The sequence below is a fragment of the Chitinophaga fulva genome (assembly GCF_012927205.1).
In the GTDB taxonomy this organism is placed as follows: domain Bacteria; phylum Bacteroidota; class Bacteroidia; order Chitinophagales; family Chitinophagaceae; genus Chitinophaga; species Chitinophaga fulva.
In genome coordinates, this window is sequence record NZ_JABBGC010000004.1 from 576,714 (window position 1) to 660,385 (window position 83,672).

The 83,672-nt window shown below is 48.5% G+C and carries 64 protein-coding genes (1 of these 64 only partly in view); 46 read left to right on the forward strand and 18 right to left on the reverse strand.

What is annotated here, in order from left to right; translation table 11 throughout:
* Positions 1–363: the 5' end (the start) of an OmpP1/FadL family transporter gene (locus tag HHL17_RS30765; protein ID WP_169228645.1), read on the reverse strand. Its footprint begins 867 nt before the window's first position; the window shows 363 of its 1,230 coding nt (coding positions 1–363); the start codon lies at positions 361–363; its stop codon lies off the left edge, out of view.
* An 11-nt stretch (positions 364–374) separates the two neighbouring features.
* A complete protein-coding gene (locus tag HHL17_RS30770; RefSeq protein WP_169228646.1) occupies positions 375–1,754 on the reverse strand; it encodes a DUF4270 family protein in 1,380 nt (459 codons plus the stop codon).
* A gap of 247 nt (positions 1,755–2,001) precedes the next feature.
* Here HHL17_RS30770 and HHL17_RS30775 point away from each other — a divergent pair, with 247 nt between their 5' ends.
* The 5 genes from HHL17_RS30775 (at position 2,002) to HHL17_RS30795 (ending at position 6,895) form a co-directional block, all read left to right on the forward strand.
* Positions 2,002–2,997 (forward strand): Kelch repeat-containing protein, encoded by a 996-nt coding sequence (locus HHL17_RS30775; RefSeq protein WP_206156229.1) that lies wholly within the window; start codon positions 2,002–2,004, stop codon positions 2,995–2,997.
* Positions 2,990–3,331 (forward strand): DUF4907 domain-containing protein, encoded by a 342-nt coding sequence (locus tag HHL17_RS30780; RefSeq protein WP_169228648.1) that lies wholly within the window; start codon positions 2,990–2,992, stop codon positions 3,329–3,331. The genes HHL17_RS30775 and HHL17_RS30780 overlap by 8 nt, the downstream gene beginning before the upstream one ends.
* Before the next feature lie 169 nt (positions 3,332–3,500).
* A complete protein-coding gene (locus HHL17_RS30785) occupies positions 3,501–4,811 on the forward strand; it encodes a sensor histidine kinase (RefSeq protein WP_169228649.1) in 1,311 nt (436 codons plus the stop codon).
* Complete coding sequence (locus HHL17_RS30790; RefSeq protein WP_169228650.1) at positions 4,808–5,521, forward strand: LytR/AlgR family response regulator transcription factor; 714 nt, start codon at positions 4,808–4,810, stop codon at positions 5,519–5,521. Before HHL17_RS30785 ends, HHL17_RS30790 begins: the two co-directional genes overlap by 4 nt.
* A 246-nt stretch (positions 5,522–5,767) precedes the next feature.
* On the forward strand, positions 5,768–6,895 hold the full coding sequence (locus HHL17_RS30795; protein ID WP_169228651.1) for a cysteine desulfurase family protein: 1,128 nt from the start codon (positions 5,768–5,770) through the stop codon (positions 6,893–6,895).
* Positions 6,896–7,035: 140 nt separating this feature from the next.
* Here the strand turns inward: HHL17_RS30795 and glmM are convergent, their stop codons facing one another.
* The gene (glmM, locus tag HHL17_RS30800) at positions 7,036–8,415 is read right to left on the reverse strand and encodes a phosphoglucosamine mutase (protein ID WP_169228652.1); all 1,380 of its coding nucleotides are present in this window, start codon (positions 8,413–8,415) and stop codon (positions 7,036–7,038) included.
* Between the two features lie 157 nt (positions 8,416–8,572).
* On the opposite strand from glmM, the gene HHL17_RS30805 reads away from it, so the two are divergent.
* The 30 genes from HHL17_RS30805 (at position 8,573) to HHL17_RS30950 (ending at position 39,947) form a co-directional block, all read left to right on the forward strand.
* Positions 8,573–10,591 (forward strand): LTA synthase family protein, encoded by a 2,019-nt coding sequence (locus HHL17_RS30805; protein ID WP_169228653.1) that lies wholly within the window; start codon positions 8,573–8,575, stop codon positions 10,589–10,591.
* A gap of 29 nt (positions 10,592–10,620) precedes the next feature.
* Positions 10,621–11,370, forward strand: a complete 750-nt coding sequence (locus HHL17_RS30810; RefSeq protein WP_169228654.1) for a class I SAM-dependent methyltransferase — start codon at positions 10,621–10,623, stop codon at positions 11,368–11,370.
* Positions 11,371–11,372: 2 nt separating this feature from the next.
* Positions 11,373–11,951 (forward strand): phosphatase PAP2 family protein, encoded by a 579-nt coding sequence (locus HHL17_RS30815; protein ID WP_169228655.1) that lies wholly within the window; start codon positions 11,373–11,375, stop codon positions 11,949–11,951.
* A complete protein-coding gene (locus HHL17_RS30820) occupies positions 11,948–12,679 on the forward strand; it encodes a ZIP family metal transporter (RefSeq protein WP_169228656.1) in 732 nt (243 codons plus the stop codon). The genes HHL17_RS30815 and HHL17_RS30820 overlap by 4 nt, the downstream gene beginning before the upstream one ends.
* Before the next feature lie 24 nt (positions 12,680–12,703).
* The gene (locus tag HHL17_RS30825) at positions 12,704–13,996 is read left to right on the forward strand and encodes a hemolysin family protein (RefSeq protein WP_169228657.1); all 1,293 of its coding nucleotides are present in this window, start codon (positions 12,704–12,706) and stop codon (positions 13,994–13,996) included.
* 146 nt (positions 13,997–14,142) lie between these two features.
* Positions 14,143–15,681, forward strand: coding sequence for an HAL/PAL/TAL family ammonia-lyase (locus HHL17_RS30830; protein WP_169228658.1), 1,539 nt, complete (start codon positions 14,143–14,145; stop codon positions 15,679–15,681).
* Between the two features lie 66 nt (positions 15,682–15,747).
* Positions 15,748–16,479, forward strand: a complete 732-nt coding sequence (gene fabG, locus HHL17_RS30835) for a 3-oxoacyl-ACP reductase FabG (protein ID WP_169228659.1) — start codon at positions 15,748–15,750, stop codon at positions 16,477–16,479.
* A 13-nt stretch (positions 16,480–16,492) separates the two neighbouring features.
* On the forward strand, positions 16,493–17,719 hold the full coding sequence (locus tag HHL17_RS30840) for a beta-ketoacyl-[acyl-carrier-protein] synthase family protein (RefSeq protein WP_169228660.1): 1,227 nt from the start codon (positions 16,493–16,495) through the stop codon (positions 17,717–17,719).
* A 93-nt stretch (positions 17,720–17,812) separates the two neighbouring features.
* Complete coding sequence (locus HHL17_RS30845) at positions 17,813–18,070, forward strand: acyl carrier protein (protein WP_078667209.1); 258 nt, start codon at positions 17,813–17,815, stop codon at positions 18,068–18,070.
* The gene (locus tag HHL17_RS30850) at positions 18,070–18,945 is read left to right on the forward strand and encodes an LpxL/LpxP family acyltransferase (protein WP_169228661.1); all 876 of its coding nucleotides are present in this window, start codon (positions 18,070–18,072) and stop codon (positions 18,943–18,945) included. The genes HHL17_RS30845 and HHL17_RS30850 overlap by 1 nt, the downstream gene beginning before the upstream one ends.
* Before the next feature lie 76 nt (positions 18,946–19,021).
* A complete protein-coding gene (locus tag HHL17_RS30855; RefSeq protein ID WP_169228662.1) occupies positions 19,022–19,450 on the forward strand; it encodes a 3-hydroxyacyl-ACP dehydratase in 429 nt (142 codons plus the stop codon).
* Between the two features lie 3 nt (positions 19,451–19,453).
* Positions 19,454–20,182 (forward strand): hypothetical protein, encoded by a 729-nt coding sequence (locus HHL17_RS30860; RefSeq protein WP_169228663.1) that lies wholly within the window; start codon positions 19,454–19,456, stop codon positions 20,180–20,182.
* Positions 20,183–20,273: 91 nt separating this feature from the next.
* A complete protein-coding gene (locus tag HHL17_RS30865; protein WP_169228664.1) occupies positions 20,274–20,702 on the forward strand; it encodes an acyl-CoA thioesterase in 429 nt (142 codons plus the stop codon).
* Between the two features lie 7 nt (positions 20,703–20,709).
* Positions 20,710–21,849, forward strand: coding sequence for a beta-ketoacyl-[acyl-carrier-protein] synthase family protein (locus HHL17_RS30870; protein ID WP_169228665.1), 1,140 nt, complete (start codon positions 20,710–20,712; stop codon positions 21,847–21,849).
* Between the two features lie 49 nt (positions 21,850–21,898).
* On the forward strand, positions 21,899–22,960 hold the full coding sequence (locus HHL17_RS30875) for a class I SAM-dependent methyltransferase (RefSeq protein ID WP_169228666.1): 1,062 nt from the start codon (positions 21,899–21,901) through the stop codon (positions 22,958–22,960).
* A 126-nt stretch (positions 22,961–23,086) separates the two neighbouring features.
* A complete protein-coding gene (locus tag HHL17_RS30880) occupies positions 23,087–24,343 on the forward strand; it encodes an NAD(P)/FAD-dependent oxidoreductase (RefSeq protein WP_169228667.1) in 1,257 nt (418 codons plus the stop codon).
* A complete protein-coding gene (locus HHL17_RS30885; protein WP_169228668.1) occupies positions 24,336–24,971 on the forward strand; it encodes a hypothetical protein in 636 nt (211 codons plus the stop codon). The genes HHL17_RS30880 and HHL17_RS30885 overlap by 8 nt, the downstream gene beginning before the upstream one ends.
* Positions 24,972–24,989: 18 nt before the next feature.
* Positions 24,990–25,253 (forward strand): phosphopantetheine-binding protein, encoded by a 264-nt coding sequence (locus HHL17_RS30890; protein ID WP_169228669.1) that lies wholly within the window; start codon positions 24,990–24,992, stop codon positions 25,251–25,253.
* On the forward strand, positions 25,250–26,443 hold the full coding sequence (locus HHL17_RS30895; protein ID WP_169228670.1) for a beta-ketoacyl-[acyl-carrier-protein] synthase family protein: 1,194 nt from the start codon (positions 25,250–25,252) through the stop codon (positions 26,441–26,443). The genes HHL17_RS30890 and HHL17_RS30895 overlap by 4 nt, the downstream gene beginning before the upstream one ends.
* A 15-nt stretch (positions 26,444–26,458) precedes the next feature.
* Positions 26,459–27,529, forward strand: coding sequence for a beta-ketoacyl synthase chain length factor (locus tag HHL17_RS30900; RefSeq protein WP_169228671.1), 1,071 nt, complete (start codon positions 26,459–26,461; stop codon positions 27,527–27,529).
* Complete coding sequence (locus tag HHL17_RS30905; RefSeq protein WP_169228672.1) at positions 27,519–28,298, forward strand: polysaccharide deacetylase family protein; 780 nt, start codon at positions 27,519–27,521, stop codon at positions 28,296–28,298. The genes HHL17_RS30900 and HHL17_RS30905 overlap by 11 nt, the downstream gene beginning before the upstream one ends.
* The gene (locus tag HHL17_RS30910; protein WP_169228673.1) at positions 28,291–28,923 is read left to right on the forward strand and encodes an outer membrane lipoprotein carrier protein LolA; all 633 of its coding nucleotides are present in this window, start codon (positions 28,291–28,293) and stop codon (positions 28,921–28,923) included. Before HHL17_RS30905 ends, HHL17_RS30910 begins: the two co-directional genes overlap by 8 nt.
* Positions 28,886–29,521, forward strand: a complete 636-nt coding sequence (locus tag HHL17_RS30915; protein WP_169228674.1) for a hypothetical protein — start codon at positions 28,886–28,888, stop codon at positions 29,519–29,521. Before HHL17_RS30910 ends, HHL17_RS30915 begins: the two co-directional genes overlap by 38 nt.
* A gap of 56 nt (positions 29,522–29,577) precedes the next feature.
* The gene (locus HHL17_RS30920) at positions 29,578–29,940 is read left to right on the forward strand and encodes a hotdog family protein (protein WP_169228675.1); all 363 of its coding nucleotides are present in this window, start codon (positions 29,578–29,580) and stop codon (positions 29,938–29,940) included.
* Positions 29,941–31,125, forward strand: a complete 1,185-nt coding sequence (locus tag HHL17_RS33870; RefSeq protein ID WP_169228676.1) for a DUF2062 domain-containing protein — start codon at positions 29,941–29,943, stop codon at positions 31,123–31,125.
* 75 nt (positions 31,126–31,200) lie between these two features.
* A complete protein-coding gene (locus tag HHL17_RS30930; protein WP_169228677.1) occupies positions 31,201–35,076 on the forward strand; it encodes a trifunctional MMPL family transporter/lysophospholipid acyltransferase/class I SAM-dependent methyltransferase in 3,876 nt (1,291 codons plus the stop codon).
* A complete protein-coding gene (locus tag HHL17_RS30935) occupies positions 35,063–36,580 on the forward strand; it encodes a phytoene desaturase family protein (protein ID WP_169228678.1) in 1,518 nt (505 codons plus the stop codon). Before HHL17_RS30930 ends, HHL17_RS30935 begins: the two co-directional genes overlap by 14 nt.
* Positions 36,581–36,582: 2 nt before the next feature.
* Positions 36,583–38,271: a C45 family peptidase gene (locus tag HHL17_RS30940; RefSeq protein ID WP_317166652.1), complete on the forward strand. Its 1,689-nt coding sequence runs from the start codon at positions 36,583–36,585 to the stop codon at positions 38,269–38,271.
* Entirely contained in the window at positions 38,268–38,642 is a 375-nt protein-coding gene (gene acpS / locus HHL17_RS30945) for a holo-ACP synthase (RefSeq protein WP_169228679.1), read from the forward strand. The genes HHL17_RS30940 and acpS overlap by 4 nt, the downstream gene beginning before the upstream one ends.
* Positions 38,643–38,654: 12 nt before the next feature.
* Entirely contained in the window at positions 38,655–39,947 is a 1,293-nt protein-coding gene (locus HHL17_RS30950; protein ID WP_169228680.1) for a phenylacetate--CoA ligase family protein, read from the forward strand.
* On the opposite strand, the gene HHL17_RS30955 is transcribed toward HHL17_RS30950, so the two are convergent.
* The 7 genes from HHL17_RS30955 to HHL17_RS30985 form a co-directional block, all read right to left on the reverse strand.
* On the reverse strand, positions 39,944–40,150 hold the full coding sequence (locus HHL17_RS30955; protein ID WP_169228681.1) for a hypothetical protein: 207 nt from the start codon (positions 40,148–40,150) through the stop codon (positions 39,944–39,946). The genes HHL17_RS30950 and HHL17_RS30955 overlap by 4 nt on opposite strands.
* Positions 40,151–40,160: 10 nt before the next feature.
* Entirely contained in the window at positions 40,161–40,922 is a 762-nt protein-coding gene (locus HHL17_RS30960; RefSeq protein WP_169228682.1) for an alpha/beta fold hydrolase, read from the reverse strand.
* 254 nt (positions 40,923–41,176) lie between these two features.
* Positions 41,177–41,434 carry a hypothetical protein gene (locus HHL17_RS30965; protein ID WP_169228683.1) on the reverse strand — a complete coding sequence of 86 codons (258 nt, stop codon included), beginning with the start codon at positions 41,432–41,434 and terminating at the stop codon, positions 41,177–41,179.
* 24 nt (positions 41,435–41,458) lie between these two features.
* Entirely contained in the window at positions 41,459–41,944 is a 486-nt protein-coding gene (locus HHL17_RS30970) for a hypothetical protein (protein ID WP_169228684.1), read from the reverse strand.
* A 162-nt stretch (positions 41,945–42,106) separates the two neighbouring features.
* Positions 42,107–42,283: a hypothetical protein gene (locus HHL17_RS30975; protein WP_169228685.1), complete on the reverse strand. Its 177-nt coding sequence runs from the start codon at positions 42,281–42,283 to the stop codon at positions 42,107–42,109.
* A complete protein-coding gene (locus HHL17_RS30980; protein WP_169228686.1) occupies positions 42,276–42,857 on the reverse strand; it encodes a zeta toxin family protein in 582 nt (193 codons plus the stop codon). Before HHL17_RS30980 ends, HHL17_RS30975 begins: the two co-directional genes overlap by 8 nt.
* Before the next feature lie 10 nt (positions 42,858–42,867).
* Entirely contained in the window at positions 42,868–43,356 is a 489-nt protein-coding gene (locus tag HHL17_RS30985) for a DUF6702 family protein (RefSeq protein WP_169228687.1), read from the reverse strand.
* A 69-nt stretch (positions 43,357–43,425) separates the two neighbouring features.
* Between HHL17_RS30985 and HHL17_RS30990 the strand changes: the two genes are divergently transcribed.
* From HHL17_RS30990 to HHL17_RS31000, 3 genes are read left to right on the forward strand one after another with little or no spacing between them, the layout of a single operon-like run.
* Positions 43,426–44,007, forward strand: coding sequence for a HupE/UreJ family protein (locus HHL17_RS30990; protein WP_169228688.1), 582 nt, complete (start codon positions 43,426–43,428; stop codon positions 44,005–44,007).
* 33 nt (positions 44,008–44,040) lie between these two features.
* The gene (locus HHL17_RS30995; protein ID WP_169228689.1) at positions 44,041–46,362 is read left to right on the forward strand and encodes a M1 family metallopeptidase; all 2,322 of its coding nucleotides are present in this window, start codon (positions 44,041–44,043) and stop codon (positions 46,360–46,362) included.
* Between the two features lie 5 nt (positions 46,363–46,367).
* On the forward strand, positions 46,368–47,177 hold the full coding sequence (locus HHL17_RS31000) for an alpha/beta hydrolase (RefSeq protein WP_169228690.1): 810 nt from the start codon (positions 46,368–46,370) through the stop codon (positions 47,175–47,177).
* A 594-nt stretch (positions 47,178–47,771) separates the two neighbouring features.
* Here the strand turns inward: HHL17_RS31000 and HHL17_RS31005 are convergent.
* From HHL17_RS31005 to HHL17_RS31035, 7 genes are all read right to left on the reverse strand, one after another.
* Positions 47,772–49,403 (reverse strand): RagB/SusD family nutrient uptake outer membrane protein, encoded by a 1,632-nt coding sequence (locus tag HHL17_RS31005; protein WP_169228691.1) that lies wholly within the window; start codon positions 49,401–49,403, stop codon positions 47,772–47,774.
* Between the two features lie 26 nt (positions 49,404–49,429).
* Positions 49,430–52,546: a SusC/RagA family TonB-linked outer membrane protein gene (locus tag HHL17_RS31010; RefSeq protein ID WP_169228692.1), complete on the reverse strand. Its 3,117-nt coding sequence runs from the start codon at positions 52,544–52,546 to the stop codon at positions 49,430–49,432.
* A gap of 441 nt (positions 52,547–52,987) precedes the next feature.
* A complete protein-coding gene (locus HHL17_RS31015; protein WP_169228693.1) occupies positions 52,988–54,565 on the reverse strand; it encodes a SusD/RagB family nutrient-binding outer membrane lipoprotein in 1,578 nt (525 codons plus the stop codon).
* Between the two features lie 11 nt (positions 54,566–54,576).
* A complete protein-coding gene (locus tag HHL17_RS31020) occupies positions 54,577–58,038 on the reverse strand; it encodes a SusC/RagA family TonB-linked outer membrane protein (RefSeq protein WP_169228694.1) in 3,462 nt (1,153 codons plus the stop codon).
* Between the two features lie 27 nt (positions 58,039–58,065).
* A complete protein-coding gene (locus tag HHL17_RS31025) occupies positions 58,066–59,085 on the reverse strand; it encodes a FecR family protein (RefSeq protein ID WP_169228695.1) in 1,020 nt (339 codons plus the stop codon).
* Between the two features lie 80 nt (positions 59,086–59,165).
* Positions 59,166–59,756 carry an RNA polymerase sigma factor gene (locus HHL17_RS31030; RefSeq protein WP_169228696.1) on the reverse strand — a complete coding sequence of 197 codons (591 nt, stop codon included), beginning with the start codon at positions 59,754–59,756 and terminating at the stop codon, positions 59,166–59,168.
* Between the two features lie 172 nt (positions 59,757–59,928).
* The gene (locus tag HHL17_RS31035) at positions 59,929–60,804 is read right to left on the reverse strand and encodes an AraC family transcriptional regulator (RefSeq protein ID WP_168872001.1); all 876 of its coding nucleotides are present in this window, start codon (positions 60,802–60,804) and stop codon (positions 59,929–59,931) included.
* 260 nt (positions 60,805–61,064) lie between these two features.
* Between HHL17_RS31035 and HHL17_RS31040 the strand changes: the two genes are divergently transcribed.
* The 7 genes from HHL17_RS31040 to HHL17_RS31070 all read left to right on the forward strand — a co-directional run bounded on the left by HHL17_RS31040 (position 61,065) and on the right by HHL17_RS31070 (position 76,493).
* Positions 61,065–62,090, forward strand: coding sequence for a LacI family DNA-binding transcriptional regulator (locus tag HHL17_RS31040; RefSeq protein WP_169228697.1), 1,026 nt, complete (start codon positions 61,065–61,067; stop codon positions 62,088–62,090).
* Positions 62,091–62,266: 176 nt separating this feature from the next.
* The gene (locus tag HHL17_RS31045; protein WP_169228698.1) at positions 62,267–65,377 is read left to right on the forward strand and encodes a SusC/RagA family TonB-linked outer membrane protein; all 3,111 of its coding nucleotides are present in this window, start codon (positions 62,267–62,269) and stop codon (positions 65,375–65,377) included.
* Positions 65,378–65,389: 12 nt separating this feature from the next.
* On the forward strand, positions 65,390–66,961 hold the full coding sequence (locus HHL17_RS31050) for a SusD/RagB family nutrient-binding outer membrane lipoprotein (protein WP_169228699.1): 1,572 nt from the start codon (positions 65,390–65,392) through the stop codon (positions 66,959–66,961).
* A 33-nt stretch (positions 66,962–66,994) separates the two neighbouring features.
* Complete coding sequence (locus HHL17_RS31055) at positions 66,995–67,717, forward strand: hypothetical protein (RefSeq protein WP_169228700.1); 723 nt, start codon at positions 66,995–66,997, stop codon at positions 67,715–67,717.
* A 503-nt stretch (positions 67,718–68,220) separates the two neighbouring features.
* Positions 68,221–71,472 (forward strand): SusC/RagA family TonB-linked outer membrane protein, encoded by a 3,252-nt coding sequence (locus tag HHL17_RS31060; RefSeq protein WP_169228701.1) that lies wholly within the window; start codon positions 68,221–68,223, stop codon positions 71,470–71,472.
* 23 nt (positions 71,473–71,495) lie between these two features.
* Complete coding sequence (locus tag HHL17_RS31065) at positions 71,496–73,196, forward strand: SusD/RagB family nutrient-binding outer membrane lipoprotein (RefSeq protein ID WP_169228702.1); 1,701 nt, start codon at positions 71,496–71,498, stop codon at positions 73,194–73,196.
* 303 nt (positions 73,197–73,499) lie between these two features.
* Positions 73,500–76,493, forward strand: coding sequence for a sensor histidine kinase (locus HHL17_RS31070; RefSeq protein ID WP_169228703.1), 2,994 nt, complete (start codon positions 73,500–73,502; stop codon positions 76,491–76,493).
* On the opposite strand, the gene HHL17_RS31075 is transcribed toward HHL17_RS31070, so the two are convergent.
* On the reverse strand, positions 76,411–77,106 hold the full coding sequence (locus tag HHL17_RS31075; protein ID WP_169228704.1) for a response regulator transcription factor: 696 nt from the start codon (positions 77,104–77,106) through the stop codon (positions 76,411–76,413). The genes HHL17_RS31070 and HHL17_RS31075 overlap by 83 nt on opposite strands.
* A gap of 294 nt (positions 77,107–77,400) precedes the next feature.
* Between HHL17_RS31075 and HHL17_RS31080 the strand changes: the two genes are divergently transcribed.
* Positions 77,401–83,672 (forward strand): beta strand repeat-containing protein (locus HHL17_RS31080; protein ID WP_206156231.1); only part of this gene is annotated, 6,272 nt, incomplete at its 3' end.

Genomic DNA, 83,672 nt, shown 5'->3' on the forward strand with positions numbered 1-83,672 from the left:
GGCGCCGATGCCCCACCAGCGGGCAGCTTTGAAGCCGAGGGCCAGTCGTTTGAAATTGAGGTCGCTGGCCGTCTGTGATACCTTGTCACCGGAATAATTGAGATACTGTGCTTTCAGGGAGGCATCGAACATAAAGTTCTGTGTCGGCAGCGCGCTATAGGAGGCCGGATTCAGCTCGTTCAGGTAGCCGCCGTTGCGCCGGCCTATGCCGGTGCTGCCGAGGCCAAAATTGCGGCTGTAATCCCTTTCTTCGAGGTCGCCGATGCCATAGGCGGAATAAATGGAGTTGAGGCCGTGTTGTGCGGTGGCTGCGCCGGCGAGAAGCAGCAGCGCGGTCACACAGGTATATATTTTTTTGCGCATAGTCATGTCCGTTATTTATACAGCAGGTAATAGACCTGTACCTTGATTTTCTTTTTGGGTGCCTGCTGGTCGTTGATCACCAGTCTGTCGAAACTGTTTCTGCCGGCGCCTCCGGGCGTTGTAAGAAACAGGCCTCGTGCGCCGTTGTTATCGGCGGTGAGCTGTGTATTGCAGTAGTTGGTGATATCGTAGGAATAGTAGGTGTTTTCGTTATACAGGTTGTCTACCGTGAGATTGCCATAAGCGATGGTGTCGGTCACGGCATTGGTTTTGTCAACCTGGCACAGGGCCAGATGGGTCGGTATCTGGCTGCTGCCGTTGAAAGTGCCGGCGGCCGGATATACGGTGAGTATCACTTTCATGATTTTGAAAAACTGTCCCAGCTGTTGCATGTTTTTGAGATAGGGGAGATCGATGCGGGTCCCTACGCCGGTAAGTGATTGCGTGAAAGACATATTGCCGGTGGCGGACGAAGGGAGCTCTTTTACCGGCACCTGCAGTTTTTCCAGGGGGGTGCCGGAACGGTTGGCGGTGACCTGGTTGAATTGCAGCTCGCTGGCGTTCATCTTAAAATCGACATACTTCACAGTCGTTACGATCTCATTGACATGATAATACAGGCGCATGGTCAGCGAAGTGTCCTGGGCCAGGAAGGCCATCAGGGCGGTACTTCCGGGGCCGGGCACTATTTTCAGCCCGCGGAAGAAATCCAGGAAGTTAGGCCCCGCTGTGATATCGGGGCTTTTGTCGCGCAACATGGTAAACAACTGGTTGCCCAGCACATTCGACAAGGGGATGCTGACGCTCTTGTCTGTTTTGGGCCGGATAACGCCGGAGAATGTGCCCAGCGGCGTGTTTTCTGTGGCGAAGTTGCTGTTGTTGTATAGGCTGTAGAAGGTTTTGGCGAACTGGATGGTCTGTGTTACCCGGTATACCTGCAGGCTTTGCGGCTGCAGGGAATCGCCGGCGATATAACCGGAGGGGCGCAGGATGAGCCGCAGGGAATCGAAACCGGAACCGTTGACCGGTATATCTGTTCCGCCAGGTTGTATCACCTGGAAGTAAGAACCGGCGGTAACGGCCCCGAGGTAGGGGTCTGACTTGGTGCCTACCAGTAACAGGCCGGAACCGGAGGTGGGCACGGAATCATACAGGATGGTCTTCATGGCCACCGAAAGCGTATCGGTAAGAATATAATCGGTTTGTTGGTTGTCCACCACATTATCATACGAGAAACCTGTCTTCTGGCAGGCGGTTATCCCCGTCAGCAATAACAGTAACAGCGCATTTCTTATGCTGCTTTGCTGCTTTGCGCATTCGCGTGAAACAAAGTGTCTGATGTTTCTTTGCATTCTTTTTATTCCTCTGCGTGAAAAAAAATCGTTGTTCATGGTGCGCAATTTTAGACAGGATCGATACTTGCCGTTGCTGTAATATGCCAATGGGCATTATTCATCGATGAATCCATTATTCTGTTCTTTGTGCCGTCAAAAGCGCCTGTATCGCGGCTAAACGCAAAAGATTACTGCTGGCAGATGAAAAAGCGGTATCTGTCAGTTAAAAAGCGGAGAATGTCTATTTCCTGTTTGCCGGAATGCTCTCACGGATAATTTTGGCAACAGTAAAACGAACATGCGAATGCGTTATTTAAAAGGTTACAGTTTATTATTGGTCGCTTCCCTGGTGGCCTGTTCGAAGGACTCCTCCACGACTACTAAAGTCGGCAACTGGATCAAGCGTTCTGAGTTTGAAGGGGTGGCCAGAAGTGCTGCCGCTTCCTTTGTCATAGATAACAAGGCTTATGTGGGCACCGGTTACGATGGTACCAACAGGCTGCAGGATTTCTGGATGTTTGATGTAGACCTGAACCAATGGACACAGAAAGCACCCTTCCCGGGCGTAGGCCGCAGCGGCGCTGTAGGCATGGCCATGGCCGGCAAAGGATACGTCGGTACCGGATATGATGGCCTCAACAAGCTCAACGATTTTTATCAGTATGATCCTGCTGCCAATACCTGGAGCCGCAAGGCTGACTTCGGTGGTAGTGCACGGTATGGCGCAGTGGCATTTGCACTGAATGATAAAGGGTATATAGCTACCGGGTATGACGGCAACTGGCTGAAAGACAACTGGCGCTATGATCCCGGTGCCAATGCATGGACACAGGTACAGAGCCTCACCAGCGGCAAACGGCAGGATGGCAATGCCTTTGTGATCAACAACAAGGCTTATGTGTGCATGGGTACGGCCAATGGCAGCTACGTAAGTGATTTTTATGCATTCGACGGTGCTTCCGAAACATGGTCTACGTTACGCTCTATCGATAACGTGACAGACCAGAGCTTCGATGATAACTACAACTTCAAAGGCAGCGGCGCCGCGTCTTTCGCGATGCGCGGCCTTGGATATATCGTGTCCGGTACTAAAACAGGTCTCTCTTCTGCTGTGTGGGAGTACAATCCGGGTACGGACCTGTGGGTGCAGAAAACAGATTTTGAAGGCGCTGCCCGCAACGGGGCAACCGGCTTCACGGTGAAAGACAGAGGCTTTGTAGTGCTGGGCACAAGTTCCAGCCAACCGTTCGATAATATGTTTGAGTTTGATCCTACAGCCGCATATAACCAGTATGACTAAACGAAAATTATCCTGGCTCATTCCGGTGGTATTGTTACTGCTGTTGGCAGGGTACCGGTATTATCGGGATTCCTCACAGCAGGCTGCCGATATGGTGCAGCTGACGGTTGTGCCTTTTGAAACAGGCGGTGGCTGGGGATATAAGGTGATGGTGGATAACCGCTCCTATATCTACCAGGATGTAATTCCCGGGATTGCCGGCAACAGGCCCTTCCGGTCAAAGGATGATGCAGCAAGGGTAGGGCAGGCAGTAGTGGAGAAGTTGATGGCGCATCAGCGGCCAACGATGACGTTAACGGAATTATTAAAGATGCAAGTAGCTGGCGTGCAATAAGAATGTTGTCTGTTCAGGGTTGTAGTCCCGCCTGGTCTTAAACAATTAGGACCGGGTGGGATTCCCTATTGGTACACTTTTTAAGGCCATTTTAATACTGATTTAATTTTAACAATCCCTTATACCAGGATTAACAAACTTTAACACAAGCTATACCGGATACGGTTGTATGTTTATCGCATCAATTACAATGATGCTCCATTTCAAACGTATATTAAAGAATCGTCCGGTCGTCGTATCCCTGCACATCCTGGCATGGGTGTGTTTTTTATTCTTTCCTTTTTTTATTTACCGCATTCAGATTCTGCATAAGACCTTTTTCATCAAGGAGCTGATTGACAACCTTTTTCTGATCGCTATTTTTTATCTGAATATCTATGTGCTGATACCGCGTTATTTCAACCGGCAGAAGATTGTGAAGTATCTCTGTACGGTGATTGTATTGGTGGTGTTTATCACCATACAGCAGGCAGCGCTGGATTTTTATTTTTTCCGGAATTATTTGGGCAGTCCCCGTCCTGCAATGATGGCCATGCGCCTGGATAAAGCAAGATTGGCGAATGATGTAACAACAAGGGCCTTTCCTCCGTTTAACCATCGGTATGAGATGAGAGAAGAGGAAGGAGTGCAGGTAGCAGCCACCAGCATCGCTACACCACTGGGCAATAGAAGGCCGCACATCACCGTGATGGCCAAACCGGTGATGTCTACTATGCCGCTGCCGCCACCACGATGGTTCCGGATAGTGGAAGGCAAAGTTTCTTTTTGGGATTATCTGTTGTTCCCGGAAGTGCTCCGCCGCTCTGGCTTTTTTGCCCTGTTGATGTTGTTTATGAGCGGGTTCATTAAAATTGCTGTAGAGTGGTTTGAAAGTGAAAAACAACGGGAAGCGTTGAAAGTAGAAAAACTGAATGCAGAACTGAAATTTCTGAAGTCACAAATCAATCCGCATTTTCTTTTTAATTGTCTGAATACGATTTATTCACTGGCACACAAACAATCCGGTCAAACGGAACATGCGATCCTGAAGTTGTCGACCATCATGCGGTATATGATTTACGAATCCAATGAAAACAAAGTACAGCTGGAACACGAACTGAAGTACCTACAAGACTACATTGACATACAGCGGTTGCGGTTGCCGCAGGACATTGACATCCAATATGCGTTAAAAGGCAGTGCGTCAGGTTTCCTGATAGAACCCATGCTGCTGGTGCCCTTTGTGGAGAATGCCTTTAAGCACGGTATCAGCTATGCGGAAGAATCCTTTATCAACATCGATATCACTATTGCAGAAAATATGATCAGATTAATTGTCAGAAACAGCCTCTTTAAAGAGCGGGTATCCGAAAGAGGCGGTATCGGATTACAGAACGTACAGAAAAGACTGGACATGCTCTACCATGGAGACCATGACATCACTATCACGGAAACAGATAACCAGTTCATTGTTGATCTTAAAATAGTATTGAAAAAATGATAAAGTGTATCGCTGTGGATGACGAGCCGCTGGCCCTGGAAATCCTGGAAGACTACATCCGCAAAGTGCCCTTCCTTCAGCTGGCCGGCAAGTTTGAAAATGCTGCCAATGCCCTGCGCTTTATTCAGGAAGAACCGGTGGACCTGGTTTTTCTGGATATCAAGATGCCGGATATTACCGGCATACAGTTCCTGAAGTCCCTTAAATATCCGCCCATGGTAATTTTCACCACCGCTTATGGCGAGTATGCGCTGGATGGCTTTAACCTCGATGTGGTGGACTATCTCCTGAAACCCGTGCCATTTGAACGTTTTCTGAAAGCCGCCGCCAAAGCCAGCGAAGCGATTACCGCCACTCAGCAAAAGACCGCCCCGTTCGATACGGCCACTTTTGCCAATGACTACATCTTTATCAAAACGGAATACAAAATCATCAAGATCAATCTTGAAGACATTCTTTTCATTGAAGCACTCAAAGACTATACGAAAATCTATACTCCCAACCTGCCTGTGCTCACGCTGCGCAGCCTGAAATCATTCGAAACCCGCCTGCCGGCCGATAAATTTATCCGCGTGCACCGCTCTTACCTGGTGTCACTCAATAAAATCAATTCGGTGGAGAAAAATACCGTGATGATCGCTAACCAGTCCATTCCTATCAGTGATGGTTACCGCGACCGGTTTTATGATCTGATCAACAGGAACTCGTGACCATTTAGATATTTGGATATTTACTGGTGTTATTTGAACATTCGGGAGATGTTTTGATATTTAATATAATTTATATATTATTTATCCTTATTTAAATAAGGAAGATAACTATTTAATTATGTAATCTATATCCGAGTAATTCAATAGATAAATAGCTAAATATCAAAATATTCAAATGAATCTATTCAAATTTTTCGGAACTTTGATGGCACCATTACAAAAAGCCTTAATCAAAAACCACCAACATTGGAAAGAATTTATTTTGATAATGCAGCCACCACCTCGCTTGACCCGGTGGTATTAGATGCCATGCTGCCCTATATGACGGAAAAGTTCGGAAATCCTTCGTCTATCTATTCCTACGGAAGAGAAACCAGGCTGGGTATAGAAAATGCACGCAAATCAGTAGCTAAGATCCTGAACGCGCATCCGGGAGAAATATTTTTCACTTCCGGTGGAACTGAAAGCAGCAACACGGCCATCAATGCTGCGATAAACGATCTGGGATGTAAACACATCATCTCTTCCCCGATAGAGCACCATGCTACACTGCATACCGTGGAGTACCTGCATCACCATCGTGGTATCGGACTGTCTTTTGTCAACATATTGCCATCCGGCCATATCGACATGAACCATCTCCGGGAACTGCTGCAAAATGCTGGTGGTAAATGCCTGGTGACGCTGATGCACGCCAACAACGAAATCGGCAACCTGCTCGATATGCAGGCCGTAGGCACGCTCTGTAAGGAATTTGATGCCATCTTCCATTCCGATACGGTTCAAACCGTAGGGCACTATCCATTTGACCTGCGCAATACACCGGTCCATTTCATTACCGGTGCAGGACACAAATTCCATGGCCCTAAAGGCGTAGGTATCCTGTACATCAATGAGAACGTGAAAATCAGTCCGTTCATCCAGGGTGGCAGCCAGGAACGCAACATGCGCGCCGGTACCGAAAACCTCTACGGTATCATCGGATTTGCCAAAGCACTGGAACTGGCCACCGAACACTATGCTGAACACAGTGCGTATATCAACGACCTGCGTCAGTACATGGCGTCTGAACTGGAGAAAAACATTCCGGGCGTAACGTTCAACGGTGACCTGAAAGGCCGCAGCCTCTACACCGTGTTGAACGTGTCTTTCCCGAAATCCGAGAAGAGCGAAATGATCCTGTTCAACCTGGATATCAACGGTATCTGCGCCTCCGGCGGCAGTGCCTGTACATCCGGCGCCAACGCAGGTTCTCACGTGATCCGCGCTATCAACAGCAATCCTAACCAGATCGCAGTGCGTTTCTCCTTCTCCAAAAACAATACAAGAACAGAGATAGACAAAGTGATCGCTAAACTGAAGGAATTAATTTAGAGATTTTTTGATTTACGATTTTTTGATTTCGCGGATAAAAAAGCGAAAAAATGATAAAAAGAAGACCGAAGCAGGTAAAATCCGCTTCGGTCTTCTTTTTATTAGTCTACGAAATCAAAAAATCGTAAATCAAAAAATTTCTACATAAATTCCTTGATGTCCTGCATGATCCTTTTGGCGATGTTATCAGCCGTGGTCTCATTCTGGCTCTCCGCATAAATACGGATAATCGGTTCTGTATTGGAGGTGCGCAGGTGTACCCAGTCCTTATCGAATTCGATCTTCAGGCCATCTTCCGTGTTTAACGGTTGATTTTTGTATTTACCTTTGATTTTTTCGAAGATGGTTTTTACATCTACTCCTTTGTCCAGCTCGATTTTATTTTTGGAGATGAAATAATCAGGGTAGCTGTTACGCAGCGCTTTGATGCTTTTTTTGCTGTTGGCAAGATGGGTTAGGAAAAGACCGATACCGATGAGCGCATCGCGGCCGTAGTGCAGGTCCGGTACAATGATGCCGCCATTGCCTTCGCCGCCGATGACAGCGTTGGTTTCTTTCATTTTTCTTACCACGTTCACTTCGCCTACGGCAGAAGGCGTGTACTGGCCACCGTTTTTCAGCGTCACGTCTTTTAACGCCTGTGTGGAGGACATGTTGGAAACAGTATTGCCGGGGCGTTTGCTGAGCACATAGTCAGCCACGGCCACCAGCGTATATTCTTCGCCGAACATGCTGCCGTCTTCACAAACGAAGCAGAGGCGGTCTACGTCCGGATCTACAGCGATGCCCAGATCAGCATTGGATTTATTCACTTCGTTGGACAACGCGGTCAGGTTTTCCGCCAGCGGTTCCGGATTGTGGGCGAATTTGCCGGTCACTTCCGGGAACAGCACTTCCACTTCGTTTACGCCCAATGCTTTCAGCAACGGCGGTACGAACAGTGCGCCGGTAGAGTTAACCGCGTCTACCACTACTTTGAAATTACGCTCCCTGATAGCAGCCACATCCACCAAAGGATAGTTTACTATAAGGTCTACATGTTTCTGCAGGTAAGAATCATCCTGTGTGTAGGAACCCAGTTTGTTCACATCCACAAAGGTGAAGTCTTCACGTTCTGCAATGTCGAGCAGTGTTGCGCCGTCTTCGCCGGAAATGAACTCCCCTTCTGCGTTCAGCAGTTTCAGGGCATTCCATTCTTTTGGATTATGGCTGGCAGTAAGGATGATACCACCGGCAGCATTTTCCATTTTAACAGCAATTTCTACTGTCGGCGTAGTAGACAAGCCGAGATCAACTACATCGATTCCGAGGCCGTTGAGCGTGGATACTACCAGGTTTTTCACCATTTCGCCGGAAATACGGCCATCACGGCCTATTACCACTTTGCGGTTGTCGGTCTGGCGGGAGAGCCAGGTACCGTAAGCTGCGGTGAATTTTACCACATCCAGAGGAGAGAGTCCTTCACCAGGCTTACCGCCTATGGTTCCGCGAATACCGGATATTGATTTGATCAGTGCCACGAGATTCAATTTTTTAAGGAAGGCAAATATAAAAAAAACCGTTCCAGATTTCCTAATTATGAAAAGATGAGCAGTCTTGCCGACAGATCGACCATTTTCCCCATTCAGTTTTCATTATATTTGCAGCTACGCTTTTAAAAAAACAGCTATACGTTGCATGCAATACTCATGGAAGAATATACCCCGGTATATTCGTTATGTGCTTGTTCAAACACTCTATCTCTTCCTGTTGATGGTGTTGTTCAGGCTCATCTTTTACCTGTTCTTCTTTAAAACCACCATTACCAGCAGCAGTGCTATAGCCAAAGCGTGGTACCTGGGGACCAAGTTCGACCTCCGCCTGGCGCTTATGCTGGTGGTCCCGGTGGCGTTGACCGCTGTCATTGCCCGTAATGGCTTCTTTACGTCGAAGATGATACGTAAAGGCGTGGCCATTTACCTCTTCATCGTCTTTACCGCCCTTACGTTATTATATATCCTCGATCTGGGACATTACGACTACCTCGGTATGCGGCTGGACCCTTCCATCATGCGCTTCCTCGCCAAAGGGGAGCGGGCAGACAATGCCCGGATGGTATGGCAAAGTTACCCGGTAGTACGCGGCTCCCTCGGCCTGTTTCTTTTCCTGTTCCTCGTTTTCCGCCTGCAGCAGCGCACCTGGAACCGTTTTGCGGCCCAGCCGCCGGTATATTTGCGTAACTGGCCTTTCACCGGTTATGTAACGGCGCTCACCGTCCTCATCGCTGCCGGCATCTATGGCAACTTCGCCTATTTCCCGCTGCGCTGGAGCCAGGCCATGTTCACCCGCGACAACGGCGTCACCAGCCTGGGGCTCAACCCCATCCTGTATTTCGCCTCCAATTTCTCCGTAGAGGGAGATACCTACGATATTAACGCTACCCGGAAATATTATCCGTATATCGCCAACTATCTCAAAGTCGATAAGGCCGATGCGGAGAAACTGGAATATGTACGCACCCTTCCCGGAGATTCCACCAAACCAAAGCTCAATGTAGTGCTGGTAATGCTGGAGTCCACCGGCGCCGCGCCTACCAGCATGTACGGCAATCCCATGCAGGCCACGCCTAACATGCAACGGCTGGCCGACAGCGGTGCCCTCTTCAAAAACTTCTACGTGCCGGCCATCAGCACGGCCAAAACTGTTTTCGGCGTCACCACCGGCCTGCCGGACATCACCGCCGTGAAAACAGCCAGCCGCCATCCTAAAATGCTGGACCAGCGTATTGTCATGGACCAGTTCAAAGGCTACGAAAAACTGTACCTCCTCGGTGGCAACACCAACTGGGCCAATATCCGTGCAGTATTCACCAACAACGTGGACGGTATCAGCATCCATGAGGAAGGCATGTACAAGTCCGCCAAAGCCGACGTATGGGGCATCTCCGACTATGACCTGATCACAGAGGCCAGTGAGATCTTCAAAGCCAGCAACGACCAGAAGAAACCGTTTGTGGCTTTCCTGCAGCTGGCAGACAACCATCCGCCGTATACCACCACCAGCGGGGCCGGGGACTTTAAAAAACTGACTGAGAAAGATATCGATATGGAGAAATTCAAAAAATCCGGCTTCGTATCACTCGATCAGTTCAACGCCTTGCGGTATGAAGATTATAACGTAGGCCACCTCATTGATGTGGCCCGTAAAGATGGTTACCTCAACAATACCGTCTTCATGTTCTTCGGTGATCATAACTGTATTCTCAATCCGTACTCTTTTATGCCGATACCGGAATATGAACTGGGTACCGGTGGTGTGCACGTAACCGCATTCATGTACAGTCCCGGGCATGTGGCGCCTCAGGTGGTCAATACTCCCGGCAGCCTGCTGGACGTGTATCCTACCATGGCCAGCCTGGTAGGTCTTCCGTATAAAAACTATACGCTGGGCATGAACCTGTTCGACAGTACCCGGGTGAACGACAAATACGCATTCATCACCTATCTGCGCAATCAGCAGCCTTATTACAGTGTAATAGGCGATCAGTACCTGTACGAAATCAATATGGCCACCCATGCCACGGCTTTGTACGACCTGAAAGGCGACCCGCAGCAGAATATACAGGCTCAACAGCCAGAGACGGCAAAAAATCTGGATAATTTAACACGAGGCTTCTACGAAAGCACGCGATATTTGATGTTTAATAACAAAAAGTAATATTTGCCTGTTGGCATGATTGCATCATTATGGATATAGATATAGACAAAAGCTGGTTTAAAGATTGGTTTAATTCTCCCTACTACCACCTGCTCTACAACAACCGCGACGAGCAGGAGGCAGCTGCATTTATTGACAAACTGCTGGCATACCTGCAGCCACCGGTGCTTGCGTCCATGCTGGACGTGGCCTGTGGAAGGGGGCGCCATGCCAAATACCTGGCAGACAAGGGATATGACGTAACCGGCATCGATCTCTCCATAGAAAGCATCAACATCGCCAAAAAACTGGAAAATGAGCACCTGAGCTTTTTTCAGCATGATATGCGCCTGCCTTTCCGCGTCAACTATTTTGATGTGGTGTTTAATTTCTTCACCAGCTTCGGCTATTTTGAATCACAGCGCGACAATGACAATGCGCTGCGTACATTGGCCAATGCGCTCAGGCCCGGTGGAAAACTGGTGCTCGACTATCTCAACAGCCCTTATGTGGAACAACACCTGGTGTACGATGAGGTGAAAGAAAAAGATAACGTGGTGTTTGACATCCAGCGGGAAGTGAAAAATCATAAATTCCTCAAAAAAATCAATATTCTCGATAAAACCCTCATGAGAAGGGCCACTTTTGCGGAGAGCGTCAACGCTTTCTCCCGCGCGGATTTTGAGCAGATGTTCGCCAAACAGGGCCTTGTGATCACTGAAATATTCGGGGACTATCATTTTAACAGCTATGATGAGCAGCGTTCGCCGCGTATGGTCCTCATCGCTCAAAAACCTTAGCCATGCTTGAAAGTATCCTGAAACAGGACCTGCGCCTATTTTTACATATTAACGCGCAATGGCACAATGCTGTACTGGATGTGATCCTGCCTTTTGTGCGGGAGCCATATGTATGGGCGCCGCTGTACCTGTTCCTGGCATTGTTCGTCACCATAAACTACGGCTGGAGAGGCTTTTTCTGGATCGTCTTTTTCCTGCTGGTGTTTGGACTGGCAGATCAGAGCAGTTTGTACATTAAAGAGACTTTTGGCCGTCTCAGGCCCTGCCGCGACCCTATCGTGTCGCACTATGCACGGGTATTGGTGGTGTATTGCCCTATGAGCGGCAGTTTTACCTCTAATCACGCCGCGAACCATTTTGCGTTGGCGACGTTTTGTTTCTTAACTTTAAAATCAGCTTTGGGCCGGTACGCCCTGTTATTTTTCCTGTGGGCGGCTGTTATCGGCTACGCACAGATATATGTAGGGGTACACTATCCGCTGGACGTGCTTGGCGGTGCCGTACTGGGTGGCCTGATCGGGCTGCTGAGCGGAAGTTTTTTCCAGCGCCGCATTAGACTGGAGCCTGAACAAACATCATGAACTGGACATATCTGATACTTATACTGTTGGCTACGCTCGCCGGTGGGATTATTCCCATGACGATCAGGCGTATCAATGCTAATTTTACCATTTACCTGCTGGCTTTCACCGGCGCTTTCCTGTTTGGGGTGACGATCATGCACCTGCTGCCGGAAGTGTACCATGAATTGGGCCATAGCGCAGGTATCTACGTTGTACTGGGCTTTTTCCTGCAGGTATTTCTGCAACAGCTGTCGCACGGCATGGAGCATGGCCACACCCATTTACCGGGTGAAAACCATCATCATATTGCCGTAACGCCGCTACTGCTGGGATTGTCCATACACGCATTCATGGAAGGTATTCCGCTGGGATTCAAGTATGAAGACCAGTCTGCTTTGCCTTCGCTGATGATGGGGGTGGCCGCCCATAAGGTGCCCGAAGCGCTGACGCTGATCACAGTGATGATCCATGCCCATAAATCCAGGGCACAACTCTGGCAGATACTGATGGCTTTTGCCGTGGTAACGCCGGTGGCAGCCATACTGGCCTGGTGGATGGGCAACCGCTTTGATATTGTATCGCATTATTTATTATACGTGGTGGCGTTGGTAATAGGCGCATTCCTGCACATTTCCACGACCATTTTTTATGAAAGTGGTACCAAACATCACGAATTAAGCAGCAAAAAAGTACTGGCCATCGCAACGGGGCTGGTGCTTGCATTTCTTACGTTGATATTTGAATAATTTTTTATTTTTAGACTTTAAATCATGGAAGTCGTCGTCATTATCCTCATCCTTATTTTAGTTAACGGCATTTTCGCAATGTCGGAGACGGCGTTGGTCTCGGCCCGCAAGAGCCGACTGGAACAACAAGCCAATAAAGGGGATGAAAAAGCAAAGGCCGCATTGAAGCTGGCCAACAATCCGGACACATTTCTTTCTACCGTTCAAATCGGTCTCACACTTATTGGTATCCTCATCGGTATGTATTCCGGAGGTACCATCAGGAACGAGGTAATGGCCTGGCTCAACCAGTATCCTACGGTAGCCGCCTACAGCAACGTCCTTTCCACCGTTATCGTCGTAATAGTCATTACTTACTTTTTACTGGTACTGGGAGAACTGGTGCCTAAAAGACTGGGCGCCGCCCGTCCCGAAGGTATCGCCAAAAGAATGGCCAGCCCTATGCAGGTCGTTTCCTGGCTTACCTTTCCTTTTATCTGGTTGTTGACCTCCACCACCAATGTGTTGGTAAAAATATTTAACCTGCATCCGGAAGGATCGCAGGTGACAGAAGAAGAAATCAAGGCGATCATCAGCGAAGGCACTACTTCCGGGGCTATTGAAGAAACAGAGCAGGAAATCATTGAAAGGGTATTTCACCTGGGAGATCGTAACATCACCTCCCTGATGACCTACCGTAATGACATCACCTGGCTGGATATCAATGAAACACCGGCTGCCTATCAGCAGAAGATCCACGAGAGCCTGCACAACGTATACCCCGTATGCGAAGGGCAGATAGACAGTATCAAAGGCATTGTGTCCATCAAGGACCTGTACGCGGTGACGGGCAAGTCCACGCCGCTGGCACAGATTGTCCGGAAGCCATTGTTTGTGCCGGAAAACAATACCGCTTACCAGGTACTGGAAAAGTTTAAGGAAACACACGTGCACGCCGCTTTCATTGTGGATGAATATGGCACGTTTCTGGGTATGATCACGCTCAACGATATTCTCGAAGCCATCGTGGGAGACATGCCGGAAACAGAAGAGGTGGACGATTATGAGATGGTGCGGCGTGATGACGGCTCCTGGCTGGTGGACGCCCAGATACCATTTTACGATTTTCTGGCCGAATTTGATAAGGAAGACTGGATGACCGAATTTGAGCAGGACTTTGACACATTAGCCGGATTTATCCTGCATCACCTGGAACATATTCCCAAAACAGGGGAGAAGTTCCTGTGGCGCGGGTTTGAATTTGAAATTGTGGATATGGACGCTCACCGTATAGATAAGGTACTGGTGACACCGCCTGTGCAAACTGAAGAAGAGTAAAACCTACCATCCCCCAAAGCAAGTACTTGCCGCATGCGTACTTACCCGTAATTCGTGAATGTCCGGGTGGATTTATTTGATTAAATCCATCTTTGTACTATTTTTGAGCACTTTTTCACATAAATAAATAAATAATATAATATAAAATGGTTGTATTAGGAAGTAAGTCGCTGACCCTCGATGAGGTGTACAGAGTGCTTTACGCCGGCGAAGAGCTGAGCCTGGACGCAGCGGCATTACAGCAGGTGGAAGCCAGCTTTTTGTTTCTGCAGAAATTTTCTGCCAAAAAGCTGATCTATGGTATCAACACCGGTTTTGGACCAATGGCCCAATATCGTATCAGCGACAGTGATACTTTTCAGCTGCAATATAACCTGATCCGCAGCCACAGCACCGGCGCGGGCAAACCGCTTTCTCCTGTGATCACCAAAGCCCTGATGATAGCGCGGTTGAGCAGCTTTATGCAGGCACATTCCGGTATTCACCCGGAAGTGACCATCCTGCTGAAAGACCTGATCAACAAAAACGTATATCCCTGTGTGTTTGAGCACGGCGGCGTGGGCGCCAGTGGCGACCTCGTACAGCTGGCCCATCTGGCGCTGGTACTGATCGGTGAAGGAGAAGTATGGTATGAAGATAAAATGCAACCTACGGCGGAAGTCTTTGCCCGCCTGGGATTAAAACCAATAGGCATTCACGTGCGTGAAGGACTGGCCATCATCAACGGTACCTCCGCGATGACAGGCGCTGGCCTCGTTAACCTGATACAGGCCAGGCAGCTGCTGGGATGGGCCGTAACCCTCTCCGCCATGATCAACGAAATTGTGGAAGCATTCGACGATCACCTGTCAGCCGAGCTGAATGCGGTGAAAATGCACGTTGGCCAGAACACCGTGGCCGCTAAAATGCGCGAAGTGCTCCAGGGCAGCAGCATGGTACGCCACCGTCCGGACCACCTCTACAAAGAACTGGAAGAAGAGATCTTTAAAGATAAAGTACAGGAATACTATTCCCTGCGTTGCGTGCCCCAGATCCTGGGCCCCGTATATGATACCCTCATACAGGCAGAGAAAGTAGTGATACATGAGCTCAATTCCGTGAGCGATAACCCGGTAGTGGACCACGAACTGGAAAACGTGTTCCATGGCGGCAACTTCCACGGCGATTATATCTCATTGGAGATGGACAAGCTGAAAATTGCCACCACCCGTTTATCGATGCTGGCAGAGCGGCAGCTCAATTACCTGCTGAACGAAAAGCTGAACCACAAGTTCCCGCCGTTTATGAACCTCGGTAAACTGGGCTTCAACTTTGGCATGCAGGGCGCACAGTTTACCGCCACCTCCACCGTAGCGGAAAACCAAACGCTGTCTTTCCCGATGTATGTGCACAGCATTCCGAATAACAACGATAACCAGGACATTGTGAGCATGGGCTGTAACTCAGCGCTGATGGCCAATAAAGTGATCGCCAACACATTCGAGGTGCTGGCCATTCACACGCTGACCATCATGCAGGCGGTAGATTACCTGCAATGCCAGGACAGGCTGGCTGGTTTCTCCCGTAAGGTATACCAGGAAGTGAGGGCAATTTATCCTAAATTTATTGAGGACAGCCCGATGTATAAGAACCTCGGCAAGATTAAGGAGTACCTGTTGTGTAATGAGCCGGTAAAAATGTTCTGATTTCCCGGTAACAGCGGGAAGTAAATACGGTGAGCCCGTAATTCGTAATTCGTAATTCGTAAATTCATGAAGTGTGCCTTAATTACAGGAGGCTCTCGCGGTATTGGCAGGGCAGTATGTATTAAAATGGCTGAATTGGGATATCATGTCCTGATCAATTATAAAGGCAATGAAGCCGCCGCCCAGGACACCCTGGAAGCGGTAAAGGCAAAAGGCAGCAGCGGAGAGCTGTTGCAGTTCAACGTAGGTGATGCCGCCGAAGTACAAAACGTACTGGGCGGATGGGTAGAGCAAAATAAAGATCAGCATACCATTGAGGTCCTCGTGAATAACGCCGGTATCCGGGAAGATTCCCTGATGTTCTGGATGAGCGAGGCGCAATGGAGCAATGTGTTGAATATCAGCCTGAATGGTTTCTACCACGTGACCAAACAGGTGCTGAATACGATGCTGCTGAAGCGTTATGGCCGTATCATCAATATGGTATCATTATCTGGCATTAAAGGGCTTCCGGGACAGACCAACTACTCCGCCGCCAAAGCGGGCGTAATTGGCGCTACCAAAGCGCTGGCGCAGGAAGTGGCCAAGCGGGGCGTTACCGTGAATGCCATCGCGCCAGGTTTCATCAAAACAGATATGACCGCAGAACTGAATGAAAAGGAACTGGCCGCGCAGGTGCCCATGAACCGCTTCGGTACGCCCGAAGAAGTGGCCGAAGCCGTAGCGTTCCTCACATCCAAAGCAGCTGGCTATATCACAGGAGAAGTGTTGAATATCAACGGAGGTCTCCATACTTAAAAGCAGTTTGTACATGAACCGAGTAGTGATCACTGGAATGGGAATCTACTCCTGCATTGGTAAAGATATGCAGGAGGTAAGGGATTCATTGTATAAGGGCAAATCCGGCATTGTACTGGACCCGGAGCGTAAGGTATTCGGCTACCGTTCCGGCCTGACCGGTCATATAACGCGCCCCGAACTGAAAGGGCTGCTGGACCGCCGGTCGAGGCTGATGATGCCCGAACAGGCAGAATTTGCGTATATGGCCACCCGTGAGGCACTTGCCCAGGCGGGAATGGACCAGGATTATATTGACAAAACCCCGGTAGGCTTGTTGTACGGCAACGACAGCTCGGCCAAACCGGTGGTGGAGGCTACAGACATCATGCGGGAGAAAAAGGACACCATGCTGGTAGGCTCCGGCTCCGTGTTCCAGACCATGAACTCCACTGTGAACATGAACCTGGCCACTATTTTTAAGCTGCGGGGCGTGAACTTCACCGTGAGCGCGGCCTGTGCCAGCGGCTCCCATGCTATCGGCCTCGGGTATATGTTTATCCGCAACGGTATGCAGGATGCTGTGATCTGTGGCGGCGCACAGGAAGTGAACGTATATGCCATGGGGAATTTCGACGCCATCGCCGCGTTCTCCGTCCGCGAAAATGACCCGGCCCGGGCTTCCCGGCCTTTTGACCGCGACCGCGATGGCCTGGTGCCCAGCGGCGGCGCAGCTACCGTTATCCTCGAAAGCCTCGAATCCGCCCAACGCAGAGGCGCTACCATCCTCGGCGAAGTACTGGGCTACGGATTCTCTTCCAATGGCAGCCATATCTCCAATCCTACTGTGGACGGACCCGTACGTTCCCTGCAAATCGCACTGCAGGATGCCGGCCTGAAAGCAGCGGATATCGAATATATCAACGCACACGCGACTTCCACGCCCGCCGGCGATGCCAGCGAGGCCAGTGCCATCTACGAAGTGTTTGGCGCCTCCAATCCATACGTCAGCTCTACCAAGTCCATGACCGGCCACGAATGCTGGATGGCCGGCGCCAGCGAAATCGTTTACTCTATGCTCATGATGCAGAACGATTTTATCGCCCCCAATATCAATCTGGAAAATCCGGACGGAGATGCTGCCAAACTGAATATTGCCACAAACACAATTGATAAAAAATTTAATATATTTTTGTCCAACTCTTTCGGCTTTGGGGGGACCAACTCGTCTCTCATCGTCAGAAAATGGGAGGGTATGTAAATGTTTTTTAACTTTGGAGGATAAAATCAGGATTGGGTAAGATTAACCGCTATAAATTATTTTAAAACGACCTATATCTGATTCGCACATTTTATGGATATCAAGGAAATAATAACTGTTACGAACAAGTTTCTGGTGGAGGAGTTTGAAGCGAACCCCACTGACATTAAACCTGAAGCCAACCTCAAATCTACGCTGGACCTGGACAGCCTGGATTATATTGACATGGTAGTAGTGATAGAAGATAATTTCGGTTTTAAAGTTAAACCGGAAGACTTTCAGTCTATCGTTACCTTCCAGGACTTCTACGATTATGTAACGGCGCGTGTTCAACAAAAAGAACTGGTATAATGCCTTCCTGGCAGGGAAAGTCGAAAGGAAATAAGCTGGGTTACAGTATTTTTATTTTCATATTACGATATGGAGGTGTTTACCCTGCTTATTTTCTGTTGAGATTTGTCGCTTTTTATTACTTTTTATTTTCCTGGAGCTCTTCCAAACCCATCTATCAATACTTTCATACCAAAATAGGTTACGGCACGTGGAAGTCATTACGCAGCCTGTATCGTAACTATTATATATTTGGCCAGACGCTGATCGATAAGATCGTTGTCATGGCTGATATGGCCAACAAGTTTTCATTCGATTTTGACGGGGAACATCATCTGCGCGAGATGGTGACCGGAGGTCGTGGCGGAATTATGCTGAGCGCCCACCTGGGCAACTGGGAAGTGGCCGGGCACCTGTTTAAACGGTTGCAGACCCGTATTAATATTGTCATGTTTGATGGAGAGCATCAGCGTATCAAGGAATATCTTTCTTCCGTGACCGGCGACCGGAACGTGAATATCATCGTGATAAAAGATGATTTGTCACATATCTACGCCATCAACGAAGCCCTGAGCAATCAGGAGCTGGTGTGTATGCATGCCGACCGTTTTCTGCCAGGCAATAAAACGGTGACCGCCCCGCTGCTGGGCCATGATGCCCGTTTTCCTATGGGTCCTTTCCTGTTGGCCGCCACTTTCCGGGTACCCGTATGCGTGGTGTTTGCCTTCAAGGAAACGGCCACCCATTATCATTTTTACGCCACCGAGCCCCGTTCCTACCATGGGCGCAGACAACAAGGCGTGGAAACAGCCGTGGCCGATTTTACCGCCCTGCTGGAAGAAAAGATCCGCCGTTACCCGGAACAGTGGTTCAATTATTATGATTTTTGGGAATAATCCGTGTTTTTACGCGCAATAATGTCGAATAATTCGATTTATTTCGTGTTTTGTCTATAAATAATAACTTGTGCAGATGTTTATTCATTCAGACGATATTACCGCTTATATTCCCCAGCGCACGCCGATTGTCATGATCAGTGGCATCCTGGAAGTGGACGGTCCGAAAACCCGTACCGCCCTGCATATTGCACCCGATAACGTGTTTGTGGAAAACGGAGTGCTCATGCCTCCCGGCCTTATGGAAAATATAGCCCAAACTGCCGCCGCCCGTATTGGCTACATCGCCAAACAGGAAAAAAGTCCCGTTCCCTTGGGCTTTATCGGCGCAGTAAATAACCTCGAGATATTGGAACTGCCACCCGCCGGACAAACCATCGAAACCACCACGGAAATTGGTGGCGAAGTATTCAACGCTACCATGGTAACCGGAAAAGTAATGTATGATGGCAGAGTGATGGCACAGTGTGAAATGAAAATTTTCATCAACCCGCTTAATAAATAAGTTATGATTATCCGTAAAGTTTTTACCCTGACCATTCTTATCTGTAGCTGCTTCATCAGTGCTACGCAGGCCCAGAAACTGAAAAACTTTCTGGAAAACACTGATTCTTCCTTTACCTGGCTGGGCGTTGATTTCACACAGGCACGCCTCCTCGGTGACGCTGCCGCCAGCGATGTCAACCGCCATTTCACCGGTATCAATGACGTGATCAGAAATGAGCCTAAAAAATACGATGTGAAAGGTGCTTTCCATCGTTCCAGCGTGCAATTCGATCTCAGCGAAACCAACGCAAGAAACGCCGATGTCAATGTTGACAAAATGAAGTCAGAAAATGAGGCTGACTACAGCCGGCTGAAGCCGGAAGATATCACCAAACTGGTGAAAGGCTACAAATTCGGCGACAAAAAAGGTATTGGTGTACTGTTTGTTATGGAAGCCATGAGCAAAACAGAAAAAGAAGCTGCCATGTATGTAACGGTAGTGGACATGGGCTCCCGCAACGTGCTGATGACAGAACGCATGACCGGCAAAGCGCAGGGCTTCGGTTTCCGCAATTACTGGGCTTACACCGTACACAAAGTACTGGAGCATATCGACTACAAAAAGCTGAAAGAAAAATATGCTGATGCGAAAGATCCTGTAGAAGAAGTTCCGGTAGCACCTAAAAAAGAAACTAAAACGGTGGTGGCTAAAGAAGAAAAAGCCAAAAAAGCACCGAAGAAGAAAGGATAAACCATTTGGATATTTTGTTATTTGGGAATTTGATCATTTTAAAAGGTTCCCTAAATGATCAGATTTCCAAATAACCAAATGACAAAATTGTATGGATTCAATAACCGAATGCACCGAATTTCCGGTGAAGTTTAATGAAGTGGATTCACTGAGCATAGTCTGGCATGGCCACTATGTAAGGTATTTTGAAGACGGAAGGGAGGCTTTCGGTGAAAAGTATGCTTTACGTTACCTGGATATTTTTAATGCCGGATTTACAGCGCCGGTGGTGAATATACAGTGCGACTATAAACGCCCGCTGCGCTATGGCGATCGCGTAAAGGTGGAAACCACCTTCGTAGACGACCTCGCGGCAAAGATCAGATTTAACTATGTGCTTTCCAATCCTGTTACCGGCGAAATCATCGCTAAAGGCTCCACTGTACAGGTTTTCCTGGACAAAGACACCGAGCTGCTGCAACTGACCACACCGGCTTTTTTTAACGATTGGAAAAAAAGACACTTGTATAACCACCTTTAGATAATGGATGATGGTCTTTGTAGTTGCAGATAATATTGTTGGGCCGCTGGGCGTGAATACGGATGAAAATTTTGAACAGGTCATCCGGGGCAACAGCGGCATCCGTTTACAGGACCGTGAAGACTATGGCCCTGCACCCTTCCATGGCGCTATGATGCCACATGATATGTTGGAGAAAGCCATACATGGACTTAACATCGAAGACTATACGAAATTTGAACAGCTGGTGATCGCTTCCGTTACGGAAGCGTTGTCGCATACAGCCGTACGCCTGTCTGATCCCCGCACAGGACTGATTATTTCCACCACGAAAGGAAATATTGAACTGCTGGAGCAGCAGGAGGAAGGAGTGGTTCCTTCGCCCGAGCAGTTGCAGCCTGCCGCTACGGCGCGTAAAATAGCAGCACGCCTGGGCGCCGTCAATACGCCGATGGTGATCAGCAGTGCCTGCATATCCGGACTGGTGGCCATTTTAACCGGTCAGCGCCTGATAGCCTCCGGTAAATTTGATCACGTAGTGGTAACGGGCGCCGATGTGCTCACCCGTTTTGTATTGTCCGGTTTCCAATCATTTCAGGCGGTGAGTGCAGTACCCTGCCGACCTTTCGATGCCAACCGTACCGGCGTATCGCTGGGAGAGGCTGCCGCTACCATGGTCCTCAGCAAAGACCCTCACAACGCAACAATTGTACTCGGCGCCGGCGCTATCAGCAACGACGCGAATCATATTTCCGGCCCTTCCCGCACCGGCCTGGAGCTGGCTGCTGCCATGCAACTGGCCCTCAAAGGCAGCGGCCTTCAACCGGAAGATATCGGGTTTGTATCAGCACATGGCACCGCCACGCTGTACAACGATGAGATGGAAGCTAAAGCCCTGCATCACGCAGGACTGGCAGCAGTGCCGGTCAACAGCCTCAAAGGCTACTATGGCCACACCCTCGGCGCCGCCGGGCTGGTGGAAGCCATTATCAGTGTAAAAGCCATGAAAACCGGCGTTATACTGCCCACCAAAGGATACGAAACACCCGGTGTCAGTATGCCTGTCAACGTTAGCAATACCCTGCGCCAACAACCGTCCCGCCACTTCCTCAAAACAGTGTCCGGCTTCGGCGGTTGCAACGCAGCCATGATATTCAGTAAAAAGTAACGGCGGACCAGGAACAGTCTTCTTAGTCGCCATTCTCTAAAGTCGATTTATGTTTAACAAGGAAACGAAAACAGCATTACAGGCAAAAGAAGCAGCATTGTGGCTGGCCTTCGCTCCGATAGCTTTCCAGGCTACGAGGGCTCTGCGCGACATGGGCATTCTGAAAGCAGTGAGTGACAGTGGATCTGCGGGCATCACCATTGAGGAGATAATGGAAAAAACCAATATGAACCGCTACGCAGTGAGAGTATTGCTGGAAGCCGGTTTGGGTATGGAACTGGTGATCGTGAACGATAAAAAATATACGCTGACCAAAACAGGATATTTTATCCTCCATGATCAGCTCACCCGTATCAACATGGATTTTACGCAGGATATCTGCTACAAAGGCATGTACCACCTGGAAGACAGTCTCCGCAATGGTAAACCGGAAGGCCTGAAAGAACTGGGCCCCTGGGACACCATCTACCCCGGCCTGTCGCTCCTGCCACCAGCAGTAGGCAAGAGCTGGTTCGACTTTGACCATTACTACTCCGATCTCGCCACACCGGGCGCACTGGATATCGTTTTTGAAAACAAACCCAAACGCCTGCTCGATATCGGCGGTAATACCGGTAAATGGGCGCTGGCGTGCACCGCCAAAGATCCTGAAGTGGAAGTGACCATCTTCGATATCCCCGGTCAGGCCAACATTGCCCAGCAGAAAATGAAAGATGCCGGCGTGGCGGACCGTGTACATTTCCATATCGCTAACATCCTGCATGAGGACATCCCGTTCCCTAAAGGATTTGATGCCATCTGGATGAGCCAGTTCCTCGACTGCTTCTCCGAAGCTGAAATCGTGTCCATCCTTTCCCGTTGCCGTGAAGCACTCAACGACAACGGCACCATCTACATCCTGGAGCCATTCTGGAACCGCCAGCAGTTTAAGTCAGCCGCTTTCTGCCTCCAGCAGACCTCCTTGTATTTCACCGCGATGGCGAATGGTAACAGCCAGATGTACCACACAGATGACTTCTTCCAGTGCATTACCGATGCGGGACTGGTGGTAGCAGAAGAGAATGACAAGATGGGGCTCAATTACACCCTGTTAAAAGTTAAAAAACCCTGATTATTTAGCTATTTGATTATTTGGGTATTTGATTATTGGTGTTAGGTTGTTGAATGGACTAGTGAACGAGACACCGGCAATAAAAAAATAACCAAATAAAAAAATGAACAAATTAAATTTTACCGTATGAAAACTGAACAAGTAGATGTTTTAGTGATAGGTGCGGGACCTGCCGGTACAGTAGCGGCGTCTATTATCCACCAGGCAGGTTACAAGGTGAAAATCGTTGAAAAGATGAAATTCCCCCGCTTCGTGATTGGGGAGAGCCTGCTGCCCCGCAGTATGGACGCTTTGAACGAAGCTGGTTTCATTGATGCCATTAAAGCCAAAGGTTTTCAGGAGAAATTCGGTGCCAAGTTTGTAAAAGGCGATGCCCTCTGTGACTTTACTTTCAAAGAGCAGTACACACCGGGCTGGACCTGGACCTGGCAGGTGACAAGAGCTGATTTCGATAAAACACTGGCAGATACCGTAGAAAGTATGGGCGTACCGGTTTCTTACGAAACTACGGTAACGGATATACGCTTTAACGGCTCTGATTCAGTGACCACCATAGAAGACAAAGACGGTAACAAATCCACCATTGAAGCCCGCTTTATTGTGGATGGCAGCGGTTACGGCCGGGTTATCCCCCGTTTGTTCAACCTGGAAAAAAATTCCAACCTTCAGCCACGTAAAGCGCTGTTTTCCCACACGGTAGACGTGCGCCGCTCCATGGCCGATGAGCCTAACCGTATCACGGCGGTGGTACACAAAAAAGGTGTGTGGATATGGATTATCCCGTTCTCCACCGGTGTTACCTCCCTCGGTTTCGTGGGCGATCCTGAATTTTTTGCACAATATCCCGGTACCGACGAGGAAGTATACCGTGCCCTGCTGGAAGCAGAACCATATACCCGCGAACGTTTCCGCGACGTGGAACTGGTATTTGAGCCGAGAGTGCTCCAGTCCTGGTCTGCCACCACGGATAAGTTTTATGGAGATGGTTTTGTGCTGACCGGCAACGTGACAGAATTTTTGGACCCGATTTTCTCTTCTGGCGTAACTTTGGCCTGCGTTTCCAGCCAGACGGCTGCCAAACTGGTGATCAAAAAGCTGCGCGGAGAAGAGGTGGACTGGGAAAAAGAATATATGGAACCCACCCTGCAGGGGGTAAACACCTTCCGTTCCTATGTAATGGCATGGTACGAAGGCACGTTGGACACCATCTTCTTTAAGAAAGACGCAGACCCGGTGATCAAAGGACAGATCTGTTCCGTATTGGCAGGATATGTTTGGGATATGAGCAACCCGTTTGTGAAAAACCACGATACGGCGCTGAAACGCCTGGCCCGGACCATAGAATTAACAGAAAAATTAAAAAGCAGTTCAGAGATTGAATAGCGCGGAAGCATATATTACAGGAAGTTGTATCATACGGCATCACGGTATCCGGTTAAACGGAGCATTGCTGTGGGAAGCAGACCGGAGCATGGACTTACAGGAATGGCTGCGGGCGGGATATGACCGGTTTTCCGGGCAGTATCCCAAATTCCATAAAATGGATGCCCTCAGCAAACTGGGATGGCTGGCAGCAGAAGTGCTGCTGAAACATGCTCCCGTGCAGGCGCTGCCGCCTGAAACAGTGGGCATGGTGTTGTCTAACCGCAGTGGCAGCCTGGATACAGACATCCGCTACTATGCCACCGTGAAGGATATTGCCAGTCCGGCCCTTTTCGTATACACCCTTCCCAACATTGTGATGGGTGAAATCTGCATCCGGCATGGTTTTAAAGGAGAGAATATCTTCTTCGTGTCTGAAAACTTCGATGCGGAGCTGATGAGCAGTTACCCTGTGCAGCTGCTCGCCACCACGCCGCTACAGGCCTGCCTGTGTGGTTGGGTGGAAGTGATGGGAGACGATTACGAAGTGGCCCTGTTCCTGCTGGAGAAAACGCCGCGGGGAATGGCCAGACCGGTGACAGCCGAGGCGCTGAACGAACTTTATTCAAATAACGAAATATCAACATAACAAAATATCAACATCGTAATGGAACAGCTGATGGCAGATCTGAAAAAACAGATCATCGAACAATTGAATTTGCAGGAAGTAACACCGGAAAGCATCGGCAACGATGAACCGTTGTTTAAAGAAGGGCTGGGTCTCGATTCTATCGATGCGCTGGAACTGATCGTATTGCTGCAACAGCACTATAACATCCGTATTGCCAACCCTGAACAGGGACCGGAGGTGTTTTACTCCATCCGTTCCATGGCGGAATTTATTGTTGCTCAACAAACAGCCAAAGCATGAGTGAAAAGGTGTGGATAGCAGGTGGCGGCGTCATCAGCGGCATTGGTCTGAACTTACGGGAATGCCTGCGGGCTTTCCGTGAGATGGAACCGGGCATGGGTGCCATGAAATACCTGTCATCTGTGCACCGTAACACTTTCCCGGTGGCGGAGGTGAAAGCAGATAACGATACGCTGGCGGATATGGCCGGATTACCGGAGAATATCAGCCGCACGGCCCTGCTCAGCCTGATCGCTGCCAGGGAAGCGTGGCAATCGTCCGGACTGGACGATATCTCCCGCTACCGCGTCGGATTTGTGTCCGGCAATACGGTAGGCGGTATGGACAAAACGGAAGACTTTTTCGCGGAATATCTGGCAGACAACCGTAAAGGCCGTCTGCAGCAGGTGATGCACCATGAATGCGGCAGTGTTACCGAAATAGTGGCCGATGCCATGGGCATCCGGCATCATGTGTCTACCATCAGCACAGCCTGTTCTTCCGGCGCTAACGCGCTGATGTACGGCTACCGGCTGATACGCAACAATATCGTGGACGTGGTGATTGCCGGTGGTACAGACGCGTTGACCCGTTTTACGCTCAACGGTTTTAATACCCTCATGATCCTTGACCAGCAGCCCTGTCGCCCTTTCGATGAAACCCGCACCGGGCTTAATCTGGGTGAAGGCGCCGGTTATGTGGTGCTGGTGTCCGACAGCCTGGCTGCCCAGTTGCAGCCCTGGTGCCGCCTCAGCGGCTTCGCCAATGCCAATGATGCCTATCACCAGACGGCTTCTTCGCCCGATGGTACCGGTAACTATCTGGCGATGAAAGGCGCACTGGACATGAGCGGCCTGCAACCGCAGCAGATCGGGTATATCAACCTGCATGGTACTGGTACCGGTAACAACGATGTATCGGAAGGTATTGCCATCAACCGCCTCTTTGCGCCGCATTTCCCGGCCATGAGCTCCACCAAATCATTCACCGGGCACACACTGGGCGCCAGTGGCGGTATTGAAGCGGTATTATCGGCTATCTCCGTGAAAGAGGGGATTATCTATCCTAACGCACGTTTTGAACACCAGATGAAGGAACTGCCGTTTACACCGGCCACCGCCTGGTCTGAAGGCAATGACCTCCGCCATGTGATGTCTAACTCCTTCGGTTTTGGTGGTAACTGTTCCAGCCTGGTTTTTTCCAGCTTTTAGTGATTAAATGAGAGTATGTTGACGATCTATATAAACGGCACCGGTTGTATTTCTCCGCAGGAAACTGCGGCAGGAGGACCTTTGCTGGCCCGTCTGCACGAATACGAGCAGGTAAGGCTGGCAACGGTAGACCCGGACTACAAACAGTGGATCGATGTAAAACAGATCCGCCGCATGAGCCGTGTGGTAAAAATGGGCGTTGGCGCCGCCAACCTCAGCCTGCAGGCTGCCGGCATCGCGCAGCCTGATGCTATCGTGACCGGCACCGCTTACGGTTGCCTCGATGATACCGGCGTGTTCCTGACCAAAATGGTGAATCAGCAGGAAGAAATGCTAACGCCTACTGCCTTTATCCAGAGCACACACAATACAGTAGGCGGACAGATAGCGCTGCTGCTGGGCTGCAACGGCTATAACAACACCTTTGTGCACCGGGGCTTCTCTTTTGAAAATGCCCTGCTGGACACCGTGATGATGCTGCGCGAAGGCAATGCGCAAAATATACTGGTCGGCGGACTGGATGAGCTTACCCAGCACAGCTACCAGATACTGTCCCGCTTCGGGCTGTATAAAAAAGAACCGGTGAAAACCATGGAGCTGCTGAAAAGTCCTACCCGTGGCACTATTGCCGGAGAAGGCGCTGCTTTTTTCACCCTCGGCACCAAACCGGGAGAACATACCGCGGCTGAACTGACCGGTATCAGCACCCTCTACAAACCGATGTGGGAAGGAGAGGTGATCGGCCATATCATGAAGTTTCTCGAAGACAACGCCTGTACCCCCAACGATATTGACCTCCTTGTCACCGGCAGAAACGGCGACATTGACCAGGATGACATCTATGAAGAAGTAGTGGAAGCGCTGTTTCCCGAACATCCGGAAGCGAGCTTCAAACACCTCTGCGGCGAATACCCGACTGCTGCCGGTTTCGGCATGTGGCTGGCCAACGGTATCCTGGCTGACCAGGCAGTGCCCGATGTGGCTATGTTCTACGGCAAAGCGCCCCGCAGCATCAAAAAAATATTATTGTATAACCATCATCAGGGTACACATCACTCCCTGATTTTGCTCTCCCATGTTGAATAGCCGGACCGCAAATATCATCATCATCACAAGTGTGGCCGTACTGCTGGGCATCAGATTGTCCGGCCTGTACCCGTTGTCGCTCTGGTGGCTGGTGTTGCCGCTGGTGTTGTTGCTGCCTTTCTACATCAGAGGGGCTATGAACATCCGCTCCGATTTCTTCATCAAAACTATCTGTGCTGCACCTACTACTGAAAACGTAGTGGCGCTCTCCTTCGACGACGGACCGGAGGACACGCACACACCGCAGATCCTCGATATCCTCGATGCACATCAGGTGAAAGCCGCTTTCTTTTGCATCGGCAAAAATATCGAGGGCAATACCCACTTACTGCAACGGATACACGCAGAAGGCCATGTGATCGGTAATCATACCTATTCGCATGATTTCTGGTTCGATATGTATACCAGCAGCACCATGGGAAAAGACATGGAAAAGATGGATTCCGTGACCATCAATGCCACCGGGCTGCAACCGCGACTGTTCCGCCCGCCATACGGGGTTACCAATCCTAACCTGGCAAGGGCCATCAAAAGAAACAATTATCTGCCCGTGGGCTGGAGCATCCGCTCTATGGACACCGTGGCAACAGATGAAAATAAATTATTGCAGAAAATCATGTCAGAACTGCATCCCGGTGCGGTCATCCTCTTGCATGACACCTGCAGCATCACCGCCAGTATCCTGCCCCGGCTGATCAGCGCCATCAAAGCGGAAGGGTACCGGCTGGAAAGAATGGATAAAATGTTAAAAGTGCCAGCTTATGTGTAAATGGATGATGATATGCGTGATCTCCCTGCTGTCGTTGCAACTGCAGGCGCAGTCGGGCTTTAAACCGGTCACCGACCTGTCGGCCATTAAAAAGGAATTCGCCAGGGCTGCCCAGCAGATGCAAAGTATTCAGTGCGATTTTGTGCAGGAGAAAAACCTGAGCATGCTCTCCGATAAAATTACTTCGAAAGGGAAATTCTGGTTCAAGCGGGAAAATAAAGTCCGTATGGAATATCAACAGCCTTCCTATTACCTGATGGTCATGAACGGAAAAGATATCCGTATCAAAGATGCCCAGAAGGAAAGTAAGGTGTCTGGCAAAAACAACAAACTGTTTGAACAGATCAATAAAATAACGGTGGACTGTGTACGTGGCACCGTGTTGGACAATACAGACTTCACCACCAAAGCATTTGAAAATGCACAGAGCTACCGTTTGGAGATGGTACCTGTCAACAAGGCCATGGCTGGTTATTTCAAGATGATCACCCTGGTGGTGGACAAAAAAGATTTTACGGTGTCGAGCATCACGATGGCAGAACCATCCGGTGACGACACGAACATCAGTTTTTTACATAAACAAGTGAATGCGAATATTCCGGATGCGGTATTTGTGGTTAAATAGTGTACTGTTAGTCGCCTTGCTGACCGGCTGCACATCCGTGTACAAAGGATTGCAGCGCACTGAAGGTAATGTGGACTGCATACAGCAGTTCAGCCCTGCTTTCGATGCCACGCTGTACAGTACACAGGTCAATATCCTGAAGCATCACCTGAGCGGACTGTTGTTTTTTAAGCAGATGCCCGACAGCAGCCTCCGGATAGTATTTGCCAACGAGATGGGATTCAAATTTTTTGATTTCGAATTTGATAAACAGGGGAATTTTACCAAACATTACCTGTTGCCCAAGATGAATAAGAAGGCAGTCGTGACCACGCTGCGCCAGGATTTTGAACTCGTGCTGCTGCGGCCGGACCTTCGTCAGGCGCATGTGGCAACGGATAGCCGGTACCGTTATACCGTAGTGCCTACAGCCAAAGGCAATAACTACTACATCACGGATACCGCCTGCGCACAGCTGGTGCGCATAGAGAAGTCTTCCGTACGCAAACCTGTGGTGAAAGTGTGGATGGAGCATTATACGCAGGGTACGCCAGACACCATCCGTATCGAGCATCAGAACTTCCGGTTCAATATCTCGCTACAAAAAACCCATAGATAATTACGAACGAATTGATCGAAGCGAAGACAGAAATATTAAAATATCAAAATATCAAAATGCTAAAAGGAAACTTTTACAACATAAGAACCGTCGTAAATGAAAATGGCCAGGTAACCCTCACCCTGGAACTGAATGCGGCGCATCCTATTTTCGGTGGCCACTTTCCTGAACAACCAGTTGTGCCCGGCGTATGTATGATGCAGATCATCACCGAAACACTGGAAGATGCCGTACAGCAGAAAGTATTGTTGCAGAAAGCCGGTCTGATGAAGTTCCTGAATATGATAGATCCGGTACAGCAACCGCTGGTAGATGTGAACCTGACTTACAAGGCAGAAGAGAACGGAGGATGGAAAGTGAACGCCACCCTGAAAAGGGAAGCCACCACATTTATGAAATTTCAGGGAGTATTTAAATAAGTGACAGCCAACAATACACATAACGAACATTTTGAGCGTCATCGCGCGGCGGTGCTCATTCCTACCTACAACAACGCTACTACGCTGGAAGAGGTGGTGAAGGGTGCGTTGTCATATACATCGCATGTGATTGTCGTGAATGACGGTGCCACCGATCATACCAGCACTATTCTCGGGAAATATCCTGCCGTACATAAAGTGTCGTATAGCCCTAACCGTGGTAAAGGCATCGCCCTTCGCCGGGGTTTTGAATATGCGCTGACACAAGGCTATGATTACGTGATCACCATGGATGCAGACGGACAGCATTTTGCCTCCGACCTGCCCGGTATGCTGGAAAAGATCAATACACATCCGGATACACTGGTAATAGGCGCCCGCAACCTGAACCAGGAAAACATGCCTGGCAAAAACAGTTTTGCCAATAAGTTTTCCAATTTCTGGTTTTATGTGGAAACTGGGCTGAAAGGGCCGGACACACAATCGGGATACCGGTTGTACCCGCTGCGCCGCATGGGCCGCACCCGCTGGTGGTGCACCAAATATGAATTTGAAATAGAAGTGCTGGTACGCAGCGCCTGGAAAGGCGTAAAGATTGACTGGACACCAGTGAAAGTATACTATCCGCCCGCTGAGGAACGGATATCTCACTTCCGCCCGTTCCAGGATTTTTCACGCATCAGCGTATTAAATACCGTATTGGTACTGATTACTTTCCTGTACATCAAACCAAGAGACTTTTTGCTGTGGATGCTGAAAAAGGAGAACTGGAAGAAGATGTGGAAAGAAGAAATACTGAACGCTGAAGAATCCAATGCACGCAAAGCGGCAGCCATTGGTTTCGGCGTATTCATGGGCATTGTGCCCATATGGGGATTCCAGCTGCTGGTGGCCTTCCTGGTATCCGTTAAACTGAAGCTCAATAAAGCGCTGGTGTTCCTTGCCGCTCATGTGAGCACGCCACCGTTAACTCCCTTTGTGATCTTTTTCAGCTTCCTGGCAGGAAAGGTCTGGATGGGAAGATCAGCCAAAGATCTGTTGTTTGATAAACATTTTTCCATAGCCGCAGTAGGGGATAACCTGCTCCAGTACGTTTTCGGCGCCATTACACTGGCCATCGCCGCAGGACTGGCAGCATGGGCTATCAGTTATGCCTTACTGGCCATATTCAGAAAAAACAAATAAATACTGGCGAACTGCGTATTACCATGGACATCACCATCCGTAATCCGTTATTCGCCATTCGTAACTAAGTCACATATGAGCAGTCTTTTCGTAGCGATCTATAATTTTTTTGACCGGCACAAGCTGGCGTTATGGTGTTGCACCATCGTAAGCTTTGTGTTAGTTGGCTTTTTCGCGTCACGTATCAGGCTGGAAGAAGATATTACCAAAATACTGCCGCAGGACAAGAAGCTGGATAAACTGCAACAGGTGTTCCAGGATTCCAAATTTGCGGACAAGCTGGTGGTGACACTGTCACAGAAAGACACCACCAAAGCACCGGTACCGGATAGTCTTACTGCTTGCGCGGCTTCATTGGTAGCCTCCGCAGGTAACCAGTTATCGCCTTACATCCGGCAGATACAGGGCCAGACAGAAGATGCACAGGTTATTGGCATGATGGACCTCATCCAGAAAAACCTGCCCGTTTTCCTGGAGCCGGGCGACTATACGAAAATTGACAGCCTGCTGGCGCCGGAGCAGTTGCAACGTTCCCTGCAATATGACTACAATACGCTGATTTCTCCCGCCGGACTGGTACTGAAACGGGTAATACAGGCAGACCCGGTAGGCATTTCCTGGATAGGCATCAAAAAATTACAGCACCTTCAGTACGACGATCATTTTGAGTTGTACGATAACTATGTGATGACGAAAGACCACCGTCATCTCATGATATTTATTACACCGGCTAACCCTCCCGGTGCTACGAAAATCAATGCGAAGTTCCTTGCAGGACTGGATAATATCAAAGACAGCCTGTCCCGCCAATACCCTGATGTGAGCGTCAGCTATTTCGGTGGTACGGCCGTTTCCGCCGGCAATGCCACGCAGCTGCGCCAGGACACGCTGCTCACGCAGGGCATCACCATTGTGCTGCTGGTAGCGCTGATAGCGCTGTTTTTCCGTAAGAAACGGGCACCTGTAGTAGTGATGCTGCCGGTGATCTTCGGCGGGCTGTTTTCATTGGCTTGTATTTACCTGATCAAAGGTCATATTGCCGTGATGGCATTGGGCGCCGGCGCGGTAGTACTGGGCATTGCGGTGAACTATTCCCTGCATGTGTTCAACCATTACCGTCATACCGACGATATCCGGGAAGTGATCGCTGATCTGGCCACGCCCATGACGCTGGGAAGTTTCACCACCATTGGTGGTTTTCTCTGCCTGCAGTTTTTGGGTTCGCCCATGCTGCGCGATGTGGGGCTGTTTGCCGCACTCAGCCTGGTAGGTGCCGCGTTGTTCTCCCTGATATTCTTACCGCATTGGATTGTGCTGGGCAAACACGGCAATAAACCAGCGGAGCATCACGACAACTGGCTGGACCGCTTCTCTGCGCTCAAACCGGAGCGCAATAAATACCTGGTCGGCGCTATTTTCCTGTTGACGATCGTGTTTTTCTTTACCGCCCGCAACGTGTCTTTCGAAAGTGACATGATGCGGATGAACTTCATGTCGCCGGAACTGAAGGCGGCGGAAACACATCTGAATAACATCAATGCCTACACGGCGCAATCCGTGTATGTGGTGTCAGACGGTGATAACCTGGAATCCGCATTGGAGAACACGGAACAACTGACGCCTGCCATCAGCCAATTGCAGTCGGAAGGAGTTGTGAAAAAATACGCTGGCGTACAAACGCTGTTGTTGTCTGAAAAAGAACAACAGGCCCGTATTGAACGCTGGAAACATTACTGGACACCGGAAAAACAGGCGCAGCTGCTGTCCTGGCTCCGTAGCCACGGCACTGAAGTGGGATTCAGCGCCACCGCTTTCGATAAGTTTGCTGCGTTGCTGAATACGCCTTATCAGCCTATGGCCAGGGAAGACCTGGAGACTTTCCGCAAAGGTACCCTGGGTGATTTTATCATCGAAAAGAATGGCCGCACGTCTATTGTGACGCTGCTGAAAGTAGACCCCGCGCGTAAAAAGGACGTATATGCCGCGCTCGATCAGCATACGCATACAACTGTGCTGGACAAACAATATGCCGCCAACCGGTTGGTGGAAGTGATCCGGGATGAATTCAACAGTATCGCCTGGATGACCTCTATGCTGGTATTCCTGGCGCTGTTGCTGTCTTACGGCCGTATAGAACTGGCGCTGATCACCTTTATCCCGATGGCGCTCAGCTGGGTGTGGATATTGGGTATCATGGGCTTGTTCGGTATCAAGTTTAATATTGTCAACATCATCTTGTCCACTTTTATTTTTGGTTTGGGAGATGATTACAGCATATTTATGATGGATGGGCTGTTGCAGGAATACAAAACCGGCAAGAAAACGCTGTCGTCTTTCAAATCCTCTATCTTCCTTTCTGCTATCACCACCATTCTGGGACTGGGTGTACTGATTTTCGCCCAGCATCCGTCATTGAAATCTATTGCGCTGATCTCTATTATCGGTATCGGTACGGTGGTATTGATTTCCCAGGTGATGATACCCGTGTTGTTCAACTGGCTGATCACTAACCGCGTGAAGAAAGGCTATGCGCCCTGGACCTTCAAAGGGTGGATACTGTCTGTATTTTCATTCCTGTACTTCACCACGGGCTGCCTGATCATGACGCTGCTGGGCAACATCCTGATCCGCCTTAATCCGGTCAACAAAGAAAAGGGTAAGCTGCTGTACCACCGTATTCTGTCTGCCTATACGCATAGTGTGTTGTATATCATGACCAACGTGAAGAAACGCATTATCAATCCGGATAATGAGCAGTTGAAGAAACCGGCCGTGATCATCAGCAACCACCAGTCTTTTCTCGATATCCTGGTATCTACCATGCTGCATCCCAAAGTGATCCTGCTCACGAATCAATGGGTATGGCGTTCGCCGGTATTCGGCGCCGTGGTGCGGTTGGCCGACTACTACCCGGTAGCCGATGGTGCGGAAGGGGCCATTGAGAAACTGAAAGCACGTGTAGCGGAAGGATATTCCATTGTGGTATATCCCGAGGGCACCCGTTCCCCGGACCCGGTGATCAAGCGTTTCCACAAAGGCGCCTTTTACATTGCCGAACAACTGGGACTGGATATTCTGCCGATCGTTATTCACGGTACCGCCTATACGATGAGTAAAGGTGATTTCCTCCTGAAAGACGGTCACGTGACGGTGAAATACCTGCCGCGCATTACACCGGACGATCACAGTTGGGGGGATAACTATAGTGCCCGTACGAAATCCATCAGCCGTTATTTTAAACAGGAATATGAAAACCTGCGCCAGGAGATAGAAGTACCTTCTTATTTCCGCGAGCAGTTGAAATACAACTTCATCTATAAAGGGCCTGTGCTGGAATGGTACATGAAAGTAAAAACCAGCCTGGAACGTAACTATGAACTGTTTCATCAGTTGCTGCCGAAAGAAGGCCGCATACTGGACCTCGGCTGTGGGTATGGTTTTATGAGTTATATGCTGGCGTATACAGCACCCGGCCGGGAAATCACCGGTATTGACTATGATGAGGAGAAAATTACCACCGCAGCACACTGTTATGCTAAACCACAGAACCTGCAATTCATCCACGGTGACATTTCGGATACACCGTTTGAAAAATACGATGCCTTCATCCTGAGTGATGTGTTGCATTACCTGCAACCCGATGAACAGGAACAGCTGTTGCAACAGTGCATCAACAGGCTTACTCCCGATGGTGTGATCGTGGTAAGGGATGGCGACGCTGACAAAGCCAAACGGCACGAAGGCACAAGATTTACTGAATTTTTATCAACCCGGGTAATAGGATTTAATAAGACGAAGAACAAGGAATTATCGTTCTTTTCAGCTGCGCATGTGCGTGGTCTGGTAGGCAAATATGGCGCAGTAGCAGAAGAAATAGACAATACCCGTTATACATCCAACGTAATATTTGTTATTAAAAAATCCCCCCAAAAAAATTATGCACAACTATGATGTGATCATTATCGGCAGTGGTCTTGGCGGACTGGTATGTGGAGCCATCCTCAGCCGGAATGGTTATAAGGTACGCATATACGAAAAGAACCGCCAACCGGGTGGTTGCCTTCAGACCTTTTCCCGCGATAAAGTCATCTTTGATTCCGGTGTGCATTACATCGGTGGACTCGGAGAAGGAGAGAACCTGCACAAAATCTTCTCTTACCTGGGTATTATGGACAAATTGAAGCTGAAACGCATGGATGCCGACGGCTTCGACCATATCAACTTTGGTACAGAAGACAAAGTATACCGGATTGCCCAGGGAAGGGACCATTTCATCCGTACCCTGGCGGCCGATTTTCCCGAAGAAACAGCCGCCCTGCATGCGTATTGTGATAAGATCACTGAGGTGTGCAGCAAGTTTCCGTTATATAACCTGCGGCTGGGCGACTATGATGAAAAACGCAGCGTGCTGCAACTGAATGCGGCCAGCGTTATCGAAAGTTTTACCGGGAATTACCGGCTGCAACAAGTGCTGGCGGGTAATAACCTGTTATACGCCGGCGTGAGGGATAAAACGCCCTTTTACGTACATGCGTTGGTGTTAAACAGCTATATGCAGAGTTCCTGGAAATGTGTGGATGGCGGTTCGCAGATTGCCCGCCTGCTGTGCCGGTGCATCACTGAAAACGGCGGAGAAATAATCCGGAATACCGAAGTGCTGAAGATCGTTGGCCAGGGCGACCGTGTAGATCACCTGGTGCTGGAAACCGGAGGAAAAGTGACTGGAGATTATTTTATTTCCAACCTGCATCCAGCCCAGACAACAGCCATCACAGAAAGCGATGCCATACGCGGGGCTTATCGTACCCGTATGCAGAAACTGGAGAATTCCACCGGTGCTTTTGTGCTCAACGTCGTGTTGAAACCTGGCAGCTTTCCCTACCTTAATCACAACTACTATCACCACGCCACAGATGATGCCTGGGCCGGGATTGATTGTACGCCTGACCAATGGCCGCAGACCTACGCCATATACGTGTCTGCCAGCTCCCGGCATGAGACCTATGCTGACAGCCTCTCCGTAATGACGTATATGCGTTATGAAGAGTTGGCGCCCTGGCAGCATACTTTTAATACCGAAAGAACGGAAGCCAGCAGGGGCGCTGACTATGAAGCTTTTAAAGTACAGAAGGCCGAGCAGCTCATTGAGGCGGTGGAGAAAAAATTCCCGGGCTTCCGCAACTGTGTGCAGTCGTATTCTGTGGCTACCCCGCTTTCCTACCGGGATTATATCGGTACCAGCGACGGCAGTATGTACGGCGTCCTGAAAGATAGTGAAGATCCGCTACGGACCATGGTTTCAGCCCGTACCCGGTTGTCTAATTTGTATCTTACCGGGCAAAACCTGAACTTGCATGGTATTTTAGGAGTGACCATGAGTAGTGTGATCACTTCAGCCGAACTACTGGGAATGGAATTCCTGGTAGAAGAAATTAATCAGTCAATACTTAAATAAAAGTGGAAAAGAAAAAAAGAAGCGGATGGCGGAGACTGGGACGGGTGTTGTTATATACTTTCGGCGCCATCCTGTTGTTGTTTGTCGCGCTGGCCATATACCTGGTGTCTGTGAGTCGCATGACACCGCCGAAGATTGCCGATAAATCGGCATTACAGCTGCAACGCAAAGCGCTGGACAGTACCGCCTGGACGATCGGCAACAACTGGTTCCGCAAAAGCAACAGCGGACTGTATGAAATGTATGTGGAAGGCGCTCCTTTCGAAAGAGGGGTGATCAACGGCAAGCTGTCCGGTGAACTGATCCGCCACCAGGAAGATGTTTTTGTAGAACAGATCCGCAAAATGATCCCTTCTACTTCTTATCTCCATTTCCTGAAATATTTCATCGGTTGGTTCAACAGGAACCTGAGTGATCATGTGGCGGAAGAATTCAAGGAAGAGATCTATGGAGAATCTTTCTCCGCTGCCGCCGGTTACGATTTTATCGGCAGTAACTACGAAAGGCTGATGAACTACCACGGCGCGCACGATATCGGCCATGCCCTGCAAGGCATGATGCTGGTAGGCTGTACCTCCTTCGGTACGTGGAACAGCAACTCCGCTGACAGTAACCTGATCATCGGCCGCAACTTCGATTTCTACATGGGCGATAAGTTCGCCGAAGATAAAATGGTAGTGTTTTATCATCCCGACAAAGGCCACAACTTTATGTTCGTTACCTGGGGCGGCTTTACGGGTGTGGTATCTGGTATGAACGATAAAGGCCTGACCGTTACCATTAACGCTGCCAAAACCAACGTGCCTACCGGCGCCGCTACGCCTGTATCGCTGGTGGCAAGGGAAATACTGCAATATGCCCGTAACATACAGGAAGCCTGGGCTATCGCACAAAAACGGAAGATGTTTGTGTCTGAATCTTTTCTGATCGGTTCCGCGGAAGACAATAAAGCGGTAGTGATCGAAAAAACACCGGAAGGCATGGACCTCTACGATCCCAAAAAGAACTTCATCACCTGCACCAACCACTTCCAGGGAGATTCGCTTGGCAGTCTGGAATCCAACAAATTACAGATCAAAGAAAGCGCTTCCGAATATCGTTACGAGCGTTTAAATGAGCTGCTGAAAGAGAACGGCCCCAATACCGTGCAGAAGACCATCAATATCCTGCGTGACCGTAAAGGGCTGCATGGCGCCAATATCGGTCTGGGTAATGAAAAGGCGATCAACCAGTTCATTGCGCACCATGCCATCGTATTTGAGCCGAAGAAAAGAATGGTATGGATATCTGCCGCACCGTGGCAGCTGGGGCAGTTTGTGGCATATGACCTGAATAAAATCTTCAGCATGCACGGCCTCGACAGTGACCACGAAGTATATGACAGTGTGCAGAATGTATCCGCTGATAGTTTCCTGTTGACCAACGAATACACGTCATTCAAAGTGTACCGTCAATTAAAAGCGCAGCTGCAGGAGGGCAGGGATATCGATACAAAAGCGCTGGTAGCCTCTAATCCGGAGTTTTATCATACCTATGTGCTGGCAGGCGATTACGATTTCAAAAAAGGTAACTTCGCGGAAGCTAAACAATACTATGAAACAGCCCTCACCAAGGTAATAGCTACCAAAGGAGAGGAGATGCATATCCGTAAGCAGTTGGAACAATGCAAGGTTAAACTGTCAAAAAAATGATTGTTGGTATAGGCACAGATATCACGGATGTAGCGCGTATCGCGGAGAGGCTGGCCAAAGGTACCGGTTTCCGCGACCTCGTGTTTACACCACAGGAGATCGCTTACTGCGAGCAGCAGGCATCGCCGCAGGAGAGTTATGCCGCCCGCTTTGCCGCTAAGGAAGCGTTCCTGAAAGCGCTGGGCACTGGTTGGGGCAATGGCGGCGTGAACTTCAATGAAATAGAAATACGCAACGATGCAGCCGGAAAACCGGAACTGTTCCTGCTGACAGACAATCCCCGGTATACCTCGCTGGGCGTCAAAAAAATATGGGTGTCATTGTCACATGAAAAAAATGCAGCTGTGGCAATGGTTATTCTTGAAAGCTGAATATCGTAACATATGTACATTCCCGATATAGAACTACAGTCAAAAGCCGCTATCAGGGCATTCCAGGAGAAGGAAGTCATGAGGCTGCTCGGTTATCTGCGTGAGTTTTCTCCCTTCTACAGATCATGGTTCAAACAACACGATATACATCCTGACCAGGTCCGTTCCCTGGAAGAATTCAGCCAGATCCCTCCGGTGACCAAACAGGAATTACAGGAGCACAACTGGGAGTTTCTTTGTGTAGACAAAAGCCATATCGCGGAATATACCACTACCTCCGGTACTTTAGGCCGTCCCGTGATCATTGCGCTCACAGAGAAAGATCTGCAACGCCTCAGCTATAATGAATACATCTCTTTCTGTTGCGCGGACGGTACCGATAGCGATATTTTCCAGCTGATGCTGACACTGGACCGTCAGTTTATGGCCGGTATGGCTTATTACAACGGTATCCGCAAACTGGGCGCCGGCGTGCTGCGTGTAGGCCCGGGCGTGCCCAGTATGCAGTGGGAGAACATTCAGCGCATCAAACCAACGACTATTGTCGGTGTGCCTTCTTTCATCGTGAAACTGATTGCTTACGCCAAAGAACATCATATCAATATCAACGAAACATCTGTCCGTAAAGCAGTTTGTATCGGTGAAAATATCCGTAATACTGATTTCTCGCTCAATGTACTGGGCAAGAAGATCACAGAGCAGTGGAATATCCAGCTGTATTCCACCTATGCCTCCACTGAAATGCAGACGGCTTTCACCGAATGCAAAGCTGGTAAGGGCGGGCATCATCATCCTGAATTACTCTACGTGGAACTGCTGGATGAAAACAACCAGCCCGTCGCCCCGGGGCAGGAAGGAGAGGTGACCATCACCACGCTGGGCGTGGAAGGCATGCCGCTGCTTCGCTATAAAACCGGCGACATCTGCCAGTACCACGAAGAAACATGCAGCTGCGGAAGACATACGCTGCGACTGTCTCCGGTTATCGGCAGAAAAAAACAAATGATCAAATACAAAGGCACCACGTTGTACCCGCCAGCGCTGTTCGACCTGCTCAACGATATGGAAGAAGTAAAAGAGTTTGTAGTGGAAGTATACTCCAACGAGCTCGGCACCGATGAAATACTGATGCACGTTTGGCCTACAGAAGAATCCGAAGAAATGGACCGCAAGATCAAATCCTATCTGCAGGCTAAACTGAGGGTGATACCACAGGTGAAGTATTGCAACCAGCAGGATATTATGCGGATGCAGTTCCCGGAGAACAGCAGGAAGCCCGTGAAGTTTGTGGATAATAGGAGTTAGGAGGTCGCAAGACCATGTTTTGCCTGGTATTGGCTGAGAACCTGATTTTGATTGAAGGTATCGATTTTATCATCAGTGAATTGTTCTCCGGTATCTTCACAAACATAGTAATGATAGGTAATATCAAAAGATTCTTGGCGATATTCCAATGTCATTGGTTTCTTTTCTAATCGTGTGCTGCCTCCTGTAAATGGACTTTTCATAATTGTCATTTTACAATGTTTCAATAAATTTTTTAGCTGCCTCGAGCGTCAATGCCGGGGCTTCTTTATGTGGCGTATGTCCGATGCCCGGCACTATATACTGCGTCGCTTTGCCGCTCACCTGGCTGACTGTTCTTTCCACCTGTGCGAGTGTCCCGTACTCATCGGCTTCTCCCTGTATAAACAACAGCGGGCAGGTGATTTCGGGTAAAAAATGTTCAATATTCCAATCCCTGAAATCGGTACGGGTCCATGTTTCGGTCCATGCGCGGAAAAGTGTGTCCGTTTTGTCTCCGTGGTATTTTTGCAGGCGCTGGGGCAGGGTAGTGGTCAGGTAAGCGTGCATCGCATCGCGTATACCCTTCAACGTTATTTCTTCTACGAAAATATGTGCCGCCTCACAGATAACGGCTTTTATCTGCAGCGGGTATTTGCCTGCGGTAATTAAGGCTATAGAACCACCATCACTGTGACCGAATAGTATCACCTGGTCTATTTCCAGGTGAGTGAGTAAAGCATGCAGGGTATCTGCTTCCGTTTCCATATAGCTGACTGGTCTGTCACCGGCCGGCATGGGTGCTGACAAGCCATAACCCAGGCGGTCGTAGATGAGCGCATTACATTGGGTGGCATTCGCCAGTTGCTGGGGGAAGTCCCGCCATAGCGCCGTGCTGCCCAGTGAGTCGTGCAGGAACACAATGACCGGTCTGCCGGGATATTTTTTATAGTGATGAATTGCGAGGCCGTCGAATGAAAAAGTATGCGTATCCATTATCCTGCTTTGCCTCTCGAAGATAAGGAGAAAAGAACTTTCCCATTGACCATTTTGTTGGTGGTAAGAACTTTGACAAACATCTTATTTTCCTGTTTGCAGCGCAGTAGATCAATGCCAAGAAACTAGGGCTAATCGTATATGTAAATGAATGTTCTCTTTCTTATATCTGTAACTAGTTATGTATATTCGCAAAGGAGGTAAATGTCAGTATGTTGAAACATCTTACATAATGGTAGGGCGTATCGTCTCGATTAATCATTTTCAAATACAGTCTTAAGCGCGACCTTTATTTTTTCAGTCAACTCGGGGGTGAAACTCTTGGTGTGAATCCTTCCATTCATATGCACGATAATTTGTCCCCCTTCCTCTTCTATTTCATCTTCCAGTTTTCGCAACCCCCACATCACCCTGTATTTTATCAGTTCTGTCGTGGTTGATAACAGTTGATCTGCAATTGGCTGAATAATTTCATTGGTTTCCTTCACCTCGTACTCGATGTATACTTTCATGTTTCTTGCTTTATTTTAAAATTATTACCTTTTGAGAATTAATGTTTTAATAAGTTCCCAAATAATCACTACTACGGCTGTAACTGTGGTGATAATCGTTGCCCTATTGGCGATATTTGCACGATTTTCAGCTTTATTAGCACTTAACCTTGCATCATGGGCTGCCGCATTGGATAATTCCAGGTTTGTGACGGTGAGTTCATATAAGTTATCCTGTTTCTTAATTGCGGATAATTGGTTCTCAGCAAATTTTGTGTAACCTCCCTCATGGATAAACTTTGTAATATTGGGAACAAATTTCAAATCTGTAGCAAGGGTAAACTTAAAGCCAAAGCCGCCATGTAATATCTCAACCCAATTACCGTGATCGGTATTAATAATGTAAATATACTTCTTCAGCTCATCTTCTGAGAGATTAAACTTCTCTGCGAATTTGATTGAGGTATATCTGTAAGTTGGATTCTCCAACAAGAAACTAAGTATAGCGTCCTTTATTTGAGGTTCGGTCATTTGAATCATGTTATATGCTATGGTGATCACACCTGACAGCCATTCCGTTTAAGAAATAAATTGTTAAACCAAGCTTATTTATGGGCTATCAGCCAAGGTGTATAAAACATAGGGACGGTGTAAATACCCGGTCGACTTCCTAAAGCGGAAGAAAACCAGCCATTACATAGAGGATAGTAAATCCTTGGCAGGAACGATACTTACATTCCCGTCTTTGTCGCCAATAACAAGATCTTTGTTGGTTGCCGCTCTGATCTCAACCAGTTTCCTGACTGCTTTCTGCGCACCTTTCTGAATTTTTTCAGAAAAAGTCAGCAATTCTTTTTGTTTACTAGTCATTTAATTGGCTTTGTTTTAAGATGATATCCCAAATTTCGGAATTTATTATCAATTTTTCACCACCTCCAAAACCAGATGCTACTGTTGTTGGGATAGTAGTCATGCTATTAATAACACTCCACTCGTAACATATTGGAATATAGATATGTATGAGGTTGTGAATTCCTCTATAATATCTGCGTGTTATTACATCAGAAGGTATATTGTGACCACCATTTCCTACTCTTTCATCTACTCTCTTGCGGGCTACTTCTGGTGAACTCAGCCAGAAATACAACAAAGTCACCTGGTACCCTTCATTCTTCGCTTTTTTTATCAGAGATTGATAACTCCGCGTAGCCAATGTTGTCTCAAATGCAAAATCAGCCTTCTCTTCCAGGAGGAGGTGTATTCTTTTCAGCATCAGTCTTCCTGCTTCCACTGCTACACTCTCGGGATTAAACGGGGATAAGCCTGCAGCAATATTGTCTGCATTGACAAACTCCCGGCAATGCAGTATTTCCGGGAGAATGGTATAACTGGCGGTCGTTTTACCGGCGCCGTTGCAGCCTGATATGATATAAAGGTTCGGCATAATTTGAATTTTAAAACTCCATCACCGCACTCGCCTTCGGATTATCCAGTTTGGTACTTTGTCTTTTCCCGCCTACGATCACGTGTATCATATTGATCTGCGAAGGATGTTGTTGATATAACAAATCATTCATCACGGCCACTTTCTTCGGTGCAGCGATATTTTCAGCGGAGAGGAAGCTCCAGACGGCATCTTCTTCTATCTTGTAGCCCAGGAATCGCAGGGATACTTTCTTCCCGTCGAGGGTTATCTGCAGGTGTTGGGAGAGATAATCGGCGATCATTTTCTCCACCTGTTGCCGGTTGGCTGGTTTGATGATATCGAAAGATGTTTTGTATTGTGTTTTCAGGGTATTTTCCAGGTCATCGGCGAAAATACGGCAGCTGACTTCCAGCTCCTTTTTGGCAGCGTTGTGCGTAATCTCTGTAACACTCACATAGAACGGGTGCAGAATGGCCATCCAGGCCACTGTCCACCATTTACATAATAATAACCCCACTAGACTAATTTTTTTGGGAAAATTAATTTTTACTTTCTATAATTACCAAATTTAGACAAAAGAAGGGCAATGGATCTGATGTATTTTGAACTGGGGTGGCAACATATTCTCAACTGGGAAGGTTATGATCATATACTTTTCGTGATTGCCCTGAGCGCTATTTATGTGGTGAACGAATGGAAAAAGTTGCTGGTCCTGGTGACCGCCTTTACCATCGGGCATTCTATTACGCTGGCTTTGAGTGTGTTACACGTTATTCGGGTATCCAGTTCGCTGGTGGAGTTTCTGATTCCGGTAACCATCTGTATTACAGCATTTTCCAACATTTTAAGAAGGGATGAAGCACCGCAACACCTGCAGCTCAATTACTTTTATGCTTTATTTTTCGGGCTGATACATGGACTGGGTTTTTCCAACTACCTGAAAAGCCTGTTGGGTGGCCAGGCCAACATCGTTAAACCACTGCTGGGATTCAATATCGGACTGGAATTTGGCCAGATCCTGATTGTGGCCGTGGTGATGCTGGTAGCCGGCATTATTGTCAACATCGGACGGGTAGGCCGTCGTGATTGGAACATGTTTTTATCTTCTGCCACCTTTGGCGTTGCCTTCCTGATGGTGATCCAGGGTGTGAGAGAGCTGTTGAAATAACTAAAATCTAAATCTGAAATCGTAAAATCCTCTATGAGAAAAAATCTTTACCTCCTGGGTATCTTATGCAGTACAGCGATGACGCTGCACGCACAGAATCCGGGATCTAACCACGGTAACCGCTTTGAGCAGCTGGGCACCATGCTCCAGACGCCCAATATGTACCGCTCCGCTTCCGGTGCGCCCGGGCCCAAATACTGGCAACAGCGGGCAGATTACGAAATCAATGCAGAACTGGATGACAACAAACAGCGGCTCACCGGCGCTGAAACAGTCACCTATTTCAATAATTCACCGGACCCGCTGACGTATATCTGGCTGCAGCTGGATGAAAACGAGCACGATCCGAAAAGTGATAACCGCAGCTTCGATGGCAGCAAAATAACCGATAAGATGTCCCTGCGGGATATCCGCGGTATCCTGCCACCGACCGGCGACCTGGGCGTGAAAATCGTGAAAGTGACGGATGCGGATGGCAAGGCGCTGCCTTATACCATCAACCAGACCATGATGCGTATCGACCTGCCTAAAACATTGATGCCGGGCGAGAAGTACCGCTTCAAAGTGGAATGGTGGTACAACCTCTCCGACCGTATGGTGACCGGTGGCCGCGGTGGTTATGAATATTTCCCGGAAGATAAAAACTACCTGTATACCATCACCCAATGGTATCCCCGGCTGGCGGTGTATTCCGATTTCCAGGGATGGCAGAACAAACAATTCACCGGCAGAGGGGAATTTGCCCTCACCTTCGGTAATTTCCGTGTACGCCTGACCGTGCCTTCCGATCATATCGTGGGCGCTACCGGCGAATGCCAGAACTATAAAGAAGTGCTTTCCCCTGCGCAATACCAGCGCTGGCAGCAGGCACAAAGCAGTAAAGAGCCTGTCGAAGTGGTAACGCTCGATGAAGCAAAGAAAGCCTTGCAGAACAAAGCCGGCAGCCGTAAAACATGGGTGTATGAAGCACAGAACGTGCGCGACTTCGCCCTCGTTTCTTCCCGCCGCCTTGTATGGGACGCGCTGGCCACTAATATCGAAGGCAACAAGGTAATGGCCATGTCTTATTATGGCCCGGAAGCTTATCCGCTGTATCGCCGCTATTCCACCAAAGTGGTGGCGCATACCCTGAAGTCCTACTCCAGCCATACCATCCCGTATCCTTACCCGGTAGCGATCTCTGTAGAAGCGGCCAACGGTATGGAATACCCGATGATCTGCTTCAACTACGGTCGTGCTGATAAAGACGGTACCTATTCAGAATCTACCAAAAACGGTATGATCGGGGTGATCACCCACGAAGTAGGACACAACTTCTTCCCGATGATCGTCAACTCCGACGAGCGGCAGTGGTCCTGGATGGATGAAGGCCTCAACACTTTCTGCCAGTTTATGGCTGAACAGGAATGGGACAGCAATTTCCCTTCTTCCCGTGGCCCTGCTCATAAGATCGTGGACTATATGAAGATGCCGAAAGATCAGCTGGAGCCTATCATGACCAACTCCGAAAATATCATTCAGTTTGGTCCGAATGCTTATGCTAAACCTGCTACAGCGCTCAATATCCTGCGTGAAACGGTGATGGGCCGCGAACTGTTCGACTTCGCTTTCCGTGAATATGCCCGCCGCTGGGCCTTTAAACATCCTACACCGCCAGATTTCTTCCGTACGATGGAAGACGCTTCGGCTGTTGACCTGGACTGGTTCTGGCGTGGCTGGTTCTACACTATTGAACCGGTAGATATCTCCATTGATAACGTAAAATGGTATAACCTCGCCAGCAAAAATCCGGCTGCCAGCAGTGAGCAGGCTAAAGCGGAATATGAGCGCAATATGGACCATGTGGCCCGCCAACGCAATAAAGCCGCCGGTACTAAATTTGTAGTAGACCAGGATACCAGTCTGCAGGACTTCTATAGCAAATGGAACCGCTTTGAAGTGGCGCCGGAAGACAAAGCCGCTTATGATCAGTTCTACAGCAACCTGACACCAGCGGAAAAAGAAATGTATGACAGCAAAAAGAACTTCTATGAAGTGACTTTTTCCAACGTAGGCGGACTGGTGATGCCAGTCATTCTGGAATGGACATTCGCCGACGGTACTAAAGAAACAGAACGTATCTCTGCTTATATCTGGCGTAAAAATGAAAATCAGGTGACCAAGGTATTCGCCAAAGATAAAAAGGTAGTATCGCTGAAGCTGGACCCGCTCCGCGAAACAGCTGATATCGATGAAAGCAATAACAGCTGGCCAAGGGAAGCCGCTCCGTCCCGGTTTGAAATGTTTAAGGATGGTGCGGGTGTGAGAGGCGCTTCTACCGGCGATAACCCGATGAAAAAAGCCCTTAATAAATAACGTTGATGAAACACACGCTCACCCTCTTACTATTGTTTTTCGGCCTGCAAACGCTTCGCGCGGGCAATGTGGATACGGTCAGTATTCCCAGTGCAGCTATGCAACGCAGCTACAAATGTGTGGTGGTAACACCCGCTTCCTACAAGGAAGGCACACGGCGCTATCCGGTGGTGTATTTACTGCACGGCTATAGCGGCAATTATGCCAACTGGGTCACTAAAGTGCCTGCTATCAAGGAACTGGCGGATACCTATCAATGCATGATCGTATGCCCCGATGGCGCTTTCATGAGCTGGTATCTTAACAGTCCCCTCGATAGTACTATGCGCTTTGAAACTTACGTAGGAAAGGAAATACCGGCATACATCGACCAGCACTATCAGACGCTGCCCGATCCGCGTCACCGTGCTATCACTGGGCTCAGTATGGGAGGACATGGTGCATTGTACCTGGCTATCCGGCACCCGGAAATGTTTGGTGCTGCCGGTAGCATCAGCGGTGGCGTGGATTTCAGACCGTTCCCCAAAAGCTGGGAAATTGTAAAGCTGCTGGGTGAACCGGGCAAAGACGGTGCTAACTGGACCGCCTATACGGTAATGGGACAGCTTAATAAACTTCAGCCGGGCACCCTCCCCATGATCATTGACTGTGGCGTGAAAGATTTTTTCATCGACGTGAACAGGGCTTTACATCAGAAACTGCTGGAAAAAGGAATCGATCATGATTATATAGAACGGCCGGGACAGCATGACTGGAACTACTGGGCAAACTCCATCCACTACCAGCTGCTTTTCTTCCACCGCTTCTTTCAATAATCGGCACAAAGGCATAAAAAATGAAGCCGTCCCGGGAACGGGGCGGCTTTTTTAACTTGCTAATATGTCCTGTTGATCTATGAAAATTATGAAAAATGAATGTCGTTTTTGTTGAAAAAAGCGGCCGTAAGCAGGATTGCAAGCGGCCGGATTATTTTCATGTGACCTAAGTTGAATGCTAAGCGAAATCAGTTGCTTTGTACAGTCCCAGATAGGTGCGGGCGACAATGACTTTGGCATAGGTTTGTCTGTTTGTTGATGACGTAGTACGCCCCCTGTACACCAGAATCGCAATTGAACCGCAAATACTTTCAGTTATAGGTACTTCATGTTTTTCATCACGTGTTATCAGAACTATTTTCGTTATCAGACTAGAAGTCGGGGCAACATAAAGATGGTACCATCGAAAATGAATTTTTTTAATGTGTAATGTGTACACATTAAAAAGCCCATATCCCGGAGCTTCATCTCTTTATATCATTGTCATAATCAGATCTTAGCCCAGGGCTTCAGCCCTGGGAAAAAAAAGCCGGTCCTCGATAGGACCGGCATTTTTTTTTATGCACGCGATTCAAAATAAGTATGTAAATACACTCAGTGAGGAATATCCCACCAAAGCCTTACTCCGCCGTTATCCTGGGCACCGGGGCCCAGCAGCTGGATAGCTTTTAACACTTCTGCTTTATTGGAAGTGTACTCTGCGGCAGGGAAGTTGATCCTTCTGATCTGTATATCAGTATTGATAGTGTTATTGCTGTAATTGTTCACTACCGGGAAGAGTTTAGGATAGCCGGTCCTGCGGAATTCGCTCCAGGCTTCCTGTCCTTCTGGGTAAATGGCAATCCATTTCTGGGTGATGATACGCTCCAGTTTAGTCTTTTTGTCCGCACCTTCATCCCATTTAATGGTGATATTGGTCATGGCAGCATGGTTATTGGCAGCTGCACGCGGATCTACGTAATCGATCGGTTTGGAGGTATTGTCCGCTACATAATTGTTTACTGCAAGTGGATCGGCATCCCACTGGCTGAAGGAAGCACGCATACCTTTTTCGTACAGCTCTCCCGGAGTACCGCCGGCATTGTTCCAGCCATTGAGGGCTGCTTCTGCACGGAGGAACCATACTTCGGCTGCGGTCATCACCTGTAAAGGAGTAGTGGCTTTAAAGGTTTTGTTTTCTGCGTAAGCTGGAACGGAGTACCCGTTATAGGCAGGTTTTGCCTCTACCAGGCTGCCGATGCGGATTCCTTTGTAAGTACCGGGGTAAGCCTTGGCATGATCAAAATACTTCGGCAGGCGCGGATCGTTATACCCTACCAGGAAGGACTCCATAGAGGCGTTCATGGCATTGTCGGTCCACGAAGCGATGATGGTAAACAGCGGGTGTTTCAACCCGAAACCGGAAATGTTCGCATTGTCTCTGGTGATCTCCATTACACCGCCATTGGCAGGGTTCAGTGCTTTTTCAGCTTCGGCCTGTGCTTTGGCAGGTGCTACGCCGGAAATACGGACCGCCAGGCGCAGACGCAGGGAGTTGGCAAACTTGACCCACTGTTTATAGTCACCGCCGTACAGCATATCGAATTTAGAGAACAGGGATACGCCGGGATGCTGGGTCATATAAGTATTCAGCGAAGTAACAGCGGTATCCAGCTCTTTAAAGAAACGGGTGTATACATCTTCCTGTTTGTCATAAGCGGAAGTAGTACCACCAGTACCATAGCTGCTGTAAGGAATAGGACCATAGATATCGGTTACCCGGTGCATGGCCTCTACTTTCAGGATCAGTGCAATAGCCCAGAACTCAGGGGCGGAAACTGCTGCACCTCTTCTTCTTACTTCATAAATAGGCGCCATCACGTTGTTATAGGCAAGCGCAAAAGCAGAACCGTTCCAGTCGTCTACCAGCGAGTACGTCATGTTATTGATGTTACCGCGGAAGTTGTTTGGCGGCATCATATAACCGGAGTATACGTCGCCTATCAGGTTTTGCTGCAACTGATAGTCAGCGGTGGTATTGTTAAAGTTAAAGTAGATGGAAGACTGTATCTGTGGGAAAAAACCACCGATATTGTTGAAGTCGGGCTTCAGCTCCTCTTCGGTCAACCCGGTATTGTCCGTGTTGTATTGCTCGAAGTTTTTGGTACAGGCATTAAGGCCCAGGATACCAGCCGCCAGCGCGATGATGGCCACCGGCTTATATAGTTTGAATCTTAATTTTTTCATCTGTGTTGAATTAAAGGTGAACATGATTAGAAACCAACATTCAGGTTAAAGCCGAAGCTGCGGGTGGCCGGTAAGCCGAACATATCCACACCGGAAAGACCGTTAGCGGTGGACATAGAGATTTCCGGGTCATAGGGAGCTTTCTTGGAGATATACCACAGGTTTCTGCCTACGAGGGAGAAACGGATATTTTTTACAAAACCATTTCCCAGCGCTTTGGACGGAACGGCATAGCCGATAGACAGCTCTCTCAGTCTTACAACAGTAGCATCGTACATATATTCACCACTCACACCGTCACGGCCACCAATAGTACCGTACCATTTGTCTGCATCTACTTTGGTAACAGGCTGTTTGGTGGTTTCATTGTAACCGTTGATAGTTACACCACCAGCTTTACGGGCTTCGCCGGTACGGGCAGATACGCCGTATTTGTCCATTACCGCTTCTGTCATAGACATTACTTTACCACCGAATTTACCGTCAACCAGGAAGCTCAGGGTGAAGTTGTTGTAGGTGAAACGGTTGTTCCAGCCACCTGTCCATTTAGGATTAGGATTGCCAACAAATGAAAGGCCTGAGGACACCAACGGAGTACCATCGGCACCGATGAGTACACGGCCGCTTTCATCTCTTTTCAGCGTTTTACCAAAGATATCGCCGTAAGAACCGCCTTTCTCGATAATAGAGCCGAATGTGTTGGAACCTGGATCGGTCAGTTGAAACCGGTCGATGTTTTCTGCCAGTTCCAGTACTTCGTTTTTGTTATGAGAATAGTTCAACGTGGTGTTCCAGGTGAATTTGCTGGACTGGATCACATTGTAGCCCAATACTACTTCCACACCGCTGTTCTGGATATTACCCCCGTTGATAAAGCGGAAAGCATAACCTGTTCCCGGCGGTACGGCAATCTGGAAGTACTGGTTAGTGGTATTGGTTTTATAATAGGTAAAGTCGAAGTTCAGCCTGTTGTTCAGGAGACGCCATTCTGTACCGATTTCCAGTGATTTGGTCCTTTCTGGTTTCAGGTCGGTGAAAGGAGCCCGGTTGTTGAACTGGAAGGTTCCACCTACTTGTCCCAGCCTGCTCAGCGGCCAGGTTACATACAAAGGAACAGAATTACCTACTACCGCATAAGAGCCACGGAGTTTGGCGTAGCTAACAGGTTCCGGCAGGTTGAAGAGTTGATGGAGCATGAAGGAAAGGCCGGCAGAGGGATAAAAGTAGGAGCCATTGGGGGTGAACGCCAGGTTGGAAGACCAGTCATTACGTCCGCTGAGGTCCAGGAATACCAGGTCTTTAAATGACAGGTTCACGTTTCCGAATACTGCCTGCAGCTGGCTGTGGTTATCAGGAGCAGTCTGGATCAGGCTGCCCGGGGCCATGTTTTGCAGGATGAATTTGTTAGCTACATAGAGATCTCCCAGATAGCTGTCTGCGCTCATCCCTTTGGTACGGCTATCATTAATGCTGGTACCTACCAGTGCATTCAATTTGAAATTGGTACCGAGGTTACGGTTCAGGTTCAGGATCAAATCACCGTAGTACTGCGTGGTAGTGAGGTCGCTCATGATGTAACGGCCATTGCCGCTGGCCAGTACGGCGTTGGTACCCGCGTAGAACTGACCATCGTAAGTATCGTTGGTACGGTCCATGTTACCGCGGGCCTGCAGGTATAACCAGTCAGTGATATCATATTTGGCGCTGACATTGAAGAGCGTTCTGTTACGTACTGCCTGGCTGTTGTTTTTGTTAACGATCCAGTAAGGGTTCTGTTGTACGTCTTCGTTGAAAGGCCAGTTCTGAAGGTTGATCTGACGAATAGGGTCAAACTGCATGTAAGTTTTATAAGGCGACAGATCACGGCCTCTTGGGAACAAATAAAGACCGGTCAGCGGGTTGAAGTACAAACCGGTTACAGGGCCGTTATCTGTTCTTTGTGTGATGATGTTCACGTTACCATCCAGGGTCAGTTTGTCGTTCAGGAACTTGGCTGTTTCCCGGAAGGAGAAGTTATGACGATTGAGATCATTGCCCGGCATTACCGCTTTTGCATTGGTATTGGCATAGGAGAAATAGGACTGAGCTTTTTCGTTGCCTGCGGTGAAGTTGACAGAGTTGATCCAGGTGTTGCCATTACGGAAGAAATCAGATACGTTGTCTTTCGCATTGCTGATCTCCTTTCCCCAGCTTTGGGTAGCGCCGTCCTGTGTAGCACCATAAGAGTTCTGCAGCTCTGGTTTGTAAGCTACTTTGTCCAGGGTGAAGCCGCTGGAGAAGTCTACTTTGGCATTACCTGATTTACCTTTTTTAGTGGTGATGAGGATAACACCGTTGGCAGCCTGGCTACCATACAAGGCAGATGCAGAAGCACCTTTCAGCACGGATACGCTTTCGATATCGTCAGGGTTCAGGTTGGAGATACCGTCACCACCGTCACGACCAGGTGTAAAGGTAGTAGTACCATCGCCACCCCAGGTGCTGTTAGGCTGTTGGGTGGAGTAGTTGGTCATAGGGATACCATCTATTACATACAACGGCTGGTTGGTACCTTGGGCAGATTTATTACCACGAAGGGTTACTTTAACGGAACCACCTACACCGGAACCGCTTCTGCTCACTGTGATACCAGCAGCTTTACCGGAGATGGAGTTCATGACGTTCGCGTCTTTGGCGGTAGTCAGCTCTTCGTTGCCCAGGCGCTGTGTGGAATAGGTGAGTGATTTGGCGGCTTTTTTCACACCGAGAGCGGTTACTACCAGTTCATTCAATCCTTTTACGTTGTCGTCCAGTCTTACATCAAGCGTGGCGCTGGAGCCAACTGTTGCTTCATGTGAACCGAAGCCGATGGAGGAAAATACCAATACGTCGCCGGCCTTGGCATTGAGATGATATTGGCCGCTGGCATTGGTTTGTGCGCCTTTGGTAGTACCTTTTACCTGAACGGAAACACCCGGTAATGGTGCGCCTTTTGTATCACGCACGGTACCACTGATTTCCTTTTCCTGTAAAATGCTACGGAATGAAGCTGTGGGCGTATAAGTATAGCCGGCAGCCTTCGCATATGCATTGTCTGCTAATATGGAAGTGAGCGCCATTCCCGTTACAGCACACACTTTCATAAGGCGTAGGTTTTTTTTCATACTTGCCTTTTTTTTGGTTAATAATTGGTATTTAAATGTTGTGGATAAGATTTGATCATGTATCGCGTGCCTGCTGATACAATACGCTGTCACGTGCTGCCTGGAAAATACACTCCCCGTTAGCATGGCGAAAGCCATCCTTTACCACTTGTTTTTTATAAGTTGACGTGGTTTATTAGCACAGGTATCCCCTTCGGAGATGCAACACGCTTTTACCGTGCTGATTCCGTTATAGTTTGTCGTGCCTGTTTTTCTTACATGAAATTTTTATTTTGAATGAAATTACCTTGCTAATGTTTTCATTTGGATGAGCGCATCATAGGCGCTACAGGAAGGAAGTCGTATGTTAATTGAAATGGTACTACAGTTTGTTAAAAAAAAATTACGAATTGCGGAAAACCCACAATTCGTAAATAAAAAAATAATAAAATGACAAAATGATTATTTGGTGTCCCACCATAACTGGGTCCCGCCATTGTCTTCACCTTTCAGCATTTTTTTGGCACGCGACAGCGCCTTTGGGTTGGTGACCTGCTCTATCTGCGGGAACGGCAGGCGGCGAATGAACTTCTCCGTATTGATGGTATTATTACTGTTGTTGATCACGACAGGGAATAATTTGGGATAACCGGTCCGGCGGAATTCACTCCAGGCCTCGGTTCCCTCGGGGAACATGGCAATCCACTTCTGGGTGATAATACGCTCCAGCTTCTCTTCCTGCGACGCTCCCTCATTCCATTTAATGGTAATGGTACTGAGATGTTTGCTGTCGGCTGTCACGTTGTTGTCCTTGTTGAGCGGATCTACGTAAGGTCTCGGTTTGCTGGTGTCGTTTTTCAGATAGTCGTTGAAGTTAGTTAGGCCGTATTGGCTGAACGATGTGCTGACGCCCTTTTCGTAGTTGAAGGCTGCGCTACCGGCGCCATCCCATCCGTTCAGTGATGCTTCTGCTTTGAGGAACCATGCTTCTGCTGCGGCCATAAACTGGATCTTGTTCTCAAATCTTGCCAGCTTGGAACAACCGGTATATTGTTCTTTCAGAGAAATGCGGATACCATTACGGATACCCCGATATACATCCGGACCTTCATCTGTATGTACAAAGTAATGAGGCAACCGCGGATCATTGTATCCGGTGAGAATAGATTCCATGGGCGCGCTCATGCGTAAATCGGCCCAGGTGTAGCACATGATGTTAAGCGGATGCGTAACAGGAGAGATGTCTACGGCAAAATTATCTTTCGCGTCCTGCAACAGTCCCAACGGGTGTTTCAGGGCAGCTTCCCCTTCTTTCCGCGCTTTATCTTTATCCACGCCATTGATGCGGATGGCCAGGCGCAACCGCAGGGTGTTGGCAAATTTAATCCATTTCACGTAGTCGCCTTTGTATACCAGGTCGAAGGCCTGGAAACGTTGCGCACTGCCGCTGTTGACATAATTTGTCAGCAGGTTGATGGCGGTGTCCAGGTCATGGAAAAAATGATTATAAGCCTCCTGCTGGGAATCGTATTCAAACGTGTTCTCATTGTTGATATCCCCGAAATGACTGTAGATAATAGGTCCGAAGATGTCACTGATGCGGTGCATGGCCTCTACCTTCATAATCGTTGCCCACGCGTAGAAATCAGGATACTTGTCACCGGCCTTTTGCTGAGTAAACACGCAGGGCTTCATCACCCAGCGATAGGCTTCATTCCACGGATGGTTGTTCCAGATATAAAGCAGCGCATAGTTGGTATTATTGATATTGCCTTCAAACGGCGTAGGCGTCATCATATACCCGGAAAAAACATCGGAGTTCAGGTTCTGTTGCAGCTGCGCTGTCGGCGGATCATTGTAGCGCAACAGGAACAGCTGGGCCTGCGTGAGTGGGGCGCCCAGCAGCTGAAAGTCACCTTTCAGGTCACTCTCGGTAAAATCATATGGGTTTTTGTTGATATCGGTGAACTTTCCGGTACAGCCACTAACCAGTGCAAGGGCGGCAAGAACCAGCAATGTGATACGGACCCGTTTAAGCATGATCGTTAGTTTTAAAATCCAAATTTCAGGTTGATGCCCATACTGCGTAAGGGCGGCAGTCCAAATACATCCACACCCTGCAGACCATTGCCGGAACCCATAGAGATTTCGGGGTCAAAGGGTGCGTTGAGTGTAAAGAAAAAGAGATTCCTTCCAACAACACCTACCCGCATGCTGCGCAGCCATTTCCATTTCAGCGGCATCAGGTAGCTGAGGCTTAGTTCCCGCAGCCGGATGTTGGTGGCGTCGTACATATACATTTCCCCAATGCCGGAGCGGCCACCGATGATGGTGTAATAATTAACGGCATCTATTTTACCGGTATATGGCGTGCCGTCTGCCAGCGCGGTGTTGAGGGCCACGCCGCCGTTGTCACGGGCTTTGGCGGTCACCTCGCTTACACCGTAATAATCCAGCACGGCCTGGGTAACGCTCATTACCTTGCCGCCAAAACGGCCATCTATCAGGAAGCTCAGCGTAAAGTTGCGGTAGTAGACACTGTTGTTCCATCCCAGCAGGAAGTCAGGGTTAGGATTACCTACTTTCTTAAATGTGCCCACGGTGGACAGCTTCCCGTTTTCATCCACAATGATCTGTCCTTTTTCGTTCCGTTTCAGTTCCTTATTGGAATAGATGTCCCCCCAGGAACCGCCTTCCTGTATGAAGGAACCAAACATATTCACGCCAAAATCGGTGAGGGTGAACATATTACTGGTGTCGGCGCCGGCGATGTTGTTGTTGCTTAACTGCAATACCTTATTGCGGTTGGTGGAAAAGTTGATGGTGCTGGTCCAGCTAAAGCCCTTTTCCTGTATCGGCGTTACACTGATGGAAGCTTCCAGTCCTTTGTTTTGGATGTTGCCCATGTTGAGGTAATAGGTCATGAATCCGGAACCTGGAGGAGCGGGTACTTCCATGTATTGTTTGTAATTATTGTTTTTGTAGATGGTGATGTCCGCATTGAGCCTGTTGTTGAAAAGGTGAAGCTCCAGGCCTGCTTCAAAGGAACGGTTGTCTTCCGGCTCAAGGTGTATACCCGGATAAGGTGTGCGGAGGTTGAGCAACACCCTGCTCACACCGGCGGTGGTCTGCATGGTGAACGGGGCCGGATTGGATGCGTAGCTGGCAATATCGTTACCTACTTTGGCGTAGGAGAGACGTGTGCGTAGCAGGTTGATGGCTTTCGGCATTTTAAACATGTCGGTCCATATGGCTGACAGGCCCACGGAGTAATAGAAGTAGCCTTTTTGCAGGGTAGGGGTAAAGGCAAAAGTACTGGACCAGTCATTACGTCCGGTAAGATCGAGGAACAGGAAATTTTTTATGCCCAGCTGGGCGTTGCCAAAAACGGCCTGTAACTGTTTCTGTTCCACGGTATGCTGTGCATCCAGTGATTTTTCGGCAATATTGGACAGCGAGAATTTATTGGGATAATTGAGGCCTGGCTCTGCATTGGGATTGGCGCCGTTAAAAGAACGCTCATGCGCTTTGAGGTCGGTGATGCTGGCGCCCACGTTACCGGCGAGGTGCAGCCATTGGTTTACTTTTCCGCTGGCATTGACCATGAGGTCGGCATACAGCTGGGTATTAAATTCTTTTTCGAGTATATAGCGGCCATTGGAATCTGAGAGTACACGCTGGGTACCGGCATATGCTTCCAGTTCATACTGGTCCAGCGATTTGTCGAAACTGGCGCGTCCCTTGACGGAGAGCCAGTTGTTGAGCTGGTAGTTGAGGGATAGGGAAGCCATGCCCCGGTAACGGCTGTCCAGCCGGCGGTTACGCTGTAATGCCCACATGGGGTTCTGCTGATCATCCTGGCCTATCCAGTCTTTATCCCGGCGGATGTTCCACCAGTTTTGCATATAAAGGTTACGGGTGGTATCGTAATATTCAAATTGGTTTTTATAAGCGTTAAAGTCCTGGCCGCGCGGGAAGACATACAACCCGGAAATAGGGCTGTAGTACAGTCCTGACGACAGGCGGTTGGTGGATGACTGTGCCAGGAAGGAAGCGTTGGCATCCATTACCAGCTTATTATTGAGCAGCCGGAGAGTCTCGCGGAAATTGATCGTATGTCGGTTGAATTTGTTCGTGGGTAAAATGCCTTTGTTAGTGGTATTGGAATAAGAGAAATAGGTTTGTGCTGTTTCGGTGCCACCACTAAAGGAAACGGTGTTGATCCAGGTGGCGCCGTTGTTGTAGAAATCTTTTACATGATCAGGGACTTGTACCGGTGTGCCCCAGCTGCCGAGAGAACCAGGTTTGGGTTTGTTGACAGAGTCGTATGGAGCTTCCGTTTGTCCGTAGCGGTATTGGAGTTTCGGCAGTAGTGCGGGCTTTTCGATGGTAAAGTCGGAAGCCACGTCTATACGGCTTCTGCCGGCATTGCCTTTTTTGGTGGTGATGAGAATAACGCCATTGGCAGCCTGACTGCCGTACAGGGCCGCGGCGGAGGCGCCTTTGAGGATGCTGATGCTTTCGATATCGTCAGGGTTGATGTTGGAGATGCCGTCTCCGCCATCACGGCCGCCGCCGCCGATGGTGTTGTTGGCCTGGCCCCATACGTCCTGTGGCTGTGATGGGGTGTAGTTGGCATAAGGAACACCGTCAACGATGTACAGGGGTTGATTTTCGCGGGTGGATTTGTTGCCGCGCAATACCACCCTGACAGTACCGCCGATACCGGAGGCATTGCGGGTAATGCATACGCCGGCTGCTTTGCCGGAGATGCTGTTCATAAAATTGGCGTCTTTTACGAGGGAGACGTCGTCTCCGCCCAGCTGCTGGGCAGAGTAGGGCAGTTCCCTGGATTTTTTCTGGATGCCGAGGGCGGTGACTATCAGTTCCCCCAGCGCTTTGATATTTTCGTGAAGTGTAATGTCAAGTTGACTGTTGGTGCCTACAGTTACTTCGCGTGTCAGATATCCTACATAGCTGAATAACAATACATCGCCTGGGCTGGCGTCAATGCTAAACCCGGCGTCGGCGTCTGTTTGTGTTCCTTTGTTGCTGTTCCTGATTTGAACGGTTACTCCCTGAAGTGGCGTGCCTTTATTATCGCGTACGGTACCGGTGATTTCTCTTTCCAGTGAAACGTGCTTTAACAGGTCTACAGTTTGTGCTCCACCTGTTTCAATGTCGGCTCCTACAATTATTTTGTTGTTGATACGGGTAAACTTCAATCCGGTTTGTGCTGATAACAACGCCAGAACGTCTTCAATGGGTGTTTTGGTGCAGTTGAGCGTAACCCTTTTTTTCAGGTTAAGATCAGTTTTGTCGTAGTGGAAGTTCAGCCCGGTTTTGACCGATATTTCGGTCATCACGTCCTCCAGGTTTTTGTTTTTTGCCTGGATACTGACAACAATCGTGGATGGCGGCTGCTGTGTTTCGGCAAACGCGCTACTCAGGGTGTTCAAGCTACCGGCCAGCAGCAATGTCAGCATTAACCCCATGGATATCAACCATGTCATGGGGTAAGGCTTTACCCTCATATGAGTCTAATTTTTGTTTACAAGATAAACGGTGTCGCTTTTAATGGTATATGATAAGGATTTTGCTATACAAATAATGTCCATTACTTCGGATAGGCTTTCATTTCTGAAATTGCCGGTATAATTCCATGCTGTTTTACTGCTTTCATTGATGACGGTCACACCGTAACGGTTTTCAATGCCGGTCATGAGTTCGGTATAGGGCGCGTCTTTAAATACGAGGTAGCCTTGTTTCCAGCTGATTACCTCCTCCGGCTTCGCGAAGGTTGTTTTGATCATGCTCAGCAGCTGACGGTCGTAACTGATTTGTTCGCTGGGAAGCAGCACAATGGAGCCGGTGGTTTGACTGTTCTGCAGCGGGTCAATTTTTACTTTGCCGGTGAGCAGGGCTACGGTGACTTTGTTTTCGGCGCTGTAGGCGCGGATATTGAAGGTAGTCCCCAGTGCGGTGGTGGCCAGTTCGGGGGTACGTACAACAAATTGGCTGTTGGCATCGGGTGCTGCATTGAAGAAAGCCTCCCCTTCGTCAAGGTATATGCTTCTTTCCTTAGCGCTGAAATGCTCCGGATAGCGCAGCTTGCTGTTGGCATTCAGTGCCACGGTGCTGCCGTCTTCGAGGGTTATATTTTCCTGATGTCCTTTGGGCGTGGTGATTTCTACAAAACCGTCTTTTACCACGCGGTTGCTGCCGGTGGCCGGGTGATGGGCCAGCGGTGCATCGGCGGGAGTGGCGGTGTGTCGGTTGCTGTTAAACCAGAACAAGCCTGCCGCCAGTATAATGGCAGCAGCAGCGGCGGCTGATATCAGCCATGGCCGCATGCGGCGCACCCGGGGTGCCGGCGTGATCTGTTCCTGGATACGCAGCTTCACTTCTTCCAGTTCCAGATCAAGCGTATGCTCGTCTGCAATGGAAGACTGATGGGCGTTGATCTGTTCAAACCACTGTTCTATGATTTTCGCTTCCTCCGGTGAGCAGTCCCCCTGTTGATATCGCTCCAGCAATATTTTTATCTGTTCTGTGTCCACCTGATAGCGTTTTTGGATGATAGTAAGTCGTGGTAACGTGGAATTAGTACCATGGCAATACAGCAATATTTTTATGAAAATTAACGGTTGGCGGTGAAAATCAAGGAAATAACGAGTAAAATGACGTCTGTCTGCGCATAGCTGGCCCGTAATATCTTGAGGGCTTTAGTAATCTGGTTTTTCACCGTCTGCTGGGACAGGCCCAGGTGAGTAGAGATCTGTTCTATAGAGAGATTTTCAAATCTGCTTAACATAAAAATTTCCTTCATCTTCTCGGGCAGGTGATTGATTGCCTCAAACAGCTCCTGTGATCTGGCTTTGTAATCCACCGTATCCTCCACAGAATGTGGCTGTGCATCAAAATGTTCAATCAGCTGCTGCAGGTACTTCCGGTAGGTGGCGTTCTTCCGGTAAATATCGATGATCTTGTGCCGGGCCGCCTGGTAGAGGTATGATTTCAGCGATTCTTTCAGTATAAGGGAATGGCGTTTCTCCCAAAGGGAAACAAACAGGTCCTGCAGTACATCTTTACTGATCTCTCCTGCTTCCAGTTTGCTGTAAATAAAGAGATACAACATTTTACTGTAGCGGTCATAGATGGCATTAAAGGCGGCACTGTCATCGCTTTTGAGCAGCGACACTAACTGGGTATCTGAATAACTGCTGAACATTGAATTACAGTAGCAATTAGATGTTTTGGTTGAATTACTATCGATGAAAGTAAGAAGAAATTCGGATATTTATATAATTAAGTCGATAGGATATGCAGTATTTATCAGATTTAGCCTGATAATTAGTTAAACCGGTTAATCCGGAATCTTTCCTTGATCCATCTCCAAATTATCAGGCTTCCTTAAGCCTCAATTCATTCTTGTATTCTTTTGGTGTTTTTCCTACGATCTCTTTAAAAAACCGGTTAAAATTGGACAGGTTTTTAAACCCGCAGGAATAGGCAATTTCTGCAATAGACCAGTCCTCTTCCGTAAGGCGCTTACAGGCATGGCCAATCCGCACTTCATTCAGGAACTGTACAAAAGATTTTTTGGTGCGGTTCTTAAAGAAACGGCAGAATGACTGCGGGGAGAGGTTCGTGATACTGGCTACGTCCTGCAATGAAATTTCTTTGGAGAAATTGTTCATCACATATTTGAATACCTCGTCTATTTTGTGGTTGTCCTTTACGTTGTAGGCGTGGGAATACCCGGTGCTGGCCAGATAATAACAGTCGCGCGTTTCAGACAGCGTCTTCAGGATGTTAAGCAGGGATATGATCCGGTCCAGCCCTTCTTTTTTAGGAAGAGACAGGATCTCTGGCTTTAGCTTGTCATAGGTGGGCCCGATAATTTTCATCCCGCGCTGCGCGCGATGAAAAAGCTCACTCAGCGCTTTGGTTTCCGGTAAACCGTAAAATTTCTCACCAAAAATATCTTTCGGGAAATAGATCACGACAGAACGGGCTTTCAGATTTTCGTCGCCCTTGTAGTATTCCTCTTCATTATACCATACGTGGGGGATGTGCGGCCCCAGAAACACCATATCGCCCTCTTCAAAGCTCTCGATGCTGTCCCCAACAATCCTCTTCCCGTGGCTCTCCGTAACAAACACCAGCTCACATTCCGGGTGGAAGTGAAATGGCGTGTTAAAATACGGATCACATCGCTCTATAATAGTGATCTGATTATCGGCAAAAGCCCCAACTTTAATAAGAATGGGTTTCATTCAAGTATTAATTTTTAAACTGGTGTTACCAGACAATACCGTATTTAGTATTGTCATTGTCCTATGAATGTTGCCAAATTATTAAAAATTGGTTAAAAAAATATCATTATTGGGAAAATGACCCTTAAATGTCATATCCCGCCGTTCATCCCTGTTTATAAGATTTAGCAACTTTTTTGGAATAATTGGCACAAGAATGTAAATTTCAGCTTTCATTTTGTAAATTACGCTGGGCTAAATCGATATAGCATTTGTTGTCTATGAAAGGAATCTCTATTAAAGATATCGCAAAACAGGCAGGGGTTTCTCCCACAACTGTCTCATTTGTGCTCAACGGCAAAGCGAAAGAGAAGCGGATCAGCGAGCAGGTAAGCAAGAAAATCCAAAAGATTGCTTCCCGGCTGAAGTATAAACCAAATCAGCTGGCCCGCGGCCTCCGTACCGGAAAAACCAAAACTATTGGCCTTATCGTGGAAGATATCGCCAACAACTTTTTCGCCAGCCTGGCCAAAGTGATGGAGGACGAAGCCGATAAACACGGCTATAAAGTGCTCTATGGCAGTACGGAAGACAATACCGAAAAAGCTAAAGGACTCCTGGAGGTACTTAAATACCGCCAGGTGGACGCCTATATCGTTACCCCCACCAAAAACCTGGACAAGGAAATAGAACAGCTGAAAGCCACTTCCAAACCGGTAGTGCTCATGGACCGTTATTTCCCGCACGTAAGCTCCCATTATGTAGTGGTAGACAACTATCAGGGCGCCTACAACGTTACCAGCCACCTCGCTAATCAGGGCTATAAAAAAATCGCGATCGTCACCATCACTTCTGATCAGATACAGATGAAAGACCGTCTCGAAGGATTTACGGCCGCACTCAAAGATCATCATCTCCCCTTTAATAAAAGCCTCGTAAAAAAAATACCTTTTGAACTGGAACGCGAAGCCTTCAATACAGAGATCAAAAAATTCCTGACTTCTATCAAAGGATTGGATGCTGTATTTTTCGCTACCAACTACCTCGGTATCTATGGCATCGAAAGCATCCGCTCCCTCGGCTGGGAAATAGGGCCACAAATTGGTGTGGTCAGCTTCGACGACCACGACCTCTTCCGCCTCCACAGCCCGTCTATTACCTGCGTGGCGCAACCTATCACTGAGATCGGTAAAAACATCGTGGAAGTGCTCATGCAGGAACTCAACCATCCTTCTGCAAGCCCGCAGCAAATAGTGCTGGAACCTTCGTTGATCATAAGAGCTTCTTCAGATCCCGGAAAGAAATAAAACCCGTTCCTGATCATATATGTCTGTTCCTGTGATACTTGCGGGAACAAAAAGTGATGTCATGTTGTTAAATAAGTCAGCTCACGGTTTTGCGGCTTCTCACCCCGTCAACCCGAAGCACGACTATTCAACCAAAACCATCTCCGGTTTATTTCTTCACTTTTATCGTATTAAACATGATCAGGAACTTTACTCATGTGCTGTTGTTCGTGTTATTATTGTTGACAACCCCCGTGGTATGGGCACAACAGGCCATTACCGGCAAGGTGTTGGACAATACTGGCCAACCTCTTTCCGGTGTTAATATCCTCGTGAAAGGTACCTCCAAAGGAACGGTGACCAACGCGGACGGAAACTTCTCCCTCTCTGTCGCGCCCGGCAGCACGCTGGTGTTCCGTTATCTCGGCTATCTGCCGCAGGAAGTACCGGTAGGCAACGAGTCTCAACTGACGATCACCCTCAAAACAGATGAGAAAAGCCTCGGTGAAGTAGTGGTAACAGCACTCGGCATCAAAAAGGAAAAAAAGTCACTGGGATACTCGGTGTCGGAAGTAAAAGGGGAGGAGCTCACCCAGGCCCGCAGTACTAATATCGCTAATTCCCTCTCGGGTAAAGTGGCCGGCCTCAACGTCACTTCCACAGCTACCGGGCCCGCAGGCTCCAGCCGTATTATCCTCCGTGGTAATACTTCCATCGATAAAAACAGGAATAACCAACCACTCATTGTGGTAGATGGGATTCCTATCAATAACGATAACCTGGGTTCTGCCGGCGAATATGGCGGTACAGATGCCGGCGATGGCATCTCCAGTATCAACCCCGATGACATCGCTACCATCTCCGTATTGAAAGGCGGCACCGCTGCGGCGTTGTATGGGTCCCGTGCTTCCAATGGTGTTATCCTCATCACCACCAAAAGCGGCGCGAGCCGCAAAGGCGTAGGCGTGGAATTCAGCAGCAATATTGTCATCGACCGTCCTATTGTGGAAAACCTCGACTGGCAGTACGATTACGGCATGGGCCTCAACGGACGTAAACCACAGACAGCGGCAGAAGCCCGTGCAGCGGGTCTTTTCAGCTGGGGCGCTCCACTCGATGGCTCTTCTGTTATCCAGTACGATGGCGTCAGCAGGCCCTATAGCGCGGTGAAAAACAATTTCAAAAAATTCTATCGCAGCGGTTATACTTTCACCAACTCGGTTGCCGCCAGCGGTGGCAATGATAAGGTGACCTGGCGCTTCGGGGCTACCGACATGAAAAATGAGGCCACGCTTCCCAATTCAGGTATCCGCCGCGATAACCTTTCGCTGAACATATCCGCCTGGCTCGGTAAAAAACTACACCTCAATGTGTATGCTAAATATATCCGGGAACGGACAACCAACAGGCCCCGCGTATCTGACTCGCCCGGCAACGCGAACTTCGCACTCTACCTGCTGCCTACGTCCCTGGCCGTACAAACATTAAAAGACAGTAAACTGAATCCGGATGGGAATGAATTCAGGTGGAACGCAAATGAATACATCACCAACCCCTGGTTCTCTGTGTATGACTTTGAACAGGCTGATAAAAAAGACCGCTTTATCAATGCAGCAGAACTACGCTACGATATCCTGGACTGGCTCTATGTAAAAGGCCGCATCGGTGCAGACATGTTTTTTCGCGACAACAAAGCGGTCACTCCTAACGGTACCGCCTATATTCCCGGCGGCCAGATCAATGACCAGGCCCGTCAGAACTTCTACGAGCTCAATGCAGATGTAATGGTAGGTGTGGAAAAAGCATTCTCGGAAAAATGGCGTATCTCCGGTTTTGTAGGCGCCAATGTAATGCGTAATAAAAATGATAAACTGTTTCTCAACGGTAATACCTTCAACATACCCTTTTTCTACGATCAGAGCAACCTGCAAACGAAAACCGTTACCAACGATATTTTCGAAAAGAAAATCAATTCGTTGTACGCTTCTGCTGAATTGTCCTACAGAAGTTATCTCTACCTGACACTCACCGGGCGTAACGACTGGTTTTCCACACTGCCACTCAATAGCAACAGTATCTTCTATCCGTCAGCAGGCCTCAGCTTTGTGCTGTCCGACGCTTTCACCATGCCTAAGTGGATTAACTACGCTAAACTGCGTACTTCCTGGGCGCAGGTGGGCGGCGATACCGACCCTTATCGCCTGAGGCTCTCGTACCAGGTACAAAACCCACTGGTACTGGGTACTACCAGTCTCCCGGTGGCAGACGTGAAGAAAGCACAGGACGGCAGTTACGCCGTTCCCAATGCTAACCTGAAGCCTTACGTCAATACCAGCTTTGAAGCCGGCTTTGAAGCCCGCTTCTTCGATAACCGGTTGTCAGTGGACTTCTCCTGGTACACACGCAAAACGAAAGACGATATCGTGCAAACCACTATCTCCAATGCATCCGGATATAATACCGCCTTTATCAATGTGGGTAAAGTGAGTAATAAAGGGATCGAACTGATGATAACAGGAACAGCTATACGTAGTAAGAATTTCACCTGGGACATCACCCCCAATTTTGCTTACAACAAAAGCGAAGTGATTCAGCTGGATGGTAAACTCAACGCCCTGAAAGTGGCTGACGTACGTACTTTCAACGTCACTATTCAACAGGTGCCGGGGCAGCCGTTCGGGGTATTGCAGGGGTACAGTTTCCAGCGTGATGCACAGGGCAATATCCTGTTCAATGCTGCCGGTAAGCCGCTGCAAGGCCCGCTCACTATCTTCGGTACCGGTGTGGCGCCCTATACGCTTGGCGTCACCAACACATTTACTTATAAGGCGTTCTCTCTGGGTATCCTGATCGATTCCCGCTGGGGCAACAAATTATATTCCGGTACCAACGACTATGCTTACTATTTTGGTTTGCAGAAAGCCACGCTCAGCGGCCGTTCCGGTGGTATCACCATTAAAGCGCAGGACCCGAACGATCCAACAAAGTATGTAGACAAGGTCGTAGATGCGCAGGATTATTACCAGAATATTGCATTCAACATTGCAGAGCCGTTTATCTACAGCGGGGCTTTCGTGAAACTGCGTCAGGTGATACTGACTTACAGCCTGCCTTCCGGCATCCTGAACAAAACACCGTTCACCGGCGCATCCCTGTCGTTTGTGGCAAGGAACCTCTGGATTATCTATAAGGATGTGCCCAATGTAGACCCTGAATCCACTTACGGCAACGGCGCAGGACAGGGGGCTGAACTGCTGGGTTATCCACAGTCCAGAAGTTACGGTTTGAACCTGAATGTAAAATTCTAAATCGCTTCGATCATGGTTAAGTCAATATATACATATGGAACAGTTGTACTGCTATTATGGCTGTCGCTGATGTCCTGCACCAAAAATTTTGAGAAGATCAACACCGACCCTACGGCCGCTCCGGTAGTGGCGCCGGGCATTTTGCTGACGAGGGGGCTGTTGTATGTGTCCGGTGGCGAATTTGAAGCATGGCGTGCCAATCTGATTTATTGCGGCCCCATGATACAACATCTGTCTTCCACCAGCCTGACCTACGTAGGGGATAAGTACCTGTATAACGATGGCTACAGCGGGGCAGCATTTAACTCTTTTTACCCTAACGGTGTAAAAATACTGGCTACGCTGATAGACCAGACGAAGACAGACCCCGCGCAGGCCAATTTTAATGCTATGGCCAGGATTGCCCGGGTGATCATGCTGCAGCGGCTGACCGACCTTTACGGCAATGTGCCTTATGTTGCTGCCGGCAAGGGTTTTATAGATCAGAACTTCACCCCGGCTTATGACGCGCAGGATGCTATTTACGCCGGCTTTGCCGCTGAATTGCAGGATGCGGCCACCCAGCTGGATGCCACCAAACCCACCCCTGGTAACTCGGATATTTCCGGTTATGCCGGTTCCCCCACCCAGTGGAAGAAACTGGCTTATTCCCTGCTGTTGCGGGTGGGACTGCGGCTTTCTAAAAAATCTGACCCGTCGCTTGGCAGGAGCTGGGTGCAGAAAGCTTTAGCCGGCGGCGTGTTTACGGCTAATACAGATGCTTTTTATATCCAGCACGCTTCCGGAGACTATGATAACCCCAATAGCCACGTTATTGGGGTGTATCCGGGCAGCAGGGCTGAAACCGGGAAAGACAATATGGGCATCAAGCTGTCAAAGTTTTTTGTAGATCTGCTGAAAACCAAGGCTGATCCACGCTTAAGGATTATTTCCGAACTGCCTAAAGCCGATTCCACTCCCGGAGGCTCTGATGATCCCGCCTTACAGAAGGGGCTTCCCAGCGGATTTGATAACACGTCGGACCCTGTGTTTGGGATCGGGTCTACCGGTGATGCTAACCTGGCACATTATTCACAGCCTAAGCAGGTCATTGCGCAACCCAATTCCCCCAATATTTTCATTACTTATTCAGAAGTGCAGCTGATGCTGGCAGAAGCTGCCGCCCGCGGCTGGATTGCCGGTAGCCCGGCAACCTATTTCACGACCGGTGTGAAGTCCGGCATATGGCAGTGGACCCTGTATTCCTCTTCCATTGTATATGACGATGCGGCTGCATCTACTTACGCCACCGCCCAGGCAGCGGCGCTGGCAGGGCCATTGGCGGCTCAACTCGAAGCGATCAATACGCAGTATTATATTACCACTTTCCTGAATGAGTACGAGGCATATGCCAATTGGCGTCGCAGCGGTTTTCCGGTACTGAAGCCAGTGAACTATAAAAACAACGAGACCAATGGCCAGATACCACGCCGGTTGCGCTACCCGAGAAATGACTATGATGTGAACAGGACCAATGTGGAGGCGGCCAATGCTGCGCAGGGGCCGGATGTTTTTATGACTCCTGTGTGGTGGGACAAGCCCTGACCGTTTATTATTTTCACCGTAATAAAGAACGCCATGAAAAAATATCTTTTGCTTTCAGCCATTTTTGCATTAGCCTGCCTGGCGCTACAGGCGCAGGATTCGTTGGGGCTTTCCCAGACTGTCAGTTTCCGGAATGCGGTGTCTAACAATCTTGGCGTCAGGTTCAGTTCTGTATTTAGTTTTCACCCGAAAGAGAATACGGTTGGCAGTCCTTATCTGTATGCTGACTGGGGCCGGTTATGGATCGATTCCATGGATAACAAGCCGGTCGCCCGTTCTGTGGTGTATGATGCCAATATTGACCTGGAGAAGAACATGGTGATCGTGAAAGGTGGTGATGGCAAGGCTTATGTACCGGAGGTTAATAATGTGCAGGCATTTCATTGCAAAAAAGGAGAGGAAGCAAATACGTTTGTTGTGATGCAGATTGAAGGCGTGAATAAGTTCGTAGAACAGCTGGCAGGCGGCAAATATAGGCTGGTAAAGGAGGCTAAGGTGACGTTTCATCCGGCGGATTTTGTGGATAAAGGCATGATACAAACAGGTAAGAATTACGACGAATACAAAAAAGCGTATACTTATTATCTGGTGAAAGACCGGGTGCCGGTGAAGGTAAATCTGCGCAAGAAACAATTCCTGGAGGCGTTGGGTCGTGATCCTGCCGCACAGGCGGCCGCACGGAAATTTCTGGCCGGTTACCGGGAGCCTTTTGATGAAACAGCTGCCAGGCTTACCATAGAAGCTATTAATAAATAACTGTATTTGAAGATGAAAAGGCCCGTCTGACTTGTCGGACGGGCTTTTGGTTATCAAACATTTTCCACCGTCATGATTGTTCCATGCTGATATAATGCAGACTGGTATTATTTTCCTCGTTAGCTATATTATTTTAATACTTTTAACGAGTTGTTAACCAAACATCAAAAAATTGTTAAATCTTTTTTGCACTTCTCATAATTATACCTAAGTTTGAAACCAATATTTCTGTTGAGAAAACTTGTTGTGAAATGAAAATTGAGGATGCACGGGAGAACAGGTTTTTTTTTGAAACGAATTGCTAAAACGTTTTACTACTGTAGCAAGACGGGAACGGTGAACAATGAAATAGCCAATGGAGTAAATCCATTTTAATTACGGGAACGGAAACTATGTTTTACCTGCCTACTGTACTGCCTTCTGCAGTCATTTGCTGGTGACGGGTTTGCCGTGCGTTATCATGTGACTGATCACTTTGTTATAATTTAAACCAAAAGGAAGCTATGCGAAGATCATTTCTTCTCACCACGTTGCTTTTCTTATGCTGTTGCTTTGCTGCATGGGCGCAGGATAAAAAGGCTGTTACGGGAACCGTAAAAGATGAAAAAGGAACGCCTTTGCCGGGAGTTACGGTAAAGGAGAAAGGGACTGCCAACGGTGCCATGTCGGGCGCTGATGGTGCCTTTAAAGTACAGGTAGGCCCTAACGCCACGCTGGTACTCTCTTACATCGGTTTTATCAATCAGGAAGTGCCGGTAAACGGACAAACCTCCCTGACCGTTGTCCTGAAAGAAGACAACAAAAATCTGAACGAAGTTGTGGTTACCGCCATGGGTATGAAACGTGAACAACGTAAACTCGGTTATGCGGTAACAGAATTGAAAGGTGCAGACGTTGCCAAAACCAACTCTATCAACCCGGTATCTGCATTACAGGGTAAAGTAGCCGGCCTCGATATCTCCGCTGCTGCGGGTGGTCCTGCTGCTGCTCCCCGTATCGTGCTGCGTGGCGCTAAATCACTGAACGGTAAAGACCAGCCTATCTTCATTGTGGATGGTGTGATCTTCGAAAACGATGAAAGTGCTGCTGACGTAAACTTCGGTAACGTACTGAAAAACCTCAACCCGGACGATTATGAGTCTGTAACGGTACTGAAAGGTGCTGCCGCTACAGCCCTCTACGGTTCCCGTGCCATTAACGGCGCCATCCTCATTACCACCAAAAAAGGTAATGCAAGAAAAGGTATAGGCGTTACCGTTAGCCAGACCGCTCAGATCGAAAAAGTATACCGCGGCGCCATCGACCTGCAAAATGGCTATGGTCAGGGTACTGATGGTTCTTATAACAACGGTGTAGGCGGTTACAGCTTCGGTCCTAAAATGGATGGCAGAATGGTGCAACTGGCCAATGGCACAAGCGTACCGTTCACTCCCAAACCAGACAACGCAAAAGATCTTTACCAGACAGGTAAATACTTTAATACCAACGTTGCCATGGAAGGCGGTAACGACAAAGGAACTTTCCGCCTGTCTTACTCCCACCTGGACAACAACAGCGTTTCTCCGAACAACAGCTTCGGCAGAAACACCTTCGCATTCCGTGGCTCCTCCCAGATCTCCAAAGTACTGAGCGCAGATGCGGGCGTAACTTACGCTACTTCCAAAACACTGAATCCCGACCGTCAGGGTGGTGACTACACCAGCTACAACATCGGCCGTAAATGGGTGTATGTGTTCCCGCGTAACTACGATCCTTCCATCTGGAGCAAACCAGAAAACTACCTCGGACCCAATGGTGGCCGTGCTAACCTGAGTACTAACCCGGGCGCCGACTATTTCTATCAACAGGCTTACAACAGCTGGACCCGTAAAGAATCCCTGGTGACCGGTAACTTCTCCCTCACCGCGGTAGCTACCGACTGGCTGAAATTCGTTGGTAAAGCCAACTTCAGCAGCGAGCAGTCTACTGACGAACGTAAAGAAGTAGGTACCTCCGCATTCTTCAAAGGTTCTGACGGTTTTTACTCTGTTGCCGGTGTGAACAAATCCCAGTACACCTTCACTGGTATGGCGATCATCACCCCTAAACTGGGTAAAAAATTCGATGGTACCCTGAACCTGGGTGGCGAAACCTGGAACAGTGGTATCGGTAAACAATACAACAACTACTCCGATGGTGGTCTGCGTATTCCTTTCCTGTACGATATCACCAACAGTGTGAACGCTCCGATTGTGAAAAATGATCCGTTGCTCCGCAAGCGTATCAACTCACTGTTCTTCGCAGCCAGCCTGGCTTATAATAACGAACTGTTCCTGGATGTGACCGGCCGTAACGACTGGTCCTCTGCACTGACTTATCCTGCTGGCAGCAGAGGTAGCACCACCAACTCTTATTTTTATCCTTCTGTAAGTGCTGCGTGGGAATTCACCCAGACACTGAAAGAAGAAATGCCTTCCTGGATCAGCTATGGTAAACTGCGCGCCTCTTACGCGATGGTGGGCGGTGACCTCGATCCTTATCAGATCAACACCGGTTATTATACCACCGGCCTGTTCCAGGGTGCTTCTTCCGGCAAAAACCTGCCGCTGGTAAACATCTTCAACTCAGACATCCTGCCGAATATGGCCCTGAAACCTTCCATCTCCAAAAGCTGGGAATTAGGTGCTAATGTTCGCTTCTTCAACAACCGTCTGGGCTTTGACTTTGCCTGGTACCGCACCAACATCACCAACCAGATCATCAATCTGCCTACGCCGATTGAATCCGGTGTTACCTCCCGTTATATCAATGCTGGTAGCATGATCAACAGAGGTATTGAGCTGTCCATCAACGGTACGCCTATCCAGAACAAAAACTTTACCTGGGACGTAACACTGAATGGTAGCCGCAACAAAAACAAAATCGTGAGCCTCACTCCGGGCGTAGATCAGCTGCAACTGAACGAAGACCAGGGCGTGAAAGCCATCGCTTCTGTAGGCGGTAGCTACGGTAACCTGGTTACTGACTATGGCTATACCCGCGACGCCAACGGTAAACCCATCATTACACTGGGTGGTAGCGATTTCCCTTACAAATTTGTACGTGGCAACGCTGTAGTAGGTAATATCATGCCTGACTTCAACCTCGGTTTACAGAACAACTTCACTTACAAAAACTGGAGCCTCGGCGTGTTGATCCAGGCACGTATCGGTGGTGACTTCTTCTCTGCTTCCCATCAGTATGGCACCGGTCGTGGTACTACTGCCAACACTATGCAAGGTCGTGACACTGAACACGGTGGCATCACCTTCAAAGATGGTTCCGGTGTAACCCGCAACGATGGTATGATCCCGGATGCGGTGTTCCAGAAAGGGACCACTATCTCTAAAGATGGCCAGAATATCGTGCTGGATGGTATGACTTACCAACAGGCATATGAAAAAGGTTATGTATCTCCGCTGACACCATTCCAATACTATGGTATGATCGGTGACTGGGGTATCGGTATCCGCGAAGCTTCCGTATTCGACGCTTCTTATGTAGCGCTGCGTGAAGTATCCCTGGGCTACTCCCTGCCTACTGAAATGATACAACGCTGGAGACTGAACAGCCTGCGCGTGTCTCTCGTAGGCCGCAACCTGGGTTATCTGTTCAACAACCTGCCGGACCACATCAACCCGGAAGCAGTACGTAACAATAAAACTTCTGCCTTCTCTGAATATGGCGCGGTACCGTTTGTTCGTAACATGGGTGTGACTGTACAGGTAGGATTCTAATAACCGTTTAACAACTGACAAACATGAAAAATGTAAATAAATGGGGATTGGGCGTAGCAGTAGCAGGTATGATGCTGACCGCCTGTACCAAAAACTTTGAAGACATCAACAAAAATCCGCAGGTAAGCCAGGACGTTCCACCGGAAATGTTGATCACCCAGTCTGAAAAAGGTATTGTGGACCGCGATTTTGATTGGTTCTATGACGCTTATACTTATCAGCTGCAGTGGATGCAGTTTGGTGTAGCAGCTCCCGGATCTTCTCCCACCGGCCTTTTCAGCCCAACCAATACCAACGACTTTTATAACGCCTTCTATAAAGGCATTGGTCGTAACCTGGTGGAAATGGAAGCGGTAGTGGCAAAGAAAGCAGAGGCAGAACGCGGACAGTACGGTAACGTACTGGCGATCGCTAAAATTCTGAAGGTGTACAGCGCCTGGAGAGCCTCTGATGCTAATGGTAGCATGCCTTATACCAATGCATTCCAGTCCCGCTCTGATGCTAACTTTACACCTACCTACGATACACAGGAGAAAATGTTCCCTATCTGGGAGACAGAGCTGAAAGCGGCTATTACTACCCTGCAGAGCGGCCTCACCGGGCAAGCTTCTCCGGGTAACGCTGAAATCTTCTACTCCGGCGACATCAACAAATGGGTGAAAGCAGCTAACGTACTCCGTATCAAGCTGGCGATGCGTCAACTGAAAAGAACACCGGATAAAGCTACCGCTATCATTACAGACGCTATGGCCGTTAAAAATGGCCTGTTTGAAAGTAATGCAGAGGAATGGAAGTTCATCTCCGCTGATCAGAGCTTCGCCCGCGCTGGTAACTGGGCAATGGACAACAATCCCTTGTCTGCCAGCAAAAACATGTTGGACTACATGTACGACAATAGTGATCCCCGCCTGGGCATCTTCTATGAGAAAAACAGCTATACCAAAGAACTGGTGGACAGTCTCGTAAAAGGTGGCGTTTTCCCATCTATGCAATATAACGAACGCCGTTATTTCGGTCTGCCTGCCAGCCCGGACAGAAGAAGTGTAAAAGCGGATACTGTGATCTTTAACGTAAAACGTTATAAGATGACCTTCAATGGGAAGGACGTTACCCGGACGCTGGATACCGTGTCTGCTGTACAACGCCGCCTGTTCGACCTGGATGCTGAAAACGGTAACAATAACGGTGCCCGCTATACGCAGCCAATCCTGAGCTATGCAGAACAATGTTTCATGCTGGCCGAACTGGCTGTGAGAGGTATCATCTCCGGTACTGCCGCCACTTACTATAACAATGGTGTGGAAGCTTCCATCAAAGCATACGATGACATGGGCCGCGAAGCTAAAATCCGCGACTATGCACCGCTGGATGCTGCTGCGATAACGAAATACCTGGCGAACGACGCGATCGCTCTTACTGGCTCTACCGACGTGCAACTGGAAAAAATCAATATCCAGAACTTCCTGAACCTCTTCAAATCCCCCTGGGAAGCATGGGGAGCCTGGAAAAGAAGCGGTATCCCGAAAGTGGGTGGTATTCTGCCATTTGAACCAATGCAGGTGGCTGGCCAAACTGTCGTGATCCCTCGTCGCTGGGCCCTGCCACAACCAACCATCGCTAACCAGGCCAACTGGAGGAATGCGATCACCGAAATGCAGCAAACCGGTGAATATGGCAATGCCGACAACGATTTCACTGGCCGTGTTTGGTGGGATAAAAAATAATTTTATAACCAGTAACCATATATAGCAACCTTTGCTAAATAAAAAGAGAGGCCGTTTCCTGCTGGGGACGGCCTCTCTTGCTATTCAGGTTTTTTCTCATTTTGCCTTTATGGAAGTATAATTTTACGAAAAGAAAACCCATATTCAGGCAGCCGGAAAGCTCGAAATAATGATTATTTAACCAGCTGTTGTAGCTAATTTTCAACTATTGAGCCAAATTGGCACAAACTTCGTACATAGGTTAACGTTAACTTTGTTTTATCTCTTTTACCTATGTGCACGCGTCGGAAACCCTGTCTCGTTATGTTACTCACGCTGTCTGCGATCGCCAATGTCTGTCTGGCAGCGACAGATACGCTTCCTTCAGCCTGCCATATTCAACATTTTGATAATACAAATGGGTTGCCTCAGAACACTGTTATGGCCATCGCCCCTGATCCCTGTGGCTTTATATGGCTCAGTACACAAGATGGGCTGGTCCGCTTTGATGGCCTGCGGTTTATGACCTTTGGCATGAATAGCCTCCCAGTTGCTTCTAACCGTTTCCTGGCTTTTTACAGCAATCCTCAGGGTGGGCTGTCGGTATATAATGAATGTAAGGAACATATACGCATTGTTGATGGCTGGCCTCACCGTGATACGGTGGCAGCCAATTATCCCGGCAGTTATCTGCAATGGCATGCCAACAATGACAGACTGGATTCCGGAACAATAGGCCTCCTGGGACTTCCGGAGAAAATACAGGTGATGGGAGGGGTCATCAAAAGACTGGTATTGTACGACAATATTAAAGGTGTTTATAACATTGTCCAGGGGAAGGTGGGTTTTTATGAGAAAGGCGTACTCCGTTATGAAGTGCCTTTTCATCACGGGAAAAAATGCAACTTTTTTTTATTATACAACCGGTTGTACTATTTACATGATAATGGTACCTATTCTGCCTTAACTTCAAAAATCCATACCGGTTTCCTGGAAGGGGATATCCGCGCTGATCCGGCATTTCCCGGAGGTATGCATAACAGTACCTTCTTCTGGAATGTATATACTGCTGACCAGGCGATACTGTATTTCAACCAGTCATTCTACCTGGTGAAAGCCACCAGCCAGGGCCGGCTCACCACTACCCGCATCATTTCCGGCTTTAATACCGCTGATCTGGGCATCCAAATTGCCTGGTACAACGAACAACAGGGAAAGCTTTACCTGGGCAGTAATACTAAAGGGCTGTTTATCCTTTCCAAACAACGTTTTTACGCGCTGAAAACTTTGACTGGTGGTGATTCCTATTATGGCCAGACGGCTTATACAAAAGATAAAATACTGACGGCGCAGGGAGATATGATCAGCACACATGGGGAAGTTCACAGCATACCCGCCATCAGACAGCGGATGTCCTCAGACTGGTATAGCGTGTTCACCGATAGCCTGCATCACATCTGGCTAAAATGGGGCCCCTGGGTATACAAACATGATGGTAAGTCTTTTCAACTGCTCAACAGATGGCGCTTTCCTGCCAAAATAAGTATAATCTACGATGGAGGAGATGGGAAAATGTGGATCGGCTTAAGAGGAAAAGGGATCGCTATCATGGACCTATACCGGAAGAATGCACAGCCGGAGTTGTTTCTGCCATTGAAAGAGGATGTGAGCTACTTCGCCCGCTATCATAATACGATGTTCATGAGTACCAACAAAGGCTTCTACCGTATTGACATTCCCTCACGGCGCATTGATACCATTGCGGCGCTGCGGGATATGTATGTACGCAGCCTGTATGTTTCAGGGCCTGAAGAGGTATGGATCACCACTTATGGCAAAGGGTTCTTTCACTATTATAAAGGCCAGGTGACAACCTTTCCGCTGGATGCCAACAAAGCACTCGCCACCGCCCATTGTATCATCCCCGACAATAAAGGTTTCTTCTGGATCACTACCAACAACGGTCTGTTCCAGGTAAGTCGGGCTGATCTCAAAGCGTATATAGCTGATACGACCAATACCCTGTATTATCATTACTATGATAAAAAAGAAGGTTTTCTGACCAATGAATTTAATGGCGGATGTCAACCCTGTGCTGTAAAACTCGACAACGGCATCGTTTCACTGCCTTCGCTCAATGGGCTGGTGTTGTTTAACCCGGATAACACCCATCCTCTGTTGCCCAACAATGATCTTTTTATTGACAAAATTGTGGCAGATAAGCAGGAAATGCCTGTCACCGCGCATCTGGACCTGCCTCGCAAACTTAGTCAGCTCAATATTACCGTCGGTTCCCCTTATATGGGTGACCAGAGAAATCTTCAGATGAGTTATACACTGGAAGAAAGCGGGCATCAGTCCATCTGGCTGCCGGTTCCGGAAGATGGCATCATCTCCTTGTCTATGCTCTCACACGGTGACTATACGCTGTTGATACGCAAACAAAACGGTTTCGGAAAAGATAATTACCAGGAAAAAAGAATCACTTTCAGTATTGCGGCCGCATGGTATCAAACCTCCTGGTTTATGTTGTGTGTGTTGGGATGTTTTGCCGGTGGCTGTTTCCTGCTGATGCGGCTGCGTATGCGTTACATCAGAAAACGTAACACACAGCTGGAAGCCGCGGTGGCCCTCAAAACCCGGGAACTGCAACAACGTACTGATATACAAGAAAGGATTATCCGCTCTGTCAGTCATGATATTCAAACACCCCTCAAATACCAGGAGTTCCTATCGAAAAAACTCTATGAAGGACTGGTTACAGAAAATAATCCTACCCTCACAGACGTGGCCAGGGTAATGCATGAACATACCTATCGTCTGCATCACATGACAGAAAATCTCCTGAATTATCTGAAAGTGCAGGTGGAAGAACAGCCTTTCCGTACAGAAAGATTTCCCCTGAAAGAAATGGTGGATGAGATTCTGCTGATTTTTAAAGATATCGCACGCGAGAAGGGAACCGCTATTGAGAATTATATTCCGGCAGAGCTGGAATGGGTTGGCAACAGCCAGTTGTTGTCTGTTGTGCTGCACAATCTGATAGACAATGCAGTGAAGGTAACCCGCAACGGCACTATTATGATTGCCGCCCGGTCACAACATGGCAGGGCCGCTATCTTCATAAAGGACACTGGCCCCGGCATGAAACGGGAACTGGTAGAGTGGTTGAATACAGGAGAATCTCCGATACCATTAAGGAACGGCATCGGGTTGATGATCGTCAGGGAACTGATCACCCTTCTTCAACTGGATTTGTTTGTTTCATCTTTACAAGATGAAGGTTGCTGTTTTTGTGTACAGGAGCGGCCATCTTGATTTTTTCAGCCAGCTCAATCACATTGGATACCTTCATCTTTTCAAAGATCCGGGTTTTGTAGGTGCTGATGGTAGAGTCGTGGATGCTGAGCGCCAGCTTGATTTCCTTGGCACCGGCCCCTTTGATCAACAGGTTCATGACCTCTGTTTCCCGTTGGGACAAAGTTGCCGGTTCGCCGGTCAGTATGTTTTTGGGCTTCAGGAGTTCATTCACCAGCTTATCCTGTATGGCTTCGCTGATATATTTTTTGCCCCGGAATATTTTCTGGATGGCGGACTTAAACTCCTCCGGAGGAGCGGACTTTGAGAGATACCCGTCTGCACCGGCTTTTAAATATTCCGGCGCATACACCGCTTCATTGTAACTGGAAAAAATCAGAATGGCGGACTGCGGTTGTCTGAGTTTTACGGCTGGTACCATCAGGATGGTATCACCGCCGGGGATATGGATATCCAGCAATAGTAGATCAAAAAATTGCTTTTCCAGCTTTTTAATGGCATCATCAAAAGTTTCTGCTTCTTCAATTTCAGCGTGCGGATAGAGCTCTTTGATCATGAGGATAGCGCCCATTCTGACTACACTGTGGTCTTCAGCTATAAGGAACGATGGCATGGTATATAGGTATAGTTACGGCAAAAGTCTCCTTCTTTTCTGATACTTTCTGTAGTAATATTTCTACAAAATAGTAATATTCCGATATCGATTTTAGAAATTTTGTTACAGCCCCCCCCGACCAACACTGCTAATTTTGATTGGCGTTATTGCTTTCAACCATTTCCTGTAAAAAGAATGTTCTGTCATGTGGAGAGTCTATGAAAATACCTGACTTCTGTTGAATGCTGTTGATACCGGACGTTTACCGCCTTCCGTCATGAGGCTCATAGGAAATGCAAAACCAATCCCCCGATGATAAAAAAACTTTTACTGTTATGTTTATTTGTACTGGCTGCGTTAATGTCGCAGGCACAGAGTACCTACTATTGGGTAAAAGGCTCCGGCGGCTGGGAAGATATTAACCACTGGTCTTCTACCTCTGGCGGAACCCCTAATAAGGCTATCGTACCTGGTCCGGGGGATGATGTTTATTTTGATGCCAACAGCGGTTTGGTAAATGGTACTATAGTAACCCTGCCGGCCGGCAGCCATGCTTATTGCCGGAACATGTCATGGGTGGGGGTTACAAGCAAAGCAACTTTCAGGAGTGTATCTAACGCCACCAGCTATACGCTTTATATTTCGGGAAGTGCCGAATTGGCGTCCAGTGTTGCCTATGGTATGACGTCGATAATGTTTAATGGGCCAACTCCGGCAACCTTCAAGATAAACGGAGCCGCCCGTGTGAATGCGGCCGGATGGTACAACCCTTTCACGGTTGATAAGCCAGGAAGTTCCCTGAAGGTATTGGGGGATATTCCGGGTCCGTTTGCTGTCTATAATCTTTACCTGACCAATGGGAAACTCGACTTGTCCGGTGGCATACACACTTTTGGCAGCTTTACAAGCACCAACAATAATGTCAGGGAGGTAGATATTACCAATGCCACGATGATTATGTCCAATGTGTCGCCGCCAAGTACCTGGGATCTGCGGGGTACCAATTATACTCTTAATGCTACGGGCTCCTATATCCAGGCCACTAATTTCGGGTCGGATGCGGGTAATTACCCCAAGGTGGATATTACAGGTGCGGGCAGTGCTATGGCCATTAATGGTACCACTCTCGGTACGCTGACGTTTACCAATACCAGCTCCGCGCCGGGCGCGGTGAGGATCGGAATGAATAACATCATTGATCAGCTGGAGTTTAAAGGTCATGGTAATATCCGGGGTGGTGGTAACCAGATCGCACGGCTACTGATGGCACCAGGCAAACAGCTGCTCGTGTGGGGATCAAGTACGATTACAGCGCTGCTTCGAATGAACTCACAGGACTGTGCCGGTCTGAGCGAAATACTGGGTGCTGATGCCCTGGCAGCCTTCAATTTTGATGCTGGTGCAACAACGGATCTGCGCAATGTTTATGCAAAAGCTATGACCTTTGGCGGAAGCATTGTTTTGCCGGTATCTTTCCCAGGGCTTGATGGGGGCGGTAATACGGGGATGGACATACAACCCCTCAGCGGCGGAACGACCATGTATTGGGTAGGCGGCGCCGGCGACTGGAATGACCAGAACCATTGGAGCGCTACCAGTGGCGGCACCGGCGGTTATTGTGTTCCGCTCTCCGCCGATAACGTAATATTTGATGCCAACAGTGGTTTTGCTCCGGCTAACAATACAGTGAGCACAACGGCTAATACCTGGTGTCACAATATGACCTGGACCAACCTGTCCACACCAGTCACTTTTACTACCGGTGCGGGTTATGCGGCAGAAGTTTGGGGGGCCCTGAGCCTGGATCCCAATTTGACCACGACTGCAACCGTGACAATGAAAGGGGCGGAAAATGTTACCCTTACTACCCATGGCTTTTCCCAGGGAAGACTTATACTGACCATCACGAAACCTGTTGGTGCTGTCTCCCTCACAGATAATTTTACCAATCCTCAGGTATCGATCTTGTTGACCAGTGGTCAATTCTATATGGCTGGCCGTACATTGGATATTTACGAATTTAAGAGTAACGGTAACAATGCACGAACAATTGATATTACCAATGCAACCATCACTACCAGGTACAACTGGGAGCTGACTGGTACCGGACGTACCTGGGTCAACAATGCTGCAGGTTCTTTTATTACCAGTAATGATTATTTTTTGGCATCAGGTCTTACTTATCCCAAAGTATATTGTACCAGTGATCTGGACCATTTCAACATCTCCGGTGGTACAATTGATGAACTGATATTTACGAACCCTAATCCTCTCTCCAAAGCAAATATCAGCGCCAATAATATTATCGGTACCCTGGAGTTTAAAGGGGCAGGGGACATACGAGGGGGCGGTAACCAGATCGCACGGCTGTTGATGGCGCCATCCTCTATTAACAAGTTTGCAGGGAATAATACCATTAAAGAGCGGATACGACTGAATAGCGTTACCTGTTCCGGATTGGGAGAGATGAGGGGGCCTGGTACCTTAAATTTTTCTCCAGGTGTCACTTTTGATCTGGCCAATGTATATATACAAAACATGACTGCTACCGGTAGTGGTATACCCGTACCGGTAACAGGCGTAGATGCTGACGGAAATACAGGATTCTCGATTACCGCCACAACCGGAGGTAATCGTTATTGGGTAGGTGGTAGTGGCGACTGGAATGATCCTTCGCATTGGTCTGCTTCCAGTGGAGGACCAGCTGGAGCTTGTGTGCCTACTGCCCTGGATAATGTATTTTTTGATGCCAACAGCTTTACCAATGGTAGCAGTACGGTAAGTGTTGCTACAGGAAACGCTTATTGCCGTAATATGGACTGGACCGGTGCAGGCTTTAACCCGGTGTTTAACCATACTACCAGTTTTGGTATGGAAATCTGGGGCAATCTGGTCATGAATCCGGCGGTGACAATGAATGCATCACCAGTCTTTAAAGGACCTTCCGATGCTACGATTACCACCAATGGCGGTGGTAGTGGGGTATTGGTTTTATATATCGAGAAACCTGCTGCCAATACGGTACGTTTCCTCGATAATTTTATCAATCCCACGGGAGGATCCATTGCGCCAAAAAGCGGAATAGTGGACCTGACCGGCCTTACTATAAAGCTGGCCTCGATTTCTGATTATTTTGCAACAGGACCGACTAACATTAAGATTGCAAATGCCACTATTAATGTTGGGGAGTGGTATTATATCAAAAGTACCACCAGAACAGTGGATGCCAACGGATCTTCTATTACAGCGACCAATTTCTACACCAGTGGTTGCGTTTACAACAAGGTGAACGTCCAGACAAGTGATGGTAACAAAATAGCCATTAACGGGGCTACCATTGCTGACCTGTTGTTCAGTAATACCGCAAATCCATCAGGTGCTAATATAGGTGCGAACAACACCATTGGCAGGCTGGAATTCAAGAGCAGTGGAAGGATAGCTGGTATCAATAATACGATCGGTACCTTGATTTTTACGCCAGGTAAAATATATACTTTCGGAGCCAACACTAATACCACGATCACCGGAGACTGGTTTGGCAGTGGAACGCCCTGTAACCTGACGGAAATTAACGCTGCTGGTGCTGCCAATGCTACGATTACCAAAACAACCGGATCTGTTAACTTTGATTATATCAGGGTAAAAGGTATCACCGCTGCTGGTATTACACCATTTAACGCCGGTGAACATAGCCAGGATCAAGCTAGTAACGTGAACTGGAGTTTTAAGCCTTATAACGGTTCTGCTCCTATCACCGGTCTGGGCCCCGATCTCACCCTGTGCTCTGATAAATTTCCCCATACACTTACCACAGATGGTTTTTTTGGCTCGCCGATGTGCCAGTACAAATGGAATGATGGTAGCACCGATCTCACGCTGGTGGTTACCCAGCCCGGAACTTACAGTGTGAAGGTAACTTTCCCTGATGGATGTTCTTCCTCCGGCTCTGTCAAGATTACAGAAAGTAAGGTCGTGGTACCGGCTATTACAGGTAACTTGAATGTCTGCGAACAGGCTGCCACTTTACTCGCCAATACTACTCCCGGTGGTATCTGGAGCAGTAATGCCACTACTGTGGCCACTATTGATGCTACTGGCCTGGTGACTGGTATCAAAGCCGGTACAGCAGATATGATGTATGACGTAACTAACGCAGATGGTTGTAAAGCCAATCAAACAGCTACTGTAACTGTAAATGCCTTACCGGTTGTATCCCCGATTGGTGGTATTACCAGTGTATGCGTTGGCGTTACTACTGCTTTAAACAGCGCAACTACCGGGGGAGTATGGAGTAGCAGCAACACCGCTATAGCTACAGTTAATGTATCCGGAGTGGTAACCGGCGTTGCCACAGGTACTGCAGATATTATATATGAAGTAACCAATGCCAGCGGTTGCAAAACACAACAAACTACAAAAGTGACCGTAAACGCCCTGCCGGTGGTATCTCCGATCACTGGTACCAATAATGTATGCATTGGGGTTACTACTGCATTAAACAATACGACCCCGGGCGGCGTATGGAGCAGTAGCAATACAGCTGTCGCTACTATAGACGCTACAGGCCTTGTTGCAGGTATTTCAGCCGGCACCGCGACGATTACTTATGTAGTAACCAACGCCAATGGCTGTAAATCACAACAAACTACAACAGTGACCGTAAACGCGCTGCCGGTAGTATCTCCGATTACAGGCACGACCAATGTATGCGTTGGCGCTACCACTAATTTAAGCAGCACCACTACTGGCGGTGTATGGAGCAGCAGCAACACGGCTGTCGCTACTATAGACGCTACAGGCCTTGTGGTAGGTATTTCAGCCGGCACCGCAACGATTACCTATGAAGTAACCAACGCCAACGGCTGTAAATCACAACAAACTACAACTATAACTGTAAACGCTTTACCGGTGGTATCTCTGATCACTGGTACCAATACTGTATGCATTGGATTTACCACTGCATTAAACAATACGACCCCAGGCGGTGTGTGGAGCTGCAGCAATACAGCTGTAGCCACAATAGATGCTAGTGGCCTGGTAACAGGTGTTTCAGCTGGTACAGCAATGATTACCTATGAAGTAACCAATGCTAATGGTTGTAAAACAAAACAAACAGTAACCATAACCGTGAATGCATTACCAGTAGTATCACCCATTACAGGAACTACTGATGTGTGCGTAGGTTCCACTACTCCCTTAAGCAACACCACCCCAGGTGGCATATGGAACAGCAGCAATACGGCTGTCGCTACTATAGACGCTACAGGCCTTGTGGCAGGTATCTCAGCCGGCACCGTAGCGATTACTTATGAAGTAACCAACGCCAACGGCTGTAAATCACAACAAACTACAACAGTAACCGTAAACGCCCTGCCGGTGGTATCACCGATTACAGGCACGACGAGTGTATGCGTTGGTGTTGCCACTACCTTAAATAACACCACCCCGGGCGGTGTATGGAGCAGCAGCAACACGGCTGTCGCTACTATAGACGCTACAGGCCTTGTTGCAGGTATTTCAGCCGGCACCGCAACGATTACTTATGAAGTAACCAATGCTAATGGCTGTAAAACACAACAAACTGCTACAGTGACCGTAAACGCCCTGCCGGTGGTATCTCCGATCACTGGTACCAATAATGTATGCATTGGGTTTACTACTGCATTAAACAATACAACCCCGGGCGGTGTATGGAGCAGCAGCAATACAGCTGTAGCCACAATAGATGCTAGTGGCCTGGTAACAGGTGTTTCAGCCGGTACAGCAATGATTACCTATGAAGTAACCAATGCTAATGGTTGTAAAACAAAACAAACAGTAACCATAACCGTGAATGCATTACCAGTAGTATCACCCATTATTACAGGAACTACTGATGTGTGCGTAGGTTCCACTACTCCCTTAAGCAACACTACCCCAGGTGGCATATGGAGCAGCAGCAATACAGCTGTCGCTACTATAGACGCTACAGGCCTTGTGGCAGGTATTTCAGCCGGCACCGCAACGATTACTTATGAAGTAACCAACGCCAATGGCTGTAAAGCACAACAAACTACAACAGTGACCGTAAATGGGCTGCCGGTAGTATCTCCAATAACTGGTACTACCAATGTATGCGTTGGTGCTACCACTAATTTAAGCAGCACCACTACTGGTGGTGTATGGAGCAGCAGCAATACGGCTGTCGCTACTATAGACGCTACAGGCCTTGTGGCAGGTATTTCAGCCGGCACCGCGACGATTACTTATGTAGTAACCAACGCCAATGGCTGTAAATCACAACAAACTACAACAGTGACCGTAAACGCCCTGCCGGTGGTATCACCGATTACAGGCACAACCAGTGTATGCGTTGGGGTTACCACTACCTTAAATAATACCACCCCAGGCGGCATATGGAGCAGCAGCAACAACGCTATCGCAACAATAGACGCCAACGGTTTGGTGACAGGTGTCTCAGCCGGCACCGCAACGATTACTTATGAAGTAACCAACGCCAATGGCTGTAAAGCACAACAAACTACAACAGTGACCGTAAATGGGCTGCCGGTAGTATCTCCAATAACTGGTACTACCAATGTATG

Bases quoted from the DNA above. Each gene is read 5' to 3' on its own strand.
- HHL17_RS30770 (WP_169228646.1), bottom strand. From the start codon at position 1,754: ATGAACAACGATTTTTTTTCACGCAGAGGAATAAAAAGAATGCAAAGA.
- HHL17_RS30775 (WP_206156229.1), top strand. From the start codon at position 2,002: ATGCGTTATTTAAAAGGTTACAGTTTATTATTGGTCGCTTCCCTGGTG.
- HHL17_RS30780 (WP_169228648.1), top strand. From the start codon at position 2,990: ATGACTAAACGAAAATTATCCTGGCTCATTCCGGTGGTATTGTTACTG.
- HHL17_RS30785 (WP_169228649.1), top strand. From the start codon at position 3,501: ATGTTTATCGCATCAATTACAATGATGCTCCATTTCAAACGTATATTA.
- HHL17_RS30790 (WP_169228650.1), top strand. From the start codon at position 4,808: ATGATAAAGTGTATCGCTGTGGATGACGAGCCGCTGGCCCTGGAAATC.
- HHL17_RS30805 (WP_169228653.1), top strand. From the start codon at position 8,573: ATGCAATACTCATGGAAGAATATACCCCGGTATATTCGTTATGTGCTT.
- HHL17_RS30810 (WP_169228654.1), top strand. From the start codon at position 10,621: ATGGATATAGATATAGACAAAAGCTGGTTTAAAGATTGGTTTAATTCT.
- HHL17_RS30815 (WP_169228655.1), top strand. From the start codon at position 11,373: ATGCTTGAAAGTATCCTGAAACAGGACCTGCGCCTATTTTTACATATT.
- HHL17_RS30820 (WP_169228656.1), top strand. From the start codon at position 11,948: ATGAACTGGACATATCTGATACTTATACTGTTGGCTACGCTCGCCGGT.
- HHL17_RS30825 (WP_169228657.1), top strand. From the start codon at position 12,704: ATGGAAGTCGTCGTCATTATCCTCATCCTTATTTTAGTTAACGGCATT.
- HHL17_RS30830 (WP_169228658.1), top strand. From the start codon at position 14,143: ATGGTTGTATTAGGAAGTAAGTCGCTGACCCTCGATGAGGTGTACAGA.
- fabG (WP_169228659.1), top strand. From the start codon at position 15,748: ATGAAGTGTGCCTTAATTACAGGAGGCTCTCGCGGTATTGGCAGGGCA.
- HHL17_RS30840 (WP_169228660.1), top strand. From the start codon at position 16,493: ATGAACCGAGTAGTGATCACTGGAATGGGAATCTACTCCTGCATTGGT.
- HHL17_RS30845 (WP_078667209.1), top strand. From the start codon at position 17,813: ATGGATATCAAGGAAATAATAACTGTTACGAACAAGTTTCTGGTGGAG.
- HHL17_RS30850 (WP_169228661.1), top strand. From the start codon at position 18,070: ATGCCTTCCTGGCAGGGAAAGTCGAAAGGAAATAAGCTGGGTTACAGT.
- HHL17_RS30855 (WP_169228662.1), top strand. From the start codon at position 19,022: ATGTTTATTCATTCAGACGATATTACCGCTTATATTCCCCAGCGCACG.
- HHL17_RS30860 (WP_169228663.1), top strand. From the start codon at position 19,454: ATGATTATCCGTAAAGTTTTTACCCTGACCATTCTTATCTGTAGCTGC.
- HHL17_RS30865 (WP_169228664.1), top strand. From the start codon at position 20,274: ATGGATTCAATAACCGAATGCACCGAATTTCCGGTGAAGTTTAATGAA.
- HHL17_RS30870 (WP_169228665.1), top strand. From the start codon at position 20,710: ATGATGGTCTTTGTAGTTGCAGATAATATTGTTGGGCCGCTGGGCGTG.
- HHL17_RS30875 (WP_169228666.1), top strand. From the start codon at position 21,899: ATGTTTAACAAGGAAACGAAAACAGCATTACAGGCAAAAGAAGCAGCA.
- HHL17_RS30880 (WP_169228667.1), top strand. From the start codon at position 23,087: ATGAAAACTGAACAAGTAGATGTTTTAGTGATAGGTGCGGGACCTGCC.
- HHL17_RS30890 (WP_169228669.1), top strand. From the start codon at position 24,990: ATGGAACAGCTGATGGCAGATCTGAAAAAACAGATCATCGAACAATTG.
- HHL17_RS30895 (WP_169228670.1), top strand. From the start codon at position 25,250: ATGAGTGAAAAGGTGTGGATAGCAGGTGGCGGCGTCATCAGCGGCATT.
- HHL17_RS30900 (WP_169228671.1), top strand. From the start codon at position 26,459: ATGTTGACGATCTATATAAACGGCACCGGTTGTATTTCTCCGCAGGAA.
- HHL17_RS30905 (WP_169228672.1), top strand. From the start codon at position 27,519: ATGTTGAATAGCCGGACCGCAAATATCATCATCATCACAAGTGTGGCC.
- HHL17_RS30910 (WP_169228673.1), top strand. From the start codon at position 28,291: ATGTGTAAATGGATGATGATATGCGTGATCTCCCTGCTGTCGTTGCAA.
- HHL17_RS30915 (WP_169228674.1), top strand. From the start codon at position 28,886: ATGCGAATATTCCGGATGCGGTATTTGTGGTTAAATAGTGTACTGTTA.
- HHL17_RS30920 (WP_169228675.1), top strand. From the start codon at position 29,578: ATGCTAAAAGGAAACTTTTACAACATAAGAACCGTCGTAAATGAAAAT.
- HHL17_RS30930 (WP_169228677.1), top strand. From the start codon at position 31,201: ATGAGCAGTCTTTTCGTAGCGATCTATAATTTTTTTGACCGGCACAAG.
- HHL17_RS30935 (WP_169228678.1), top strand. From the start codon at position 35,063: ATGCACAACTATGATGTGATCATTATCGGCAGTGGTCTTGGCGGACTG.
- acpS (WP_169228679.1), top strand. From the start codon at position 38,268: ATGATTGTTGGTATAGGCACAGATATCACGGATGTAGCGCGTATCGCG.
- HHL17_RS30950 (WP_169228680.1), top strand. From the start codon at position 38,655: ATGTACATTCCCGATATAGAACTACAGTCAAAAGCCGCTATCAGGGCA.
- HHL17_RS30955 (WP_169228681.1), bottom strand. From the start codon at position 40,150: ATGAAAAGTCCATTTACAGGAGGCAGCACACGATTAGAAAAGAAACCA.
- HHL17_RS30960 (WP_169228682.1), bottom strand. From the start codon at position 40,922: ATGGATACGCATACTTTTTCATTCGACGGCCTCGCAATTCATCACTAT.
- HHL17_RS30965 (WP_169228683.1), bottom strand. From the start codon at position 41,434: ATGAAAGTATACATCGAGTACGAGGTGAAGGAAACCAATGAAATTATT.
- HHL17_RS30970 (WP_169228684.1), bottom strand. From the start codon at position 41,944: ATGACCGAACCTCAAATAAAGGACGCTATACTTAGTTTCTTGTTGGAG.
- HHL17_RS30975 (WP_169228685.1), bottom strand. From the start codon at position 42,283: ATGACTAGTAAACAAAAAGAATTGCTGACTTTTTCTGAAAAAATTCAG.
- HHL17_RS30980 (WP_169228686.1), bottom strand. From the start codon at position 42,857: ATGCCGAACCTTTATATCATATCAGGCTGCAACGGCGCCGGTAAAACG.
- HHL17_RS30990 (WP_169228688.1), top strand. From the start codon at position 43,426: ATGGATCTGATGTATTTTGAACTGGGGTGGCAACATATTCTCAACTGG.
- HHL17_RS30995 (WP_169228689.1), top strand. From the start codon at position 44,041: ATGAGAAAAAATCTTTACCTCCTGGGTATCTTATGCAGTACAGCGATG.
- HHL17_RS31000 (WP_169228690.1), top strand. From the start codon at position 46,368: ATGAAACACACGCTCACCCTCTTACTATTGTTTTTCGGCCTGCAAACG.
- HHL17_RS31005 (WP_169228691.1), bottom strand. From the start codon at position 49,403: ATGAAAAAATTAAGATTCAAACTATATAAGCCGGTGGCCATCATCGCG.
- HHL17_RS31010 (WP_169228692.1), bottom strand. From the start codon at position 52,546: ATGAAAAAAAACCTACGCCTTATGAAAGTGTGTGCTGTAACGGGAATG.
- HHL17_RS31015 (WP_169228693.1), bottom strand. From the start codon at position 54,565: ATGCTTAAACGGGTCCGTATCACATTGCTGGTTCTTGCCGCCCTTGCA.
- HHL17_RS31020 (WP_169228694.1), bottom strand. From the start codon at position 58,038: ATGACATGGTTGATATCCATGGGGTTAATGCTGACATTGCTGCTGGCC.
- HHL17_RS31030 (WP_169228696.1), bottom strand. From the start codon at position 59,756: ATGTTCAGCAGTTATTCAGATACCCAGTTAGTGTCGCTGCTCAAAAGC.
- HHL17_RS31035 (WP_168872001.1), bottom strand. From the start codon at position 60,804: ATGAAACCCATTCTTATTAAAGTTGGGGCTTTTGCCGATAATCAGATC.
- HHL17_RS31040 (WP_169228697.1), top strand. From the start codon at position 61,065: ATGAAAGGAATCTCTATTAAAGATATCGCAAAACAGGCAGGGGTTTCT.
- HHL17_RS31045 (WP_169228698.1), top strand. From the start codon at position 62,267: ATGATCAGGAACTTTACTCATGTGCTGTTGTTCGTGTTATTATTGTTG.
- HHL17_RS31050 (WP_169228699.1), top strand. From the start codon at position 65,390: ATGGTTAAGTCAATATATACATATGGAACAGTTGTACTGCTATTATGG.
- HHL17_RS31055 (WP_169228700.1), top strand. From the start codon at position 66,995: ATGAAAAAATATCTTTTGCTTTCAGCCATTTTTGCATTAGCCTGCCTG.
- HHL17_RS31060 (WP_169228701.1), top strand. From the start codon at position 68,221: ATGCGAAGATCATTTCTTCTCACCACGTTGCTTTTCTTATGCTGTTGC.
- HHL17_RS31065 (WP_169228702.1), top strand. From the start codon at position 71,496: ATGAAAAATGTAAATAAATGGGGATTGGGCGTAGCAGTAGCAGGTATG.
- HHL17_RS31070 (WP_169228703.1), top strand. From the start codon at position 73,500: ATGTTACTCACGCTGTCTGCGATCGCCAATGTCTGTCTGGCAGCGACA.
- HHL17_RS31075 (WP_169228704.1), bottom strand. From the start codon at position 77,106: ATGCCATCGTTCCTTATAGCTGAAGACCACAGTGTAGTCAGAATGGGC.